This window comes from Shewanella fodinae (assembly GCF_014651955.1).
GTDB classification, from domain to species: Bacteria; Pseudomonadota; Gammaproteobacteria; order Enterobacterales; family Shewanellaceae; genus Shewanella; species Shewanella fodinae.
In genome coordinates this window covers 115,038-206,622 of sequence record NZ_BMXW01000006.1, presented here as the reverse complement: position 1 = coordinate 206,622, position 91,585 = coordinate 115,038, and the positions used below count along the sequence as shown (strand labels likewise).

Below are 91,585 nucleotides of genomic sequence, written 5' to 3'. Positions count from 1 at the left end.
CACAGTTGCCGAAACATGCGGGAACTTCTTGGCAAGGTATGGCATTTTATGGAAACCGTTTCGCCTTTTCCCGGCAACGGACACGGCATCGCGAAAATGTAGCAGTATTCGGATCAGCTATTTAGGACTGTTCTGCCGTAAGGATTGGCAACTAGGGGGGATGACTGTCTTGGTGTTGACCTATTTTGCTGGTGCTTTTTGGGGCTCGTTGGATGTGACGTGGTCTACGATTGCCTTGATTGATGGTATGCCATTATTGCTAATTCAAGTATTCAGATACAAAGCCATGACATACTTCTGGCAGCATGGTCTGCAGCTTGCCTAAGGCTAGTATGCGGTGCAAGACGGCGTATGGCGCCACTATAATGTATGGCGTTCAGACCAACTGCAGCAAAAGAGTTTATCCTCTAACTACTCCTTTGAAATCCCATCAGTGAAGGAAGTGCAACAGCACTTCCTATCCCTTAAGACTCAAGCCTCTTTTGTTACCAATCTACTCTCTGGCAGCAGTACATGGCAGTGGTACGAAAATTGCTGATTTAGCCTATCAGTAGAGTTGTTGGTGATTTTGTGAAGAAATCTTGGACTTTTATTATGAAAGTAGCGGATTTGTGAATTGCAAGCACCAATTTGAAGCATTGATAAATCGGCACTGCTATTCTTTTGCACCATAATGAAGCGGTGTCCGGTGATAATTATGAGGGGGCGTTGCTTGTTATGGATCGACTTATAAAAAATTATGATTCCGGCGATTTTTTTGATGAGCTGATCGACCACACCGGAAACCCCCGTCCTCCCGCCAAACAATTGCTCAAATATCTGGATTCCCTCTCTGCCGACGAACTGGAGAAACGCCGGCTGACGGCGGAAGCCACCATCCAAGAGATGGGCATCAGTTTTACCGTCTATACCGAGGAAGGCAATATTGATCGTGCCTGGCCGTTCGACATTATCCCGCGCACCATTGAGGCTAAAGATTGGGCGGTGACCGAAGCGGGCCTGAAACAACGGCTGACCGCTCTCAACCGTTTTATTGATGATCTGTACCATGAGCAACACTGTATCAAAGACGGCATTATCCCCGAGCATATTATCAAGGAGTCAAAAAACTTCCGGCCAGAATGCGTTGGGGTTTCGCCCGCTTATGGGGTGTGGGCGCATATTTGCGGCACCGATTTGGTGCGTGATGCCGATGGCAAGTTTTACGTTCTGGAAGACAATTTGCGGGTGCCTTCTGGGGTGTCTTATATGTTGGAAAACCGGGCGATTACTAAGCGGGTGTTACCGGAACTCTTTGAAAATGATGATATTCAACCCATAGGGTCTTATCCATCGCAACTGTTCGATACCCTGGCAGCGCTGTCTCCGCGCAAGGTCGCTCGTCCAGAAATCGTAGTGTTAACGCCAGGCATTTATAACTCCGCCTATTTTGAACATGCGTTTTTAGCGCAGCAGATGGGGGTAGAGCTGGTAGAAGGCTCAGATCTGTTTGTGGGCAGTGATGATTGTGTCTACATGAAAACCATCTACGGCCCAGAACGGGTGGATGTGATTTATCGGCGTATTGATGACTTGTTCATTGATCCAGAAGCCTTTAATTCAGAGTCTGTTTTGGGGGTGCCGGGATTGATGCGGGCTTGGAAAGCGGGCAATGTGGCCTTGGCTAATGCGCCGGGGGCCGGGGTAGCAGACGATAAAGTGGTCTATGCCTACGTACCTGCACTGATCCGTTATTATCTCAACGAAGAACCTATTCTGCCCAATGTGAAAACCTTCCTGTGTGACCGGGATGATGAACGAGAGTATGTGCTGGCAAACCTCGACAAGCTGGTAGTGAAACCGGCCAATGAGTCCGGTGGTTATGGCATGCTGGTGGGGCCGCATTCCACTAAAAAAGAGCAACAAACCTTTGCGGAACTGATCAAAGCCAATCCGCGTAACTATATCGCCCAGCCGACACTCAAACTGTCAACTGCACCAACGTTAATAGGTAAAGATGTGCTGGAACCGCGCCATCTGGATCTGCGGCCATTCATTTTGCAAAGCAAGGACACTTACGTCACCACTGGTGGTTTGACCCGGGTAGCGATGAAAAAAGGCTCGCTGGTGGTCAACTCTTCCCAAGGCGGTGGCAGTAAAGACACCTGGATTGTTGGGACAAAAGGAGACTGAACATGTTGTCACGGGTTGCCGAGCGCCTTTACTGGAGTGCGCGTTATCTGGAGCGAGTGGAAAATATTGCCCGTCTGGTCAGTGTCTATGATGACCTCATGTATGACTTGCCGCGTGATATTGCGGTGTCTTGGTACAATCTGGTGGAGATCAACAGTGGCGTGGAACAGTTTGATCAGCGCTACAAGGTCAAGGATGAACACAATGTGCTGAAGTTCCTGCTGGCCGATGACACTAACCCTGGTTCGTTGTTGTCATCGCTGAAAATGGTGCGGGAGAATATCCGTACCACCCGCGATGTGGTGCCGGGCGAAATGTGGGAACTGATCAACGAGTTAGATCTCTATGCGCAGCACAATATCAAGCAAGGGATCAACCGTTCGGTGCGCCATGCTTATCTCAACACCATCATTGAAGGTTGCCAGAAGATCATTGGCCTGCTGACCGGCACCATGGACCGTCACGCGGGTTGGCACTTCATCATGATGGGGCGTTTTCTGGAACGGGCCGATATGAACACCCGTATTCTGGATGCCGCCAATTTTCAAATGCTGCATTCGCAGGAAGAGGAAGATGTGCGGCTGGGACAGGTCGTCTGGTCCAAAGTGCTGAAATCCCAGAGCGCTTATTTGAGTTTTCGTCGCACCATGCGCTGCTCCATTACTGGCGCCGCGGTGGTGACATTCATGCTGACCGATCCCTGTTTTCCGCGCTCGCAGCGCTATTGCCTAGAGCAGATAAAAATCGCTGCCGCCACCTTGCCCCGTTTTGGCATTATCGCGGCTAATGTCGACAAGTTGCTGCAACTCACGCAGGGAGTGGAAAAGTCGGAAGATCTCAATCAGCAGTTCAGTGACTATCTCAATGAGGTGCAACTGGGGATGATTGCGTTGCATCATCAGATCACTGAAAACTGGTTCCACTTTCGTCAAGAGGATGCCGCATGACCATTCGCATCGCCATCCAGCACACCACCACTTACGAGTTTGACCGGGATGTTAAGGTCTCGCCGCATATACTGCGGTTGCGGCCCGCGCCGCACTCACGCACTCATATTCATGGCTATTCGCTGAAAGTCACCCCTGAGCAGCACTTCATCAACTGGCAACAGGATCCGTTTGGCAACTGGCAGGCGCGCTTGGTATTCCCAGAAAAAACGCGCAAGTTGCAGTTTGCGGTGGAAGTGATTGCCGATATGACGGTGATCAACCCTTTTGATTTCTTCATCGAAGAGTACGCCGAAACCTACCCCTTCAACTATGAGCCGGTACTGCAAGAGGAGCTGGCACCTTATCTGAAAACCGTTGAAGATTGCCCGGAACTGGATGCCTGGATGGCAAGCATTGATGGCAAAGACCAGGCGATTGTGGGGTTTTTGGTGGAACTTAACAGCCGCTTGGCACAGGACATTGACTATGGCATTCGGCTCGAACCCGGAATTCAAACGTGCCAGGAAACGCTGACGCTGAAAAAAGGTTCCTGTCGTGACACTGCCTGGCTGTTGGTGCAGATCCTGCGTCGGCTCGGGTTGGCGGCTCGTTTTGCTTCTGGTTATCTGGTGCAGCTAGTGGCCGATGTGAAGGCGCTGGATGGCCCGTCGGGTACCGATCACGACTTTACCGACTTGCATGCCTGGTGTGAGGTCTATCTGCCTGGCGCTGGCTGGGTTGGTCTCGATCCCACCAGTGGCCTGTTAGCCGGTGAAGGCCATATTCCGCTGGCGTGTACCGCGGAGCCTATCTCTGCGGCACCGATTACCGGTTATACCGACAAGTGTGAAGTCAACTTTAGCTATACCAACGTGGTGACCCGTATTCATGAAGATCCGCGAGTCACCAAGCCTTATAGCGATGATGTTTGGGAAAACATCAAGGCGCTGGGCCGCGCGGTGGATCAGGAGCTGCAACAGGGCGATGTGCGGCTGACGATGGGCGGCGAACCCACCTTTGTCTCCATTGATGATATGGATTCCGCGCAATGGAATACCGAAGCTCTCGGTGCCGACAAGTTGCGGCTGGCAAAAGACCTGCTGCTAAGCATGAAAGCCAAGTTCGGTGGCAACGGCTTGCTACATTATGGGCAGGGCAAGTGGTATCCCGGCGAAGAGTTACCACGCTGGGCGCTGGGGTGTTTCTGGCGTACTGACGGCGAAGCGTTGTGGCATGATCCACAATGGTTGGCGCGGGTCGACAAAAATTATGGTTTTACTGAGACCGAAGCACGACGTTTTGGTAACGCCTTATGCGGTGAGTTGGGGCTCTCAGCCAAGTATTTACAGCCAGCGTTTGAAGACACCTTGTACTACCTGTGGTTGGAGCGCAATCTGCCAGATGCAGCTAACCCGCGTAAGGCCAATCTGCAAGATGATCTGGAACGGCGTCGTCTGGCAAAACTGCTGACTCACGGGTTGGAAAATCCCACCGGCTTTGTGCTGCCGGTAATGTTTGACGGCTATTTGTGGCAGAGCAGTTTGTGGCCACTACGGGCGGAGGTGATTACCTTGATCCCCGGCGATAGTCCAATGGGATTTCGTTTGCCACTGGGTTCCTTACCGCCAATGAGTGAAGAGGAGCTGGACGCTGAACGCGATCCGTTTGAACCAAGGGAACCGCTGGCAACATTTGACGTGAGTGGTGACAGCCCGAGTATTGCTGCGCAGCAGACCGGGCAACCGCCACAACCGCCGCTAAGAATTGTTAAACCTGTGGTGCGCACCGCTATTTGTCTGGAAGTACGTGATGGGCGCTTGCATCTATTTTTACCGCCACTGAGCTATTTAGAGCACTACGTAGCTCTAATAAGCGCTATTGAAGCGGTCGCCAGCCAGCAACAACTGCCAGTGGTGATTGAAGGATATGAGCCACCGAAAGACTATCGGATACAGAAATTCCTCATCACCCCAGACCCAGGTGTAATTGAGGTCAATATTCACCCCGCCAGCAGTTGGGATGAGTTGGTACACAATACCGAAACCTTGTACGAGCAGGCTTATCTGTCCCGTCTTGGCACTGAGAAATTCATGCTGGATGGTCGTCATACCGGCACGGGTGGCGGCAATCACGTCACCTTAGGCGGTTTGACGCCAGCGGATAGCCCGATGTTACGGCGCCCCGATCTGCTACGCAGTTTAGTGACCTACTGGCAGCACCATCCCGGCCTGTCCTACCTGTTTTCTGGTATGTTTATCGGTCCCACCAGTCAGGCGCCCCGAGTGGATGAAGGCCGTGAAGAGTCGCTGTATGAACTGGAAATCGCCTTTGCCAACATGCCAGATGGCTTGGTGGCGCAGCCGTGGCTGATTGATCGTCTGATGCGCAACCTGCTGGTGGATATTACCGGTAACACCCATCGCTCCGAATTCTGCATCGATAAACTTTACGCCGCCGGCACCGCCAGTGGTCGTCAGGGATTATTGGAATTCCGTGGTTTTGAAATGCCGCCGCATGCCCGTATGTCGCTGGTACAGATGCTGTTACTGCGTTGCTTAGTGGCGCGTTTTTGGAAGAAGCCCTACAACAAGTCGTTGATCCGTTGGGGCACTGAACTGCATGACCGTTTTATGATGCCTTACTATGTCTGGCAGGACATCAAATCAGTGGTGGATGACCTGCAACGCCACGGCTATCCGTTCCAGTTGGAATGGCTGGCACCGTTTGAAGAGTTTCGTTTCCCGCATTATGGCCGCCAGCAGTTGGATGATATTCAGTTGGAGCTGCGCTGGGCCATCGAGCCTTGGCACGTGCTGGGGGAAGAAGTGACACACTCAGGAACCGCCCGTTATGTGGACTCTTCCGTGGAGCGGTTGCAGGTGCGACTCAGCGGTATGACCGATGGTCGGCATGTTCTCACCTGTAATGGCCGCCGGGTGCCGTTAAGTGCGACTGGCACCAAAGGCGAAATGATTGGTGCGGTGCGGTATCGCGCCTGGTCGCCACCCTCAGCGCTGCATCCCACATTGGGGGTTGATGCGCCGTTGGTGTTCGACTTGATTGATAGCTGGAATGGCATGTCGATAGGCGGTTGTACCTATTACGTCAGTCATCCGGGCGGCCGCAACTTTGCCAGCGTGCCAGTCAACAGCAACGAAGCGGAAGCGCGTCGCGTTAACCGGTTTCAAGAGCAAGGTTTTACCCAGGGGCCATTGATACCGCCGCCGGAATTTAATGCTATACGCCATTTTTATGTGAATGAACAAGTACCACGGCCGATGGCACCGCCAATGGAGGAAATCAGTCATGAATACCCCCATACATTAGATCTCAGAAAGAAAGTATACTAGGCGCCAATTTGCCGGAGTAAGCCATTAACTGATGCGTTCGCCTTTAGCCAATAACTCGGCACCGGAAACTCAACCGGTGCCAAATGCGCCCTACGTCAAGCCTGCCGGGGCCTTTGACGAAGCCTTTGATGAAGGACGGCAGCCTCGTGCTCATTGGCAGCAATTACTGGAGCACATTGGTCGTTTAGGCACGGATGGCATGGATGACCGTTATCGCCGAGCGCAACGCATTCTGCGAGATGACGGTGCAACCTATGACCTGAATAATGATCCCTTGTCACCCAGTGTCTGGTCGCTGGACATCATTCCTAATGTGATTAGCAATGATGAATGGGCGTTTGTTGAACAAGGGCTGGCACAGCGTTCGACACTGTTCGAACTTATCTACCGCGACTTATATGGCGAACAACAGTTGCTGAAGCAAGGGATTGTGCCGTCAGAAATAGTCTTTGCCGATCCCGGTTTTCTACGCCAATGTCATGGCATGCGTTTGCCGGGTGCTAAGGCGTTGATATTGCACGCAGTAGATATAGTCCGTGGTGAAAATGGTCAGTTTGTGGCGATAGGCGATCGCACCCAATCCCCCAGCGGTAGTGGCTACGCGCTGGAAAATCGCACCGTAGTGTCACGGGTGATGCCGGGGCTATTTCGCGACAGCAATGTGTTACGGCTCTCCGCTTTTTCCCAAACACTAAGGCAAACCCTTGCGGGATTAGTGAGCCATAAAACCGATACCCCGCGGGTGGTGGTGCTCACGCCAGGTGCTTACAGCAGCACTTATTTTGAACATGCCTATCTTGCCAACCATTTGGGATATCCGCTGGTGCAGGGCGGCGATCTTACCGTGCGTAACGGCAAGGTGTGGATGAAATCCCTTAACGGCTTGTCGCCAGTGGATGTTATTTTGCGGCGGTTGGATGACTCCTTTTGTGACCAGGCGGAGTTACGCGCTGACTCCATGCTCGGGGTTCCCGGGTTGTTGGAAGTGGCGCGTAACGGCAATGTGGTGCTAGCCAATCCATTGGGGAGCGGGGTGCTGGAAGCGCCGGGATTGTTGGCGTTTTTGCCAGATATTTGCCAGTTCCTTATGGGGCAACCGTTACAACTGCCCTCGGTACGCACCTGGTGGTGTGGCAATCCACAGGATTACGATTATGTCGTCAATCATCTGGATCAGCTGATCATCAAACCCACTTATCGCAGTTTTGCCAGCAAAAGTATTTACGGCCATAGTCTCGATGCTAAAGCGCGAGCGGAAACCTTGGCGATGTTGGCCAAAAATCCAGCGGGTTTTGTGGCGCAATGTTATATCCCAGGAGCGCAGGCTCCTATCTGGCACGAGCAACGATTGGAGGGGCGACCAGGGATTTTGCGCACCTTTACCGTGGCGACGAAAAACGGTTACAGCGTGATGCCGGGCGGACTCAGCCGGGTGGCAGAATCTACCGCCGAAGTGATTGTCACTAAGTTATCGGGTTCGCGCAGTAAAGACACTTGGATCTTGAGTGACAAACCTGAGGTGGAACCATCTGCGGTAACAGAATTCCCGCGTGATGAAGCGCAGGTCACCAATCTGCCGAGCCGGGTAATTGAAAACCTGTTTTGGTTTGGCCGGTACGCCGAGCGGGCAGAAGTGAGCCTGCGTTTGATGCGCACCATCTTTAAGCAGCTCAACGGTGTGGAACCACTACCGCCGGAAAGCCGCAATATCTTGCTGCAGGCGCTATCACAAGTAACGGGGTGCCTGCCGGGATTTACCGAAAACGAAGAATTGCTGGAACATCCCAATGATGAACTGGCAGCGTTGGTCACAGATCATGAACGTGCCGGGTCAATTAAGGCTAACCTGCAAGCGATGTTGGCCTGTGGCGAGCAGGTCAAAGAGATGCTGTCGGCCGATACCCGCATTATTCTTAACGAACTGCGTGACCATATTCATGAGGTCGACCGCGCTTATACCCATGGCTTGCCATCGGTGCCAGAAGAATCACTAGACGGTCTGGTCACCACTTTGCTGGCGCTATCCGGCCTGAATAATGAAAGCATGCTGCGAGGCATGGACTGGATGTTCCAGGAAATCGGCCGCCGTACCGAGCGGGCATTGCTGACTGCGACGCTGCTGAAGGCCACGTTGGGTAAACCGTTACCGGGGATGCAGCAGCAGTTGATCCTGGAATCACTGCTGTTGAGTGTGGAAGCGTTGATCTCCTTCCGTCGCCGTTATCGTACCGGCACCCGCATCGAGTTCGGGTTGGATTTATTGATGATAGATCTATCCAATCCCAGGTCGCTGATCTATCAGGTCAATCAATTGCGTAAATATCTCAACGAGTTGCCGCGCAACGAAAGCATGACTTCTGGGTTGTCGCCGGAAAATCGGCTGATCATCAAATCGCTGAACGATATTCAACTGGCAGATCTGGCGCAGTTGGCGCATGTTGATCACCGGCATCGCAGTCGTGCTAGCCTACAACAGCTGATGAGCCAGATTATTGAACAATTGGAGCAATTTACCTCGTTGCTCAGTGATAAATATTTTGATCACACGGCGGGCCCACAACAGCTGATTAAAGCTAAATGGAAGGCCGAACTATGAGATACCGGGTGCGACATCTGACCGAATATCTGTACGCAGCGCCAGTAACGCTGTGCTACAACATGACCCATCTGTTGCCTAGAGATACACCGAAACAACGTTGTCTCAGCCGGAATATCAAGGTCAGTCCGACGCCTATCTATCACAGCGCCGGGGAAGATTATTTCGGTAACGAAACCTACTATTTCTCCATTCAGGAAGCCCATAAAAAGCTCACTATTGAAGTAGAAAGTATTTTTGATATCGATGAACAGGATTTGCCTAATCAACTGAGTCTGCAGGTACCGACTTGCGGTGAGTTGCGGCAGATACTGGCCTATGCGGATACACCTGAATTGCGCATGGTGAAAGAATATCTGCTGGATTCCACCCATATTCACCGTTCTGCCAAGCTGGCGGCGTATGCCGCGGATACCTTTGCCGATGAGGTATCGGTATTGCAGGCTGCGCTGGATTTCACCCATAAAATTTTTCAAGAATTCACTTTTGATGCCTCTGCCACCAGCATCAGCACCCCGGCAGAACAGGTGTTAGAAGAGCGGCGTGGCGTGTGCCAGGACTTTGCCCATTTTGCGATTTCCTGTATTCGCTCAGTGGGTTTACCCGCACGTTATATCAGTGGCTATCTGGAAACCTTGCCGCCGCCAGGACAAGAAAAGCTGGTGGGAGCCGATGCTTCCCATGCTTGGTTTGCCATCTTTGTGCCTGAGTTAGGCTGGGTGGAATTTGATCCCACTAACGACCTGATGCCCAATGGGCAGCATATCATCACCGCTTGGGGCCGTGATTATGCCGATGTCTCACCACTGCAAGGGGTTATTTTTGATGGTGGCGACAGCCAGAAACTCAATGTTTCAGTGGATGTGCAACGTCTCTGACATAGCCTCAATTAAGCTACTGTAATCGTTTGCTGCCATGGGACGATAGTCTGATATTGCAGCAAAAGTATTTATGCTTGCCTTGCGCTTGAGTTAGAATAGCCAAAAGCGAAACAGCTGTAAGCTAAAAGGTAAGTTACAACATGTCTCTTGAGCAGTATCAGATTATCAGGTTGCTGGACCAACAGGTGCAGACACAACAGGATAAAATTGCCCTGGAAGGCTTTGAAACAGCAGCCCCGTGGGATAAGGTCAGCTGGATTCAACTCAAAAATATCACAGATCAACTGGCGGCAGCGCTGATTGATAGCGGTCTTGAGGTGCAAGATCGGGTTGCTATTTTGTCTAACAACTGTCCACAGTGGACCTGTATTGACGTGGCGACTATCAAGGCGCGTGGCGTATTAGTGCCCATTTATCCTACATCTACCTTGGAACAGGCGGCGTATATCATCCGTGACGCGGGCGCCAAAGTGCTGTGTGTGGCCAATAATGAACAGTATCATTTGGCCTGCAAGCTGCAGCAGCTGTGTCCAAGCTTGCAGCAGTTGATTGTGTTCGATAATAACGTTGAACTGATATCTTTCAGCCATTTCTACCTGGATAAAATGATCAGCGAAGAGGCTGGACAACCACACCCAGAGTTACAACAACGGTTGGCACAGAGCCAACTGGATGACCTGATGACGTTGATCTATACCTCTGGCACTACCGGCGACCCGAAAGGGGTGATGCTGGATCAACGTAATATTGCTTCGGCGATGCGGCAACACCATCAACGGGTGCCGTTTAAGCGTGATCAAGTATCTTTAGTCTTTCTGCCCTTGAGTCATGTTTACGAGCGTGGTTGGAGTTTTTATGTGCTCAGTCAAGGTGGCCGTAATGTCTATCTGTCCGATACCCATAAAGTAAAAGAAGCCTTAGTTGCCGTAAAACCCGATACCGTATGCGTGGTGCCAAGATTTCTTGAAAAAGTCTACAGTGCGGTGCAGGACAAACTTTCCAAAGCGCCAGCGTTCAGTCGTAAGTTATTTGCTTGGGCATTAGCTGTGGGTCAGCGGCAATTTGAAGCATCCCAAGGCCGAGCCAAAGGCAGTTGGTGGTTGAAAGCGCAGTGGTTACTGGCAAACCGCTTAGTGTACAGCAAGTTACATCAGGCGCTGGGGGGCAACATTAAGTACATGCCTTGTGGTGGCGCCGCACTGGATCCGCATGTCAGTGCCTTCTTTGCCGCCATTAATGTGCCGTTGCTGGTGGGCTATGGCATGACCGAAACCACGGCGACAGTAGCTTGCTGTAGTCCAGATAACCGGGTGCCTGGCGCTAACGGTAAACCGCTGGATGAAGTGGAAGTGCGCTTAGGCACCGACAATGAAATCCTAGTGCGCGGTGATACCGTGATGCGCGGTTACTTTAACCGGCCGCAGGATACTGCCGAAGTATTTGAAGATGGCTGGCTGAAAACCGGTGATGTCGGACAGTTGGACGCCAACGGCAATCTATTTATTACCGACCGTTTGAAAGAACTGATGAAAACCTCTAACGGTAAGTACATTGCGCCACAACGGGTTGAAGGCAAAGTAGGTTGCTGCCCCTTCATTGAACAAGTGGCCATTATCGCCGATGCCAGAAACTATGTGACTGCGCTGATTGTGCCCGCCTTTGAAGCGCTAGAAGCCTGGGCAAAGCAGAAAGGGCTGAGTTATGAGTCACCGGTGGAACTGATCCGTCATTCCCAGGTGCTGGCGCATTTTGACGAGCGCCTGAAACAGCTACAGCAGGGTTTGGCAGGTTTCGAGCAGATCAAGAAGTTTACCTTGCTCCCTGAAGCCTTCTCTATGGAAGCAGGGTTGATTACTCCAACGCTGAAACTGCGGCGTAAGATGATCTACCATAAATACGCGAATGAAATTAATGCCATGTATGGGCATTAATCTTTGGCTGATTTGAAAAAGGCTGCTTGGCAGCCTTTTTTTATAATTGAAGCGAGCCAGTAGCTTTCCTATCGACCTCGGTTCGCTAGTTACTTGCTGGTTTAAACTGGTGGATGCTGTGATTCAGGGGAATACTGAAGGGCAAATGTAAATGGCGACGTAATTTGCTGATTATCTGTGTATATGATCACAAATGATAATAAAACTCATTTGCATTTTTGTGTATCAAGGCTAAAGTACCTTCCAACCTTAATTGGCCGTTTAATGATAAATGTCATTTAACAAATTGATTTAAATATAAATAAGTCTTTCCTGCATGGTGGTATTCAGTAGTCCATTTCTGCTGCTGTTTGGTTGGAACAGGCTTAAATAGATCAAAACAGATAGGTTGGAAATGATGATAAAACCCCAGCAATACCAAAAACTGCCGCTTGCTATGGCGGTATCTGCCGTCTTTATTAGCCAATGTGCTTTGGCGGATGATGCGGCGATTACCGATGTAAAATCGATTGAAAAAATCGTTGTGATTGGTGAGAAAGCGCCTAAATCACTCAAAGAAACCAGTTCATCTGTCGCGGTATTGTCAGAAGAGATACTGAATAGTACTGAATACAAATCAGTGACAGAAGCAGTATCTGAAATTCCGAACGTGGTCGCAGTTGCTGGCTCATTGCCTGATATTCGCGGTGTGAGTGGTAACGGTTCAGCGGGCGGATTTAACTCCATTTCTGGTGGTGCTAAAGGGCGCGTATCGATCCTTGTCGATGGGGTGGCGCAGCCTTTTGTCGCAGACAATAGTGGCGATATGGGCTTGTGGGATATGGAGCAGATGGAGATCTACCGTGGCCCACAATCTACCAGCAACGGCCGTAATAGTATGGCTGGAGCGATCTATATCAAAACCAAAGATCCGACTGAAGACTGGCATGGTGCGGCACGCGTAGGTTATCGCAATGAAGATAGTTACGTTGATACATCAGTGGCGCTGTCAGGGCCGTTGGTGACTGATACTTTGTCGTTCAGAGTGAGTGCGCAACAACTCAATGGCAATACCATTACCGACGATAGCGGTTATCAAGGTAATCCGCCGGATTATGACCTGGATAAAGTGAAAGCCACCCATGTGCGCACCAAACTCAAGTGGACACCAACCGATAAACTATCGATGTTGTTGAGCTATTCCGATAGCGATGAAAAGGGCGATGTGGGCCGTATCTTTTACAAGGCGGATGACCTGTCGCAGTTCAATCGTATCTACTTTCGCGACATTAAAACCCGCGTGAAGACCACCAGTCTAACAACTGATTACGAATTTAACGACGATCTGCGCTTGGAAGTGTTGACTGCTTACATGGACTATCATTGGGGCTTTGATAGCTATGATGAAACCGAAGCGGAAAAACAAGTGCTTAGCTTTGATGAAGACAACTACACCGTGGATGCTAAGTTATCTTTCAATCGACGTGGCGATGCTGCTTTTGGTTTTGTGGGCTTAGATTATTTCAAACGCGAGCATGACATTCTCAGTATTGGCTCAACCGCCTATAACGGTGACGACTCAAGTGATTCTTTGGCAGCTTATGGTGAAGTGACTTTCACCCTCACCGATAAACTGAGTTTGTTAACTGGTGCCCGCTTAGAGCGCGAGTCGCAAACGCGTCACTTTATCTATGGTGCTATCGACGCCAATCTTGATAAAGACACCAATATTTTTCTGCCAAAGTTGGAGCTGCAATATGCCATCACTGACGCGACGACGTTGGCGTTGAGTGCTCGCAAAGGCTACAACGCGGGCGGTGGTGCGCTGAACTTTACCGCACAAGATTACTATTACTACGACGAAGAGAAGGTGATGACCTATGAACTCAGTAGCCGTAGTTCCTTGCTGGATGGCGATCTGTTTCTGACCGCGAACCTGTTCTACAACGATTACGATGGCTTTCAATCACTTAACTCAAGCCGTTACATCACCAATATGGATGATGTGGTGACCTATGGTGCTGAACTGGGCATCAATGCTGATCTAACCGATGCCTTGCAGATGAATGCAGGCATTGGGGTATTGCATAGTGAGATTAAAGATGCTGGCGCAGAGTATCAAACGGCCAACGGCAATGAGTTAAATAATGCACCTAAATTTACTGGCAATCTTGGCTTCACTTATTGGCTAACCAATGAGTTTAGCGCTGGTGTATCTGCTAACTATGTTGGCGAATACTATGGCGACTTTACCAATACTGAGGGTAACAAAGCCGGTGACTATACACTGGTACGTGTGCAAGCCAGCTATAAATCGGCGGATTGGCAAGTTACCGCATTTGTGAACAACGCCTTTGATGAATTGGCAGTGATGAGTCGCACTGCACCTGATGGCCTCTATCCTACCGGATATGCCTCTGTTGCCGACCCTCGTAATATGGGGATATCAGTGACTTATTCATTTTAGCTAATAGTGAGCCGTTTATATTTAGTTGATAAGATGAATTTACTGCTAAATAAAAAAATCTAGCGACGATATCTATCGTTAATAACGATTAAGCAAGATATAAAAATAGGCATCGTGAAGATGCCTATTTTTATGACGCTATTTTCAAAGCACTACCCTGCTCTCTTCGGCGTAGTTCAAATACAAAATAGTCGCAGCGGCTAAAGCGTATTGCTGCACCCCCAGCGGTGCTATGAATTACAGGGTTGCGGTGTACGTTTCGGCAGCTTTAGACGCGGCAACAGCAAGCCAGCAATGACCACGGCAATCCCTAACAGTTGCAGTTGTGTCACCGATTGTCCCATCAAGAAGGCGGTGAGCACGGCAAAGATCGGCACAAAGTTGAAAAACACGGATGCTGTGGCTGAGCCTAAACGGCGTACCCCATTAATCCACAACAGGTAGCCAGCAACCGTGCCAAAAATAGCTACATAGAGAACTTCGCTGATCACCACTGTTGAGGCGCTGGTAAGCTCAGTTAAGGGCTTAACTTCTGGGTTGAATATGATCATTGTGCCAATCACCAGCGCGCCACAGATCATCCCAATCAGTGTATAAGGGATGACGGCCAGCCAACGGCTAATCCCTTGACTGAAATAGGTGTAAAGGCTCCAGGCCAACATGCCACAGAAAATCATTTGGTCACCTTGATTCAGTTGCATGTGCAAGAGACTGGCAATATTGCCGTTAGTGATCACTATTAGTACGCCGGAGAGACAGACTAGCAAACTTATTACTTGCGCAAACGTCGGCAAACGCCGCAGAGCGATACAGGCAATTAGCGATGTGGTTAACGGGCTTAATGCCATAATCAACGAACCATTAGTGGCGTTGGTAAGGGTTAATCCGGTAAATAAGCCGAGATTAAGTCCGCCGATACCGATAGCGCTGACAATAACCACCCAGCTCCATTGCATAACCGTCAAGTTGGGTTTATCGCTGCGGGTGAATTGCAGATAAATCGCCAAACAGATTGCCGCTAATATAAAACGCCATAGCACGAGTGTCAGCGCATGCACCTCATGTAATGCATGCTTGCCGATGGGAAAACAGCTTCCCCAAAAGAACGCACATAAAATTAATAGTGCAACCGCCTTGAGTACAGAGTCTGACCTCATCGTCCACTCCAAAGAACTTGTGAAAACCGTCAGGCTAGTGTATTGATTTCATTAATTGGATAAACAGGCAAAAATAGGACTTAAAATTCCAAAAATGAAATCTAACTATTCACTGGATGATTTACGTTGCTTTTGCACTGTCGCGCGCTGGGGCAGTTTTACGGCTGCTGCCGAACAACTTGCCATACCGTTATCCACTCTCAGTCGCCGTATTCGTCAGCTCGAAAGCGACCTGCAACTGCGACTGCTTAACCGTGATGCGCATCGGGTGGTACTAACCAGCACCGGTGCACAGTATTATCAACGCTGCAGTGCCTTGTTCGAGGAATTGCTGGATATCGACGAGGATCTGCACCGAGATAAACATCGCCCTAGTGGCAAGATTCGGGTATCGGCACCTATCAATTCTGGTTCTTACTTTCTACGAGGCATTTTTTATGATTTTCTGCAGCATTATCCTGAGATCCAGCTGGATCTTCACTTCTCCAATTCGCTGATTGATATCGAAGCTGAAGGCATGGATGTGGTGTTTCGTGTCGGCAGTCCTATTGTCGAAAATTGGATTGTCAGGCCGCTGAAACATTTACGTTTTATCCTATGTGCGCCGAAAGAGTACGATGTCAGTACTATTACCACGCCAGACAAACTCTGTGGTCACCCGATCGTTTTGTGTCGACCAATGATCCCGTGGCATCTGCAACATCAAACCACTGGGCAAGAGTTTGATTACCAGCCGCAAAAGCTAGTGCGTTTAGAGGTGGATGAAGTGGGTCTATTAACTCACGCCGTGAAAACCGGACTGGGTATTGGCTATATCCCGGATTACATTGCAATGCCAATGATTGCTGCGGGAGAGATACAACGCGTTTTACCCGATTGGCACGGCAAGGTGCGCACGCTGATGATGCTATATCGCGACCGTAATAACCTACCGCTGCGGGTCAGGATGTTTGTCGAATATGTGCTGCAGCGCTTTGCGACAATGGTGGATTGATCTCGTTTTCCAGACAGAGTTTAGAAGTTTGGGCGAAAATTACCTCCCACTTTAGTTACGTTTGCAGCAATAGACAGCATTGTGCGATGGCTTGCCGCTCCATTACGCCATTTTGCGCAGCATCATTAGCTCCGATGCGTTATTCCGGCAGTTGGCTGAATTTCAGCAAGGCCTTTGGTAACAGCATAATCCTCCGACGGACGCCACTACGACCTTAGTCCACTATGACTGGAAAACAGAAAAGCGTCAGTATATTAGCGAAATCATAGGTAACATATTCAGGGAATATGCAGTAGCTCCTTGAGTTTGTTGCGAAATCAAAAATTACTCTCTATTTTTTGTCATGAGCACCCGGTGAAATTTTCACCGTGCAATAAATGGTGCTAAGGTGGAGAGTCGGCAATTGCCGCAAATTGAACAAGGAACACCATAATGAAACTGATAAGAAAAATGGGCGTTATTGGGGCTATCGCTGCGGTATGTGTCAGTTCCGCAGTCTGGGCGGCACCCAAGTTCATCAATATTCTCACCGGTGGTACCAGCGGTGTGTATTATCCGCTGGGGGTGGCGCTGTCACAAATCTATGGTAACCATATCGACGGGGCAAAAACCTCTGTCCAGGCCACTAAAGCTTCAGTGGAAAACCTGAACCTGTTGCAGGCTGGCCGCGGGGAACTGGCGTTTTCTATCGGCGACTCAGTGGCTGCCGCCTGGAAAGGCGATGAAGAAGCCGGGTTTAAAAAGCCATTGGATAAACTGCGTTTATTGGCCGCGATTTATCCTAATTATATTCAGATTGTGGCGAACAAGGACGCTGGTATCAAAAGTCTGGCAGATCTGAAAGGTAAACGGGTATCTGTGGGGGCACCTAAATCTGGTACTGAGCTGAATGCCAGGGCTATCTTTGCCGCTGCCGGACTGACCTATGATGATCTGGGTAAAGTGGAATTTCTGCCCTATGCGGAATCAGTAGAGTTAATTAAGAACCGCCAGTTAGATGCAACACTGCAGTCTTCTGGACTGGGCATGGCGGCGTTGCGTGATCTGGCCGCTACTATGCCAGTTAACTTTGTGCCGATCCCTGCCGATGTGATTGCAAAAACTGGCAATGCGGCATTCCAGGCCGGGGTGATCCCTGCTGGGACTTATGATGGTCAAGATACCGATGTGCCCACCATCGCCATTCAGAATCTGTTGGTGACCACTACTGCGGTTTCTGACGATGTGGCATATCAGATGACCAAGTTATTGTTTGAAAACTTGGATTATTTGGGGAATGCCCATGCCGCTGCCAAGGCAATCACTCTGGACAAAGCGGCTAACTCACCCATCCCGATCCATCCTGGTGCTGAACGTTATTACAAAGAAGTGGGCTTATTGAAATAAGCGATAAAGACTCCCCGGCCCTGCCGGGGAGTGACTCACTGTTGTTTGAAGTAGCGAGGCACACAATATGACTGAATCCCGTGAGGGTTTAGAAGCAGCCACCTCAGAGTGGCCGAAAGCGTTATTTACCGTGGCACTGTTGTTTTCAGCGTTTCAGCTGATCACTGCAGCGTTTCACCCGGTTTCTACTCAAGTCCTGCGTGCCGTGCATGTAGGCTTTTTGCTGCTGATAGTTTATATCACTTACCCTACCTTCAAAGGTCACAAAGTCTGGGCACCGCTCGGCTGGTTACTGGGATTGGCAGGTATGTCTACGGCGGCTTATCAATGGATTTTTGAAGCGGATCTGATCCAACGCTCCGGTGATTTGACCCAGATGGATATGTTCATGGGGTTGATGTTGATCGCGCTGGTATTTGATGCTGCTCGTCGTGTGATGGGGCCAGCGTTACCATTCATTTGCACCCTGTTTCTGGCTTATGGGTTGTTAGGTCAATATCTGCCGGGTGAATTTATGCACCGTGGTTATGGCCTTGACCAGATCGTGAACCAGTTATCTTTCGGTACTGAAGGCTTCTATGGCACCCCAACCTATGTATCGGCCACGTATATTTTCCTGTTTATTCTGTTTGGCGCATTCCTAGAACAAGCGGGCATGATCCGGCTGTTTACCGATTTTGCAATGGGCTTGTTTGGACATAAGCTCGGCGGCCCCGCAAAGGTGTCGGTGGTGTCTTCAGCGTTGATGGGCACCATTACGGGGTCAGGCGTGGCCAACGTGGTGACCACCGGCCAGTTTACTATTCCGTTGATGAAACGTTTTGGTTACCGCAGCGCGTTCGCGGGAGGTGTGGAAGCGACCTCCAGTATGGGTAGCCAAATCATGCCACCGATTATGGGGGCTGTTGCTTTCATCATGGCAGAAACCATCAATGTGCCCTTTATCGAGATCGCCAAAGCGGCACTGGTGCCCGCAATGTTGTATTTCGGCTCGGTGTTCTGGATGGTACATCTTGAAGCTAAACGTGCCGGGTTACATGGTTTGCCAAAAGAAGAGTGCCCCAATCCCTGGAAAGCAGTGAGTCAGCGCTGGTACTTACTATTTCCTTTAGCAGTGTTGATTTATCTGCTATTTGCCGGACGTACCCCGCTGTTTTCCGGTACCGTAGGATTGTCTCTCACCGCGATTGTGATCCTTGGCTCTGCCATCGCTATGCAAGTGTCATCCAAATGGTTGCGTGTGGCTTTCTGGATAGCACTAGGGTTGATGTGTGCTGGATTTTTCCGCATGGGGATTGGTGTGGTGTTTGGGGTGATCGGCGCACTAGTGGTGATCTGTTGGTTTGTGAAAGGTGGCAGAGACACGCTGCGCATTTGTGTCCACGCGCTGGTTGATGGTGCTCGGCATGCGGTACCGGTGGGGATCGCCTGTGTGCTGGTGGGGGTGATTATCGGCATTGTGTCTCTGACTGGTGTTGCCTCAACCGTAGCGGGATACATTCTCGCCGTGGGACAAAGCAATCTGTTCTTATCACTGGTGCTGACCATGATTACTTGTTTGGTATTGGGTATGGGTATCCCGTCGATCCCCAACTACATCATCACCAGTTCCATTGCTGCGCCTGCACTCCTCGATTTAGGTGTGCCGCTGATCGTGTCGCATATGTTCGTGTTTTACTTTGGCATTATGTCGGATTTGACTCCGCCAGTGGCACTGGCTTGTTTTGCCGCCGCACCTATTGCCAAGGAAAAAGGACTGAAGATTAGCTTGTGGGCGATTCGTATCGCGATCGCAGGCTTCATCATTCCCTACATGTCGGTGTATTCCCCGGCTTTGATGCTGCAGAGTGACAGTATTAGCGCCATCGTATACGTGGTGTTTAAAGCGTTGCTGGCCATTGGCCTTTGGGGCGCAGTGTTTACCGGGTTCCTGTTGCGGCCAATGAAATGGTGGGAACGGCTAGGAGGGTTTGTTGCCGGGGGTAGCTTGATCCTCGCCACGCCGATGAGTGATGAGATAGGGTTTGTGCTGGTGGCAATTGTAGTGCTGCAACATTGGTGGTTTAGTCGCCGCGCTGCCTTACGGAGTGCCAGTTGATGTTAGGTTTGTGTCTTGGACTGGCGGGGCAGTTGTGGGCGAGTGTACCCCAGCCCGAGTTCACCTTAGGCTGGCGTCATACGGTTGAAAAAATCCGTTGGGAAGAAGATTACAACGTGACGCCACAAGGCCTACAACTGACGCAGGCCAGAGTTAAGGGCACCGGTGCTGGCATGGAAATCCCCGATGGTGCGGTATTTCGTGATGATAGTTGGCATTACTATGAAAAGCGCCCGCCAATCCCTCTACTGAAATTGGGTCGGGCACCAGAAGGTGGAGATTACGACATCTGTTTTAACGGTCAGTGTCAGCCGATGAGCCACTGGATTGGCAAGCCGAACTACCAGGTCGAGACCGTGGAGTTGTGGCCCTGTGAACTCCCACTGCCTCGTCAGCAGAAATGATTAGGGTTGGGCGGTAGCACTAATGCTATCGCCTTGCTCTAGGTTATTGGCGGTCTGTTGCGTTTGTTGCTGTTTTTCCGCTTTATATGCCAGTGCATCGGCCGGTACTTTGCTGACTTTGCCTGTACTCAACCATTGTTTCAGCCGCCCGGCATCGGCAATGTGAGTATATTTGCCGAATGCATCCAATACGACAAATGCCACTTGTCGCCCGGCCATTTCCGTCAACATCACTAGGCAATGTCCTGCGTCATCGGTATAACCGGTTTTGGTCAGATGGATCTTCCAGCCTTTTTTATTAACCAAAGGGTTGGTGTTATAAAATGCCAAGCTATAACGCGGCTTTTGGAGGGTAACGCTGCGATTCTTAGCGCTGCTAAGTTGTCCCATCAGCGGATATTTCTGGGTGGCCTTCAGCAATTTGATGAGATCACTGGCGCTGGAGACGTTTTGACTGGAAAGTCCGGTAGGTTCCACAAAGTGACTGTGTGTCATACCTAGCGTTTTGGCTTTGTGATTCATGGCTTTAATGAAAGCCGGAAACCCACCAGGGTAATGGTGAGCTAATGTCGCAGCCGCGCGATTCTCAGATGCCATCAGCGCCAGTGCAATGGCTTCCTTGCGCTGCAGAGTGCTGCCAAAGCGTAGTCGCGATACCACATTGTCCATTCCTGGAACGCCATCAACATTGACATCTATCCGCTCATTCAGCGGTTGTTGGGCATCCAACACCACCAAGACCGTCAGCAGTTTGCTGACTGAAGCAATGGGGTGCGATTCATCGGCATGATCGGCATACAGCACTTCACCCGTTTTAACATCTACCAGCATGGCACTAGCGGCCGCTAACGGTTGATGGGTCTTGGGAACGGCTTTGGCATTTGCCAGCGATGGGAGCAGCAGCAACAGACAGCCGAGCAAGGGCAGGATTTTCAGACTCATGGGCAGCAGCCTACAGCTTGATCAGATAAAAATATTTGCCCAAGTGTAATTAAATGCGCATGAGTCGCAAGTACCCACGACTGATTTATTGTTGCAATCGCTGCAGAATGGCGCGTAAATCTGTGGGCAATGGCGTTTTTTTACCTTGTTTGAAGTCAAACATCACCGCAACAGAACTCCCCGTGGTGGTAACACACTGTTGCTGAGTGCTAAACACTTCGTAATGTAAGGTAAACCTGTCATCACCAATTTCACTGCAACTGATGCCAACCAACAAGGTATCGGGGTAAACCACTGGGCGCCGATAACTGGCATGGTTCTCACTAATCACCGGGCCTAGGCCCTGTCTATACATCTCAGTAAGCGGAAACTCGCGATTAAAGAACTCAATCCTGGCATCTTCAAAGTAGCGAAAATACGCTACGTTGTTGACGTGTTGCAGTGCATCCATGTCACCCCAGGTCACTTTAATACTACAGGCATCGGGATAACGCTCAGTAAAGTCTGCCATAATAAAACGCTCGTTTGAATTTTGCTCCAGCATAACAACAGCCTAATGTTGGCTCAAGTGTTGTTGATGAATATCTAAAACAACAACGGCGAGAGCCGTAGCTATCGCCGTTGTTACAAGCGGGCGCAGTCTTATTCTATTTGCAGTTCACTGAAGCTGTGGATCTGTCGGTAATCACCAGTTTTTACTGAGCTATCACGCACCATCTGGCAGGTTTGCATACCGGCAGCCGCAGCGGCTTTGAGTTCCCCCAGCAGATCGGAAACGAACAGCACCTGCTTAGGCGCCAGGCTAATCGTGTTGAGAATATTGCTGTAAGCCTGTTTGTCGAGTTTGCTGCCCGTCCGGGTATCAAAATGACCATTAAACAGCTCGGTCAAATCGCCGCCATCACTGTGGCTGAATAGCAACTTCTGTGCCTCTACAGAGGCGGACGAAAAACTGTACACCCGCAGACCTTGGGCTCGGTACTGTTTTATTGCCTCAATAAAGTCAGGATAGATATGTCCGGTAAAATCATTCTGCGCATAGCCTTCTTTCCAGATCAACCCTTGCAGCGTCTTCAACGGTGTAGCCTTACGGTCTTCCTGTATCCAGGTTTGCAAGATTTCCGCTACTCGCGCCAGACTGGCATCGTATTCTAGGGTAATGTCCCGGGTGTCACTGATACAGGCATCTACTAGAAAATTCTGCTGCTGCCGCTCCAGAAATATCGGCATTGCCTTTAATGAATAGGGGAATAATACATCTTGAATAAAATGCTGGTCGGTCGTGGTGCCTGCCGTGTCCACAATAATGGCTCTGATGCCCATGAGGTCGATACTCCCTAATCTTCTTGGCTAACGGCAGATACTAATCGTTATTGGCAAATTTGACCAGCAGGGCGCTGGGCAGTTGGTGTCTGGGTAAACAAAATGTAATGTAAAGTGCAGGCTTGTCTGCTAAAACGGTAAATTAGTGGAACAGCAATCAACTCTATTGGCCGAATGACAGCAAGGGATCGTCGCTGTATCGATTTCGTCATTTTCTGAATCCTGGCCAGCTACCGGAGGGCAATAACCGTGAGTTATCAACTGAAAATTAACGGCCAATTGATGCAGGCAGATGTCGCCGCTGATACGCCGCTGTTGTGGGTTCTGCGCGATACCTTAAAACTGAAGGGAACCAAGTTTGGTTGTGGTATGGCGCAGTGTGGTGCCTGTACCGTACACCTTGATGGTAAGCCGGTGCGTAGCTGTGTAACCCCGATTTCGGCGGTAAAAGACCGTGCTATCACCACCATCGAAGGGATTGCCAACAGTGAGCTGGGGCAACAGGTACAGCAGGCGTGGAAGATCCTCGATGTGCCGCAATGTGGCTATTGTCAGGCTGGGCAGATGATGTCGGCGTTGGCATTGTTGCGGCAGTTTCCACAGCCAACAGATGCACAGATTGCCAGTGGTATGAAGGGAAACCTGTGTCGCTGTGCAACCTATCATCGTATCAAGCAGGCTATTCAGCAGGTGGCACAGCATACGGACAAGGAGGCCAGTTGATATGACTTCGCAGAACTCTGCAATTAAACCGCAAACATCAGGTTATTCGCGTCGAGCCTTTTTAAGAGCCAGTGCTATTTTAGGCGGCGGATTGTTTGTTGGCTTGTACCTGCCAAAAGGCGTAGCCGCCGCAACAGATGGTACGGACAGTTGGACACTGAATGCCTACATCCGCATTGGCAGTGATGACAGCATCCGTATTATGGCGGTTGCCCCGGAAATCGGTCAGGGCATTAAAACCTCACTGCCGATGGTGATTGCCGACGAGCTGGACGTTGCTTGGGAGCAAGTACAAGTAGAACAGGCGCCGGTGATGCCCGAGATTTATGGGCGGCAGTCGGCGGGTGGCAGTCGCAGTACGCCGATCCATTTTGAGGAACATCGGCGCATTGGCGCGGCAACCCGGCAGATGTTGCTGCAGGCCGCCGCCGCGCAGTGGCAGGTGCCCGTGGCAGAATGCCGTAGCCAGCAGGGAAAAATCCTGCATGTGAGTGGACGTAGTTTGCGTTACGGCGAGCTGGCTGCCGCCGCGGCAAAACAAGCGGCACCAGAATTGACGTCCGTGGCATTAAAAACCGATGCCCAACTGCAAATCGTGGGTAAATTTACCGCAGGAGTGGACAACGACGCCATTGTAAGTGGTCAGCCGTTGTTTGGCATTGATGTTGAGTTGCCCGGCATGCTGTATGCGGTTTACCAGAAATGTCCGGTATTCGGTGGCACTGTAAAACATGCCAATGTCGCGCAGCTTGAAAAGCTCCCCGGCGTACGCAAAGTGCTAGTGGTGTCTGGTAACGGTGATTTTTATGGCTTGGATGCGGGGGTTGCTATTGTTGCAGATAGCTGGTGGCAGGCGCAGAAAGCGCGACAGCAGCTACAGGTTACATGGCTCGACAGCAAAGCGACAGGCCAGAGTAATGCCGAGTTTGACCGTTTAGCCCATGCGTTAAAGAGCCAAATGCCAACCCAGATCTTACGTAACGATGGTGATATTGAGCACTGCTTTGCCGGGGCAGCCAAAGTTCTGCAGGCGGACTATTACTATCCATTTGTGGCCCATGGGCAGTTGGAACCGATGAACTGCAGCGCTCAGTGGCAGGATGGCAAGCTCAGTCTTTGGGCGCCGACGCAAAATCCTGTCGGTGGTCAGAAGCAGGTAGCTCAAGTGTTAGGCATCAAGGAACAGGATATTACCATTCATGTGATGCGCTCCGGTGGCGGATTTGGGCGGCGGTTGTTCAATGATTACATGGCTGAGGTGGCGTGGATTGCCCGGGAAGTGGGGGCTCCGGTAAAACTGCTATGGTCGAGGGAGGATGATTTCCAGCATGATTTTTATCGCCCTGCAGGTTACCACAGCTGCAAACTGGCACTGGATGCCGAAGGGAAACTGATAGGGTTGCAGGACCACTTTATCACCTTTGGTGCGCAGGGGCGTCCCTTGTTGGCGGCGCAGATGAACAGCGATATCTTCCCCGCAGGTTTTATACCCAACTTGCAATATGGCAGCTCACTGATCCCGGCGCATATTCCTACCGGTTGGCTACGGGCGCCAGGCAGTAATGCGTTAGCCTGGGTGTTCCAAAGCCTGTTGGATGAAGCTGCCCATGCCATCGGGCAAGATCCGCTGGCACTACAATTGGCGTTGCTGGCACAACCTGTGGGTGACCTCGGCAGTTTCAATCCACAGCGGATGACCGCAGTGTTGCAAGCCGTTGCCGAGCGCAGCGGCTGGGGCCGAAAAGTTGCCGCTGGTCATGGTTTAGGTATCGCCTGCTATTACAGCCATGCAGGTTATTTTGCCGAGGTGGTTGAAGTCAGCGTCAATCAAGGCAAATTACAGATCCATAAAGTCTGGGCCGTAGGCGATGTCGGAAAGTATATTGTTAACCCCAGCGGTGCAATGCATCAGGTACAGGGTTCGATTTTGGATGGATTATCGCAAGCCCTGTATCAGCAGGTGCCGATTGATGGTGGTGCCAAGCTGGTGAATTATCATCAGCATAAGATGCTGACAATGGCAGAGGTGCCGGAAGTTGACGTGGAGTTTTTGAAGACTGATTACCCGACTACTGGACTGGGGGAACCCGCATTGCCGCCAGTGATCCCAGCATTATGCAATGCAATTTTTGCCGCTACCGGGAAACGTATTCGCCAGTTGCCCATCACGGCGGACATGCTCACCTGAATATGAGACTGCAAACTGCGAAGCAATAACGCCGCAACTTCGCTATTTATTGGCGCTATTGCTGCTGTCCGCACCGATATGGTTGTTCGTGAGGGGGATTTACCAGTAGATGGCAGTTATTGGTCGCGTTCCCCCTTTTGCCATAACAACTTTTGGAAAGGGCTATTTGGCGCTATCGATTGTATCGGCGGGGAGTGCTGCGGCGTCTTGGGTGCTACAAGTGTGTGACCAGTTCAGTTCCATTGATGCGATTGCCCCAGAAAAAACATAATGTCATCATGAACTTGAATCTGAAATTAGGCAATTATCATGCGCTAGTTATGCCTAGCGTGTGTGCTGTTTTCACGCAAAATTCGTAGCATGTCGCACATTAGGATGAGGTTCATCGGCATATTAAGGGCAAACTGAAGTTTTCTGGAAAATGGCCGCTTATTTACCATAGCCATGCCGAATGGCGGCCTGCGGGAACGCAACGATTATTTGTCTGAGGGAAAAGACACAATGGTGAGAGTCAATACATTAGCGAAGTACGGTTATAGCGTGATGACCGGGCTATGTATCTTGTGGTTAAGTGGTTGTTCTAAGCCAAGTACGCTGGCAGAGACCTGTCAGGCATTCCCAGAAATTTGCCATGATTTAGATCTTGATGCGACCTGTCGTGAAAAACGCGAGCCGCTGCTGGCGCTACGCTTGTCGATAAAACAAAATCCGGCGCTGGCACAACAGGATGAGACGCAGTTTCAGCGTTTGCAGTTGGTTGAGTCCTATAACCGTTGTCTCCAACGCGCAGCGGGTATTCAACATGTGAATCATCCGCAACTCACCAGTAATTCACAACGCGCTTACGCGTTAACCTCGCTCACTTTGGCGCAGATACAACAGCAGACCAAAGGTAGCCACAATCCCCATGTGGCTTATTATCACTGGGTACATTTTGGCGATAGCCAAGCGTTAGCGACCTTGCTACAAGCTCAACGTAATGGTCAGATCAAAGAAGCTTATATTCTTGCCGGGCTGGCGACCTCACAGCTTAAGACCGAGCCGGATTTTGCCCGTAGGTTATATCTTGAAGCATTGCGGGATGCCACTCCGTCAGATTTTGTTGCTGACTGGTTGTTAGCGTTGGCACAGGTAACGCCTGATCGTGAGATTAAGTACCTGTTGCAGAAAACTAACATTGACTTGACGCAACGCAAGGCCGATCAACGCATGATGAGTGCGGAACTCGGTGCGAGCGCAGAGATACAACAGCAGTTAGATCAACAGTCCTTGGTATTAGCCAAGGCTCTGTCCGAAGGCTCTTACGCTAGCAGTCATTGGCCCGACTTTCTGGCTGGGGATAAGCAGGCATGGCTCAGCATTATCAAGGCAGAAGGCTGAGTTGGTGCGTCAGGCTATGCCTTCGGTGTGAGTCAGGCTACTATAAAACCATTATTGTTTTTGGTTTAGGTCGTCATGAACCCATTTGTTTCAAGTCCGCACACCACTCAAAAGAGATTCACTGGCATGCAGGTAATGTTGCTGCTGTTGGCAACCGTGATTATCACCGCTGGTGTCAGTTTCTTGGTGATCCGCACCTATATTTTTCCTAAACCACTCACTCCGGTCACACTCAACGACAAAGAAACGCAAAAGCTGGAGATAAAACTGCGACAGTTAGGGTGGCAAGGCGATAGCCAGACGCATGCAAAATCTACCACTCAGGAACTGACCCCGGAGCCTTACCGCGAATCAGACGCTAAACGACAGCTAACTTTTAGCGAGAAAGAAGTGAATTCCATTATTGGCCGCAGCCCTGATTTTGCTCATCGGGTGGCGATCGATTTTTCTGATAATCTTGCCAGCGCCAAGATCCTCGTGCCTATTCCACAGGACTTTCCCATCATGGCGGGCGAGATTTTACGGGTAAATGCTGGTTTGGATATTCATCTGGATAAAAACCGACGGCCGGTGGTGGCTTTGGTCGGCGTCAGCTTGATGGGCGTACCTATTCCTAATGCTTGGCTTGGCAACATGAAAAATGTCAATTTAGTCAGTGAATTTGGTGACCGAGGGTTTTGGAACGCCTTTGCCGATGGCGTTGAAGATATTCAGATCCACGATGGTGAGTTGTACATCAAGTTACGCCAATAACCTATTGTTAGCGTTAGCTGGCGATAACACAGCAACGCCGAACTATAAGTCAGTCCGGCGTTGTTTTTCGGTGACATTATTTTTTCGGGCGGAATGCTTTGATGACCGCTTCATTGCATTCTAGGTAGGGGCCTTCCATCAGGTCGATGCAATAAGGAATCGCCGGGAACACCGCATCCAGGCATTCGCGGATGGATTTAGGTTTGCCTGGCAGGTTCACAATCAGCGTATCGGCGCGTAATCCCGCAGTCTGGCGCGACAAAATAGCGGTTGGCACATATTGTAGTGACACCTGACGCATCAGTTCGCCAAAGCCCGGCATCATGCGATCACATACCGCTTCTGTGGCTTCGGGGGTAACATCGCGTTTGGCTGGGCCAGTGCCGCCGGTGGTCACAATCAGGCTGCAACCTTCATCGTCCGCCAAACGCTTTAGCGTTGCTTCAATCAGTTTCCGCTCATCGGGGATCACTTCATAGACTGCTTGCCATTCACTGAGCAGATATTCATTGAGGGTAGCAATAATCGCTTTGCCAGAAAGATCTTCGTAGACGCCGGCACTCGCACGATCGCTAACGGTGACGATGCCGATTTTGGCTTTTTCCATATGAAATCTCCCTAAAAAAGTACCCTGGCGCGCTTTTAACCGGCGCTCACAATCACAGTTCAGGGTTGTAAACGTCTGGCCTGCCAGTAATGGCGGCGCCAATAATCATTGTTGAGTGAGGAGATAGTCACGCCCTGACTCGTTGAGGCATGCATAAACTCACCATTACTCAAATAGATACCGACGTGACGTCGTACCCGCCCCGTCTTGAAAAATAAGAGATCACCACTGCGCAGTTGGGCTCGGGTAACGGCATAACCCAACTCGGCCTGTTCTTCTACTGTGCGTGGTAGCGACATGGCTAGCAGTTGTTGATATGTAACGGCAACAAAACCAGAGCAATCAATGCCTTTTTTACTGCTGCCACCAAGGCGATAGGGCACGCCTTGCCATTGTTGCTGTACGGTTTTGAGTTCACCCGTTGACAGCGGATTGGTCGCCGGAACGGCTTGCGGTTCAGTGGGTTGCGAAGGCGCAGAGCTACAGCCGCTGAGTATCAGCAGTAACGTTAGCAGTAGCGTTGCGGTAAATGCCTTCATGAGTTCCCCAAAGTGGTATCAGCGGCATTCTGCCGGAGAGCTTGGAGGCTTGCAACCTCAGATTTTCTGATGTGCATTAAAAACGGCAGCTAAGTGCTGCCGTTCGCATGTCACTAACGCCAATGCTACCTCATGGTAACAAACTCCTCAGCACCAGTGGGGTGGATGGCAACAACGGCGTCAAAGTCGGCTTTGGTGGCGCCCATTTTGATCGCGACACCAAAGCCTTGAAGAATTTCGTCCATACCAAAGCCGATGCCATGGATGCCCACGACTTTTTGTTCGGGGCCAACACATACGAGCTTCATTTTGCAGGGCTGGCGGTGCGAGGTGACTGCGGTGTACATGGCAGTAAAGCTAGATGTATAAACTTTGACGTTATCCTCACCGAAGCGCGCTTTGGCATCAGGTTCGCTCAGCCCCATAGTGCCGATAGGGGGATGGCTGAATACCACGGTGGGAATATTTTCATAATCCATCTTGGCCTGAGGCATGGCGCCAAACAGCCGTTCCGATAACAATCTTCCCGCTTTGACGGCTACCGGCGTTAGTTCCACGCCGCCAGCCATGATGTCACCCACACAATAGATGCCTTTGGCCGAGGTATTTTGCCAGCCGTCGGTAATGATATAACCGTGGGCATCGCGTTCCACTCCAGTATGCTCCAGCCCGAGATTAGCGGTATTGGGGCGTCGGCCAATGGCCCATATTAGACAGTCAACCTGATATTGTTCGCCGTTTTCCAGCGATAAGGTCAGGCTATCATCACTGTTTTTGGTGATGCTTTTAGGAATGCTTTCGGTATGCAAAGTCGGGCCGTCAGCTGCCATGGCCTCCATCAAGGTTTCATACAGCATGGGGTCGAAGTTACGCAGTGGCGCATGTTTACGGACAAACAGGTGCGTTTCACTGCCAAGAGCATGCAGCACTCCGGCAATTTCGACGGCAATATAACCCGCACCTACCACAGCCACCCGTTTCGGTTGCTGGCGCAGGGCGAAGAAGCCATCGGAGTCTATGCCGTACTCGGCCCCAGGGATCTCAGGGATGGTCGGTTGACCCCCCGTGGCGATCAGAATATGGTCAGCACTGTAATGCTCGCCGTTCACTTCTATGGTGTGGCCATCTACGAATCTGCCGTAGCCTTGGACGAGCGTCACTTTATTGCTTGCTAGGCCGCGCTCGTAGGAACCGTGGATGCGGTCGATGTAAGCTTCGCGACTCTGCACTAAGGTATTCCAATCAAAATGCTTGATGCTGACATCAAAGCCATAATCAGCCGCGTACAGTTTCATCGCTTCGGCGATATGCGCGCCGTACCACATCACTTTTTTGGGAACACAACCCACGTTGACGCAGGTGCCGCCGAGTTGTTTTGCTTCTATCAGCAACACCTTGGCGCCACGCATGGCTGCGCGATTAGCTGAAGCAATACCGCCGCTGCCAGCACCAAGGCAGATATAGTCGAAATGTTGGGTCATGTGATAACTCCCGAGCCTGTCCATCAATTGACGCTTACAGCAGCCATTACTGCCATTGAGACCGCCATTGTAGGGAGAATTGCTACCGCTGACCAGCGACTCTGTTGCCGCTTATTAGCGGCGGCAGCGAGACAGATCGGCACTGCTGGGCCCCGTACTGGCACATTTCAGACATGACCATTGTTGTTGATGTTGTGACAATTCTGCCTCTAGGTAGGCGTCAATATGACTGCTTCTCTCCAGACGCCGTTGTAGATCGGCCATGCGGTTATGGAGCCAGCGGCAACTGGCGTCATTGGCAACGGTTGGCGTTGTCTTGGTTTTGGATGTGCGTGATTTTTTGTGGTCCCCTGATGAGATAACCGGGGTTATCGCTTCCACTGCGCGATACTCCAATGCGGCCTTAAATTCCTCAGGTACGGGGAGCGGTTTACCGTCTGCATCCACTGCACGGTTGTGTGGTCGCGGTGTTTGATTATTGAGTTCCGCGGCTGATAACTCTGTGGCAAATAAAGCGGATGAGATCAATAGCAACAATTGGCGGTACATTCCCTGCCTCCGTGGTAGCCGTTCCTTCGACTCTCACAGTGTAGGCGTCATGGCTTGTTGCTGCCATTTTTCAACATTAGAAGCGATAACTCATGGCGATGCCGCCAAATGTTTGATTTGGGTGATCGATACAATCCTCTTCACGCGCCTGCTGTTCAATGTCGCCTTGACCAATGCTGCGGCTAAGTTGCAAGGCAAGATTCAGTTGCGTTGTGATGTCATACGCTGCTTCTACGCCAAATTGGAAATTGTTACGGCCATCATGATGCAGCGAGGCGAATCCCATGTCCCACCCCTGCAAGATATAGGGTGAAATAGTAAGGTGTTCCGTGACCGGCCAGTTGCCGGTGAGACTGAATTCTACAAATGCCCCGTGCGCTTCTGTGGCATAGGTATAGGCCAGATTGGGAGTCAGCCAATCAACACCCGTGTATGAGAGTTCAGCAGAGAGTTCGTTGTCGCTGCAACGCTCATTCCCGAAAAATTCCAGTCGTTTATAGCCGGTCGCCAAAGCGAAATCTGCGGGCAGTGAAAATTGATACATGAACCCCAAATTCAACTCTACAAAATTGCGGCTATCTCCGAAGCCTTGGCGCTCATACCATAACCAGGCACCATCGGTATGTTCAAGACCACTCCAGACGATGCCACTGTGTGGTAGGTTATTGCGCCCTTCTGAGACGTAATGGCTTTCCCAATCCATATAAACCATCGTTTCGCTGTCATTACTGGCAAACGCTGAACTTGCCGCCAGCAGCGACAATGCTGCTATTACGCACTTCATCATGGAGACCTTCTCACTGACCTGCAGTTGTTGACGGGGTCATTGTATTAACAGTTTCATAACTGTAAATAATAATGACTCTTATTTATGATCACAAAAGCATTACTGATGATTGCTGGATATCTGAACAATAATTTGTGACCTGGCTCTATGACCGCACATCGCGTTCCTGCTAGAGGCGGTTAGTTCCGCTAAGTTGCACCAATTACCTTGATAAACGGCTATTGAGGCCTTATCTATAAACTCATTGCCTAGCATCATTTTTACTAAGGACTGACCATGACCAACCCTTTACTGCAAGCTAATGAATTACCGCCTTTTTCAAGCATAAAACCGGAACATATTCAGCCTGCAGTGGAGCAGGCCATCGCCAAATGCCGGGCTAAGATTGATGAGGTGTTGGCTAGTGGTGGCCCATATACTTGGGACAATCTAGTGGCACCGCTGGAGCAGGTGGATGACGAACTGAGCCAGATCTGGTCGCCGATCTCCCATATGAATGCGGTGGTTAGTAATGAAGCTTGGCGTGCGGCTCATGATGCCTGTCTGCCACTGTTATCGGAATATGGCACTTATGTCGGTCAGCATCAGGGGTTGTATCAGGCTTACAAAGCCTTACATGCATCGCCTGCTTTTGCCGAACTAACACAGGCGCAGCAAACCGTTATCGAACACAGCCTGCGTGATTTTGAGTTATCCGGTATTGGTCTTGAAGACCAGCAAAAAGCGCGCTATGGCGAAATCGTAAAACGGATGTCGGAGCTCACCAGCAAATTTTCCAACCAGTTACTGGATGCCACTCACGCCTGGCATAAATTGATCACCGATAAGGCTGAACTGGCCGGTTTACCTGAATCTGCTGTGGATGCCGCCAAAGCCATGGCCGAAGCAAAAGCGTTGGACGGCTGGCTGTTCACACTGGATTATCCTTCCTATCTGCCGGTGATGATGTACAGCGACAACCGTGCGTTGCGTGAAGAGTGCTATCGGGCGTTTGTCACCCGAGCTTCTGATCAAGGACCTAATGCGGGCAAATTTGATAACGGCCCGTTGATGGATGAAATACTCGGCCTGCGTTATGAATTGGCGCAACTGCTGGGGTTTGACACCTTTGCGGAGAAATCGTTGGCAACCAAAATGGCGGAATCACCTGCACAGGTCATCGCGTTCTTGAATGAATTGGCGCTGCGCTCTAAGCCTCAGGCAAAGGCCGAATTGGCAGAGTTGCAGGCGTTTGCGAAAGCGCAATACGGCGTAACCGAATTGGCGGCCTGGGATTTAAGTTACTACGCCGAAAAACTGAAGCAGCATAAATATGAGATCTCGCAGGAACAGCTGCGCCCTTATTTCCCAGAAGACCGAGTGCTGCATGGCTTGTTTTACACCGTTAAGCGTCTGTTTGGGATTGATGTGCAGGAACAACAAGCCTTTGATCGCTGGCATAAAGATGTGCGTTTTTTCAAGTTGATTGATGAAACGGGTGAACATCGTGGCAGTTTCTATCTCGACCTGTACGCCCGCGAGGGTAAACGTGGTGGCGCCTGGATGGATGATTGCCGTGGCCGTCGCGTCACCAGTCATGGTTTGCAAAAACCTGTCGCTTACCTCACCTGTAATTTTAACCGTCCGGTGGGGGATAAACCGGCGCTTTTCACTCATGACGAAGTGACTACCCTGTTCCATGAATTTGGTCATGGTATTCACCATATGTTGACCAAGGTGGATGTGGGTGGCGTTTCCGGTATCAATGGTGTGCCTTGGGATGCGGTGGAACTGCCGAGTCAGTTTATGGAAAACTGGTGTTGGTCCGAGGAAGCGTTAGCAGAGATCTCCGGTCATTATCAGAGCGGCGAACCTTTACCTAAAGCGATGTTGGACAAAATGCTGGCGGCCAAGAATTTCCAGTCTGGAATGATGATGCTGCGGCAACTGGAGTTTGCATTGTTCGATTTCCGTCTACACCAGGAATACGACCCGGCCAAAGGCCCACGTATCCAACAGACGCTCGATGATGTGCGGCGGCAGGTTGCCGTGGTTATTCCGCCAGCATTTAACCGGTTCCAACACGGCTTCTCACATATTTTTGCCGGTGGTTATGCGGCAGGTTACTACAGCTACAAGTGGGCGGAAGTCCTCTCTGCCGATGCTTTTTCCCGTTTCGAAGATGAGGGCGTATTTAACCAACAGACTGGCCGTGATTTCCTACATAATATTCTGGAAAAAGGCGGCTCAGAGGAACCTATGGCGCTATTTGTGCGTTTCCGTGGGCGTGAACCCAGCATTGATGCGCTGTTACGTCATTCTGGAATTGCCGCCTGAAACGTGTGTGAGGTATGAATATGAAAGGCGCCGTCGGGCGCCTTTTGTGATCTAGTTAACACTTGTTGACTGGTAAGACCTCTGTTAGCCTGAGCTCAATTATGACAACTGAGCGAGTGCGATGAATCTGTATTTCCGGCTATTTTGGCTGTTACTTTGGCGCATGCGCCATGCCCGCTGTATTGATTTGCTTGAGGTTTCACGTTTAGCTTTCCGCGCTTGGCCAACGGATTGCGACATCAATATGCACCTGACCAATGCCCGTTATCCGGCGCTGATGGATTTAGCACGCACTTTCATGCTGGCAGAAATGGGGTTGTTAAAGCCATTTTTGCAACGTAAATGGCTACCGATAGTTAACGCGTCTGAATTCACCTTTATCAGGGATATCAAACCTCTACGTAAATTTCATGTTGAGACCAGAATACTCGGATGGGATGACAAGTACTTCTACATTGAGCAACGCTTTGTTAGCGACCGAGGGTTGCATGCTATTGCCAATGTCAGAGGCTTATTCGTTTGTAAAGGCCGAAAAATTGCCACCACAGAACTGTTGCAAGCGGCCCAATATCAGGGAGATATGCCGGAACTTGCCGATGATGTATTGACTTGGAAACAGCTACTGCAATCCAAAAAACAGCAGAATCAAGCATAAACTCAGGACGTGCGTTGGCCGTTTTGCTGCAGCTGTAATAACTGCTCGACTTCGTCTTGTACCAGCATCCAGGAACCCCGCAGCTGTGCATGCAACCAGTAGCTGCCCAGTGCCGGGAAATCCAGCAGATTAAAACGGGTTGGTAATGCTGCCAGACTGGGGATCAGGGCGCAGTCGGCCATGGTAAAACTTTCACCACATAACCAATGGTGTTGCTCTAACTGCTGTTCTAGCTGTGCCAGCAGGGTATGAATGCGGTTTTCCAGTTGTCGTTGCAACAGCGGTTGCTGTAGCTCTTTTGGTAATCTCAGCTGTTGTTCCAGTTGCAGCAGTGGATAACTGAGATAATTATCTATGAGTCGGTCGTATAGGCGTACCTGTAACTGCTGCTGTGCCTCATCTGGTAGCAGCTTGCTGCCAACGTCCACCAATTGGTCCAGATACTCTACTATGATGCTGGACTCTGGTAGCTGTCGGCCATCATTACTTATCAACAAGGGTAAACGGCAGAGTGGTTGCAGCTCGGCAAAAGCCCGCCGTTGCAGCGGATCATGCAAGTCAGTCACCCGCGGCAGGAAACTTAGCTGTTTTTCAAACATCGCCAGCAATACTTTCTGTGAATGGCGAAACAACGGGTAGTAGTAAAGCTCCATCGCGCCCTCCGGCAATTTGGTCACTTTAACTGTAGCGGGTTGCGGCCAATTGCCCCAGTCGTCGCTGCAAAAAATCCTATAACACTTGGATGCGCGCTGGCGGCATATCTGCGCAAGATTGATAGCAACTGAGCGTTAACGGCGCTAGTTGATAATCCAGCGGCAGCCGCTGTTGCTTGGCGCATGAGTTGTGCTGTGGCAATACCGTTCAGTTTGTATTGCTAATTGCCGTAATTGCGTAAAGTTGCCAAAGAATTCCCGGTTATTGTCTGCCAGGCGGATGGCGGATAGCGCCAGAGGGGCGATGCGACAGACGGCAGCGAAGGCATTGCTGCAATTTCTGCAGATACTGGCAGACCATGTAGCGGCTGATGTTGAGTGTCTGTGCCGCAGCGATTAATGCTCCCCCGTTGCACTACTGTGGCAAATACCAGCATACGATATCGATGGAGCATCCATAAAGGTTGCCTGTTGAGTCAGAGTAACCAAAACTATAAGTTGAACAGTGAGCATTTAATTTCGCCATGCAGGGTGCCGAACTTCGGATACCTAGCAGTAGGGACACATACCATGAATAAACCTGAAGCGTTTGATGAGATATATGCCCGTGCCAGTGAACGCAAGGGTGGCCCTGAACGGTTGGAAAGCCTGTTACCAGAAGTGTTAACCCCTGATGAGTTGCAACAGTATTCCGACGCTGAACTGTTATCTGCTATGAGTAAGCAGGTATTTCAGAGTGGGTTTGTCTGGAAAGTGGTGGAACATAAATGGCCACTTTATCAGCAGGCATTTTTTGATTTTGAGCCATCGAAAGTGCTGATGTTGTCGCCGGAACAGATCCAGCAGCGTGCCGCAGATCCGCAGTTGATCCGCCATCTCAAAAAAACACAAGCGATTTACGACAATGCCCAGATGGTGCGTGAAATTGCCCAGGAGCACGGCAGTCTGGCACGTTATATTGCGCTGTGGCCAGTAGAAGAGATCGTCGGGCTTTGGCTGCAACTTAAACAACGTGGCGCTAGGCTCGGAGGTAATACTGGCCCGTATTTTTTGCGAAATATAGGCAAAGATACCTTCTTGCTGACCGACGATGTTAAAGGTTACTTCAAGGCGCATCAGTTAGTGGATGCCAGTTTCACCTCTTTGAGTGGCCTGAATCAGGTACAGGCCGTGTTTAATCACTGGCAGCAGTGCAGTGGTCGCAGTATGGCGCAGATTAGCCGCATACTGTCGTGCAGTGTGGGTGATAACCGGATCTAAAAAAATATGATGTCGTACAAAAATAATGCTTGCAAATCTAAATGAGAATCATTACTATTAATGTGCGTTCCAAAACTCATCCTTAATGACAAGTTTTGTGGTAATGACTTCGAATTATGGTGTTCCTGAGTTTGCAAAGCACGACATTGCTCACACACTCTTTGTGGCCGGGTTAATAACCCGGTCTTTTTTTATCTTTTGCTAGGATGAAGCACTGCTATCGTCGGCTTGTCCGAACAAATTGTCGTAAGGTGGGTTGAATGGCTCTTTGGCGCGGTGGTGCAAACTAATGGTAAATAACGTTCCTTTACCAACGATTGAACGGACATCAATCGTGCCACCTATACGGTTGATGATGCCGTAACTTAGCGATAAGCCCAAGCCAGTACCATCCTTACGGGTGGTGTAAAACGGATCAAAGATGCGACCAATCTGATCGGCGGGAATGCCACGGCCTTCGTCTTCAATTTCAATTCTGGCACCGATAGGTTCACCTTGTACCACCCAGTCATAGGCGCGCAGCCAGATCCGTCCTTTACCATCCATCGCATGTGCTGCATTCATCACCATGTTGATCAACACCTGCAACAATTGTGGTCGGTTAACCTCTACCGGATAACTGGCGTGTAGCTCTGGTAATAACACGACTTCTTGTTTTCCGAGGGAATGACGTACCAGCAACTGCATCTCTTCAATGATCGGTGTTAACTGTTGGATCTCTAATGGCGCATTGAATTCGCCGGGACGGCTGTATTGCAGTAGGCTGCGAATAATGGTACTAATGCGGCCAACCTGCTGAATAATTAGGTCTATTTCTTCTTGCACGCTACTGGCATTATCACCCAGTTCGTAACGTAACAACTCCATATTGCCGAGGATGACTGCGGTAGGGTTATTGATTTCATGGGCAATACCGGCAGTCAGTTCCCCTAGCGCTGTAAGCTTTTCGTTAGTGACCAATTGATGGCGGGTTTCATTCAGCAGCTTAACGTTTTTCTGGAGTTCTTCGGTTTTCTCCTGCAAGCTGCGGGTGCGTTCTTCGACTTTCATCTCCAACTGCTCAGCAGCTGCCTGGATTTGCGCATTGCGGTGTTGTAACAGATCCAGCATCCGATCAAACTGTTCTGCCAGATTCGCCAGTTCGTTGTCGCGATCCAGTCCCAGCGCGCCAATACGCATATTGCGACCTGATTGCACCGCGTTGACAACATGATGAATACGTTCAATGGGTTGCAACAAACTGTAAGCGCCGCGATAAACCAGCATGCCAGAAACCAGCAATACCAGCATCAGTATGGTGCCCAGCTCAATTATGTTTAGCAGGTAATTATGGATAAACGGGGCTTCGGAAAAACCGCTGTAAATCATCCCGATGCGTTTACCCCGGATATCCTCAAGTGGCGCATAGGCCGAAATGAACCAGTCGTTATAGACAAAGGCGCGGTCAATCCACAGTTTGCCTTGATCCAACACCTTTTGCCGTACTTCTTCAGACACTAGTGTTCCGAGTGCTCGGCCCTGCATTCGGTCATGCCCTGGGCCGATATTCAGCGGCACATTGGTACTGATACGGATGTTGTTGAGGAAAATGGTGACTGTGCCTATGGAGTGATCCGGCAGTGTGCCTTTGTCATACACTAAATCGCGGATATGATCGACAATGCGGGTATCACCGTTGATCAGTGTTCCACCGTCCAGATACCAGCCAACATGCCCTTGTGCATCGGGTACAGGTAATAAGCTGCGGCTTAACAAGCCTCTTGTTTCTTCTGCGTTTTTAGGTACTTGTGCTCTTGGCGTCGCAACGATTGGGATATGTGCGCGTTGTGCCAGATGACTGTCTATGCGGGTGAGTTCGGAATCCCCGAGTACCATCAACCCAGAGTAAGCCTGATGTCCTATCACTCTGGGCAACATCTGCCGTAATTGCGGGTCTCCAGCCACGTTATCAATGCTCACTAAGCGCAGGAAATCCAGGTTAAGTAGTTTCTGCTGTTGCTGCAAAAACTCATGAATCGCGTCCAGTTGTGCATTATTGCCGTTTTCGATAGCGCGAAAACCGGTCTGGAATTCATAAGAGTGCATGACTCTTTCCAGCTGCTTTTCTTGATGATCCTGTACCGATGACAGCGTGTTTATGGCTACCGTAAGATCGGCTTTGACCTTCATAAACAGCTGCTTGCCTGTGTAGCTGATATTCCAGTAAATCGTGATAAATACCAGACTCACCAGTGTCAGCAAGATAGGCAACAGTGTCAGGATTAAAATGCGATAACGCACCTTGGCTTGCATCTGCCGCCAAGTAAGGCCGAAAAACCGCTGAAACAGCGACACTTAATCCTCCGCATCCGGGTCGGTATCAAACCACTCTTTATATTTACGATCCAACGTCTTACGCGATACACCAAGAATTCTTGCCGCTGCCGATTTGTTGCCACCGTGAGCATCAACTACCGCCGTGACATGATCGCGTTCCACATCTTTTAATGGCCAATCCAGCGGGTAGCCGGTTTGTACCGGTTGTTCCATTTTGGGTAATTCTTTCCAGTATTCTGCCGGTGGTTTACCCAGCAGCAGGCAACGTTCAATCATGTTGCGCAGTTCGCGGATATTGCCGGGCCAAGAATATTGCTGCAGTTTCAGCAGATCTTCATGGCTCCATACGACTTCGCGTACCCCCAGTTCTGCGCCCAGTTGACGGGTAAAATGATGGGTCAGTTCCACCACATCTTCAGGACGGCTACGCAGCGGCGGGATCACAATATTGAGCACATTCAGCCGATAAAACAGATCGCGACGGAACCCACCCGCTTCCACTTCTTCAGCCAGTTTACGGTTAGTAGCAGCAATGACTCTGACATCGATAGCCACCTCTTTTTCGCTGCCGACGGGGCGGATGGATTTCTGCTCTAATACCCGCAGCAACGATGTTTGCATCTTCAGCGGCATCTCGCCGATTTCATCGAGAAAAATGGTGCCACCGGAGGCAAAACTGAATAGACCTTCACGGTTCCCTTTGGCGCCAGTAAAAGAACCTGCGGTGTGACCAAACAATTCGCTTTCCAACAGCTCCGGCGCAATGGCACCACAGTTTACTGGCACGAACGGCCCTTGGCGGCCACTGAGTAGATGTAACTGACGCGCGACCAACTCTTTGCCTGTGCCTGACTCCCCTTCTATGAGGATCACCGAATTGGTTGGTGCCACGCGCTCAATGATGCGTTTCACCTCTTTCATGGCATCGCTGTTGCCGATAATTGAAGAGGAATAACCTGCTGACACCTCGCGGCGTAGCATCAAATTTTCGCGTTTCAGCAGTCGCCGTTCGATACAGCGATCCACTGACTGCATCATCTGGTCCAGATGGAACGGCTTGAGGATAAAATCTGACGCACCAGCACGCAGTGCCTGAATTGCCACATCCATATCGGCATAACCGGTCATGAAAATAATATCGGAGCGGCGTTCCTGATCATCTAATGCTTCGCGCCATTCGATACCGGAACGTCCCGGCAGCCGAATGTCGACTATTAGCAGATCAAAATGGCAGCGACTGCGCAATTGTTCCGCCTCTTCAATGCTGGCGGCTGTTTCAACGAGGGCGAATTTTTTGGTCAGTGCTTTACTGAGAAAACTCCGCATTCCCGGTTCATCATCAACGATCAATACCGATACCGCAGACGGTAGTGGCTTTAGTGGCGGATCAATTTGGCTCATAGACTTATTCGGCAAGACATTTTGACTCATTAGCCTAGCATTCTATCATTGATGTTGCATAAATTGGTCAGTATGGGCCATGTAAAAACTTGTGTGTGACAAAATGTCTGGATGGTTTTTAATAAGCTTGTGATTTGGCTCACATGAAACTACCCTCTTGTACGCATTTTGCCCAAAATTGGTAGTGGCATCTAAATTGCTATATTTGGCCGAAATAAAAAATGGACAAGGTTTCCCGCTATGAATGGAAATCCGTTCCGTATTATCAAGGAGCAATCATGCTGAAAATGAAACAACTGTTGGGGTTCGTTGTTGCTGCTGGGATGCTGTTTAATATCTCCGCTTATGCCCAGGATACAAAAATCATCAAACTCGCAACTACCACCAGCACTGAAAACTCAGGCTTGCTGGGGTATTTGCTGCCTAAGTTTGAAGCTGATACCGGTTACAAAGTACAGGTGATTGCCACTGGTACCGGTAAGGCGCTGAAACTCGGTTCTCAGGGCGATGTGGATCTGGTGATGACCCATGCGCCAAATGCTGAAGCTAAATTTGTTAACGATGGCTTTGGTGTTGAGCCTCGCGGCATTATGGAAAACGATTTTGTGGTGCTCGGTCCGAAAAATGACCCTGCTAAAATCCGCGACAGCAAATCTGCCGAAGAAGCTTTCACAAAAATCGCCAAGTCAGGTGTTCCTTTTATCTCTCGCGGTGACGATTCAGGTACCAACAAGAAAGAACTGTTGATCTGGAAAGCGGCTGACGTGAAACCTGATTTTGCCGGATATAAATCGGTAGGCCAAGGCATGGGTAAGACACTGCTGATGGCTAACGAAATGCAGGGATATACTCTGTCGGATCGTGGCACTTACATCGCTTATGAAGGCAAATTGGATCTGCAGATCGATTTTGACGGCGGTAAAACACTGGCTAACCCTTATCAGGTTATTCTGATCAACGCTAAAAAATATCCAGATTTGAACCATAAAGGTGCCCGTGCATTCAGTGACTGGCTCATCAGTGATAAAGGTCAGCAATTGATCAATGACTTTAAAGTGCAAGGACAGCAGCTGTTTAAAGCCACTTATCACAAATGACAGAAGGCTGGTTAGCCCTGATACAGCAGGCCTTTGGCCTGCTGTTTAGTCTGGACCCTGAAGTCTGGTCGATCATCTCAGTGTCTTTTTCCGTGTCGTTCGCGGCACTGCTTATCACCCTTGTCCCCTCATTAATCATCGGATTTATACTAGCATTCAGCCATTTTCGTGGTCATTGGATTGCTATTAATCTGGTGCAGACATTACAGTCAGTACCCACGGTGGTGATTGGTTTGCTGGTATATCTGCTGCTTACCCGCAATGGTGCCTTTGGCGATCTGCACTGGCTGTTCACCCAAAAAGGGATGATTGTGGGGCAGATGATGATCTGTGCACCTGTGCTGGTGGCCATGAGCCATGCCGCTTTCACCAGTGTTGATCGGCGTGCCTGGGAGACCTGCCGCACCTTGGGGGCCAGCTGGTTAGGCGCGGTGTGGGTGATTTGTCGTGAGCTGCGGGTGCCGCTGTTGATGGCCGTCATCGCTGCGTTCTCTCGCATTGTGACAGAAGTGGGTTGTTCCATGATGGTGGGCGGTAACATTGCCGAGGTAACCCGCAATATCCCTACGGCTATTGCCCTGGAAACCAGCAAAGGTGACTTTGCGCAGGCGATTGCCTTGGGGCTGGTGTTACTGATTTTGTCACTGATCCTGAATTTTATGCTGGGAGCCTTGCGTGGTGCGGCTCAGCCACGAAGCCATTAGGACGTCATATGTGCAGACTTATTGCCAGTGATATCGAGATGCGCTTTGGTGAACGTCAGCTGTTCACCGCCGAACATCTGTGTTTTAGCCAAAATGACGTTATCTACCTTAGTGGAGATAATGGCAGTGGTAAAACCACGTTAATGAAGTTATTGGCCGGGTTGTTACGGCCAACCCGTGGCGCTATTGTGGCTGAAGGTTTCGCTAAGGCATCTTGGTGGCGTAAAGATTCCTTGCTTGGTAAAGCCTTGTATCTGCATCAACATCCCTATCTGTTTGAAGGTAATGTCAGCTACAATTTGCAGCTGGTTCAGCGCTACAGTAGGCTGAGTGAGGCTGAACAGCGTCAACGTATGACCTCTGCCATCGAACTGGCGAAACTGGATAATTTACTGAAAGCCAATGCCTCCACTTTATCTGGAGGTGAACGGCAGCGATTGGCGCTGGCTCGAGTGTGGTTGTTGAAACCATCATTACTGATGCTGGATGAACCTATCTCCAATATGGATCAGGTATCGCAACAGTTGGTTTGTCAGATGATCGGCGAATTAAAACATCAACACACCGGGCTGTTGATAAGTAGTCACCAGGACTCTGAGTTAATTCAATTATGCAATGAACGTTGGCAAATTAAGTCGCAGCGGATTACGACTACTCAATTATATTCGGGGACACAGGCGGAGTTGAACAGACATCATGTCGCAGCAGATTGAAGCAATGATTCTTGCCGGTGGGCTGGCAAGACGCATGGGGGGCGAAGATAAGGGGCTGATCGAGCTCTTGGATAAACCCATGATTGTGCATGTGATTGACCGACTTAGAAATCAAGTAAATAAGATACGGATCAACGCTAATAAAAATCAGGAAAGGTATGCTGCTTTCGGTTTTGAGGTCTTTGCTGATCAGTTGCAAGGTTTTCTTGGACCGCTGGCGGGTATCTACAGTGGCCTGGCGGAATGTCAGACCGAGCTGATGTTGGTGGTGCCTTGTGATTGTCCATTGTTACCACTGGATTTAGCGCAACGCATGCAGCAGCAACTTCTGGCGGAAGATGCTGACTTAGCGGTGGCAACCGATGGTGAACGCGATCATTCGGTGGTGTTATTGTTGAAGCCGAAACTACGGCAATCATTAAAGACTTACTTGGAGAGTGGCCAGCGTCGAGTAGAAAGCTGGTTTGAAGATTTTAAAGTCGCCAGAGTATCATTTGCTGATCAACCCAATGCGTTTGTGAATGTCAACACTCAAGAACAGAAACAGCAATTGGCCGCAGTGATATCAAAAGCTTAAAGAGGTTCCTATGAGCACTGTTTTTCACAACCCGTTGTCAATTCCAGTATTGGGGTTTTGTGCCTATAGTGGCACTGGCAAGACCACCCTGCTGAAGCAATTGATCCCCGTCTTGAAACAACGAGGGTTGCGGTTGGCCGTGCTCAAACATGCGCATCACAATTTCGATGTGGATATTCCCGGCAAAGACAGTTATGAAATGCGCAAAGCCGGAGCCCGACAAATGCTAGTGGCCTCCCACGTACGCTGGGCTTTGATGACCGAGGATCCACAAGAAACGGATCCAGATCTGGTGCATTTGCTGCAACAGTTGGAAGCCGATAAAGCCGATTTGGTGTTGGTTGAAGGTTTCAAAAAGCTGGCGTTACCAAAAATTGAATTACATCGGGCGGCGCTGGGTAAACCTTTTATCTATACCGAAGACCCTAATATTCTGGCGGTTGCCTGTTGTGACGAAACCCAGTTACCCGCGCAAATTCTGCGGCTGGATATCAACAACATTGAGCAGATTGCGGATTTTGTTCTGCAATATGCCGCTAACTGGCGGCCGTCGCACCCCGTAGTAAAACCGCTGCCGCTTGATGCCGGTGAAACTGGCGATGGCGACAATCTGTCTGTGCGCCAGGGGATCGATAAGATCCTAGCGCAAGTGCAACCTATCAGTGCTACAGAAACATTGATGCTGGATGATAGCGACAACCGTATCTTGGCTTGTGATGCGGTATCGCCCGTAGATGTCCCTCAGCAGACTAATTCCGCGATGGATGGCTATGCCTTTGTCCACCGCGAACCGTTGCCAGAAGCCTTTGAGGTGAAAGGTGAAGTGTTGGCTGGGCACAGCTACGATGCGCAACTGCAAATTGGTGAAACGGTGCGAATTATGACGGGCGCGCCATTGCCAACAGGGGCCAATGCGGTGCAGCCACGAGAGCTGGCGGACGAAGCCGATGGATATGTGCGTTTCTCTGGCAAACTCAAGGCCGGGCAAAATGTCCGCTTGGCTGGTGAAGACATTGCTAAAGGTGCGGTTGCTTTAGCCGCAGGTAGTCGTCTTGGTGCGGCGGAGCAAGGCTTATTAGCGTCTTTAGGGTTTGCGCAAATCAGTGCCGTGCGCCGTCCGGTAGTTGCCGTTTTTTCATCGGGTGATGAGGTCTGCCAACCGGGCACTGAACTAAAACCGAATTGTATCTATGATTCTAATCGTTTCACTATCAAAGCGATGGCAAAACGGTTGGGGTGTGACGTTATCGATCTTGGCATTATCGAAGATTCAGAAGCTGCGCTGACTGCCGCACTGGCAGGTGCAGCCGCCAAGGCTGACGTTGTGATCAGCTCCGGTGGCGTATCGGTCGGTAATGCTGATTACATCAAAAAGGTACTGGCGGCTATTGGCGAAGTGCATTTCTGGCGCATCAATATGCGGCCTGGTAGGCCGTTAGCTTTTGGCAAGGTCAACGATGCCTTGTTCTTTGGCTTGCCGGGGAATCCTGTGGCGACGATGGTGGTCTTTCTGCTATTTGTGCAGCCAGCTCTGCGTAAACTGGCAGGCGAGCTCGACTGGCAACCGCAATTACTGCCCGCCATTGCCGATGAAACCTTCAAAAGCCGTCAGGGGCGCACAGAATTTAGCCGGGCAATTGCCCGTATCGGCGCTGATGGTCAACTGCATGTGACATCCACCGGCTCGCAGGGATCGGGCATGTTAAGCTCTATGGTGAAGGGCAACTGCTTGGCGGTAATAGGCGATCAGGATGAACGTGTTGCTGCTGGACAGCCCTTATACATTCTGCCATTTGGCGCGCTGCTGTGAGGTATGGTTATGAACCTCAGCGATGGTTTTTCCCGCAAGGTTGAATACCTGCGGTTATCGGTAACTGACAGGTGCGACTTCCGTTGTGTTTATTGTATGGGCGATAATCCCCGCTTTTTGCCCAAGCATCAGGTGTTGTCGCTAGAAGAAATGGCGCATGTGTGCCAGGCGTTCACCGAGATGGGGGTGACCAAGATCCGCCTGACCGGTGGTGAACCGTTGATGCGCCGCGATGTTACGCAATTGGTGGCACGTTTACATCAGTTGCCTGGATTGCGGGAGCTGTCGATGACCACTAACGGTTCACATCTAACCAAGTTGGCTCCTACGCTGAAAGCCGCCGGTTTGTCACGACTCAATATCAGTCTGGACACACTTAATCCTGTACGGTTTCAGGCGCTAACGCGTATTGGTAAGCTAGAACGCGTGGTGGCAGGAATCGATGCTGCCATTGACGCCGGTTTTGAGCGGATAAAGGTGAATGCGGTAATCCTTAAACAGCGCAATGAAGATGAAATTCTGGCGCTGGTGGAGTTTTGCCGTGGTCGGGGGCTGGATATTGCTTTTATTGAAGAGATGCCGCTAGGACAGATAGTCGAAAGGGAATCACCTCGTTATATGTCCAGTGACGATGTGCAGCGGGTAATTGAGCAGCATTATCCGTTAACGCTGTCTAACCGTCGTACTGGTGGCCCCTGCCGTTATTTCCAGATGCCTGACAGTGATATCCATATCGGTTTTATCTCTCCTCATAGTCACAATTTCTGCCATGAATGTAACCGCGTGCGAGTGACTGCCGACGGCCGCTTGCTGCTGTGTCTGGGGAATGAAAACTCGGTGGACCTGAAACAAGTCTTGCGTGAGTACCCGGATGATATTGGACTGTTGCAGCAAACCATTACTGAGTCTTTGCAACGCAAGCCGCGCTCACATCATTTTGATCAGCCTGATAGTCCGCAAATCCTACGTTTCATGAATGCCACTGGTGGCTGAGGTTCCGCCAGTGATAGACTGAGGTGGTATTGGCCGAGAATATCAATTATGGCGCTGACCCGCAGACAGTGGAATAACATCCTTATTATTGCATCGGTGGTGATGATAGGGTTGTTGACGATGCTGAATAAGCACACCCATGATACCCCCAAAGAAACTGTGCCGTTATTTGATAAGCAGGCGCGGTTAGCGCAATTGCAGCTTTCAGGTGTATGGATGACTCGTAATGCCAGAGATGAATGGCAGTGTGATGATAAAGTCCTGAACTGCAAGCAATGGGTTGACAGTTGGCTGCATATTCGTGTGTCACCACTGCTAGATGAGCCTCAATTGGACGCCTCGGCTAAACCTCAGGAACTGTTGTTGCAATTAACCGATCGTGAAGCGCAAATCTGGTTACTATTTGTTGACACTGGACTGTTGAAATCGGCGGCCGGTAATTGGTACCAGATCCCGCCTAGTCAACGAGCTTCACTGGTGCCGCTACTTAATGCTGAGCGTTGATCTTAGTTAAATCGAGAGACATTCCCTTTATGCCAGAATTACCCGAAGTTGAGGTAACCCGCCGCGGTATTGAACCTTGGTTGGTAGGGCAAACTGTACGCCGGTTGGTGGTTCGTAATGCTAACTTACGTTGGCCGGTGCCAGAGGTTGCCGGGCAGATTGTTGGGCAAACCATTCGCGCGGTGCGACGTCGTGCCAAATATCTGTTGCTTGATACCGATGCTGGCACCACCATAGTGCATCTGGGAATGTCTGGTAGTTTACGTATTCTTACGCGTGCTACACCACCAGCGAAGCATGACCATATCGATCTGGAATTGGCGAATGGCTGTGTCCTCCGGTTTAACGATCCACGCCGTTTTGGCGCCTGGTTGTGGTGTGAGTTACCGGAGCAGGCCCATCCTCTGTTGTCAAAGCTGGGGCCGGAGCCGTTGACCGAGGCTTTCAATCCGCAATACCTGCAACAGGCGCTCAACGGTAAAAGTAAGGCGATGAAGCTGTGTCTGATGGACAATGCCATTGTGGTTGGTGTTGGCAATATTTACGCGAATGAAGCGTTGTTTGCGGCAGGGATCCACCCGCAGACAGCAGGTGAGCGGGTAACTGTTGAGCAACTATTAGTGCTGGTCGCTGAGATTAAGGCTATTCTGGCTCAAGCTATTGAGCAAGGGGGCACGACTCTCAAAGATTTTGTTAATGCAGATGGCAAACCGGGCTATTTTGCGCAGAAGTTACTGGTTTACGGCCGTGGTGGTCAACCTTGTCTACATTGCGGGAGCCTGCTATCAGAAATTCGTCTCGGACAACGTAGCACGGTATTTTGTCCAACTTGCCAACCCGCCAAAGCGAGTAAAGCCGTCAGCAAGCCGAAAAACCGGTCAACAGATTAGCAATTCCTTATTGTCGGCACCGCAGTTATTAGCGTTAATTCAATCGATTGCCGACATTATTAAATTTTTGGCAACAATTGCTAGACAGTTAGTGACATTATTTGGATTTACTTAACTAATAAATACCGTTAGCCTGATTTCTTCCTGTTAATGATGTAAGGAGGAGTTGTGGCGGCGCGCATCAAGGTTGTTGCCAGTTACGGCGTGCGTCTTGGTAGCATGGTTGTGGGTTGCTTACTGGCCGGATATCTGTTTTTTTATCTCGTGGGTTTTGCCGAAACACGTGCGGCCGATGAATTTTGCCAAGTGTTACCGTTACAGCTAGCAGAATCACCACAGCAATTATGGCTAGCAGAAGTGAGTTTTTCTAATTGCAATACCGGACATTCGCATCAGTGGTACAGTTATCTGGGATTGGTGGACAAGATCTCTGGCGACCGTTATCCGGCGCTGATGGTAGTTAAAGGACGTCACGAGCAACTGGCATTAGCCTGGCAAGAAGACGGATTGTTACAAGTTGGCGGATTTCCCGCAGATGCTCTGGTGCATTTTGAACAGCCCGCTGCCGATGATGTTACCCTTTCATTTTCATCCCAATAAAATTTCCAAACTGTTATTCAACAACTGTTAAACCAGCATACGAAACGGTATGTTACGCTAGCGTGCGCCGACGGTGGTCGGAACTATAAGTTGGTTGGAGAGAACAGATTTGGAAACAGATTTTCGCGTTGTGTTGACGGATTGGCTGGCAAAATTTGGCATTAACAGTGAACCTTCCGGTTGGCTGGCCACCGCTATATTGATCCTGAGCAGCCTGATATTGGCCGCGGTTGCTTACATTGTTATTCGCCGAGGTGTGGTGCGGGCGATGAATCTGATGATCGTTCGCTCCAAAGCTACTTGGGACGATATATTTCTGCGGCATCGGGTACTGGAAAAACTGTCGCTGTTGGTGCCGGCTATGGTGCTCAATTTCTTGGTTCCAGTCGCATTAACCGAACATAAACTGGCCAGTGCTTTGGTCGACAAATTATTGAGTGTCTGGCTGGTGGTGGTGATGGTGCGTGCTGTATATGCCGCATTGGACGCTGTCAACGAGGTGGCAGACGTCAAGCTCATCAGTCGCCGATTGCCGATTAAAAGCTTTGTCCAGTTATGTAAGTTATTCCTGTTCTTCGTGGCTTTAATTGTCAGTGTCTCGGTGCTTGCGGACCAGTCACCGGTGTACTTCCTCAGTGGCTTGGGTGTCGCCACCGGTCTGGTGATGTTGGTGTTTAAGGACACTATTCTCGGTTTTGTGGCGGGCATTCAGCTGGCGGCTAACCGCATGGTCAGTCCTGGTGACTGGATTCAGATGGATAAATACGGTGCCGATGGCTCGGTGGAAGAAGTGTCTCTGACCACCGTCAAAGTGCGTAACTGGGATAAAACCATCACGATGATCCCTGCTTATGCTCTGGTTTCAGATGCATTCCGTAACTGGCGCGGTATGTCGGAATCTGGCGGCCGCCGTATCAAACGCTCCGTCAATATTGATATCAATTCCATCCGTTTTCTGACGGAAGAAGATCGTAAACGGCTGGCAAAAATCAATTATCTTAAAGAGTATCTGCCGAAAAAAATCCATGAACTGGGTGAATCCAATGCCAAAATTTCGGATATGGATATGCCAGTGAATGGCCGACGTTTGACTAATGTGGGAACCTTCCGGGCTTATCTGGTGGAATTTTTACGGCACCATGAAAAAGTTCATCAGGAGATGACCTTAATGGTACGGCAGTTAGCGCCTACGACCGAAGGATTGCCTCTAGAGCTGTACATCTTCACTAACGATACCCGCTGGGTAAATTACGAAGAGATCCAGTCTGATATTTTTGACCATATCTTTGCTATTTTACCGCAGTTCGACTTGCGAGCCTTCCAAGCTCCAACGGGGAACGATATTCGCAGCTTACGGCGTGTGGATATGGCGGAGCAGTGAAGGCCAAGCAGTTTGCCTTGGTGATTGCGTTGGTGGTAACGTCATGACTGGCACAATAGTTATCACCAACTTATTGAAGGATAAGGATATCGCATGAATTTACTACGGACACTACTGCTCTGCGGCAGTTTATGTTGCAGTCTGCTGGTGCAGGCGGTACCGACAGATGATGTTATGGCGTTGCTGCAACATCAACAACAGACTTGGAATCAAGGGGATATCCAAAGTTACATGCAGGGCTACTGGCATGATGAGAAACTGCGCTTTGTCTCGGGTGGCGGCTTTGTTTACGGCTGGGACAATATGCTGAAAGCCTATGAAGAGAATTACCCAGATCAGAAAACCATGGGAAAACTGCAGCTCAAAGCCATTGATATTCATATGCTAAGCAATTATGCGGCGTTGGTCGCTGGGGAGTGGCGTTTGCAACAACCCGACCGACTGACCTCAGGCGTGTTTACACTGTTGGTAGAGAAGCACGATGATAAATGGGTGATAGTGCACGATCACACCTCTTAATACGGCAGTTCTGACATAAACTGAAACTGGTCACGACCAAACTCGCGGCCCTCACTGTCATAGCGTACTTCCATGAACTGCATCACTCCGGCACGGTTTTGCATTAATAAAGTGGTGCTGCGTGTGCCATAGTGGGGGTGGCGAATAAAAATTGCCGAAAGTTTACGCTCCCATTCAGCTTCAATGCCAGTTGCCGGTAACTGTGTCACATCCGCTTCTGCATCGTCTTGCATCAGCGTTAATAACGCCTCAGTATCCAGCGATGGTGCGGCGCGTATCAACTGCCGTAGTGCATGTGTCCCTTTTGCCATTTTGGGCCAGATGTCATCCAGTGCGCCGTTACTGATGGCATGAAAACCTGCCGTCAGAGGTTGTACTGTGCCACTGAGACTGTTGCAACAGAACAGCGCTGAGGCAGAGCCAAAAACCAGATTAAACGGGTTGTAATCTTGCCGATGTTGTTGCAGCCAATCGATATTCATTGGTGATTGCAGCGCTTTTATCACCAATTCTCCTCGGCTTCGGCGGTCATCCCGTAGTAACTGCGGCGCACGGATATTGGTAACAGCGGCTAAATATCCGCGACGGTTCACGCCGAGCCAACTTCCCCCAGCGTTCAGATCCTTACCGGCCAGTATTTGCGGCGTTGTTGCCCAAAAGTGCGCGGCTGCGGTTGGCCGGTGATGGTACTCATCACGGTTAGCGCACAGAATAAGAGGGTAATCTGGATGCTGCTGCAGCGTTATAAACAGTATGCACATACTATCCTCCCTGAGTGTCGAATGCTGTGGCTACGCAACAGGTTACCGAACTCAATGGTGATGTTCGGCGTGGCCGTGATGGTGTACTGCCGTCGGTGCAGAAAGTGTTTGTGGTTTCAATGCCTTGAGGAAGCGCCTAGGGCCCTGTCGCAACAAACTGATGGCAAATAGCAAGGCTAGAACTGCCAACGAGACGGTACTGATCGCGGACCAGTGTGGCAACAGTTGCTGCCATTGTGGCTGCCAGCAGCCTGCCAATGCAACAAGCAGAAGTAGCAGTATTAATGTCGCAGACTTCTGGAACCATGATAACACTCTCAATTGGCTGATATTCAACAATTGGGCGGCACACAGACTCAACACCAATGCAGGCGGATTCCAGCCGCTATACGCCAGCGTAGCCGCAAGTACTGTGCTACCAAGGGGACTGAACTGCATAGGAATAAAGATCAGCACTAATACGGCCACCTGGATCCAGTCATGGTTCAATGGCACTGACGGATGACCAATGAGGTTGGCTAACAGCAAACTCAAAAGTATCCACGGCGCACTATGATCAATGCCATAGCTAAAGCCAAACTCGACAGCATTGGTGCCTGGTTGCGGTTGACTATTAACGGGTCTAGCTTGCAAGAGGGTGAGTAGCCCACCGATTAACAGGCAGGAAAACAACTGCATCAGGGCGTATAGCGGCCCCAGCAATAGCAGTGTCAACAACAGAACCTCTGGTCCCGCAAGACGTTGCATCCACTGTGACCATGGTTGTGGGTTATCTGGGCGTAGCCCCAGTGCATAACGGCCAGCAGCTAAGGCATGGGCCAATAACAGCGCTGGGGCGAGCATCAGTAGCCAATCAAATAGTTGCAAAGAATCATGCGTATGTGCTTCATGGGCATGTTCTCCTGAATCCATCAACATTAATACTGCCAATAACCCCAGTCCCAGCAGACTGCCAAACCCAGCATACAACTCATGGCGACCATTCAGGCTGTTTTCATTGCCATGCGGCTGATGTAATACAACATGCAGAATTGAACCGGTAACAAATGCCTGCAGATACACAGTGTTATCTAGACTCAGATGTTGCAGCAACTGTTCTCCGGCAACATAACCCACAGTGGTCAGTAGCATCATCAGCACTAACACCGTCCAGGCCCATTTAGCTCCGGCATGGGGTTTTAACAGCCACCAGATGGCTAGCCCTACTGGCAAACGGTGCAGAATCACTCCCAACGCCAGCAAGCTGTAATTGCTGTCCTGCTGCGCCAACACCATAGCGCCGCCATCGGTAACTGTGTGCAGCAGTAAACCGATGATGCCAAGTACCAACGTGACATTATGGGTGAGTTCGGAATAACGGTGAAACAGCTTCTCGCTGGCCGACGGCCCCCACAGCCCTAGCACCACAAACACCAATGCCAGCAGGCCGCCATGCTCCAACAGTTCCGGTAGGATATGTACCAACACCAGACCACCGAGCGACACAAAAATAAAGCCGTCCAGCCCTTTATGCAGACCATTGCCTGATGCTAACCAACGATAGAAAACCGGCCCGAGCAATAGGGCGATGCAGCTGGCGACAAGGTATAACATGGGTACCGTTAATGAAATTGAAAAGCGTTATAGTATAGCAAGTGTGTTGTAAATGGGCAGCAGGTAATTCAGCGGAGAATAGCGAAAAATATCCCACTAAATAGTGCCGAAATTCTGCGAGAAAACCTATACAATATGCCACCTTGTTGAATTTTCCGGGCCGACAAACCATGGATATGCTGTCTGCTGCCGTGATGCTGTTTCTTATTATGGATCCGCTGGGCAACCTGCCGGTATTCGCGTCTATTTTGCGGCATATTGAACCCAAAAAACGCCGCCAGGTGCTGATCCGAGAGCTGGTGTTTGCGCTAATTATCATGCTGATGTTCCTCTATGCCGGTGAAGCGATCCTGAGTTTCCTTAATTTGCGCTCTGAAAGCGTCAGTATCGCTGGTGGTATCATTCTGTTTCTGATCGCTATTCGCATGATCTTCCCGCAACCCGGTGGCGTTGTGGGCTTGGCTGCTGGCGAAGAACCATTCATTGTGCCGATGGCGATACCATTAATGGCCGGGCCATCAATTCTGGCCGCCTTGATCCTATTGGCGCATACCGACAGCAGCAAAATGCTGCAGTGGACCGTGGCGTTGGTATCTGCCTGGGCGGCAAGTGCGGTGATTCTGTTATTTTACAAACTCTTTAATCAGCTCCTCGGTGACAAGGGGCTTACCGCGGTTGAGCGTCTGATGGGAATGGTACTGGTTATGATTTCCGTGCAAATGTTTTTAGATGGCGTTGCGCGTTATCTGTCTACAGTCAGTTAGTCTCTTTGCTACACGATCAGCCGGGTTTTATCCCGGCTGAATTAATCCTGAACAATTAAACTGCTTTGTTGCTGAACTGCTTGTCTCGAAAGGTTGTCTACAGTTAATGTAATGTTCCTGAGTTGTTATAGGGGGGTGCTGTGGTCAATCGTTATCTCATGTTCAGTCTGCCGGCGGTACTGGTGTTAATGGGGGCGAGTGCCTGCCAGTCGCCACCAGCCACGACCGAGAGCACACAAGCACCAGCTGCCGCGCCAGCCCCCGAGCCATTAACTCCCTGTGGCAGCGGCGCGCCCCATATCAATCGTACTCAAATTCGCCAGATGTTGTTAGACAAAGGAGTGCTTACGCCAGCAATGAGTGAGCAACAACAGCAACAGATTCTCAATAACTACATTCGCCAACGGCAACAGGCCTACAGCAAGTGTAAAAAGGAGCCTAAAGCATGAATCGTGGACATCTGCTTTCACTGATCATCAGCGCGGTTTTGTTCAGTACCAGTTGTATTGTCGCTGCGGCTCCGGCGCCTCGGGATCCCGCGATTGCCAATCAAGACCAGATTCTTTACTGGATGAAAAAGCGTGGTGAGTTATCGCCAAATGCGTCCTTGGAACAGCAGCAACAGCTTTTAGCGGATTATCTGCAAGGCGGTAAATTATCTAAAGAACAACTGCAGAAATTGAATCACAATCGGCAGTTGCTGAAGGCGGCGTATCAACGAAGTCAAGGTCTCACAACCTTGTCGAAGTTACAGCGGGTGTCTGCTGCGGATGCTAGTGTTACCAAGACAGTAAAAGTATTGGCGGTACTGATTGATTTTCCAGATCTTCCCTACGATAACAATCGGTTAACGTCTGCCGATAGCGAAATGTATTACAGTAGCTATCCGGCATCCCATTACCAGGGTCTATTGTTCTCCAATAGCGGGTTTAGCGGTCCTTCTGGGCAAAATCTGCAGTCGGCATACCAGTATTATCAGGCGGCATCAGGTAACAGTTTTTATTTTACGGGTGATGTTAAAGGCTGGTATACCGCTAGCCATAATGCCGCCTATTACGGTGCCAACGATCCCGATAACAACGACAGCGATATCCGTGCTACCGAGCTGGTCGAAGAAGCCGTGGCTTTGGCGGCCGCCAATATGTCTGCTGCGGAGCTGGCGCAATACGACGTGGAAGACCCCTATGACATCGACGGCGACGGTAATCTGAATGAACCCGACGGCATTATTGACCATGTGATGGTGTTTCATTCCAGTATTGGTGAAGAAGCTGGCGGCGGAGTGCTGGGTGATGATGCCATCTGGTCGCATCGGTATTTTGTGCCTGGCAGTTACGGTCAGTTGATCCCTGGCACATCCAAACGTGTGTTTGGTTACACCATTCAGCCCATTGATTCGGCTGTTGGTGTATGTGTGCATGAATTCGGCCACGATCTAGGTCTGCCAGACGAATATAACACTGACAACAGTGGAGATGGTGAACCGGTAGGCTACTGGTCGTTGATGTCAAATGGTAGCTGGACCGGCGCACCAGCGGGCTCGGCGCCCACAGGATTTAGTCCTTATGCGCGGGATTTTCTGCAGCAGCGTTATAAAGGGCGCTGGCTGAATATGCAAACTATTGCTTATACAGCGCTGACAGCTGATGGTACGGATGTTGTGCTCAATCAGGCAACTGACAGCAATAGTCTTAACCAATTGGAAATCACGCTGCCGCCTGGTGAGGTTGCCATTACTGCACCCTATGCCGGTGATTATCAATATTATTCTGGTAGCGGCAATCAACTTAATCATGCGATGTCGTTCAATGTACAGTTGCCCTCCAGCAGCCCGCTAACACTAACGATGAAAGCCCGCTGGGATACTGAGCAATATTATGATTACGCCCAGTTGTTGGTGGATGGTGTAGCGGTTGCTGGGAATTACACCGTCAGCACTAACACCGTTAACAATGCTCGCAATATCATTACCGGGGATTCGTCGACATTAGCTGCGGCAGACAATAACGGCTGGGTTACCTTGAGTTTTGATCTGAGTGCTTATGCGGGAAACAACAAACAGATCAGCCTGGTATATAAAACCGATGAAGCATTGGGTGGCGATGGCATTCAGGTTGACAACATTCAGCTCATGGCGGGAGCCAACATAGTATTTGCCGATGATGCTGAGCAATTAAATGCCAACATGACGCTCAGCAGTTTTATCCGTACCGGGGCTAGTCGTCCAGGGACCGGGCGCAGTTATCTGGTACAGCTGCGCAGCTATGCCGGGATTGACCGCGGCTTGGAACAGGCGGGGTATGATCCGGGGGTTTTGGTATGGCTGCGAGATCAGGATGTCGATGACAACAATGTTGGCGATCATCCCGGCAAGGTGTTTATTGGTGTGGTGGATGCGGACCAGCATCTGGTGAGCGGGCAGCCAACATTAGTACAAATCCATGATGCGGCCTTCAGCCTCTACAACCAGAGTTACTATCCCGGTGATAACTACCGTACGGCGACCAGTATTTTTGATGACCGGGACGATTACAGTGCGCCAAGCATGCCGCAGGCAGGTATTAAACTGCCGGCATTAGGATTTACGCTGGAAGTGGTTTCTCAGGAACTGGATTCCAGTCAGGCTACTGTCAGACTGGCCATGGATGACTCCGTGGTTGCCTCTGATTTGGCAACCAGTTTTGCGACGGCGCAACAAGGGTTGCAAGTCAGTTTCAGCGCGAGTACCAGTGGCGGGACCGCACCATACAGCTATTTGTGGAATTTTGGTGATGGCACTACCAGCACGCAGCAGAACCCACAGCATACCTATACTGCGGCAGGCAGTTACAGTGTGACATTAACGGTAACTGATGCTCAGGCGCAGACCGCAACGACAACAAAACAGGTGACGCTGAATGCGACGCTTGCTGCTGCATTCAGTAGCACCGTCAACGGTTTAACCGCGCAGTTTAGCAACCAGAGTAGCGGTGGCAGTGGTACACTCAGTTACCGCTGGAATTTTGGCGACGGTGACAGCAGCAGTCTGACTTCCCCCTCGCATACTTACCGTAGTAGCGGCAGTTACAGTGTGACCTTGACTGTCACCGATGGCAGCAACGCCAGCGCCAGTGCGACTAACACTGTCACGGTCACTGCGCCAATAACCACCGACAGTACCAGTAGCTCTGGCGGTGGTGGCAGTCTCGGCAGTTGGTGTCTCTTGGGGCTGTTACTGGCGGCATTGGGACGACGTAAACTAAGTTTCAGAGTGGCGGCAGTCGGCTAACCGCTTCCGGCAGGAAAAATTCGGCCACTAGCAGCCGCTGTTGACGATAATGGAAATAGCGGCGACGACCCCAAATGGTGTTAGCAGACGTTTGTCCTAAGGTGGCCGCTAGCTGCTGGATTTTGCCCGTTATGGGTGCTTGTCCCCATTCCATATGCCCCGGGATGAAGTTATTGTCGGTGAATAACAGTTCGCCCAGTGGTTTTTGCCCACGGTGTTGTAACTGGGTCAGCGATGACGGTGCCAAGGTGCGGGCATACACTAACGGTCGATTATCCAGACATAGCAGCACTTCTCTGATCCATAACTTGTCTTCTGTTCCCGGCCACTCTCCGGGCAGTGGTGTAGCTACCACCTCGCCTAACAGCGTGACTTCAAACTGCTGACAACATTGGCGTAGGCGCTGGGTAAGACTGCCATCAGCCGTAAGCCATGCGGCTAACGGCTGCGCTGAAAATGAATGTGGTGGCTCAGCAGACCACTTGATAATATCGCCAAAAGGAAAGCCAGGACTAGTCAGATTCATCAGATAGCCGATACAATAGAAAGACTCACGGAGTCTAACACGGGGACTGCTGATGCTAAACCGTAGACATTTCAGTTGCCGACAGGGTGGTGCGAATACATGCAAAAATTACTATTACTCATATTGTTGACACTGGTGGGCAGTTGGCTTCCGGCTCAGGCAGCCGATGCTGAAAAAGAAAAACCAGCGGTAACTGAAGATAACTATGCATACTACGGCTTTGAGCCAGAGATAGTGACCAATTATATCTCCAACCGCAAAAAGCTAGGATTTGTGCGGATCAGCGTGGAGTTAATGGTAAAGGATCAGCAGGATTTACTGGCAATCCAGCACCATGATCCATTGCTGCGGGCGGCCATTGTGGAGATCCTTGGTAACCAGACCGAAGATAAAATTAAGTCGTTAACTGGCAGGGAAGAGATCCGTAAGGAATGCTACCAAACGGTCAATCGTTTGCTGCAGCAAGAAACCGGCAAAGAGCTGGTAGTCAACCTGCTGTTTACCCGTTATCTGTACGACTAAGCCATGGCGGAGGCAAAAATCCCGCAGCTAAGACGGGATAAAGGGTTGCACCCTCGTAACCGTCATCGCCAAGGCTATGATTTTACGGCGTTAGCGCAGCAATTCCCACCTTTGAAACGCCACCTGCTGACCACCCAATACGGTCAACTGTCGATTAATTTCAGCGAGCCTGCGGCGGTAAAAGCCCTGAATGCCGCATTACTCAAACAGCATTATCAGATCTGTGACTGGAGCCTACCAGACGGTTATTTGTGTCCGCCGGTGCCAGGACGCGAAGATTACCTGCACCATCTGGCGGATCTGTTGGCCGAAGGTGGCGCTATTCCCAAAGGTACTCAAATCACTGCGCTGGATATCGGCACTGGCGCGAATGGCATCTATCCGTTGCTGGGCACTGCCATTTATGGCTGGCGTTTTGTTGGTAGTGATATTGATGCCAAGGCATTACAGCATCTGCAATCCGTGCTTAATGCCAATCCCCGTATCGCCGCGCTTGTCAGCCTACGCCAACAATCACAGCCGCAGCATATGTTTGCCAATATCATTCAGCCGGGTGAATATTTTGATGTCACCCTGTGTAACCCGCCTTTTCACCGCTCTGCTGCCGAAGCGCAACAAGGCAGCCTACGCAAGGTGCGCAATCTGGCGGCCAACCGTGGCAAGCCTGCCAAACAGCCACAGCTGAATTTTGCTGGCCGCGCCAATGAACTCTGGTGCGACGGTGGTGAAGCCGGATTTTTACAGCGGATGATCAGCGAAAGTAAACACTATGGCGCGCAAGTGCTGTGGTTTAGCTCTTTAGTCTCTAAAGCCGAAAATTTACCACAGTGTTATCGGTGGCTGACGCAACAACAGGCACAAGCAGTACGCACGCTGAAAATGGTACAGGGCAACAAACAAACCCGGATCTTGGCTTGGAGTTTTCTTGACGAAAACACCCGTCAGACCTGGCGCAAATTTAAAACCTGATTAGTGAAACGTCAGCCGCAGATTTTTTCTTTCAGTATATTCACGCTTTTTTACTTAAGTACTTAAAGGGGGCGAACAAGTTATCAATGCGCGAATAACTTGATAATACCAATTGATTTTAATTGAATATATTTTGCTCTTTCGGCGTTATGAATACTTAAATCTCACCTTTCTTAGTTACCGAGAGTGACTTCTCGTGCGTAGATCACTACAGCCAGCTAGGGTGGTAGTTACCGATCGTGCAATGGTTTGATCAATAAAGGTTTGTGGGGCTTACGGTAACAAATAGTGTCTTTGACTGCTTGCAACGAAGGGTCGCTAACGGTTTCTGCTGTTATATTACATTTTTGCTTGGGAGAAATTATCACTGGTCCGTTATAGTGTGGATTATATACAAAGCTACTGCATCCACAAAGCAAAGAAGCCGTTGTCAACACTAAATTTCTTAACATAAACTCTCACAAAATATCTTAATCTCAAAAAACTTTACTTTCTGAAATCGTACACAGTTTTAAATACAAAAAAAATACTTTTCATTATGATATAGCGGTATCAAATATTGGTCACCATCCTTAAACCAGAAGATAGGGGTTGGTTGTTGCCACCAAAGAAAATTAGGTTGTGGCAAAACACTTTCAAGGGAGCAACGAATAGAAATGACAGAATATGTCATGAATTTGAGTTTCGCTTCACAAATGAACCCACTCAACTGTCACCATATGGTGACAGTTGAGTGGGTGTGATGTCCCTTGTACACGTCGCGATAAAGACAACGTAAACAACATTACCGTAGGGTTGCGATTTTTTTCTCTTTGTAATCAGTATTATAAATGTAAATAAGCCCCATCAAGTTAGGATCGGCCAACTTCGTTACCCTGTAAGTATATTGGTATTCCAAGCTGCCAGTTTTTGAAAGGGTGTACCAATATTTAGCTGCGGAGAAATGGATCATATAGGGGTTTCCAAAGGCTAAGTCTTTACTTCTCAGTTGGGATGTCGTCCATACGGCATCATCAAAGCCGTACGCCGCATAATTCCCAGGTTCAGCACCGGGGATTAGTTTTTGCACGTAGCTGTAATCCACCAATGTAGAGAATCGCATGTCACCTATGTCACTATCCTTAGGTGCGTTAATACAATGCAGTGCGGTTCCGTCCATCGCGCATTTAGAGTTTTGTATTAGCGCAGAACTGGGGTTGGTTAATTCTGTAAATGCTTTACGAAGCATTTCAGGCGTTCTTGGGTTTTGCCCATCTTCGAGCTTAATAAGAATTACATGACCAACACCCGGGTAATCAGCTGGGTTACTCAGAAAGTTAGCAAGCGCAAATCCTGAACCTACGAGCTTGGCTGTCGCCAGAAAATCTAACGCTTTGCCAGCGCCAAAATCCTGGCTAGTTTGTGCTGAAACGGTATCCCCGCTCGCTTCAATAAAATGGATATCAACACTGGATAACAAGTTATCGTCATTCTTATCCTCAACAGCGGAGTTTCCGGCCAATAGTTCCAATTTGCCACCAAATGAGAGACTAGAATTCCCGTAAAAAACTCCATTTTTAATAGCGCTATCTTGTTTTGGAACAGAAGAACATCCTGACATTGTGGACACAATCAAGCCAATACACAAAATACCCATAAACTTAAATTTCGACATTTAACATCCCTATCTAAATTAAAAAATTGTATTAAAAAACAAAATACTAAGACATTTCTTGTTAATGTGTCGTGATATTTATCAGATTTTATTGGGATGATTAAGCCTGATTTCAAATGCTTAAGGTTTGAATCGTTATAATTAGATTAGTCGTTTTTAGCATTACTAGAATTTGGTCAACTTTCAGAGAATAGCGCTGATCTCAGGTCGCAATGCTAAAACGTTTTGAGGGCAAAGCGATTCTGCTTTAACTGTTCACAATCCCTCGTTTGCTATTAACAGAATAACTCCGATAATTCCTAGCACATGCGGACTTGTGGCCGTCGCCAGCAACGCGAATATCGAGAAGGCGATGTGTTTATGCGCGCGAGCCAAGGATGGCGAGCTGGCTAATTACATGGACGTAATTAGCTGGCGTCGAGATTACACGGATGTGCTTGCATCGTGCCAAGCCTGCGGCAGGCAATTAACTACAGCAAGGCGAGAAGCGATGATGCGTTTATGAGCGTGAGCCAAAGACGTGTTTCGATGGACGAGCATTGCCCCTTGGCCGCAGTGTGAGCGCGGAGGCTCACGACGTTAGCAAACGCAGTTTGCATAGGCGCAGCCTATTTCTTTAGCCCAGAATAGAACGATGCATTACACCAATTAGCCACCTTTCGCCAATAACAATAGGCGGATTATGCGAGTTACTTACTCTGGACTCCAGAGTAATTGGCCGCAATCGGTCAGATCATAGCCGCCAAGCAGTGCGGCCATCTGCCGTGATGATGAACCGGCCAGCAGTTTGAACAGTTGCTGCAATTGCCGACGGAAGTAGATGCCTTGCGGCATAACAAAATCGAAGGATTCTGTCAGCAACGGCACAAATCCCAGACCGCTTTCCATGGCGACAGCCTGACAGCCAAAGCCAATATCCGCATCGCCGCGCGCTAGATAGCCTGCCAACTCTCGCTCGCTATAGGCGGTGAGCACTGTATTGAGATTTTTCAGACTGGAACCACGTTTCATCAGCCAGTGTTCCAGATGTTGTTGGCTGCCAGCGCCACCTTGGCGGCTGACCCAACGCCACGGCAGACTCAGTACCTTATCTTCTTCCTGACACTGGTGATGCAATTCTGGACGCACTATCAATCCCTGTTGCCGATTGTAGCCATGCACCATGATCCACTGTTGGTGGTTGGGGTAGCCTTTTAATAGTGCGGTGTGGCGAATATTGCGCTCATCGGCGCTGCCCCAATGCAGGGTGCAAACATCTGCGTATCCTTTTGACAGCAGTTCCAGTCCTAGCCGCGAACCCGTGGCACTGTAACTTATCAGTTCACGACTGCCCACTTCAGCCATTAACCGGGCAACTTGCATGGATAGCAGTGGATCATCACTGCCGGTGACTAGCAGGCGGTCAGACAACATACCACTGTGACAGGAATCCATCAGCCAGCGGTCGATGAGGATCTTTGGAAACAGCCATTTGCCAGTGATTTTGGTAGCTGGCAGCATCCGGTCATTCGCCATGGCGTAGACCTTTTTCTCATTCAGATCCAGATATTCCGCTACCTGTTTGGCACTCATATATACCAGTTCACTGGGTTCGGTCATCATCTCTCCTGCGTAACCGCTTGGTTTGATTGGATGTCATCAAATTCTATGTTGTCGGCACCATGATACACCAGAAAATGCCGCCCTTTCGCGCGGGCGATCATGGTAATTCCCAGTTGTTGCGCCAGCTCCAATCCCATCTGGGTCACGCCGCTGCGGGACAATAGCACCGGAATGCCCATTTTGGCCACTTTGATCACCATTTCCGAAGTCAAGCGACCAGTGGTATAGAAAATCATATCGCCGCCACTCTGCTGTTTTAGCCACATCTCTCCGGCTAATGTATCAACAGCGTTATGGCGTCCGACATCTTCCACAAAAGAGCTGATGCTGTCACCTATGCAGACGCCGCAGCCATGTACCGCACCGGCATTCTTATAGGTGTCATTGTATTGGGCAATATTGCGCAGCAAGCTGTAAATCATGCTTTGCTTAAGCTGTGGTATCGGCAAGGTGATGTTGTCTAGACCCTCCATAAAGCCACCAAATACTGTGCCTTGACCACACCCTGTGGTAACGGTTTTTTCGGCCAGTTTAGCGTCTAAATCTTGCGTCTGTTCTTTGGTAATGACTGCAGCAGAATTCACTTCCCAATCGACAATCACTGATTCCAATTGCGTGACATCACTGATAAAACCTTGGTTTTTCAAATATCCTAGCGCTAAGGCTTCGGGTCTGGCCCCCAGTGTCATCAGTGTCACAATCGGGCGCCAGTTGAGATACACCGTCAGTGGTCGCTCACAGGCAACGGACTTTTGCTGAACTACGCCGTTTTCGTCGATGGCGGTGACGTTGATGGTGAGTGGCACTTCTGTCGCAGTTTTTATCAGATGCAGCTTGGCTTGGGTCATGGACAGGACTCATGCAAAAAATAAGAACTAGATCATAGCAATAATCATACCTGCTCATAATAGAGCAGATAAATGCGTGATCTACTGCAACTCTCCGCAAGGTGGCAGTGTACATTGTGCAAAGTGTCATTTGAGGTGCGACATAATGTCCGTCACCTCAGATGGAATACTTGATCACCGTCATGAATTTTTTTGATTTTGTATCTGGTTTATTTTTTGCATACGCCTATGGTTAACCTTGTGACCCGAAAATACTAACTCGGGAGGAAGAATTCTTATGCAGCATACTCAAAGCGTATGGCCCATGTACGTAACCCTGAAAAAAGTGGAAAAACAGATTGGGCGTTGGATGTCAGAAAGCTGGGAACTGGATCAGGTTGTTCCAGCCTCGCAAGATGCGCCAGTAGGTGCCACTCTAGTGTTGTTGGAGTTGTTTTTGGATGAACGCGCCAGCTACCGTCTTAATCTCGATATGGATAATCCCATGATCTATATCGTGTGTGATGAACAGGAAGATGGTACCTGGGTTCCTGCCGCTATTTCTGCGGATCAGAATGTGGCGGCGGGTTGTCTTGAAGGCGATACCCCAGTATTAAACATGGTGATGCCGGAAGCTATCGCCTGTTGGATCGAAGCGTTTATTTCTGAGCACGGTGAAGTAGAGATCTCTGCCCATCGTCGTAAACATGTTAACCGCCGTAAGGAAGTGGCCGAAGAACAGCGGAGGCATTAATGGCTGAAGAACGCAGTTTTCTGAGCCGTTGGGCGCAGCGTAAACAGCAGGCGCAAGAGGGCAAAGTCCTTGATGAGCCTGAAGTAGTGGCTACTGAAGAAGTAGCCGATGAGGAAGTAGCGACAGTCGTTGATGCAGATGGGGCGTCAGCGGTAACAGCAGAAGTTGTTAGCACTGAGTCTGAGACCCAGCTAGGTGCTGAAGATTTACCCGATCCTGACAGTATCGAAATCGGTGGTAGTTTTGCCAGCTTTATGGCTAACAATGTGGATCCTGATGTGAAGAAAAATGCCCTTCGGGCGTTATGGAAGCAGCCACATTTCAGTGAGATCGACGGCATGATGGAATATGCCTTGGATTATAGCTGCCAGCCGACCCTAAGTGCCGAGGTTTCTAGTGAACTGGCGAAGAAAGTCTTTCGTCATCTCCTTGAAAAAACAGAAGAAGCTGTTACGGACTTGGCCGATGTGCCCGTCCCGGCGGATGCTGAAGCGGAAACGCCAGAACCAACCCTGTTGGCGGACAATTTGGACGAAGCTATAACAGCGGATAGCCAAAATGCCACGTTACCAGCAGCAGAACCCGACAAAGGGGTTGTTTAACGTCAGTTTGTCAGTATCTAAATACCATAACTTTGGTATGTGAATTGCTGATAATTCCAATTAGTCGGGCTGTGATAAAGCGCATAAATCAATAATAAAAGCAGATAGATACTAACAATCATCACAGCCAAAAACCTGTTCAGGAACGCAAAGTGAGCAATAGTGTGAGCAATACCCCCGCCCAGCAAGCGCTGCGGCAGGTGCGCACTGAGGTGCAACAGCAGACCCGGATTCTGCAAAACCTGATCCCGCCCACCGTCAGTTACACCACAGAGGGGAGTGTGTTGGTGATTGGGCCTGAGGATCTGGCACGGTTGGCGGCGGACAAATTGTCTAGCATGGCTGGCTGTGTGATTTTGGCCAATGAGGCAGTTACCAGCCAGGATGAGGCCCACCTAGAACGGGTGATGGCTGCCGCTGAAAACGTTGAGACTTATTACAACAAACTGTTATCGGTAAAAGGTTTCTTAGGCCAGTTTCAGGTTGCGGTAGAGCATAACGGCAGTGCTGCAGAATTAAGTTTGGTGGCGTTGCGTAAGGCGCATTTTGATTTGATCCTGGATTTGAGTCGTGAGCCGGTTATCCAATTGGAAATGCTGCCGCCTGGCTATTTTTATGTGGGTCAGGATCCAGCTAAACTGGCGCAAGCGCTGGAAGAACTGCCGCAGATGGTGGGGCAGTTCGATAAACCGCGTTACGTTAAGATCAATGCCGATATCTGCGCCCATTATCGTAACGGCGTTAACGGTTGTAACCGCTGTCTGAATTTCTGTCCCGCCGATGCCATCAAGAGTGTGGCGCAGCAGATTGAGGTTGACCCTTATCTGTGTCATGGCGCGGGTAGTTGCAGTAACGCTTGTCCCACTGGTGCCTTGACTTACGATTTGCCAACGCCCCAAGCCCTTCACTCCTATCTACATAAACTGATCAGCCGTTATCTGGAAAAATCCGGCGTGGCACCTGTCATCCTCTTCCACGATGCAACTCAAGGTGTAGCGTTGATCTCCAGCGAACTTCCGGGCGATGTCTTACCGGTCGAGCTGGAGGAGATCACGGTCGCGGGGATGGATCACTGGCTGGCGGCATTGGCATGGGGAGCTCGTCAGATATTAGTGCTGAACACTGCGGCAACCGCTCCTAGCTTGACGCAGATGTTGCAGGGCGAGTTGTCGCTGACCAATACCTTGTTGCAAGAAATTGGTCAGCCTGCACGTATCTCTTTGATTGGCGAAACCGAGTTGCTAGAGCTCTGGCCTATACTTGATAGCAGCATGGCCTGGCCGTTAACGGTTCCGGCAACGTTCGAGGCAGACAGTAAACGTGCCATCTTGTTTGCGGCGCTGGATTACCTCAACCAACAGGCAGCACAAGCCAAACACCGCTTGCCGCTGAGTAACGTGCCGTTTGGTCAGGTTCAGGTAAAAGCTGACGGTTGTACTTTGTGTATGTCTTGTGTGGCGACTTGTCCGACACAGGCGCTGCAGGATGGCGGTGACAAGCCGGCGTTGTACTTTGTTGAGCAAGATTGTGTGCAGTGTGGGCTTTGTGAAGCCTCTTGCCCGGAAAAAGTCATCAGTTTGCAATCGTCTGTTAATTTGGATCAGCCGTCCAGACAACAACGACAGACCCTAAAAGAAGAAGCTCCGTTTGAATGTATTCGTTGCGGAGCCCCATTTGCGACCCAGTCTATGGTGCATCGGATGCTGGAGATGGTCGGAACCCACAATGCTTTTAGTGCGCATATTGATCGCTTGAAAATGTGTGGGGATTGCCGGGTGAAGGATATGTTCGAAGAGATCCTTAACGACCCCGAAAAGCAACTGAGATAAGAGAGCCGTTATGACCGAAACAACAAAACAAGTATCCGAAAACGATCAGCTCCGGGCCGACATTTATCAGCTGTTGGCCGCTTTGCTCAGACGCGAGCCCAGCCAAGAACTATTGCAGTTTCTGACAAATTTGGAAGTCGATGCCAACGAAGATAACGCTATGACCCGTGCCTGGTTGGCCCTGAAACTGGCGGCGGCACAATTTACGCCAGTGCAGTTGCAGGATGAATATTTCAACCTCTTTATTGGCGTGGGCGCCGGTGAAATCTTGCCTTATGGTAGCTGGTTTATGACCGGGTCTTTAATGGATAAACCGCTGGCTCTGTTGCGTCAGGATTTGATGCAGCTTGGCTTTGAACGTCAGGATGACGTCAAAGAGCCTGAAGATCATGTGGCGGCGTTATTTGAAGTGATGAGTGTGTTGATCCTGGAAGCGCCATCACATCAGCAATTGGCGTTCTATCGGCGCCACATCGGCAGCTGGATTGTGCGCTTTTTCGATACCTTGTCCCGCTGTCAGAGTGCGGCATTCTATGGGGTCGTTGCGCAATTAGGCCGTGCCTTCTTTGAAACCGAAATCGCTGAATTTGAACGGCTGGTGCTCAGCACCCCGGTGGTGGAAACCCCAGACGTTCAGATCCAGCCCAAAGCCAGTGAAATGGCTTGATTGACAGGTCTGTTACTCAACAGATCTATGGTGTGGGAGTTCGCTCCCACGTAATTGAAACAAGGAGACGCTATGAAGAAGCAAGCTTCCGATATGAGTCGCCGTCAACTGCTGAAAGCCTTGGCTGTTGGCAGTGCCGCCGGAGCTGTAGCCACTGTCAGTGGTCAGGCGATGGCTGCTGCGCCGCAGGCTGCAAATGAGCCAAAGCCGCAGGACGGTTACCGTGAAACCGAGCATGTCCGCAGTTATTACGACACTTTGCGTAATAAATGATAAAAAGGAGTGTGTGAGATGCGATTAACCCGTACATCCGAACAGGCACCTGTGGCTGAAAAGCCATCGTTGGGCCTGAATCGCCGTCAGTTCCTCAAGTCAGCAGGCTTGGCAACTGGTGGTATTGCTGCCGCTTCCATGCTTGGGGCTGGAATGATGCGCAGGGCCGAGGCGACTGAAGTGCCTCATGATGCACCTACCGAAGTGAAGCGTACTATTTGTTCACACTGCGCTGTAGGTTGCGGTCTTTATGCTGAAGTGCAAAACGGTGTGTGGACAGGTCAGGAACCTGCATTCGACCATCCGTTTAACCGTGGTGGTCATTGCGCCAAAGGCGCGTCATTGCGTGAAGTAGCGCATGGCGACAAACGCAATAAATACCCCATGAAGTTAGAAGGCGGTAAGTGGAAGCGTCTGAGTTGGGAACAGGCCATCAACGAGATTGGTGACCAGATGCTGAAGATCCGTGAAGAATCCGGTCCAGATTCCATTTATTTCATGGGTAGCGCTAAGTTCTCTAACGAACAATCTTACCTGTACCGCAAATTGGCGGCGATGTGGGGCACTAACAATGTCGACCACTCAGCCCGTATTTGTCACTCTACCACTGTAGCCGGTGTGGCCAACACCTGGGGTTATGGTGCGCAAACCAACTCTTTCAACGACATGCATCACTCTAAGTTGATCCTTTTCGTTGGTTCTAATCCAAGTGAAGCCCACCCAGTTGCCATGCAGCATGTACTGGAAGGGAAAGAACGCGGTGCCAAAATTATTGTGGTTGATCCACGTTTCACCCGTACTGCAGCTAAGTCTGACGAGTACGTGCATATCCGTCCCGGCACCGACATTCCTTTCATCTACGGTCTGCTGTGGCACATCTTTGAAAATGGCTGGGAAGATAAGAAATTTATCGATTCACGCGTGTACGGCATGGAACGTATCCGTGATGAAGCGGCCAAGTTTAACCCAGAAGAAGTGACTAACATCACTGGCGTTAGCAAAGAGCAGATGTTCCGAGTTGCCAAAATGCTGGCTGAACACAAACCCGGCACTATTGTATGGTGTATGGGTGGTACTCAGCATCATATCGGTAACGCGAATACCCGTTCATACTGCATCCTGCAGTTGGCACTGGGTAACATGGGCGTTGTGGGTGGCGGTACTAACATTTTCCGTGGTCACGATAACGTACAGGGCGCTACTGACTTCGGTCTGCTGTTTGACAACCTGCCTGGTTACTATGGTTTGACTTCCGGCGCTTGGGGCCACTGGTCTCGCGTTTGGGATCTGCCTGCTGACTGGGTTGCCAGCCGCTTTGACCAAGGTGAATATCTGGGGCAGAAACCACAAACTTCTGCTGGTATTCCTTGTTCCCGTTGGCACGATGGGGTGCTGGAAGACAAGACCAAGATTGCCCAGAAGGACAATATCCGTCTGGCATTTTTCTGGGGTCAGTCCGTTAACACCGAAACCCGTGGTCGGGAAGTGCGTGAAGCACTGAACAAAATGGATACCGTGGTGGTGGTCGATCCACATCCAACCATGGCTTCTGTGATGCCGGAACGTAAGGATGGCGTCTATATTCTGCCCGCCTGTACCCAGTTTGAAACTTACGGGTCAGTGACGGCTTCCAACCGTTCATTGCAGTGGCGTGACAAAGTGATTGAGCCGCATTTCGAATCGCTGCCTGATCACACCATCATGTACAAACTGGCGAAGAAATTGGGTGTTGAGAAAGAATTCTGTAAACACATCCAAGTCAACAACGATGAACCTTTGGTTGAAGATGTTACCCGCGAATTTAACCGCGGCATGTGGACCATTGGTTACACTGGTCAGAGCCCAGAACGTCTGAAAGAACACCAGAAAAACTGGGGTACTTTCGACTTTGATTCACTGGAAGCTCCCGGTGGCCCATGCAAGGGTGAAACCTATGGTTTGCCTTGGCCATGTTGGGGCACCCCAGAGATGAAACATCCTGGCACCCAGATCCTCTATCGTACCGACCGTGAAGTCCGCTTTGGTGGTGGTAACTTCCGTGCCCGTTACGGTGTGGAACACAATGGTACCAATATTCTGGCAGAAGGCTCATTCTCAAAAGGCAGTGAAATTCAGGATGGTTATCCAGAATTTTCTGACAAGATGCTGAAGCAGCTGGGTTGGTGGGATGATCTTACCGCTGAAGAAAAAGCGGCGGCTGAAGGCAAAAACTGGAAGACTGACCTATCCGGTGGTATCCAGCGTGTTGCCATCAAGCATGGCTGTATTCCTTTTGGTAACGCCAAAGCCCGTTGTATCGTGTGGAACTTCCCGGATGATATTCCGCTGCACCGCGAACCGCTGTACACACCGCGTCGCGACTTGGTAGCCAAATATCCAACCTATGAAGACCGCATGGTGGCGCGTTTGCCTACCTTGTACAAGTCAATTCAGGACAAGGATTTCTCTAAAGACTTCCCGATGATCCTGACCTCAGGCCGCTTAGTGGAATACGAAGGCGGCGGTGAAGAAACCCGTTCTAACCCATGGTTGGCAGAGTTGCAGCAGGAGATGTTCATTGAAATGAACCCTGCCGATGCGGCTGATCGTGGTGTGCGCAGTGAAGACGATGTCTGGGTACATAGTCCAGAGGGCGCACAGATCAAGGTCAAAGTGATGGTAACGCCAAGGGTTCAACCGGGCGAATGCTTTATGCCTTATCACTTTGCGGGGATCTTCGAAGGTAAGAGTTTGGTTGATAAATATCCTGAAGGCACCGTGCCTTATGTTCAGGGTGAGTCTGCCAACACCGTATTGACTTACGGCTATGACGTGGTGACACAGATGCAGGAAACCAAAACCAGCCTGTGTCAGATCACCAAAGCCTGACCGTACTTGATGAGGAGATAAGCCACTATGGCAGTCATGAAATTTCTATGTGACACCAAGCGCTGCATCGAGTGTAACGGTTGTGTCACAGCGTGTAAAAACGAAAACGACTCCGCTCTTGAGTGGGGTATCCAGCGTCGCCGCGTGGTTACCATCAATGATGGTCAGCCCGGTGAAGCCTCCATCTCAGTTGCTTGTATGCACTGTACTGATGCGCCTTGTATGGCAGTTTGCCCGGCAGACTGCTTTTACCGTACTGAGGAAGGCATTGTGCTGCATAACAAAAATACCTGTATCGGTTGCGGCTACTGCTTCTATGCTTGTCCTTTCGGCGCACCTCAGTTCCCGAAAAAGACCGCATTCGGCAGTCGTGGCAAAATGGACAAATGTACGTTCTGTGCTGGCGGCCCGGAAGAGAATTTCTCCGAACGCGAACGCAAACTGTACGGTGCCAACCGTATCGCAGAAGGTAAGTTGCCGATGTGTGCCGAGCTTTGTTCTACCAAAGCGCTGCTCGCGGGTGATGCCCAGGTTGTCTCTGGCATCTACCGTGAGCGTATGGCCCGCCGTGGTGCCAGTCCTGATGTGATTTGGGGTTACAACCCCAAGACTGGTGTGATCAACTAAGAGTGAACCGGAACGGGGTAACCCGTTCCGGCGAGGAGTGACTATGGTTATCAAATCACTGCGCAGCCTGTTCGCTCTGATGTTGTTGGTTTGCGGTATGGGGCTGTCTGCAACAGCTTTTGCCGCCGACCAACAGTCCAGTCAGCAGCAGGCAACTGCGCAAACCAGCGAAGCCGACTTGTGGCGTGCGGTAAAATCTGGCGAAGCCGGATATACCACCGCTAAAGGGGGGGAGCGGGGTGTGTTGATTAATGTGACCGGGGAACAAGGGCGGGAGATCCGCAACAAATACGTGACACCCGTGATGGGAATTGCTGTTGTCGGCGTATTTGGCGCGTTTTTGCTGTTTTACTTTGTTAACGGTCCGGCACGACTGAATGACGGCTTTTCCGGCAAGATGGTATTCCGTTGGAGTAAAGCCGATCTCATTCTCCACTGGTGCGTGGCTATCAGCTGTCTGACCCTGATATTCACCGGCCTTAATATTATGCTGGGCAAGCATGTATTGCAGCCGATGGTTGGTGAAGGTAGCGGCATTTGGGCATCATTGATATACGGTTCCAAAACTATCCACGATTGGGTAGGACCCTTCTTTATCGTCTGCTGGGCGATATTGGTGGTGAAATGGATGCCGCATCAGATGCTTAAAGGTTATGACTTTAAGTGGTTCCTGACTGTTGGCGGTTATTTCAACGTCGGCCCACTCAAAGGCAAACATGCTGATTCCGGCTTTGCTAACGCGGGTGAAAAGGCCTGGTTCTGGACGTTGGCGATCTTCGGCCTATTCATTGCCATTTCTGGCGTGATGATGGTACTACCAGGTTTGGATCTGCCACGTGAAGCCTCAATGGCAGCGCTGTTGGTGCACGGTGTCAGTGCCATTCTGATCATTGCCTTTACTATCGTCCATATCTGGATGGCGACTGTCCTTAGTGAGGGCGGTATGGAGTGTATGGTGTCCGGTTATTGTGATGAAAACTGGGCTATGCAGCACCACAATCTGTGGTATGACGAAATCAAGGCCAATGGCACGCTGAAATATCGCGAATAAAAGTTAATTGTTACGTAAAACACCTCGGCATGCCGGGGTGTTTTTTTAGTAAATTCAGTACGCGATTTCGATACAAATAGTTAACAGTTTGATGGCTATAATCCCTATCTAAACTAGGGTTTTCTAGCCACGAAAAACATGATTCAGTTAACGCTTTCCCCCGTTGATAAGCCCATTGAGACGGTAAAACTGCGCTAGATCAATATCAGTATTTCTTGATCCCCTTATATTCCCCGAGCCTAATGATAACCCCTTATTCAATTGATTGAATTTCGGTCAAATTTGGCCGGTGTTGTGAATAATTCGTTAATTCTCAAATACCGCATTTCCCTCATATTTCGTATGGATGCACCACCCCAGGAGTAACAAAGTGAAAGAGCAGAAGCCCGATCTGCAACGCAGATCCCTGCTGAAAGCCCTGACCATAGGCACAGCTGCCGGCGTAGCCGTGGCTGCCTCCCAGGTCTCTGTGGCACAGGCAAATGAAAGCACTGATAGCGCTACCACCCATCAGGATGGTTATCGTGAAACAGCGCACATCCGCAACTATTACAACAGCCTGCGTTAACCCAGGAGAAATTAAGCGATGAAGTTAACTCGCACATCTAGCGTCGCCGCCAAGACCGACGCCACCATACTGGGGATTAGTCGTCGCCAGTTTATGAAAAGCGCTGGTATCGCCACTGGTGGTATTGCTGCTGCATCATTCTTAGGAACCGGCATGATGCGCCGCGCAGAAGCCAAAGAAGTCCCTCATGATGCCCCGATTGAAGTCAAGCGCACTATCTGTAGCGCCTGCGCTGTAGGTTGTGGCCTGTATGCTGAAGTACAGAATGGCGTGTGGACTGGTCAGGAACCCGCCTTTGATCATCCCTTCAACCAAGGTGGTCACTGTGCCAAAGGTGCGGCACTGCGCGAACACGGCCACGGGGAAAAACGCGTTAAATATCCAATGAAGCTTGAAGGCGGCAAATGGAAACGCATCAGTTGGGAACAGGCCATCAATGAAGTTGGTGACCAAATGCTGAAAGTTCGCAATGAGTCAGGTCCAGATTCGCTGTACTTCATGGGCAGTGCTAAGTTTTCTAACGAAGGCTGCTATATGTACCGTAAATTTGCAGCAATGTGGGGCACTAACAACGTCGACCACTCAGCCCGTATTTGTCACTCTACCACTGTAGCCGGTGTTGCTAACACTTGGGGCTATGGTGCGCAAACCAACTCATTCAACGATATCCAGAATACCAAAGCGATTTTCTTCATCGGTTCTAACCCGGCTGAAGCACATCCGGTGGCGATGCAGCATATTTTGCTGGCGAAAGAACGTAACAAAGCCAAGATCATCGTAATTGATCCACGTTTCTCCCGCACCGCCGCGCACGCAGATCTGCATGTGAATATTCGTCCAGGTACAGATATTCCTTTCATCTACGGTATGTTGTGGCACATTTTTGAAAACGGTTGGGAAGATAAAACCTTTATCCAACAACGCGTTTTTGCTATGGATGAAATTCGCAAAGAAGCCGCTAAGTTCCCACCCAAAGAAGTGGCTAACATTTGTGGTATCAGCGAAGACTCACTCTATCAAACCGCTAAGTTGTTTGCTGACAACCGTCCGGGCACTGTGGTTTGGTGTATGGGGGGTACGCAGCACCATGTGGGTAACGCCAACACCCGTGCTTACTGTATTTTGCAGTTGGCCCTTGGCAACATGGGTAAACAAGGTGGCGGTACTAACATTTTCCGTGGTCACGATAACGTGCAAGGCGCGACTGACCTTGGTCTGCTGTTTGATACATTGCCAGGTTACTACGGTTTGACTACCGGTGCCTGGAAGCATTGGACCCATGTGTGGGATCTGGACTTTGATTGGGTCAAAGGCCGTTTCGACAATGGCAACTATCTTGGCCGTGAACCGATGATCACCCCGGGGATCCCTTGCTCTCGTTGGCACGATGGCGTGCTTGAAGACAAAACCAAGCTGGCTCAGAAAGACAATATTCGCATGGCGTTTTTCTGGGGTCAGTCAGTGAACACCGAAACCCGTCAGCGCGATGTGCGTGATGCGCTCGACAAGATGGATACCATTGTGGTGGTGGATCCTGCGCCAACTATGGCTGGGGTAATGCACCGTCGTAAAGATGGTGTGTATCTGTTGCCTGCCTGTACTCAGTTTGAATCTCGTGGTTCTCTGTCAAACTCTGGCCGCTCAGTACAGTGGCGTGAACAGGTTATTGAACCGCTGTTTGAATCTAAAAACGACTTGGAAATCATGTACCTGTTGTCTAAGAAATTGGGCTTCGATAAAGAGTACACCAAGCGCATCCAGTTGGATGAAAAAGGCATTCCATTAGTGGAAGATGTGACCCGCGAAATCAACCGTGGCATGTGGACTATCGGTATGAGCGGTCAGAGCCCTGAGCGTATTAAAGCGCACACCATGAACTGGGGTACCTTCAGCAACAAAACACTGGAAGCTGACGGCGGCCCATGTAAAGGCGAAACCTACGGTTTGCCTTGGCCATGTTGGGGCGCACCAGAGCAGAAACACCCTGGCACCCAAATTCTGTACAACACAAGCAAACACGTGTTGCAGGGTGGTGGTAACTTCCGTGCCCGTTACGGCGTGGAATACCAAGGCCACAACATTCTGGCGGAAGGGTCTTACTCTTTGGGGTCAGAAATCCAAGACGGTTATCCAGAATTCTCCGACAAACTGCTGAAACAACTCGGCTGGTGGGATGATCTGACCGCAGAAGAAAAAGCCGAAGCAGAAGGCAAGAACTGGAAGACCGACCTGTCTGGCGGTATCCAGCGCGTGGCCATGAAGCACGGCTGTATCCCATTTGGTAACGCCAAGGCCCGCTGTATTGTGTGGACCTTCCCAGATCAAGTGCCAGTGCACCGCGAACCGCTGTACACCCCACGCCGTGATCTGGTTGCCAAATACCCAACTTACGATGATATGCAAGTGCATCGTCTGCCAACGCTGTACAAGTCAATCCAACAGCAAGATATGACCGGCAAATACCCACTGGCGCTGACATCTGGCCGTTTGGTGGAGTACGAAGGTGGTGGTGAGGAATCCCGTTCCAACCCATGGCTGGCAGAACTGCAACAGCAGATGTTTGTTGAAATTAACCCCGCTGATGCTGCCGATCGCAGTATTCGCAACGGTGACAAAGTGTGGCTGGAAGGCGCCGAAGGTGGCCGCGTGCTGGTACAGGCGTTGGTGACTCCGCGCGTGAAACAGGGCGTAACCTGGATGCCATACCACTTTGCCGGTGTGATGCATGGTGAAAGTCTGGAGGCGAATTATCCGGAAGGTACTGCGCCGTATGTGCTGGGCGAATCTGCCAACACTGCGCTGACCTACGGTTATGACCCAGTGACCCAGATGCAGGAGACCAAAGCGTCTCTGTGCCAGATCGTCAAAGCCTGATTGCAGCGTAAGTGAGGAGAATTGCCACTATGGCTACTATGAAATTTTTGTGTGATACCAAACGCTGCATCGAATGTAACGGTTGTGTCACTGCTTGTAAAAACGAAAACGACTCCGCGCTTGAGTGGGGTATCCAACGTCGCCGTGTCGTCACTCTGCACGATGGTCAACCCGGCGAAGCCTCTATCTCTGTTGCCTGCATGCATTGCTCTGATGCGCCATGTATGGCGGTATGTCCAGCAGATTGCTTCTATCGCACCGAAGATGGTGTGGTGCTGCATAACAAAGACAAGTGTATCGGCTGTGGTTACTGCCTGTACGCCTGCCCGTTCGGTGCGCCGCAGTTCCCGAAAAAAGGCGCATTTGCTGCTCGCGGCAAAATGGACAAATGTACTTTCTGCTCAGGCGGCCCTGAAGAGAATTTCTCGGAAGCTGAACGCCAGAAGTACGGTTCCAACCGTATTGCCGAAGGCAAGCTGCCAATGTGTGCTGAGTTGTGTGCCACCAAGGCGCTGCTCGCCGGTGATGCCGAAGTGGTTTCTGGCATCTACCGTGAGCGTGTCGCCTATCGTGGTGCTGACAATGCAGCCTGGAAGTAAGCGTCCGTACAGAGATAACTGGCTCGCGTAATGTGAGCTAGTGAGAGAGGTTTTTAATGAACAAATGGTTCAAACAACTGGGTTTGGCCGCTGCGCTGTTATTTAGCACAGTGAGCTTTGCCGCTGAAACCCCGGCACCTGCAGCACAACCAGAAGCGGTGGTGGCTGCGGTGCAGGCGCAGCAATCGGAGTATTCACAGCTGTGGACCGAACTTAAAAACGGCGCAACCGGGTATACCACCTCCCAGAGCCAGTTTCATAACCAGCCGATCAATAGCTACGATCTGCGGGTACTGGAACTGCGCAGTGGCTGGTTGGCTCCCGGTTTGATGCTGGCACTGTTCGGTATGATCATCATTTTTGCCCTGTTTATCATGGTTAACGGTATTTCCAAACTGCACCATGGTTTTTCAGGCAAGATGGTCCATCGTTGGTCAAAGCTGGATATCTCTATCCACTGGTTAGGGGCGATCCCTTGCCTGACATTGATCCTTACTGGCTTAACCTTGTTGGCAGGTCGTTTTTTCCTGCAGCCGGTGGTGAGTGAAGGGTTCTGGGCTGGGGTGGTGTATTTTGCCAAGCAAGTACACAACGTCATGGCGATCCCGTTCATGTTCGGCTGGTTGCTGATGACGTTGATGTGGGCGAAAAACCAGATGCCGAAGATGTATGACCTGAAATGGTTCCTGGTGGTTGGTGGTTATATCAACTTCGGGCCGTTCAAAGGTAAACATCCAGACTCTGGCTTTGCCAATGCTGGTGAAAAGATGTGGTTCTGGACCTTCGCCTTGTTTGGTCTGGTGATCTCGGCTTCTGGTATGCTGCTGCTGTTCCCGAACTTGTTCGAGCCTAGCCGCACTCTGAGCCTGATTTCGCTGATCCTGCATGCGGTCAGCGCCATCATCATCTGTGCCTTTTCTATCGTGCACATCTTCATGGCTACCGTGATGTCTGAAGGTGGTATGGAGTGTATGGTTTCCGGTTACTGCGATGAAAACTGGGCGACCCAGCACCACAATTTGTGGTTCGATGAAATCAAGGCCAACGGTACACTGAAGTATCGCGAATCCTGATTTTTTAAGCTTGAGTTAAGCCGCGTATCACACGCGGCTTTTTTATGCCACATACCTAGCAGTTTTGGCCTTAGCGGTTGACATTTATTCGCATTAGCTAAAACATGACAAACTTAACAAAACAGGGCGACCATAGCTGATAGGTGATGTTAACTTCTAGCCAGTTCACGTTTTGCCGGCGACTTAGGATGTACCCTGCAAACTCAAGACACTGCCTTGGATAGTCACTAACTTGTTGTGGTATTTAAGGATTATGTTACCCAGACAGGAACCGTTATGTCATCTGTGATCCAAACTCTCGATCGTCAACTGGTATCAAACTACCAATCCAATATCACAGTACCCAACTGGATGCTGCGAGCCATGGAAGGGGTGATGCATTACTATGTCGATAAGAATCTGAGACTGGATACTATCTCTGCTGACATTATGCCAGCGCCAGTGGCGGGCAAAAAGTACATGCTGTATGCCCATGTGCCGTTTTGCCATACGCTTTGCTCCTATTGTACTTTCCATCGCTTCCTGTTTAAGGAGGACAAGGCTCGTCGCTATTTTGTGGCGTTGCGTAAAGAGATGGATATGGTCAAGGCTTTGGGCTATGACTTCGAGTCCATGTATATCGGTGGTGGTACCACCACAGTGCTGGAAGATGAGCTAGCACGCACCATTGAACACGCTAAAACCTTGTTCCCATCGATTAAGGAAGTGTCTTGCGAATCTGATCCGCAGCATCTGGATAGCCCCGGTTTCAAGCAGCTCAAAGGGCTGGTGGATCGCATGTCGATTGGCGTGCAGAGCTTTAATGACGACATTCTGCGGATGACGGAACGGCTGGAAAAATTCGGCTCTGGTCAGGAAACGTTCGATAAGATCATGGCCGCCAAAGAGCTGTTCCCCATCATTAACGTTGACCTGATCTTTGGTTTCCGAGGTCAGACTGATGAAGTGATCCAGCATGATCTGGACATGGCTTCCCGGCTTGATCCGCGACAGATCACCACTTATCCACTGATGGTGACCCACCAGACCCGTAAGAGTGTGAAGGCTACGCTGGCGGCACCGCATGCGGATATGGCGAACCAGTATCGGATGATCCTCAATACCTTAGTAGGGCAATATAACCAGTTGTCTGCTTGGGCCTTCGGTAAAGCCAATAATGAAGGCTTTGATGAATACGTCATTGATTACGATGAATATCTTGGTGTGGGTTCCGGTTCTTTCAGCTTCCTCAATGACACCCTGTTCGTAAATACTTTCTCGCTGCGTAATTATGAAGAACGCATCAAGAACGGCAAAATGGGCGTGGAGCAGCAAAAGAATTACAGCAAAAAAGATGTAATGCAGTATCGCTTCCTGTTAGGGATGTTTTCTGGCCGTCTGTCACGCAAATATTTCCGCGATACTTTTGGTGTTAACTTGGATACCGCGCTGCTGAAAGAGATGGCCTCAATGAAGCTCATTGGGGCGTTAAAGAATGACCCCGATAACCCAGAAGAGCTAATCGTCACCGATAACGGCAAGATGATGGGCTTATTGATGATGAAAGAATTCTACTCCGGCATGGATAACGTGCGGGCGCAGCTGCGCAAGCCGCTGAAACCTTGTGATATGTAGTTATCTTGCAAGCTGTTGCTTGCGCTGATTTTGATGGAAGGAATGCTAAGGCATTCCTTTTTTGTTGGCTACGCCAAAGCAACCTAGCGGTTGCGGAAGTCGTGGAACTACTCGCTCCACACCAGAGCCAAAGGGCGATGCTCGTCCCTCGCCCTTTGGAAACCCGACGACGCCCCACGGCGCTAAACGCTACGGCACTTCTGGTTTGTCATTTTCGCAAATCGCCGCCAACTCGGAATCCATTCCTCGGCGCGGCTTCTTCGACATCCTGTCTCGATTGCTCAATGCCTGCCCAACGCACCTTCGCAGCGCCGAAGGGGAATCGGTGTTGCCTGATAATATTGAGTAAAGATAATACATCGCATATCCAAAGTGTATCTGAAAAGTAAGGAAGCTTTATACATAAACTTGCGGAATCATCCTCTCTTAAACTTCCACCTTATTGCGAGTCCAGATAATGTTAAACAAGCAATCGATAATAAACTGTTTACGATAGACAAGACTGTAAGAGTAACGTTTATTTTATCCCCATCGGCTAACAAAGGCTGCATGTCTTTTAGAGAGGAAAAAGGTAAGAACATTTGTTTTAATGTGAAAACAAATGATTTCGACAAAAGATCCCAGTTGATTGGCAAATAAGGGGAAATTTTCGGAGAAATATATAACGAATATAATAATGTAAAAATAAAAGAAAAGCACAATAATAAAATCAAAGGTCTACGATAGTTTGTTCCATATTCAGAAAATATTGAGTACACGTTATTTAAGGAAAAAATTCTCCTAAGAAATTTTTTATTATTAATAAGGCTTTCCAACTCTAAAGTAAAGAACATCCCTTCTAATTCCCGATCTCTCTGTGACTCCATAAAAAAACGTAATATTCTATAACTTGATGCATCCTCACTCCCATTCCTGCTTAAAAAACCATTTTTCAATGGGAATACGCTACCTTGTGGCATGTTGGCACCATATAAAATAGGAGGCTTATCAAATGTACTCCCTTTAAAATTCATTGAGTGAGTTATCTGACGATGATTTAGTTTTAGAAGGCCAACGAATGAGTCAATAATATCAATACTATACAGTTTCCTATTTGCATCTTCATCATCAACAGTATAAGCCTCCAATAGTTCTAAACTAGAATTTTTGATATCTATCGAGTTAATTCTAACTCTGAATAAATAAAAATACATATCAGACAGTTCAGAGTTGCGGATGTTTAATTCATCTATACTTACATCTTTAGTGTTTAGTTTCACGACGGGTTCAGAATATTCATCTGTAGATTTAACCTCACAATTCTCTATGAAAATAGTCAAGTTGTCAAAGTTGATAATATTAATTTCCAAATGGTTTACGAATATGCATTTCTTAAACCATAACTGATGATTTTTATCTTCTGGAAGTGATGAAATATTTAGTTTATCTACGAAGACTACGTTTTCAAAAAATGGTGGTTCCATACTGTGACAATTGATATTGTGTATGTAAGACTTTTTAATCTCAGGCATTAAATATTGATATTTTTTGTATCCTTTTAACCTCGGCTTACTATCTTTTATTTCTAAAGTCCTACATTCAATTTTATCTATTGTTACATTGGAAAATATATTTGCACGACTACAACAACTAAATGTTAAATATCTGCCTCTTTTTAGTCCTGAAACTACTGTTTTACCGTAAAACTTACAATTATTAAAGCTCACTGAACTTACTTCTTCAGCAGGGTGGGATCATACTTTGTTAACAGCATGGAACTTATCAGTATCAGCATGATCTGATCAGGCATGTTATTCTACTCAGCCTAATCCATGTCCTTGTTTGACCATTTGAAACTCATTGAAGACCCACGCTCATATATCAACTTGGAACATAATTTGGTTGATATCATTTTCCTCGTTTTAGCCGCAACCGCTTCCGGTTGTCACGGATGGCTTGAGATTGAGGAGTTTGGTCATGAGCACTTGTCATGGCTCCAGAAACATCGGCCTTTCGCAAAAGGAATACCCACTCGGCACTCTATTGCGCGGATCATTAAAGCAATTGATGTTGAGATGATAGTACTGGCATTGTTTCGCTGGACGAATAGTTTGAGAGCGTCTGCTGGTAAACCGTTAATTGCCATTGACGGAAAAACCCTTCGTGGCGCAGTTAATCAAAACGGTACGGAACAAGCATTACACCTCGTCTCAGCATTTGATACCGAGCAAGGACTTGTCCTCTATCAACAAGACACCAAAACCAAAGGCAGCGAAGTAGCGACCGTTCGCGAATTACTGCATATGTTGGATATCCAAGATGCCGTATTGACCTTTGATGCACTGCATTGCAACAAAGAAACACTTGCTCAAATTGTAAAGCGTAAAGGTGACTATGTTGTGCAAGTGAAAGGTAATCAACCAACACTGAGAAAGACGATTGAAGCGCTATTTCAGCCACACTGGGAGACGAATGCCACCGATATCCCAATGTGTGAAGAAAGCGACAAGGGACACGGTCGAGAAGAACGTCGTACCACGTTTCAAATTCCTGCCTTGTTGCCAAAAGAGCTTGCCAAACAGTGGCCATCGGCCAAATCGGTAATCGCCGTTGAGCGCGAACGTAAGCGCAATGGAACGACGACTATCGATACGCATTACTACCTGAGTTCATTGGATATTGAGGTAGAACTTGCCGCTCGGGCTGTTAGACAGCATTGGCACATCGAGAATCAACAACATTGGGTACTGGATGTCACGTTCAAAGAAGATATGTCGCGGATAGGCGATAGAGACAATGCGAAGAAAATGGCGTTATTTCGCCGTATTGTGCTCAACTTGTTGCAGCAACACCCATTAAAGGTGAGTAAGCCGAGTAAGATGCGCAAAGCGGCGTGGAATGGGGACTTTAGATCTGAGCTTTTCTTTGGTTAACACATTTAACAAAGCTTAATCCCGCCCTGACTTCTTCAGGGATAATGATTTTTTCTAATGTTATATTAACGTCTGTAATATCTAGTCTAATATCATCTAATCCTTTAACTGAATCAACTAACTCCTGCCATAAAGCATCATCAACATTTCTGATAACTTTAATATTATTGTTAGTAACTTCCATATTTTTATTTCTCGATAGTATTTTGAATATTAATATTTTCTAGGTGATTCAGTAAGGTTTATTAAATTTTAGATGGATATTAAATATAACAATATAATAGAAAATAAAGTTAAAACATAGAGCAAAGTTCAAATTTTGTCGTTTAAATGAATCCACTACACTGAATTTTTGATATGGAATGAGGAAAAATATAGGACAGTCATCAATTTTGTTGGTTGCGCCAATGCAAACTAGCGTTTGCTAGAGCTTAGGCTAGCGCCTGGCATGGCAAGCGAGTATTTGGCTTAATGGTATCGCTGCGCGATGGCAAACTGCGTTTGCGAACGTCATAGAAGACATACAGAAAGTATTAATACTGCGGGCACATGGATGTGCTTGAGCGGCGAATGTTTCAGTTGCTCAATGCCTGTCCAACGCTCCTATGCAACGCCGAAGAGGGTATTGGTGTTGCCTGTAAATTAAGTTGGTGGACGTCCTCATTTTTCGACAATTTTCATGGATTAATCCCTCTTGAGCCATTTGTGAGTTTAGATTTTGCACAAATCGCGCGATTTAATTAAATTGACCATTTCGTGCGATACATTATAATCTGACTGGGTACTCAACCGGGAATTGACCATGCATACATTGACAGCGAATGATGCCAAACGAAATTTTGGCGAACTACTGCTGAGCGCACAACGCGAGCCTGTAAAAATCAGCAAAAACAGTAAAGATGCTGTGGTGGTAATGTCGATTCGAGACTTTGAAGCGCTGGAAGCGATGAAAGCTGAATACCTTAAGCACTGCTTCACAGCAGCGAAGGAAGAGTTAAATAATGGCAATGCTGTTGATGGCGAAAATTTCCTGAATTCGCTGTAATTCACTGATGCAAAATAACAAATACAAGCTAAGTAGCTTAGCGCAGTCGCACTTGCGCAAAGTAAAAAGTTACACTGTTGAAAATTTTTCAGAGTTGCAATGGCGTACCTACAAAGACACTTTGTTATCAGGGTTGCAAATGTTAGCCGACAACCCGGGCGTAGGCATAAGCTGTAACGAGATCTACCCCGATGGCTTTTACTTCCCCATTGGCAAACATACGGTTTACTTCACCAAAGAAGACGGCTTTATCTTGATCGTGGCGGTTTTAGGTCAGCCACAACTACCCCAGAATCATCTGAAGTAACGCTATTTCACCCAAGAAAACATGTAGAAAAGCATGACAGGCATCAACTTGGACCATTCCAGCAGAAGGGAGAAATGGAGCAATAGCTGTTCAATGTTTGCTGAATCCATTCAACTTCATGTTTTCCAGAGGGTGTTGGTGGATGACTGCATGGATAGAAAAAGCGGTGCTCACTTAAAACGCCGCTTTTTAGGCTATCGATTGTACGGTCAGATCGCTACTGATTGAGGTGCGTCTGGGTGAGCAATGCTTTATGTTCAAACTCAACAAATCCATCTTCAATGGCCGGTAAGATGGCGATAACATTGAAATAAGGTGTTGTGTATATTTTGCTGTCTCTTAGCTGTTCCATCATGAAATAGTAATGTTGAATGTTATCGGTTTCGCACATCATGATATCGCTACAAAACGTGGTGAAGGCTTCTGCATCAAACAGTCGAATATGTACGTCTGGATACTTGGCAAAGACTTCGCGTTTTAGTTGGTCAAAATAAGCGTTGCGGTCACGTCTATCTAATTGCAGCCATTCCTTTCTAGCATTTAAATGTACAAAAAAAGTATAGGTTCTAGCCATGTTTGTTTTCCTTCAATTCTGGTTTCGGCGGTAAATATAGAATACGATTAAACATTCGCGTTTTATATTCGCATTCCGAGATAAGCCAGTGAACTCAAAGGTAATAGATTGTATTGTAAGTAGAAAACTACCAAGACAAGGGCGTTCAAAGACACTCGTTGCTGCGATACTAGAAGCTGCTATTCATGTTTTAGCCGATGGCGGCATTCGGGGATTTACCACCGCCAGAGTGGCTGAAAAGGCGGGAATTAGCGTTGGCTCACTTTATCAGTACTTCCCAAATAAGGCCGCCATTCTGTTTCAATTACAAGTCAACGAATGGCGAAAAACTCAGCAACTTATTGAAACTATATTGGCCGACATGACCAAGCCACCACGAGAGAAATTAGAGACGGCTATTCGTTCATTCATACAGTCAGAATGTGATGAATCGAGTATTCGCAAAGCTTTGGGGGATGCATCGCCCTTTTACCGAAATACCCCTGAATTCGCTGTTGCGAAATCCGATACAAAAATTAATCTCGTACAATTTATCAGCGAGTTTCTGCCTGATGCTTCCGATGAAACATTGGTTTTTGTTGAAGATTTACTACTCAGAGTGGTTACCAGCTTCGGCAAACAATTTTCTGAGGAAAGCAAAACAGACGCGGATATCAAACGTTATAGCGCAGCGCTAGCCAATATGTTAGCTATGCAGATTGAGACTTATAAGTAATACAACGTCTCTATTACATTTCGCTATCGCCAAGTGCCACATCAATAGTATTGGAGCCGCGAGCATTGGGCGCACATATCGATAAGCGCTTTATCAAAGACGGCATTTATCAAACCATTGCGGCAGAGCCGATATTGCGCGCTGGTGGTCCAGCGAGCTATTTTGGTATTAGCGTGGCGACCGCATTTGAGATGGTGCGGCCGTCAGTTACCAAGTAGATAAGTGGAGGTCATTTTGGCATCAGGTTGGGCACAAGATGGGGCTGAGCAACAGCAGATAGACAGCACTGTTGAAGATGCACTTGCTCGGGTGCGAGGCGAGCTTCCCAAAGGCGAAAGCCTGACAGAGTGTGAAGAGTGTGGCGAAACGATCCCAGAGGCGCGGCGTTTGGCGATTCCTGGCGTGCGTTTGTGCGTGAATTGTCAGGCGTTGGAAGACAAGCGACGCCAAGCATTTGCCGGATATAACCGTCGAGGTTCTAAAGATAGCCAGTTACGTTGATGCTGGCAAAAAGCCGGACAGCAAGTCCAGCTTTTCGCGTTAATGCTGATTATTTGTCCATCGTCACCGGGCCATTGATATCGTCGAAATGTACATCGCCGGAGCCAGCGCTGATGATATTTAACCCTTGTGTATGACGGACATTGATGTCCCCGGAACCATCGTCAATGGTGACAATGCCGTTTACATTGGTAACAGTCAGTGAGCCGGAGCCATCATCAATGCGGACATCACCACCCACGTCACGGATATCGATGTCACCCGAGCCATCATCCAGACGAATTTTACCGCTGACATTTGCCAGTGTCACACTGCCGGAACCATCTTGAATATCCAGATCGTGACCACCGCGAATAGTCAACTCACCTGAGCCATCTACGACCTTGATATTGGCCGTCATATCGCGGATTTCCAAAGGACCAGAGCCATCGGTCACATCCAGCATCAGCGCGGCGGGCACAGTAACGCGCAGGTTGATATAAGGCGAACGATGGCTGAAGGAAACATGGTTGGCAAATTTTGCAGTCAACACTGCACGTGAGCCTTGCTGTTCCAGCGTCAGAATGGCGGGCACATCGGCATATTCATACACATCCGCTTCTACCTTGATCTGCTGTTGGTCAGCAACACCGACGATAACCAGCTCACCTGCGCCAGTGTCGGCCTGCAGTTGGCTGATATTGGTGCTATCCAGTACCAAGCTGCGGTGACCATAATTCAGTGGCTCGCTGTGGGCGCCATTTACATAGAAAACACAGCCAGTGAGTGGCAGCATGCAAACAAGTGCTAGCAAAGTTGAGCGTACAAACATAATTTTTGTGTCCTTAACGGTAAGCGTCAGTGATTGCAGAAGACTGAACATTGGGTGTTATTAATGTAGTCACAGTGTAAGCAGATGTTGTGCCATAAATAATTTTAATTAATAATCAATGAGATATAGATTTTAGATGAACGAATTAAATAACAAGATGGCAATTTTCATTATTAAACGGTGAGTTTCGCTAACGGTCACAGTTCCACCATTGTATTCGTCCAGCACATGGGCATTGGCAGCGGTTTCCAATAAAAAATTCTCTCGTTGTCAGGCGGGGGCTACTACACTAGAAATGGTGATAAATTCGCCATTACCTCTTATTTTTCGTCAGAAATTACCACTGCGCTGTTAACAGGGAGTGTCTACAGTATGAAAAGAGCCTTGTATCAGAATCCCCATCTGCTGCGGTTACACTGGCGCCGTGGCACCCTGACATATCTGTTGGCGTTGCTGATCATTGGCATTTTGGCGTTACTGTCACACTACTTAGTACAACGCATTGTTAATCAACAGGAAGCTAGTGCCCGCGTGGTGAACCTCGCCGGTCGTCAACGTATGCTATCGCAACGTATTACGCTGTTTGCCGGGCAATTGTTGGCGGAAAAAGATCAACGATCGCCAACTCTGTTCCCGGGGGAATACCTTGATGCGATAGCTACTATGAACAAGGTTCATCAGGCGCTGATGCATGGCTCGGTATCGATGGCGATTCCGGCTCCAAGTTCAAAGGCTATACAGCAGATCTTTCATCAACCGCCCGTAGATCTCGACCAGCGCTTGCAAGCGTTTTTTCGTTTGGCAAAGCAGGTCGTGGATCAATCGCTGACCCTGCCGGAAAGGGAACAAGCGTATTTGCAGCTGCGGGCATCCGCGCGTTATGACATCCTCAACTCACTGGATACCCTGGTGTTGCAATTCCAACAAGACAGCGAAGCCGCCATTGTGAAATTACAGCGCTATAACCGTCTGTCATTGATCGGGATGCTAAGCACTCTATTGTTAGAGGCGTTGTTTATTTTTCGGCCGCTGTTGGTTTCCTTATACCGCCGCGAGAAACAGTATCTGCAGTTGCTGCGAAAAATGGATAGCGAAATTGCCCATCGGGTACGTTTTCAAGCATTTAACGACCCGCTGACATGCTTGCCAAATCGATTGTCGATGTTAGAAAAAATCCAGACATGCGTTGATTTAGCGCAAAAAAATAAAAGTGCCTTGGTCGTTATTTCGGTGGGGTTGGATCGCTTCAAGGATATCAACAATAGCCTTGGACATGATAAAGGGGATGAATTACTCGTCGGCATCGCTACGCGCTTAGAAACCCTGGTGAAGCAGTATCGCGGCTTTCTTGGCCGCATCACCGGCGACGAGTTTGCCATTGTATTAGACCAACGTAAGGATAATCTCGAGCTGGTACAACTGATGCGGGAACTGCTGCAGGCCGTGGCCGCACCGTTTGAAGGTGACGGTTTTTGTGTGCAGGTTACCGCTTCTCTGGGGTTGGCTTTTTATGCCGATGATGGTGCCAGTGCCCGCAGTCTGCTGATGCATGCCAACCAAGCGATGCGTATTGCCAAAGATGAAGGCGGGCGGTGTTTCCGTTTCTTCCAGCCGATGATGACCTCCAAAATGACCCGACGTATTCAGTTGGATCAAGAGCTGCGACAAGCGATGACTGACTGCGCGCAACTAATGTTGTTCTATCAGCCAAAGGTGGATCTGCGCGATGGGCGGATTTGTGGCGTGGAAGCGTTGTTGCGTTGGAAGCATCCGCAACAGGGCATGATTTCTCCGGCGGAATTTATTCCCATCGCAGAAGATTCTGGACTGATAGTAGAGTTAGGTGATTGGGTGATGGTTCGGGCACTGGAGCAACTGGCACAGTGGCAGCAACAGGGGATGGCGGTCGATGTTGCTATCAATGTATCGGTCAAACAGTTGTTGCGCAGTAACATCAGCGAGCGTATCCAGACCTTAGCACAGCAGTTAGGCGTCGCATCACAACATGTCCAGTTAGAGATCACCGAAAACAATATCATGGACAATATGAGTCGCATTATGCCGCAGCTGCAAGCGCTGACGCAGCAAGGATTTACCTTGGCTATCGATGACTTTGGCACCGGCCATTCCAGTCTGTCTCGGTTACGAGATTTACCGATGAAGGTGCTGAAAATTGATAAATCTTTTGTCGCAAACGCCCTGCGTGATCAGAAAGATGTGCAACTGGTTGAGGCAATTATAGAAATTGGCCATATTCTGAACCGGACTATCATCGCGGAGGGGATTGAAACTGCGGAACAGATGGCATTGTTGCAGCAACTGGGCTGCGAAGAAGGACAAGGATATTTGTTTGCCAGACCGATGGCGGCGGAACAGTTGGAGCCGTTGTTAAGGCAGGGCACCATTGATATTCGTCACGAGGCTATGGCTTGACAGCTGCCATAGCCAGAATCTCCGCCGTCAGAGCTGATCTGTATCGGCAACAATAACGCGGTTCCGTCCCAAGTGTTTGGCGTCATACAGTGCTTTGTCTACCTGTCGCAAAATCACTTGATAATCGGGATGGCCATTAAACAATGCCAGGCCAGAGCTGACGGTAATTTGGATCCGCTCACCGTTTGGCAACATAAAGTTTTCAGCGGACACTTTATTACGCATATTTTCGGCAATCGCTCGGGCGTTGTGTTTGTTCACATCAACCAGCACCACCATGAATTCCTCGCCCCCCAGACGAAAGACAAAATCACCGGCACGCGAATTGCTCACCAGAAAACCGCTCAGTTGCTGTAATACACTGTCTCCGGCCTCATGACCGTAAGAGTCATTGACCTCTTTAAAGTAGTCGATATCCAGTGACAACAATGCGAACTGACTGTGATTGCGGCGGGCGTGGGTAATTTCACGGCTTAGTACTGTCGGTAAGAATTTGCGATTCAGCAGCTTGGTCAGGACATCCCGACCGCTTTCCAGCTCCGAGCTTTTGGCAAAAATATCATCCAGCAGGAATTTGATCCGTTTGGTTTCGTCTCGTACCTTGCGTAAGCTCTGGATCCTGGTGTCAGCAGGCCCTTGCTGCATATCTGCTAGCAGTTGTTCATCAACGATGTTTATACGTTTGTCAATGAGCTGGGTTTCCGGGTAGTCTTGAAATGCATGCGCCCCTTTGTGTGTAAACCATAAACCAAATTCAGAAGTGGACAGCGCTGGCAGTTCGGCATTGGGATTGCCAAGGGTACACTCAAACATCAAGCGATTTTCCCAGTCCAGCAATGCCCCTTTCTGCTTTTCGCGTTCAGTCGACAGGTTCTGAGAGATAGAGAACAGCCGGTATACCTCATCAGAGCGGGTGTTGCGGTCGTAAGAGCTGGCATAGGCTTGCGCCATGACTTCCATAGAGACATCAAGGGTATCGCAAAAATGCTGCAAGCACTCATGCTGTTGCTCCGCGGTCAATGGCTCTTGCTGCAACAACTCACCGTAGTGCTGTTTCAGGTAGCGCGCACCACGCAGTACCAAGTGCATGGGGATTTTGATACGGGCGTGAATTTCACCGACTTTTACCTGCAGGGCTACCGCTGCTGCGAGATCATACTGCTCATCAATATCAAACAGCGTGACCAGCCATTGCTGTAAAGAACCATGTAAACGTGTTTTCACTTGATCGTGGGAAAGAAAGATCGACGCATCTTCAGCTCCCAACATATGGGCATAGAATTGCGTCGCCAGTTCACCACTATGGTTGGCAACAAGTTGTCGATTTAGTTGAATACTCTGTGGATTTATTCCGGAAATCAAAGTATTCCAGTCATTAGCAACTTTACTGCTGGTTGTGCCGCTCATAATATTCCCTGGCTATAGACATTATCCGGCGGCAAAGCTAGCAAGATTACTGCTGAAAGTCCAAAGAAATGCTTGAATATTCACCAGCACAGCATCACCAGTTCAACAGATAAAAAGCCAGCAGACTGAGTACAACTGCACTGAGCATATGCCTGACAAAGTAGGCGATAATCACCGAGACGAGCGCGCCCCAGAGATAAGGATTATCTGGAAAATGCCGTAGTTCTCCATTATCCAGTAAGATCACCGGCGCGCAGATGGCAATCAACAAGCAAGGGGCGGAATAAGATAGCGCTTCCCGCACTAATGTGGGAATACGCAGTGGCAACCGGGGTTCTAGAAACAGGTAACGGTTAAAAAATACGATGAACGCTAACAGCAGCAGTAGCCACCAACTCATGTTGTTGTCTCCCCGGATTTTCTCGTCAGATGCGCTACCGCGACCGCAAACATCATTCCGGCAATGCCAGCGATCACGATAGCGCCTTCCACTTGCGCTAGTGACAGAGCGGCGGACAGCAGCAACGAGCACAGCACACCTGCCAGAGTGCTAAGGCTCTTTATCATTGGCACCACGATAGTAATAAAGGTGGCGATGATGGAAAAATCCAGATGGTACTTTGCCAGATCGGGTACTGATGCCGCGAGCCAAATACCTAAGGCACTGACAATTACCCAAAACAGATAGAACGTCAGTCCGGCTCCTATCAGGTAGCTGACCGTCAGCGCCTGTTCGCGGACCTTTGGCACACTCAGCGCAAACAGCTCATCGGTTAGCAAGAAGCCGATCGGCAGGCGGTACTTGAGTTTCAGTTGGGTGACAAATTCACGCAATGTCAGCCCATAGATAAAATGCTGCGATGTTAAAAAGAAGATGGTGATAATAATGCTGAAAACATTGGCGCCAGAGATCAGCATGCTCAAGGTGACCAGTTGCGCTGCTCCGGCAAAGATAATCGCCGACATCCCCAGACTCTGCCACACATCTAGCCCAGATTGAATCGCCATTGACCCAGCAAGGAGCCCCCACGGCAGGACCGCCAGACACAAGGGAATAATGTCGATTGCGCCCTTAAAAAACTGGGCTCGTTGTCCTCGTAGCGAATGCGCCGAAGCTGGCTGCAGGTGTTCGAAATTATTCATGATGTTTGTTAGTTACGCGCACTGTGTATGGTGTTGCTTATATGTAAAAATTGAGATTAGCGTTATAGCATGAAGCCGCTGATGTCGGCACGAATTTGTTATGGGCGCGGTAGTAATCATCGCTAGTCTCTCTCAGCCGTTTTTTGTACAGCAGATGAAATAATGTATTGATGAAATTTTTTGGATGAAACTACCGATTTTTTATTGGCGTAGCGTATTAACACTATAAAAATCAATTAAGAAGATAATATTTTATGTAGTTTGGTCAGTTTTTTAATCCGTGTTTATACAACGGCTTCAACAGTGATGCGACGGGTGATTGACTGTTGGTACGCTGGTGGAATAATGCGCGCACTTTGATTGCGACACCTTCTGTGGTTTTATCCCATGTCCATTTATACCCGCCCCGTGCTGTTGCTGCTCAGTGGCTTGCTGTTGCTGACCTTGGCGATTGCAGTACTGAATACCCTAGTACCTTTATGGTTGGCGCACGAGAACCTGGCGACTTGGCAGGTAGGTATGGTGAGCTCCTCCTATTTTGCTGGTAATTTGCTGGGCACGGTGTTGGCTGGGCACTTTATCAGTCGTTTTGGGTTTAATCGCAGTTATTACATTGCCACCGTTTTGTTCGCGTTGGGCTGCGTAGGCCTTGGACTGATGGTCGGTTTCTACAGCTGGTTTATCTGGCGTTTTATTGCCGGTATCGGCTGCGCCATGATTTGGGTGGTGGTGGAAAGTGCATTGATGTGCAGTGGCACGTCAAGCAATCGCGGCCGATTGTTGGCGGCCTATATGATGGTGTATTACTTTGGCACCGTTGCCGGACAATTGCTGCTGACCAAGTTACCCACAGCATTGATGAGCGTGCTGCCATGGGCTTTGGTGTTGGTCCTCTGTTCAGTGTTGCCCTTGCTGTTTACCCGGATTGTTAACACCCAGGAACAACCACAACAGAGTCCTCAGGTCTTGCCTATGCTGAAATTACGACAGGCGCGGCTCGGTGTCCACGGTTGCCTGATCTCTGGCGTAGTGTTGGGGTCGTTATACGGATTGATGCCACTGTACCTGAATCATCTGGGCATGACTGATGCCAGTGTCGGTTTCTGGATGGCATTACTGGTCAGTGCCGGTATTGTCGGACAGTGGCCAGTAGGACGGCTTGCTGACCGCTACGGTCGATTAATGGTGTTGCGGGTTCAGGTGTTTGTGGTGATCCTTGGGTCATTGGCGATGCTGGTGCATGCGGCATTGACTCCAGCTTTGTTTATTCTCGGCGCAGCCGGCTTCACTTTGTATCCGGTCGCTATGGCATGGGCCTGCGAAAAAGTACCGCATCAGCAGTTGGTTTCCATGAATCAGGCGCTGCTGCTCAGTTATACCGTGGGGAGTCTGATTGGCCCGTCAATGATCGCGTTGTTGATGCAGCAGTATTCAGATAGTCTGCTGTTCCTGACCATGGCGAGCGTGTCATTTATCTACCTGTTGATGTTGCTGCGGAAACCAGGGCAACATCCCAATCCAGTGGCGCATGCCTGATAAGCGTTGGGGTTGAGCTTACAGTTCACTCCAGCGTCGTAACAGGTTGTGATAGATACCGCTGAGATTAAAGATCTGCTGCGCATCGGCCTGCTGTGCTGTGAGCGTTTGAATCGATTGATCGAGTTGAAACAGTATCCGTCGTTGTCCTTCATCGCGGATCATGCTTTGCAGCCACATAAAGGCGGAGGTGCGCTCGCCAGCGGTGACAGGGGTTACCTGATGCAGGCTTGTGGAAGGATAGAGCACCAGCGATCCGGCGCTGAGCTTCACCCTTTGCTGACCATAGGTATCCTGGATCACCAATTCCC

The 91,585-nt window shown here is 49.4% G+C and carries 84 protein-coding genes (1 of these 84 running past the window's edge); 58 read left to right on the top strand and 26 right to left on the bottom strand.

Annotation, left to right across the window (positions count from 1 at the left end):
* The 8 genes from IE064_RS07945 to IE064_RS07910 form a co-directional block, all read left to right on the top strand.
* Positions 1-325: hypothetical protein (locus IE064_RS07945; RefSeq protein WP_229799915.1), on the top strand; the 325-nt coding region annotated here is incomplete at its 5' end.
* Between the two features lie 392 nt (positions 326-717).
* Positions 718-2,172: a circularly permuted type 2 ATP-grasp protein gene (locus tag IE064_RS07940; RefSeq protein WP_189617371.1), complete on the top strand. Its 1,455-nt coding sequence runs from the start codon at positions 718-720 to the stop codon at positions 2,170-2,172.
* Positions 2,173-2,174: 2 nt separating this feature from the next.
* Positions 2,175-3,119, top strand: a complete 945-nt coding sequence (locus tag IE064_RS07935) for an alpha-E domain-containing protein (protein WP_133038280.1) — start codon at positions 2,175-2,177, stop codon at positions 3,117-3,119.
* Entirely contained in the window at positions 3,116-6,451 is a 3,336-nt protein-coding gene (locus tag IE064_RS07930) for a transglutaminase family protein (RefSeq protein WP_189617370.1), read from the top strand. The genes IE064_RS07935 and IE064_RS07930 overlap by 4 nt, the downstream gene beginning before the upstream one ends.
* A gap of 31 nt (positions 6,452-6,482) precedes the next feature.
* Positions 6,483-9,047, top strand: coding sequence for a circularly permuted type 2 ATP-grasp protein (locus IE064_RS07925; protein WP_189617369.1), 2,565 nt, complete (start codon positions 6,483-6,485; stop codon positions 9,045-9,047).
* Positions 9,044-9,925, top strand: coding sequence for a transglutaminase family protein (locus IE064_RS07920; RefSeq protein WP_189617368.1), 882 nt, complete (start codon positions 9,044-9,046; stop codon positions 9,923-9,925). The genes IE064_RS07925 and IE064_RS07920 overlap by 4 nt, the downstream gene beginning before the upstream one ends.
* A 143-nt stretch (positions 9,926-10,068) precedes the next feature.
* Positions 10,069-11,859 carry an AMP-dependent synthetase/ligase gene (locus IE064_RS07915; RefSeq protein ID WP_189617367.1) on the top strand — a complete coding sequence of 597 codons (1,791 nt, stop codon included), beginning with the start codon at positions 10,069-10,071 and terminating at the stop codon, positions 11,857-11,859.
* 394 nt (positions 11,860-12,253) lie between these two features.
* Positions 12,254-14,305 (top strand): TonB-dependent receptor, encoded by a 2,052-nt coding sequence (locus IE064_RS07910; RefSeq protein ID WP_229799907.1) that lies wholly within the window; start codon positions 12,254-12,256, stop codon positions 14,303-14,305.
* Between the two features lie 230 nt (positions 14,306-14,535).
* On the opposite strand, the gene IE064_RS07905 is transcribed toward IE064_RS07910, so the two are convergent.
* Positions 14,536-15,462, bottom strand: coding sequence for a DMT family transporter (locus tag IE064_RS07905; RefSeq protein WP_189617366.1), 927 nt, complete (start codon positions 15,460-15,462; stop codon positions 14,536-14,538).
* A gap of 94 nt (positions 15,463-15,556) precedes the next feature.
* Here IE064_RS07905 and IE064_RS07900 point away from each other — a divergent pair, with 94 nt between their 5' ends.
* The 4 genes from IE064_RS07900 (at position 15,557) to IE064_RS07885 (ending at position 20,344) form a co-directional block, all read left to right on the top strand.
* Positions 15,557-16,456: a LysR family transcriptional regulator gene (locus IE064_RS07900; protein WP_189617365.1), complete on the top strand. Its 900-nt coding sequence runs from the start codon at positions 15,557-15,559 to the stop codon at positions 16,454-16,456.
* A gap of 432 nt (positions 16,457-16,888) precedes the next feature.
* A complete protein-coding gene (locus IE064_RS07895) occupies positions 16,889-17,842 on the top strand; it encodes a TAXI family TRAP transporter solute-binding subunit (RefSeq protein WP_189617364.1) in 954 nt (317 codons plus the stop codon).
* 67 nt (positions 17,843-17,909) lie between these two features.
* Complete coding sequence (locus tag IE064_RS07890; protein ID WP_189617363.1) at positions 17,910-19,940, top strand: TRAP transporter permease; 2,031 nt, start codon at positions 17,910-17,912, stop codon at positions 19,938-19,940.
* Positions 19,940-20,344 (top strand): DUF1850 domain-containing protein, encoded by a 405-nt coding sequence (locus tag IE064_RS07885; protein WP_189617362.1) that lies wholly within the window; start codon positions 19,940-19,942, stop codon positions 20,342-20,344. The genes IE064_RS07890 and IE064_RS07885 overlap by 1 nt, the downstream gene beginning before the upstream one ends.
* Here the strand turns inward: IE064_RS07885 and pbpG are convergent, their stop codons facing one another.
* The 3 genes from pbpG to mtnC form a co-directional block, all read right to left on the bottom strand.
* Positions 20,345-21,286 carry a D-alanyl-D-alanine endopeptidase gene (gene pbpG, locus IE064_RS07880; RefSeq protein ID WP_373295255.1) on the bottom strand — a complete coding sequence of 314 codons (942 nt, stop codon included), beginning with the start codon at positions 21,284-21,286 and terminating at the stop codon, positions 20,345-20,347.
* Positions 21,287-21,371: 85 nt separating this feature from the next.
* Entirely contained in the window at positions 21,372-21,797 is a 426-nt protein-coding gene (locus IE064_RS07875) for an acyl-CoA thioesterase (RefSeq protein ID WP_189617379.1), read from the bottom strand.
* A 131-nt stretch (positions 21,798-21,928) separates the two neighbouring features.
* On the bottom strand, positions 21,929-22,609 hold the full coding sequence (gene mtnC, locus IE064_RS07870; RefSeq protein WP_189617361.1) for an acireductone synthase: 681 nt from the start codon (positions 22,607-22,609) through the stop codon (positions 21,929-21,931).
* 249 nt (positions 22,610-22,858) lie between these two features.
* Here mtnC and IE064_RS07865 point away from each other — a divergent pair, with 249 nt between their 5' ends.
* From IE064_RS07865 to IE064_RS07845, 5 genes are all read left to right on the top strand, one after another.
* Positions 22,859-23,332, top strand: a complete 474-nt coding sequence (locus IE064_RS07865; protein ID WP_189617360.1) for a (2Fe-2S)-binding protein — start codon at positions 22,859-22,861, stop codon at positions 23,330-23,332.
* A 1-nt stretch (position 23,333) separates the two neighbouring features.
* Positions 23,334-25,520, top strand: coding sequence for a xanthine dehydrogenase family protein molybdopterin-binding subunit (locus tag IE064_RS07860; protein ID WP_189617359.1), 2,187 nt, complete (start codon positions 23,334-23,336; stop codon positions 25,518-25,520).
* 109 nt (positions 25,521-25,629) lie between these two features.
* Positions 25,630-25,791, top strand: a complete 162-nt coding sequence (locus IE064_RS07855; RefSeq protein WP_189617358.1) for a hypothetical protein — start codon at positions 25,630-25,632, stop codon at positions 25,789-25,791.
* A gap of 230 nt (positions 25,792-26,021) precedes the next feature.
* Positions 26,022-26,900 carry a DUF2989 domain-containing protein gene (locus IE064_RS07850; protein ID WP_189617357.1) on the top strand — a complete coding sequence of 293 codons (879 nt, stop codon included), beginning with the start codon at positions 26,022-26,024 and terminating at the stop codon, positions 26,898-26,900.
* Positions 26,901-26,975: 75 nt separating this feature from the next.
* Positions 26,976-27,653 (top strand): arginine N-succinyltransferase, encoded by a 678-nt coding sequence (locus IE064_RS07845; RefSeq protein ID WP_189617356.1) that lies wholly within the window; start codon positions 26,976-26,978, stop codon positions 27,651-27,653.
* 76 nt (positions 27,654-27,729) lie between these two features.
* Here the strand turns inward: IE064_RS07845 and mog are convergent, their stop codons facing one another.
* The 5 genes from mog to IE064_RS07820 form a co-directional block, all read right to left on the bottom strand.
* Positions 27,730-28,260 carry a molybdopterin adenylyltransferase gene (mog, locus tag IE064_RS07840; protein ID WP_133038264.1) on the bottom strand — a complete coding sequence of 177 codons (531 nt, stop codon included), beginning with the start codon at positions 28,258-28,260 and terminating at the stop codon, positions 27,730-27,732.
* Between the two features lie 59 nt (positions 28,261-28,319).
* Entirely contained in the window at positions 28,320-28,799 is a 480-nt protein-coding gene (locus tag IE064_RS07835) for an NlpC/P60 family protein (protein WP_189617355.1), read from the bottom strand.
* Between the two features lie 125 nt (positions 28,800-28,924).
* The gene (gene gorA, locus IE064_RS07830; protein ID WP_189617354.1) at positions 28,925-30,280 is read right to left on the bottom strand and encodes a glutathione-disulfide reductase; all 1,356 of its coding nucleotides are present in this window, start codon (positions 30,278-30,280) and stop codon (positions 28,925-28,927) included.
* A 114-nt stretch (positions 30,281-30,394) separates the two neighbouring features.
* Positions 30,395-30,829: a hypothetical protein gene (locus tag IE064_RS07825; protein WP_189617353.1), complete on the bottom strand. Its 435-nt coding sequence runs from the start codon at positions 30,827-30,829 to the stop codon at positions 30,395-30,397.
* Positions 30,830-30,905: 76 nt separating this feature from the next.
* Positions 30,906-31,616, bottom strand: coding sequence for a hypothetical protein (locus IE064_RS07820; RefSeq protein ID WP_189617352.1), 711 nt, complete (start codon positions 31,614-31,616; stop codon positions 30,906-30,908).
* Between the two features lie 276 nt (positions 31,617-31,892).
* Between IE064_RS07820 and prlC the strand changes: the two genes are divergently transcribed.
* Together prlC and IE064_RS07810 are read left to right on the top strand one after the other, a co-directional pair.
* Positions 31,893-33,932 (top strand): oligopeptidase A, encoded by a 2,040-nt coding sequence (gene prlC, locus IE064_RS07815; protein WP_189617351.1) that lies wholly within the window; start codon positions 31,893-31,895, stop codon positions 33,930-33,932.
* Positions 33,933-34,053: 121 nt separating this feature from the next.
* The gene (locus IE064_RS07810; RefSeq protein WP_189617350.1) at positions 34,054-34,587 is read left to right on the top strand and encodes a thioesterase family protein; all 534 of its coding nucleotides are present in this window, start codon (positions 34,054-34,056) and stop codon (positions 34,585-34,587) included.
* Positions 34,588-34,589: 2 nt separating this feature from the next.
* Here IE064_RS07810 and IE064_RS07805 read toward each other — a convergent pair whose 3' ends face one another.
* Positions 34,590-35,240, bottom strand: a complete 651-nt coding sequence (locus tag IE064_RS07805; protein ID WP_189617349.1) for a glutathione S-transferase family protein — start codon at positions 35,238-35,240, stop codon at positions 34,590-34,592.
* Between the two features lie 244 nt (positions 35,241-35,484).
* Between IE064_RS07805 and IE064_RS07800 the strand changes: the two genes are divergently transcribed.
* Positions 35,485-35,640, top strand: coding sequence for a hypothetical protein (locus IE064_RS07800; protein WP_189617348.1), 156 nt, complete (start codon positions 35,485-35,487; stop codon positions 35,638-35,640).
* 170 nt (positions 35,641-35,810) lie between these two features.
* Entirely contained in the window at positions 35,811-36,500 is a 690-nt protein-coding gene (locus IE064_RS07795) for a DNA-3-methyladenine glycosylase I (RefSeq protein ID WP_189617347.1), read from the top strand.
* A 201-nt stretch (positions 36,501-36,701) separates the two neighbouring features.
* Here IE064_RS07795 and IE064_RS07790 read toward each other — a convergent pair whose 3' ends face one another.
* Together IE064_RS07790 and IE064_RS07785 are read right to left on the bottom strand one after the other, a co-directional pair.
* The gene (locus tag IE064_RS07790) at positions 36,702-38,834 is read right to left on the bottom strand and encodes a sensor histidine kinase (protein ID WP_133038252.1); all 2,133 of its coding nucleotides are present in this window, start codon (positions 38,832-38,834) and stop codon (positions 36,702-36,704) included.
* The gene (locus IE064_RS07785) at positions 38,835-40,217 is read right to left on the bottom strand and encodes a sigma-54-dependent transcriptional regulator (RefSeq protein ID WP_133038251.1); all 1,383 of its coding nucleotides are present in this window, start codon (positions 40,215-40,217) and stop codon (positions 38,835-38,837) included.
* A gap of 278 nt (positions 40,218-40,495) precedes the next feature.
* On the opposite strand from IE064_RS07785, the gene IE064_RS07780 reads away from it, so the two are divergent.
* The 11 genes from IE064_RS07780 (at position 40,496) to IE064_RS07730 (ending at position 50,005) form a co-directional block, all read left to right on the top strand.
* On the top strand, positions 40,496-41,314 hold the full coding sequence (locus IE064_RS07780) for an ABC transporter substrate-binding protein (RefSeq protein ID WP_189617346.1): 819 nt from the start codon (positions 40,496-40,498) through the stop codon (positions 41,312-41,314).
* Positions 41,311-42,018, top strand: a complete 708-nt coding sequence (locus tag IE064_RS07775) for an ABC transporter permease (RefSeq protein ID WP_189617345.1) — start codon at positions 41,311-41,313, stop codon at positions 42,016-42,018. The genes IE064_RS07780 and IE064_RS07775 overlap by 4 nt, the downstream gene beginning before the upstream one ends.
* An 8-nt stretch (positions 42,019-42,026) precedes the next feature.
* Entirely contained in the window at positions 42,027-42,731 is a 705-nt protein-coding gene (locus tag IE064_RS07770) for an energy-coupling factor ABC transporter ATP-binding protein (protein ID WP_189617344.1), read from the top strand.
* Entirely contained in the window at positions 42,715-43,308 is a 594-nt protein-coding gene (mobA, locus tag IE064_RS07765; RefSeq protein ID WP_189617343.1) for a molybdenum cofactor guanylyltransferase MobA, read from the top strand. The genes IE064_RS07770 and mobA overlap by 17 nt, the downstream gene beginning before the upstream one ends.
* 10 nt (positions 43,309-43,318) lie before the next feature.
* Positions 43,319-45,118 (top strand): bifunctional molybdopterin-guanine dinucleotide biosynthesis adaptor protein MobB/molybdopterin molybdotransferase MoeA, encoded by a 1,800-nt coding sequence (locus tag IE064_RS07760; RefSeq protein ID WP_189617342.1) that lies wholly within the window; start codon positions 43,319-43,321, stop codon positions 45,116-45,118.
* Between the two features lie 9 nt (positions 45,119-45,127).
* Positions 45,128-46,111, top strand: coding sequence for a GTP 3',8-cyclase MoaA (gene moaA, locus IE064_RS07755; RefSeq protein WP_189617341.1), 984 nt, complete (start codon positions 45,128-45,130; stop codon positions 46,109-46,111).
* Between the two features lie 48 nt (positions 46,112-46,159).
* A complete protein-coding gene (locus IE064_RS07750) occupies positions 46,160-46,615 on the top strand; it encodes a hypothetical protein (RefSeq protein WP_133038244.1) in 456 nt (151 codons plus the stop codon).
* Between the two features lie 29 nt (positions 46,616-46,644).
* Positions 46,645-47,505, top strand: a complete 861-nt coding sequence (gene mutM / locus IE064_RS07745; protein WP_189617340.1) for a bifunctional DNA-formamidopyrimidine glycosylase/DNA-(apurinic or apyrimidinic site) lyase — start codon at positions 46,645-46,647, stop codon at positions 47,503-47,505.
* A gap of 168 nt (positions 47,506-47,673) precedes the next feature.
* The gene (locus tag IE064_RS07740; protein WP_189617339.1) at positions 47,674-48,105 is read left to right on the top strand and encodes a hypothetical protein; all 432 of its coding nucleotides are present in this window, start codon (positions 47,674-47,676) and stop codon (positions 48,103-48,105) included.
* 109 nt (positions 48,106-48,214) lie between these two features.
* A complete protein-coding gene (locus IE064_RS07735) occupies positions 48,215-49,486 on the top strand; it encodes a mechanosensitive ion channel family protein (RefSeq protein ID WP_189617338.1) in 1,272 nt (423 codons plus the stop codon).
* A gap of 93 nt (positions 49,487-49,579) precedes the next feature.
* A complete protein-coding gene (locus tag IE064_RS07730; RefSeq protein ID WP_189617337.1) occupies positions 49,580-50,005 on the top strand; it encodes a YybH family protein in 426 nt (141 codons plus the stop codon).
* Here IE064_RS07730 and IE064_RS07725 read toward each other — a convergent pair.
* Positions 50,002-50,766 (bottom strand): NRDE family protein, encoded by a 765-nt coding sequence (locus tag IE064_RS07725; protein ID WP_189617336.1) that lies wholly within the window; start codon positions 50,764-50,766, stop codon positions 50,002-50,004. The genes IE064_RS07730 and IE064_RS07725 overlap by 4 nt on opposite strands.
* Before the next feature lie 51 nt (positions 50,767-50,817).
* On the bottom strand, positions 50,818-52,359 hold the full coding sequence (locus tag IE064_RS07720) for a metal transporter (RefSeq protein WP_189617335.1): 1,542 nt from the start codon (positions 52,357-52,359) through the stop codon (positions 50,818-50,820).
* A 170-nt stretch (positions 52,360-52,529) separates the two neighbouring features.
* Between IE064_RS07720 and IE064_RS07715 the strand changes: the two genes are divergently transcribed.
* The 3 genes from IE064_RS07715 to IE064_RS07705 all read left to right on the top strand — a co-directional run bounded on the left by IE064_RS07715 (position 52,530) and on the right by IE064_RS07705 (position 56,391).
* Positions 52,530-53,123 (top strand): YhgN family NAAT transporter, encoded by a 594-nt coding sequence (locus IE064_RS07715; protein WP_133038237.1) that lies wholly within the window; start codon positions 52,530-52,532, stop codon positions 53,121-53,123.
* A 140-nt stretch (positions 53,124-53,263) separates the two neighbouring features.
* A complete protein-coding gene (locus IE064_RS07710; protein ID WP_189617334.1) occupies positions 53,264-53,572 on the top strand; it encodes a hypothetical protein in 309 nt (102 codons plus the stop codon).
* A complete protein-coding gene (locus tag IE064_RS07705) occupies positions 53,569-56,391 on the top strand; it encodes an immune inhibitor A domain-containing protein (protein ID WP_189617333.1) in 2,823 nt (940 codons plus the stop codon). Before IE064_RS07710 ends, IE064_RS07705 begins: the two co-directional genes overlap by 4 nt.
* On the opposite strand, the gene IE064_RS07700 is transcribed toward IE064_RS07705, so the two are convergent.
* The gene (locus IE064_RS07700; protein WP_189617332.1) at positions 56,369-56,917 is read right to left on the bottom strand and encodes a chorismate--pyruvate lyase family protein; all 549 of its coding nucleotides are present in this window, start codon (positions 56,915-56,917) and stop codon (positions 56,369-56,371) included. The genes IE064_RS07705 and IE064_RS07700 overlap by 23 nt on opposite strands.
* A 99-nt stretch (positions 56,918-57,016) precedes the next feature.
* On the opposite strand from IE064_RS07700, the gene IE064_RS07695 reads away from it, so the two are divergent.
* Positions 57,017-57,439: a flagellar basal body-associated protein FliL gene (locus IE064_RS07695; RefSeq protein ID WP_189617331.1), complete on the top strand. Its 423-nt coding sequence runs from the start codon at positions 57,017-57,019 to the stop codon at positions 57,437-57,439.
* 3 nt (positions 57,440-57,442) lie between these two features.
* Positions 57,443-58,408, top strand: a complete 966-nt coding sequence (gene rlmF / locus IE064_RS07690; RefSeq protein WP_189617330.1) for a 23S rRNA (adenine(1618)-N(6))-methyltransferase RlmF — start codon at positions 57,443-57,445, stop codon at positions 58,406-58,408.
* Between the two features lie 784 nt (positions 58,409-59,192).
* On the opposite strand, the gene IE064_RS07685 is transcribed toward rlmF, so the two are convergent.
* The 3 genes from IE064_RS07685 to IE064_RS07675 form a co-directional block, all read right to left on the bottom strand.
* Positions 59,193-60,062 (bottom strand): hypothetical protein, encoded by an 870-nt coding sequence (locus IE064_RS07685; RefSeq protein ID WP_189617329.1) that lies wholly within the window; start codon positions 60,060-60,062, stop codon positions 59,193-59,195.
* 693 nt (positions 60,063-60,755) lie between these two features.
* Positions 60,756-61,661 carry a substrate-binding domain-containing protein gene (locus tag IE064_RS07680; protein ID WP_189617328.1) on the bottom strand — a complete coding sequence of 302 codons (906 nt, stop codon included), beginning with the start codon at positions 61,659-61,661 and terminating at the stop codon, positions 60,756-60,758.
* On the bottom strand, positions 61,661-62,512 hold the full coding sequence (locus IE064_RS07675) for a formate dehydrogenase accessory sulfurtransferase FdhD (RefSeq protein ID WP_189617327.1): 852 nt from the start codon (positions 62,510-62,512) through the stop codon (positions 61,661-61,663). Before IE064_RS07675 ends, IE064_RS07680 begins: the two co-directional genes overlap by 1 nt.
* 277 nt (positions 62,513-62,789) lie before the next feature.
* Here IE064_RS07675 and IE064_RS07670 point away from each other — a divergent pair, with 277 nt between their 5' ends.
* From IE064_RS07670 to IE064_RS07610, 13 genes are all read left to right on the top strand, one after another.
* The gene (locus IE064_RS07670; protein ID WP_189617326.1) at positions 62,790-63,245 is read left to right on the top strand and encodes a DUF3305 domain-containing protein; all 456 of its coding nucleotides are present in this window, start codon (positions 62,790-62,792) and stop codon (positions 63,243-63,245) included.
* On the top strand, positions 63,245-63,847 hold the full coding sequence (locus IE064_RS07665) for a DUF3306 domain-containing protein (RefSeq protein ID WP_189617325.1): 603 nt from the start codon (positions 63,245-63,247) through the stop codon (positions 63,845-63,847). The genes IE064_RS07670 and IE064_RS07665 overlap by 1 nt, the downstream gene beginning before the upstream one ends.
* A gap of 152 nt (positions 63,848-63,999) precedes the next feature.
* Positions 64,000-65,676, top strand: coding sequence for a 4Fe-4S dicluster domain-containing protein (locus IE064_RS07660; RefSeq protein ID WP_373295254.1), 1,677 nt, complete (start codon positions 64,000-64,002; stop codon positions 65,674-65,676).
* Positions 65,677-65,686: 10 nt separating this feature from the next.
* A complete protein-coding gene (locus IE064_RS07655; RefSeq protein ID WP_189617324.1) occupies positions 65,687-66,343 on the top strand; it encodes a TorD/DmsD family molecular chaperone in 657 nt (218 codons plus the stop codon).
* A gap of 72 nt (positions 66,344-66,415) precedes the next feature.
* Positions 66,416-66,616, top strand: a complete 201-nt coding sequence (locus IE064_RS07650) for a twin-arginine translocation signal domain-containing protein (protein WP_189617323.1) — start codon at positions 66,416-66,418, stop codon at positions 66,614-66,616.
* An 18-nt stretch (positions 66,617-66,634) separates the two neighbouring features.
* The gene (locus IE064_RS07645; RefSeq protein WP_189617322.1) at positions 66,635-69,484 is read left to right on the top strand and encodes a molybdopterin-dependent oxidoreductase; all 2,850 of its coding nucleotides are present in this window, start codon (positions 66,635-66,637) and stop codon (positions 69,482-69,484) included.
* A gap of 27 nt (positions 69,485-69,511) precedes the next feature.
* Positions 69,512-70,111, top strand: a complete 600-nt coding sequence (gene fdh3B, locus IE064_RS07640) for a formate dehydrogenase FDH3 subunit beta (protein WP_133038223.1) — start codon at positions 69,512-69,514, stop codon at positions 70,109-70,111.
* Positions 70,112-70,154: 43 nt separating this feature from the next.
* Positions 70,155-71,162: a formate dehydrogenase subunit gamma gene (locus IE064_RS07635; protein ID WP_189617321.1), complete on the top strand. Its 1,008-nt coding sequence runs from the start codon at positions 70,155-70,157 to the stop codon at positions 71,160-71,162.
* 370 nt (positions 71,163-71,532) lie between these two features.
* On the top strand, positions 71,533-71,730 hold the full coding sequence (locus tag IE064_RS07630; RefSeq protein WP_133038221.1) for a twin-arginine translocation signal domain-containing protein: 198 nt from the start codon (positions 71,533-71,535) through the stop codon (positions 71,728-71,730).
* Positions 71,731-71,748: 18 nt separating this feature from the next.
* Positions 71,749-74,604: a formate dehydrogenase subunit alpha gene (locus IE064_RS07625; protein ID WP_189617320.1), complete on the top strand. Its 2,856-nt coding sequence runs from the start codon at positions 71,749-71,751 to the stop codon at positions 74,602-74,604.
* A 29-nt stretch (positions 74,605-74,633) separates the two neighbouring features.
* Positions 74,634-75,203, top strand: coding sequence for a formate dehydrogenase FDH3 subunit beta (gene fdh3B, locus IE064_RS07620; RefSeq protein WP_189617319.1), 570 nt, complete (start codon positions 74,634-74,636; stop codon positions 75,201-75,203).
* 56 nt (positions 75,204-75,259) lie between these two features.
* The gene (locus tag IE064_RS07615) at positions 75,260-76,276 is read left to right on the top strand and encodes a formate dehydrogenase subunit gamma (RefSeq protein WP_133038218.1); all 1,017 of its coding nucleotides are present in this window, start codon (positions 75,260-75,262) and stop codon (positions 76,274-76,276) included.
* 276 nt (positions 76,277-76,552) lie between these two features.
* Positions 76,553-77,890: a coproporphyrinogen III oxidase family protein gene (locus tag IE064_RS07610; RefSeq protein WP_189617318.1), complete on the top strand. Its 1,338-nt coding sequence runs from the start codon at positions 76,553-76,555 to the stop codon at positions 77,888-77,890.
* A 416-nt stretch (positions 77,891-78,306) separates the two neighbouring features.
* On the opposite strand, the gene IE064_RS07605 is transcribed toward IE064_RS07610, so the two are convergent.
* Positions 78,307-79,596: a hypothetical protein gene (locus IE064_RS07605; RefSeq protein ID WP_189617317.1), complete on the bottom strand. Its 1,290-nt coding sequence runs from the start codon at positions 79,594-79,596 to the stop codon at positions 78,307-78,309.
* A gap of 105 nt (positions 79,597-79,701) precedes the next feature.
* On the opposite strand from IE064_RS07605, the gene IE064_RS07600 reads away from it, so the two are divergent.
* Complete coding sequence (locus IE064_RS07600) at positions 79,702-80,802, top strand: ISAs1 family transposase (RefSeq protein WP_189617316.1); 1,101 nt, start codon at positions 79,702-79,704, stop codon at positions 80,800-80,802.
* Here the strand turns inward: IE064_RS07600 and IE064_RS07595 are convergent.
* On the bottom strand, positions 80,777-80,986 hold the full coding sequence (locus IE064_RS07595; RefSeq protein WP_189617315.1) for a hypothetical protein: 210 nt from the start codon (positions 80,984-80,986) through the stop codon (positions 80,777-80,779). The genes IE064_RS07600 and IE064_RS07595 overlap by 26 nt on opposite strands.
* 618 nt (positions 80,987-81,604) lie before the next feature.
* Between IE064_RS07595 and IE064_RS07590 the strand changes: the two genes are divergently transcribed.
* Together IE064_RS07590 and IE064_RS07585 are read left to right on the top strand one after the other, a co-directional pair.
* Entirely contained in the window at positions 81,605-81,847 is a 243-nt protein-coding gene (locus IE064_RS07590; protein WP_189617314.1) for a type II toxin-antitoxin system Phd/YefM family antitoxin, read from the top strand.
* A gap of 7 nt (positions 81,848-81,854) precedes the next feature.
* A complete protein-coding gene (locus tag IE064_RS07585; protein ID WP_189617313.1) occupies positions 81,855-82,154 on the top strand; it encodes a type II toxin-antitoxin system RelE/ParE family toxin in 300 nt (99 codons plus the stop codon).
* A 217-nt stretch (positions 82,155-82,371) separates the two neighbouring features.
* On the opposite strand, the gene IE064_RS07580 is transcribed toward IE064_RS07585, so the two are convergent.
* The gene (locus IE064_RS07580; RefSeq protein WP_189617312.1) at positions 82,372-82,728 is read right to left on the bottom strand and encodes a darcynin family protein; all 357 of its coding nucleotides are present in this window, start codon (positions 82,726-82,728) and stop codon (positions 82,372-82,374) included.
* Positions 82,729-82,816: 88 nt separating this feature from the next.
* Here IE064_RS07580 and IE064_RS07575 point away from each other — a divergent pair, with 88 nt between their 5' ends.
* From IE064_RS07575 to IE064_RS07565, 3 genes are all read left to right on the top strand, one after another.
* A complete protein-coding gene (locus IE064_RS07575; protein WP_189617311.1) occupies positions 82,817-83,443 on the top strand; it encodes a TetR/AcrR family transcriptional regulator in 627 nt (208 codons plus the stop codon).
* A gap of 65 nt (positions 83,444-83,508) precedes the next feature.
* Entirely contained in the window at positions 83,509-83,661 is a 153-nt protein-coding gene (locus IE064_RS07570; RefSeq protein ID WP_189617310.1) for a hypothetical protein, read from the top strand.
* A 16-nt stretch (positions 83,662-83,677) separates the two neighbouring features.
* On the top strand, positions 83,678-83,944 hold the full coding sequence (locus IE064_RS07565; RefSeq protein ID WP_189617309.1) for a DksA/TraR family C4-type zinc finger protein: 267 nt from the start codon (positions 83,678-83,680) through the stop codon (positions 83,942-83,944).
* Between the two features lie 49 nt (positions 83,945-83,993).
* On the opposite strand, the gene IE064_RS07560 is transcribed toward IE064_RS07565, so the two are convergent.
* Positions 83,994-84,755 carry a DUF4097 family beta strand repeat-containing protein gene (locus IE064_RS07560; RefSeq protein WP_189617308.1) on the bottom strand — a complete coding sequence of 254 codons (762 nt, stop codon included), beginning with the start codon at positions 84,753-84,755 and terminating at the stop codon, positions 83,994-83,996.
* Positions 84,756-85,127: 372 nt separating this feature from the next.
* Between IE064_RS07560 and IE064_RS07555 the strand changes: the two genes are divergently transcribed.
* The gene (locus IE064_RS07555; RefSeq protein ID WP_189617307.1) at positions 85,128-87,188 is read left to right on the top strand and encodes a putative bifunctional diguanylate cyclase/phosphodiesterase; all 2,061 of its coding nucleotides are present in this window, start codon (positions 85,128-85,130) and stop codon (positions 87,186-87,188) included.
* 27 nt (positions 87,189-87,215) lie between these two features.
* Here IE064_RS07555 and IE064_RS07550 read toward each other — a convergent pair whose 3' ends face one another.
* The 3 genes from IE064_RS07550 to IE064_RS07540 all read right to left on the bottom strand — a co-directional run bounded on the left by IE064_RS07550 (position 87,216) and on the right by IE064_RS07540 (position 89,738).
* Positions 87,216-88,595, bottom strand: a complete 1,380-nt coding sequence (locus IE064_RS07550) for a diguanylate cyclase (protein ID WP_189617306.1) — start codon at positions 88,593-88,595, stop codon at positions 87,216-87,218.
* Positions 88,596-88,689: 94 nt separating this feature from the next.
* On the bottom strand, positions 88,690-88,995 hold the full coding sequence (locus IE064_RS07545) for an AzlD domain-containing protein (RefSeq protein ID WP_189617305.1): 306 nt from the start codon (positions 88,993-88,995) through the stop codon (positions 88,690-88,692).
* Positions 88,992-89,738 carry an AzlC family ABC transporter permease gene (locus IE064_RS07540; RefSeq protein ID WP_189617304.1) on the bottom strand — a complete coding sequence of 249 codons (747 nt, stop codon included), beginning with the start codon at positions 89,736-89,738 and terminating at the stop codon, positions 88,992-88,994. The genes IE064_RS07545 and IE064_RS07540 overlap by 4 nt, the downstream gene beginning before the upstream one ends.
* 387 nt (positions 89,739-90,125) lie before the next feature.
* Between IE064_RS07540 and IE064_RS07535 the strand changes: the two genes are divergently transcribed.
* A complete protein-coding gene (locus tag IE064_RS07535) occupies positions 90,126-91,274 on the top strand; it encodes an MFS transporter (protein WP_189617303.1) in 1,149 nt (382 codons plus the stop codon).
* A gap of 18 nt (positions 91,275-91,292) precedes the next feature.
* Here IE064_RS07535 and IE064_RS07530 read toward each other — a convergent pair whose 3' ends face one another.
* Positions 91,293-91,585, bottom strand: partial view of a Fe2+-dependent dioxygenase gene (locus IE064_RS07530; protein ID WP_189617377.1) — the final stretch only. 382 nt of this gene lie beyond the right edge of the window; 293 of the gene's 675 nt are visible here — the last part of the coding sequence; the start codon falls outside the window, past its right edge; it ends in the stop codon at positions 91,293-91,295.

Excerpts from the sequence above, each read along its gene's own strand:
- IE064_RS07625 (WP_189617320.1), top strand. The coding sequence starts at position 71,749 with ATGAAGTTAACTCGCACATCTAGCGTCGCCGCCAAGACCGACGCCACC.
- mog (WP_133038264.1), bottom strand. The coding sequence starts at position 28,260 with ATGGAAAAAGCCAAAATCGGCATCGTCACCGTTAGCGATCGTGCGAGT.
- IE064_RS07725 (WP_189617336.1), bottom strand. The coding sequence starts at position 50,766 with ATGTGCATACTGTTTATAACGCTGCAGCAGCATCCAGATTACCCTCTT.
- IE064_RS07930 (WP_189617370.1), top strand. The coding sequence starts at position 3,116 with ATGACCATTCGCATCGCCATCCAGCACACCACCACTTACGAGTTTGAC.
- fdh3B (WP_189617319.1), top strand. The coding sequence starts at position 74,634 with ATGGCTACTATGAAATTTTTGTGTGATACCAAACGCTGCATCGAATGT.
- IE064_RS07700 (WP_189617332.1), bottom strand. The coding sequence starts at position 56,917 with ATGAATCTGACTAGTCCTGGCTTTCCTTTTGGCGATATTATCAAGTGG.
- IE064_RS07720 (WP_189617335.1), bottom strand. The coding sequence starts at position 52,359 with ATGTTATACCTTGTCGCCAGCTGCATCGCCCTATTGCTCGGGCCGGTT.
- IE064_RS07615 (WP_133038218.1), top strand. The coding sequence starts at position 75,260 with ATGAACAAATGGTTCAAACAACTGGGTTTGGCCGCTGCGCTGTTATTT.
- IE064_RS07540 (WP_189617304.1), bottom strand. The coding sequence starts at position 89,738 with ATGAATAATTTCGAACACCTGCAGCCAGCTTCGGCGCATTCGCTACGA.
- mutM (WP_189617340.1), top strand. The coding sequence starts at position 46,645 with ATGCCAGAATTACCCGAAGTTGAGGTAACCCGCCGCGGTATTGAACCT.
- IE064_RS07905 (WP_189617366.1), bottom strand. The coding sequence starts at position 15,462 with ATGAGGTCAGACTCTGTACTCAAGGCGGTTGCACTATTAATTTTATGT.
- IE064_RS07600 (WP_189617316.1), top strand. The coding sequence starts at position 79,702 with ATGTCCTTGTTTGACCATTTGAAACTCATTGAAGACCCACGCTCATAT.
- IE064_RS07685 (WP_189617329.1), bottom strand. The coding sequence starts at position 60,062 with ATGTCGAAATTTAAGTTTATGGGTATTTTGTGTATTGGCTTGATTGTG.
- IE064_RS07895 (WP_189617364.1), top strand. The coding sequence starts at position 16,889 with ATGAAACTGATAAGAAAAATGGGCGTTATTGGGGCTATCGCTGCGGTA.
- IE064_RS07580 (WP_189617312.1), bottom strand. The coding sequence starts at position 82,728 with ATGGCTAGAACCTATACTTTTTTTGTACATTTAAATGCTAGAAAGGAA.
- IE064_RS07610 (WP_189617318.1), top strand. The coding sequence starts at position 76,553 with ATGTCATCTGTGATCCAAACTCTCGATCGTCAACTGGTATCAAACTAC.
- IE064_RS07560 (WP_189617308.1), bottom strand. The coding sequence starts at position 84,755 with ATGTTTGTACGCTCAACTTTGCTAGCACTTGTTTGCATGCTGCCACTC.
- prlC (WP_189617351.1), top strand. The coding sequence starts at position 31,893 with ATGACCAACCCTTTACTGCAAGCTAATGAATTACCGCCTTTTTCAAGC.
- IE064_RS07785 (WP_133038251.1), bottom strand. The coding sequence starts at position 40,217 with ATGAGCCAAATTGATCCGCCACTAAAGCCACTACCGTCTGCGGTATCG.
- IE064_RS07775 (WP_189617345.1), top strand. The coding sequence starts at position 41,311 with ATGACAGAAGGCTGGTTAGCCCTGATACAGCAGGCCTTTGGCCTGCTG.
- IE064_RS07935 (WP_133038280.1), top strand. The coding sequence starts at position 2,175 with ATGTTGTCACGGGTTGCCGAGCGCCTTTACTGGAGTGCGCGTTATCTG.
- IE064_RS07825 (WP_189617353.1), bottom strand. The coding sequence starts at position 30,829 with ATGTACCGCCAATTGTTGCTATTGATCTCATCCGCTTTATTTGCCACA.
- IE064_RS07850 (WP_189617357.1), top strand. The coding sequence starts at position 26,022 with ATGGTGAGAGTCAATACATTAGCGAAGTACGGTTATAGCGTGATGACC.
- IE064_RS07845 (WP_189617356.1), top strand. The coding sequence starts at position 26,976 with ATGAACCCATTTGTTTCAAGTCCGCACACCACTCAAAAGAGATTCACT.
- IE064_RS07920 (WP_189617368.1), top strand. The coding sequence starts at position 9,044 with ATGAGATACCGGGTGCGACATCTGACCGAATATCTGTACGCAGCGCCA.
- IE064_RS07680 (WP_189617328.1), bottom strand. The coding sequence starts at position 61,661 with ATGACCGAACCCAGTGAACTGGTATATATGAGTGCCAAACAGGTAGCG.
- IE064_RS07820 (WP_189617352.1), bottom strand. The coding sequence starts at position 31,616 with ATGATGAAGTGCGTAATAGCAGCATTGTCGCTGCTGGCGGCAAGTTCA.
- IE064_RS07925 (WP_189617369.1), top strand. The coding sequence starts at position 6,483 with ATGCGTTCGCCTTTAGCCAATAACTCGGCACCGGAAACTCAACCGGTG.
- IE064_RS07585 (WP_189617313.1), top strand. The coding sequence starts at position 81,855 with ATGCAAAATAACAAATACAAGCTAAGTAGCTTAGCGCAGTCGCACTTG.
- IE064_RS07760 (WP_189617342.1), top strand. The coding sequence starts at position 43,319 with ATGAGCACTGTTTTTCACAACCCGTTGTCAATTCCAGTATTGGGGTTT.
- IE064_RS07890 (WP_189617363.1), top strand. The coding sequence starts at position 17,910 with ATGACTGAATCCCGTGAGGGTTTAGAAGCAGCCACCTCAGAGTGGCCG.
- mtnC (WP_189617361.1), bottom strand. The coding sequence starts at position 22,609 with ATGGGCATCAGAGCCATTATTGTGGACACGGCAGGCACCACGACCGAC.
- IE064_RS07810 (WP_189617350.1), top strand. The coding sequence starts at position 34,054 with ATGAATCTGTATTTCCGGCTATTTTGGCTGTTACTTTGGCGCATGCGC.
- IE064_RS07715 (WP_133038237.1), top strand. The coding sequence starts at position 52,530 with ATGGATATGCTGTCTGCTGCCGTGATGCTGTTTCTTATTATGGATCCG.
- IE064_RS07675 (WP_189617327.1), bottom strand. The coding sequence starts at position 62,512 with ATGACCCAAGCCAAGCTGCATCTGATAAAAACTGCGACAGAAGTGCCA.
- IE064_RS07535 (WP_189617303.1), top strand. The coding sequence starts at position 90,126 with ATGTCCATTTATACCCGCCCCGTGCTGTTGCTGCTCAGTGGCTTGCTG.
- fdh3B (WP_133038223.1), top strand. The coding sequence starts at position 69,512 with ATGGCAGTCATGAAATTTCTATGTGACACCAAGCGCTGCATCGAGTGT.
- IE064_RS07940 (WP_189617371.1), top strand. The coding sequence starts at position 718 with ATGGATCGACTTATAAAAAATTATGATTCCGGCGATTTTTTTGATGAG.
- IE064_RS07805 (WP_189617349.1), bottom strand. The coding sequence starts at position 35,240 with ATGGAGCTTTACTACTACCCGTTGTTTCGCCATTCACAGAAAGTATTG.
- IE064_RS07875 (WP_189617379.1), bottom strand. The coding sequence starts at position 21,797 with ATGGCAGACTTTACTGAGCGTTATCCCGATGCCTGTAGTATTAAAGTG.
- IE064_RS07695 (WP_189617331.1), top strand. The coding sequence starts at position 57,017 with ATGCAAAAATTACTATTACTCATATTGTTGACACTGGTGGGCAGTTGG.
- moaA (WP_189617341.1), top strand. The coding sequence starts at position 45,128 with ATGAACCTCAGCGATGGTTTTTCCCGCAAGGTTGAATACCTGCGGTTA.
- IE064_RS07670 (WP_189617326.1), top strand. The coding sequence starts at position 62,790 with ATGCAGCATACTCAAAGCGTATGGCCCATGTACGTAACCCTGAAAAAA.
- IE064_RS07750 (WP_133038244.1), top strand. The coding sequence starts at position 46,160 with ATGGCGCTGACCCGCAGACAGTGGAATAACATCCTTATTATTGCATCG.
- IE064_RS07550 (WP_189617306.1), bottom strand. The coding sequence starts at position 88,595 with ATGAGCGGCACAACCAGCAGTAAAGTTGCTAATGACTGGAATACTTTG.
- IE064_RS07655 (WP_189617324.1), top strand. The coding sequence starts at position 65,687 with ATGACCGAAACAACAAAACAAGTATCCGAAAACGATCAGCTCCGGGCC.
- IE064_RS07645 (WP_189617322.1), top strand. The coding sequence starts at position 66,635 with ATGCGATTAACCCGTACATCCGAACAGGCACCTGTGGCTGAAAAGCCA.
- IE064_RS07650 (WP_189617323.1), top strand. The coding sequence starts at position 66,416 with ATGAAGAAGCAAGCTTCCGATATGAGTCGCCGTCAACTGCTGAAAGCC.
- IE064_RS07910 (WP_229799907.1), top strand. The coding sequence starts at position 12,254 with ATGATGATAAAACCCCAGCAATACCAAAAACTGCCGCTTGCTATGGCG.
- IE064_RS07555 (WP_189617307.1), top strand. The coding sequence starts at position 85,128 with ATGAAAAGAGCCTTGTATCAGAATCCCCATCTGCTGCGGTTACACTGG.
- IE064_RS07900 (WP_189617365.1), top strand. The coding sequence starts at position 15,557 with ATGAAATCTAACTATTCACTGGATGATTTACGTTGCTTTTGCACTGTC.
- IE064_RS07730 (WP_189617337.1), top strand. The coding sequence starts at position 49,580 with ATGAATTTACTACGGACACTACTGCTCTGCGGCAGTTTATGTTGCAGT.
- pbpG (WP_373295255.1), bottom strand. The coding sequence starts at position 21,286 with ATGAGTCTGAAAATCCTGCCCTTGCTCGGCTGTCTGTTGCTGCTGCTC.
- IE064_RS07835 (WP_189617355.1), bottom strand. The coding sequence starts at position 28,799 with ATGAAGGCATTTACCGCAACGCTACTGCTAACGTTACTGCTGATACTC.
- IE064_RS07915 (WP_189617367.1), top strand. The coding sequence starts at position 10,069 with ATGTCTCTTGAGCAGTATCAGATTATCAGGTTGCTGGACCAACAGGTG.
- IE064_RS07770 (WP_189617344.1), top strand. The coding sequence starts at position 42,027 with ATGTGCAGACTTATTGCCAGTGATATCGAGATGCGCTTTGGTGAACGT.
- IE064_RS07885 (WP_189617362.1), top strand. The coding sequence starts at position 19,940 with ATGTTAGGTTTGTGTCTTGGACTGGCGGGGCAGTTGTGGGCGAGTGTA.
- mobA (WP_189617343.1), top strand. The coding sequence starts at position 42,715 with ATGTCGCAGCAGATTGAAGCAATGATTCTTGCCGGTGGGCTGGCAAGA.
- IE064_RS07780 (WP_189617346.1), top strand. The coding sequence starts at position 40,496 with ATGCTGAAAATGAAACAACTGTTGGGGTTCGTTGTTGCTGCTGGGATG.
- IE064_RS07595 (WP_189617315.1), bottom strand. The coding sequence starts at position 80,986 with ATGGAAGTTACTAACAATAATATTAAAGTTATCAGAAATGTTGATGAT.
- gorA (WP_189617354.1), bottom strand. The coding sequence starts at position 30,280 with ATGACCCAACATTTCGACTATATCTGCCTTGGTGCTGGCAGCGGCGGT.
- IE064_RS07795 (WP_189617347.1), top strand. The coding sequence starts at position 35,811 with ATGAATAAACCTGAAGCGTTTGATGAGATATATGCCCGTGCCAGTGAA.
- rlmF (WP_189617330.1), top strand. The coding sequence starts at position 57,443 with ATGGCGGAGGCAAAAATCCCGCAGCTAAGACGGGATAAAGGGTTGCAC.
- IE064_RS07855 (WP_189617358.1), top strand. The coding sequence starts at position 25,630 with ATGGCAGTTATTGGTCGCGTTCCCCCTTTTGCCATAACAACTTTTGGA.
- IE064_RS07545 (WP_189617305.1), bottom strand. The coding sequence starts at position 88,995 with ATGAGTTGGTGGCTACTGCTGCTGTTAGCGTTCATCGTATTTTTTAAC.
- IE064_RS07860 (WP_189617359.1), top strand. The coding sequence starts at position 23,334 with ATGACTTCGCAGAACTCTGCAATTAAACCGCAAACATCAGGTTATTCG.
- IE064_RS07635 (WP_189617321.1), top strand. The coding sequence starts at position 70,155 with ATGGTTATCAAATCACTGCGCAGCCTGTTCGCTCTGATGTTGTTGGTT.
- IE064_RS07705 (WP_189617333.1), top strand. The coding sequence starts at position 53,569 with ATGAATCGTGGACATCTGCTTTCACTGATCATCAGCGCGGTTTTGTTC.
- IE064_RS07665 (WP_189617325.1), top strand. The coding sequence starts at position 63,245 with ATGGCTGAAGAACGCAGTTTTCTGAGCCGTTGGGCGCAGCGTAAACAG.
- IE064_RS07590 (WP_189617314.1), top strand. The coding sequence starts at position 81,605 with ATGCATACATTGACAGCGAATGATGCCAAACGAAATTTTGGCGAACTA.